Raw genomic sequence first — 81,248 nt, 5'->3', positions numbered from 1 at the left:
AACTTGATTTCTTAAGAACGAAAGTCGCCGTCGCCAGCAGCGCCGCCGCCCTCGTTCAGTGAGCGGACTTATAAATCCACCCAACCAAACAAGTCAACACACCCTTCGTCAAAAAACTGACATTTTTATCAAACAATTGATTTTATTAGGTAGTTTCGTGAATTGAAGCGAAAACAGGCGAAAGAGACGGAATCTTCCGACGTTTCGCCACACGCCCAATGCCTGCCCTCCGGTCCTGACTGCAAATAGCGCGCAAGGAACCGCAACTTTGACGATGGAGCATTTGCCTGCTCCTTACATACGGCTGTCAAAGTGCGGGACCGTGCATTAGAAACGGCATATGAGACGCTTAAACATCACCCCAGATGCCGCAGGCCTGTTTGCATGACCAGAATGCCCGTACCTATAAAGACCGAGTTGCCCGAACTTCCCGTTAGTGCCGTTCTCGGCGATATCGCCGAGGCTCTGGCCGGGGCGAAGCGCGCAGTTCTTTCTGCTCCACCGGGCGCGGGTAAAACGACGCTCGTGCCGCTTCATCTTTTGCAGCAGGACTGGCGGGGTGACGGCAAGATCATTCTTCTCGAGCCCCGCCGGCTTGCCGCCCGTGCCGCAGCCGGGCGCATGGCCGAGCTGCTTCACGAGGATGTCGGGCAAACCGTCGGCTATCGTATGCGGCTCGACAATCGCGTCTCCTCGAAAACCCGCATAGAGGTGGTGACCGAAGGCGTGTTTGCCCGGATGGTCCTGGACGACCCTGAACTTGCCGGCGTTTCGACGGTGATTTTCGACGAGTTTCACGAGCGTTCGCTCGACGGCGATTTCGGACTGGCGCTTGCGCTCGACGTGCAGGGTGGGTTGCGGGACGATCTGCGTATCCTCGTCATGTCCGCCACTCTCGATGTCGAACGCATCAGCACGCTCATGGCAGGCGCCCCGGTCATTCAGAGCCTTGGGCGGACGTTTCCAATCGACGTCCGTTATGAGGATCGTTGGCAGGGCGCGCCGATTGAAGAGAAAGTCACCAAGGCGATCACTGAGGCGCATGGATCGGAAACCGGCTCCATCCTCGCCTTTCTACCGGGACAGGCGGAAATTACCCGAACGGCCACGCGGCTGGAGGGACGTTTTCCCGCAGATACGGATATCATCCCGCTTTACGGCAACCTTTCGCAGAAAGAGCAGGATGCGGCGATAAAGCCGGCGCCGGCCGGACGGCGCAAGATCGTGCTGGCCACCTCAATCGCGGAGACCTCGATTACCATCGATGGCGTGCGTGTGGTGATCGACAGCGGATTGCAGCGACTACCTGTCTTCGAGCCGGCAACTGGAATCACGAGACTGGAGACAGTGCGGGTGTCGCGCGCTTCCGCCGACCAGCGGGCGGGTCGCGCCGGGCGAACAGAACCCGGTGTTGCGATCCGCCTGTGGCATTCGGGGCAGACGGCGGCGCTCAACGCCTTTACACCACCGCAAATTCTGGCGAGCGATCTAGCCGGCCTTGCGCTCGATCTCGCCCATTGGGGTGTTCAGGATCCCTCTTCTCTTGCCTTTCTGGATATGCCCCCCGAAGCCGCACTGAAAGAATCGGTGATGCTTCTCAAAAATCTGGGCGCGCTCGACAAAGGCGGAGCGCTGACGCAGCGCGGTCATCTGATGCGCGGCCTTTCATTGCCGCCACGGCTGGCGGCCATGGTGATTGCGGCGGCAAGCGAAGGCGCGGGGAAAAAGGCGGCGATGCTCGCCGTCATGCTGACGGAACAGGGGCTCGGCGGAAACGATATCGATCTCGATGAACGGCTGCGACGCTTTCTCTCCGACAGGAGCGAAAGGGCACAGGCGGCGCGCAAGCTGGCATCGAGGCTGTTCGACGCGATCAGCGATAAGACGGCGGCAACCGAGTTGCCGAGTGAGGCCGGGCCGCTGCTGCTGCATGCCTATCCGGACAGGATCGCGCTTCAGCGTGGCGCGCGGGGACGTTATGTGATGGCCAACGGGCGTGGCGCAGAGCTTGCCGAGACAGAACGGCTGGCGGCGAGCAAAATGCTGGTGGTTGCCGATATTACGGGGCGAGCGGCGCAGCCGCGCATCCTTGCGGCGGCAGGCATAGAGAGGAGCGATGTAGAAGAGCGGATGCCGCACCTCGTCGTTCAGCAGGACCAGCTGCTTTTCGACAAGGCGAGCGGCCAGGCGCGCGCGCGAAAGGTGACGCGGCTTGGCGCCATCATCCTCGATGAGACACCCCTGCCCCGTCCCGAGGGCGAACAGGCGGCACAGGCGCTCGCCAATGGCGTTCGGGAATTCGGCATCGGCATACTTCCTTTTTCGAAAGAGACGCTGCAGTTGCGCGACAGGATCGGCTTTCTGAACGCCAATATCGGGGAGCCCTGGCCGGATGTCAGCGACGAGGCGTTGCTTTCCAGGCTGGACGAATGGTTCGTCCCTTTTCAGAACGGTGCGCGCAGCCTGCAGGACATCCGGCCCGGCAGCCTCTCCGAAGGGATACTGTCTCTGGTGCCGCATGAAGTAGCGCGCGATCTCGCCAAGTTGGCGCCGACGCATTTCGAAGCACCGACGGGCCAGCGGCATCCCATTCGTTACGACGCCAGCGAACCGACGCTTTCCATTCGCGTGCAGGAACTTTTCGGGCTGAGAGCCCACCCGTCCATTGCGCAGGGGCGGTTGCCGCTGCTGCTGGAATTGACCTCGCCAGCGCACAGGCCGATACAGACGACGCGCGATCTTCCTGGTTTTTGGTCGGGGTCCTGGAAGGATGTGCGGGCGGATATGCGGGGACGTTATCCACGCCATCCATGGCCGGAAGACCCGGCATCGGCCCTGCCGACAAGCCGTGCAAAACCGCGCGGGACGTGACGATGATGAACAGGGTAAAGGAGATGACGGTGGCTGGCCATTCTATCGAAACCACGAGGCTCGGCCGTGCCAGCCGCAGGATAAGGCTGCAGACCATCGTCTGGCTGCGCTGGCTGGCGGTTGTGGGACAGACGGCAACGATCCTGCTTGTCGCCTTCGGGCTCAATTTCCCCCTGCCGCTTCTGGCCTGCGGCCTTCTGATCGCGGCACTCGCTCTTGCAAATCTGTTTCTTACCGCCCGTTTTCCCTCCACCTATCGGCTGGAACCCTGGGAAGCGACATTGCTGCTGGCCTTCGACCTGCTGCAATTGACGGCGCTCATTTACATCACCGGCGGACTTTCCAATCCCTTCGCGCCGCTGATCTGCGTGCAGGTCATCATTGCCTTTGCCTCCCAGCCGTTGCGACATTCGCTCATTCTCCTCGGCTTTGCCGTCATCTGCTCGACCGCGATCGCCTTTTCGCCCTTTCCGGTTCCGTGGTATCCCGGCGAGGTTTTGCCGATCCAGCTTCTGCTGCATGTCGGCACCTGGGTCGCCATCATCGCCACAACCTCGTTTGCGGCCTTTTACGCCTATCGCGTTTCGCATGAGGCAAACCAGCTGGCGGATGCGCTGGCTGCAACCGAGCTCGTGCTGGAGCGGGAAAAACATCTCTCGCAGCTGGATGGGCTCGCGGCGGCGGCCGCGCATGAGCTGGGCACGCCGCTCGCGACCATCAGTGTCGTCGCGAAGGAGATGGAGCGGGAACTCGGAAACGACGAAAAATTTGGCGAGGATATAGCCCTGCTGCGCAGCCAGAGTGAAAGATGCCGTGACATTCTGCGCCGCCTCACCTCGCTTTCCGCCGACAATGAGGAGCACATGCGCCGCCTGCCGCTCTCCTCGCTGATCGAGGAGGTGATGGCGCCACACCGGGAATTCGGCATCCGCTTCGAACTCGTTGAAAAGAACAATCGCGCCGATGAGCCGGTCGGTATCCGCAATGCCGGCATCATCTACGGTCTTGGCAACCTCATTGAAAACGGCGTGGATTATGCGCGGGAAAAGGTGACCGTGACGGTGGATTACGATCAACAGAACGTCGCCGTCATCATTGAAGACGATGGGCCGGGTTATGCCCATGACGTGCTTGCCCGTATCGGCGAGCCCTATGTGACCGAACGTCACAATGACACCCGGGCGGGCGGGCTCGGACTCGGGCTTTTCATCGCCAAGACCCTGCTGGAGCGCTCCGGCGCCACCGTCACCTTTGAAAATCGCGGCACGAGCGGAACCGGAGCGCGGGTCACAATCGTCTGGCCTCGGGCGCTTATGGACGATAAAAGAAGCCGTTGACTTTACCATCCACGTTGAAGCGGCGATAAGAAGAAGAAAACCAAGCCGACGAAGTTGCCGGAAGGCCGGAAACATGAAGACAGAAGACCAGAACAACTCCACCAGCGCGCCAACGGACGACATCGACCCGATCGGACCCGACAGATCGCTGCTGATCGTCGATGATGACGGCCCGTTTCTGCGCCGGCTTGCCCGGGCAATGGAAACACGCGGCTTTACCGTCGACACCGCCGAGACCGTCAGCGACGGCATTGCCCGCTCCAGGGCTGCACCGCCGAAATATGCGGTTGTCGATCTGAGGCTTGCGGATGGCAACGGTCTGGAAGTCATCGAGGCCATCAGGCAGAACCGGGACGATACGCAGATCGTCGTTCTGACCGGCTACGGTAATATCGCAACCGCCGTTACCGCCGTGAAACTCGGGGCGCTGGACTATCTGGCCAAGCCCGCCGATGCGGACGATGTGTTCAATGCGCTGACGCAGCGCAAGGGCGAAAAGACCGAAGTTCCGGAAAACCCGATGTCGGCAGACCGAGTTCGGTGGGAGCATATTCAGCGTGTCTATGAAATGTGCGAGCGCAACGTTTCGGAAACCGCCCGCCGGCTGAACATGCACCGGCGAACGCTGCAGCGCATTCTCGCCAAGCGCGCCCCCAAATAACCGAAGTCATTCTCCGAAGCTGCGCCCAGTTGTCCATTCAGCCAGCATCAGCCGGGTCGCAGCGGTTCGCGAGAAATCCAGCATCACCGACTTGCGGGTTGCGGGCGGCAATTTATGCTCCGGCGCATCGCGCAGCATATGGGCGCCATATCCATCCGACAGGATCAGCCCGCATTCCTCCGGGAATATGTCGGTCGGCACTTCAGGATGGGTGGCGAAGAACAGCCGGTCGCAATGCAGGCGGTATTCCGGCCATTTGCGATCGACACGGAAATCCTCGATGGAGGATTTGATCTCTATGATCCAGATTTCACCCTTGACCGACAGGCTGATGAGATCTGCCCGTCTCCCGCTTGCAAGCGGCAGTTCGGGCAGCACCGAATGGCGCATTTCGTGCAGAAGCACCTGAACGCCGCGGCGCACCAGCATCGCTTTGTCCGACTGGCGGCCGTCTATTAACGGATTATTGTTGGTAACGGAAAGAATAGTCATGGATAAAGACTGCTGAAGCGTTTGGCCTATTGTTGCAAAAAGGCAATCAACCGGCAATTTTAGATGCCCGACCGTTTCGCGGCGGCGCAACGGCTTGCCAAGAGCGGCTGAATGGAAAATAACCGATTTATCCAATTAAGCCTACTCTTTCGCACAATTTGGCGAATTTTCCGCGAGAACGACATGCGCATCCGTACCCCATTGACCGCACTCGGTCTGACGGCAGCACTGGCTCTGGCCGGCTGCGCCGAAACTACCTCCCAATCCTCCGCTCCGACCTCCGGCAAGATCGCAGCGTCTGTACCAGTTGCTGACCCCGTTCCGGCGAAGGTCGAAACGGTCCAGATCTTCAACGATGTTTACGGTCCCGTGACCGATGCGGGCTATGCGCTGCCGGCTATTCCGATCAATCGTGTGAATGAGAAGTACCGCCGTCAGATCGTCGAATTCCAGACATCCGAACGCGCCGGCACCATCATCGTCAATACGCGTGAGCGTTACCTCTATTACATCCTCTCCGGCAACCGCGCGGTTCGCTACGGCATCGGCGTCGGCAAGGCAGGTTTCGCCTGGGCCGGGGAGGCCTATGTCGCCTGGAAGCAGGAATGGCCGATGTGGCATCCGCCGAAAGAAATGGCGGACCGTAAGCCGGAAGTCGCCAAATATGTCGAGGCTGGCATGGGTCCGGGTCTTACCAACCCGCTCGGCGCGCGCGCCATGTATCTCTTCAATGAAAAGGGACAGGACACGCTGTTCCGCATCCATGGTTCGCCCGAATGGGCCTCGATCGGCACCGCCGCCTCGTCCGGCTGCATCCGCATGATCAACCAGGACGTCATCGACCTTTACAGCCGCGTTCGTCCCGGCCGCAGCACCAAGGTCGTCGTGATCCAGTAAAGATCACATACCAGACAAGAAAAAGCCGCCGTGGATTTCCCCGGCGGCTTTTTTGTTTCTCAGGACTGCTGACGGCTTCAGGCCGCCTGCTTGGCCTTCAGTTCCAGACGACGGCGGTGCAGAACCGGCTCGGTGTAGCCGTTCGGTTGTTCACGGCCCTTCAGCACCAGTTCGACAGCCGCCTGAAATGCGACCGATCCGTCGAAGTCGGGTGCCATCGGCAGATAGGCCGGATCGTCGGCATTCTGCGCGTCGACCACGGCGGCCATGCGCTTCATGGTCTCGACGATCTGTTCCTCTGTCACCACGCCATGGCGCAGCCAGTTCGCCATATGCTGCGCGGAGATGCGCAGCGTGGCGCGGTCTTCCATCAGCCCGACATTGTTGATATCGGGCACCTTGGAGCAACCAACGCCCTGATCCACCCAGCGCACGACATATCCGAGAATGCCCTGCGCATTATTGTCGAGTTCGCGCTGGATTTCTTCCGGCGTCCAGTTGGGACGCGGCGCGACCGGCACCGACAGAATATCGGCAAGCTTCGCACGGCCGCGGCTTTTCAAACCTTCCTGAACGGCAGCGACATCGACCTTGTGATAATGCGTGGCATGCAGCGTCGCCGCCGTCGGCGACGGCACCCAGGCCGTATTGGCGCCGGCCTTCGGATGCGCGATCTTCTGCTCCAGCATAGCCGCCATCAAATCCGGCATCGCCCACATGCCCTTGCCGATCTGCGCATGGCCGGAAAGGCCGCATTCGAGGCCGATATCGACGTTCCAGTTCTCGTAAGCCGCGATCCATGCCGCCTGCTTCATGTCGCCCTTGCGGATCATCGGACCCGCCTCCATCGAGGTGTGGATTTCGTCACCGGTACGGTCGAGGAAGCCCGTATTGATGAAGACGACGCGATCCTTCGCGGCGCGAATACTTTCCTTGAGGTTGACCGTGGTGCGGCGCTCCTCATCCATGATGCCCATTTTCATAGTGTTCGGCGCCATGCCGACAAGCTTTTCGACCCGGCTGAAAATTTCGTTGGCGAAGGCCACTTCCTCCGGCCCGTGCATCTTCGGCTTGACCACATACATGGAGCCGGCGCGGGAATTCTGACGTCGCCCCGATGGACCGACATCATAGAGGGCGATCAACGCCGTGACGACGGCATCCATGATGCCTTCGGGAACCTCCCGACCGTCCCTGTCAAGGATCGCCGGATTGGTCATCAGATGACCGACATTGCGCACCAGCATCAGGGAACGGCCCGGTAGTGTGAGCGCGGAACCGCTGGGAGCGGTATAATAACGATCCGGGTTGAGGCTGCGGGTAAAGGTCTTGCCGCCCTTGGAGACTTCTTCGGTCAGGTCGCCGCGCATCAGGCCAAGCCAGTTGCCATAAACCAGCACCTTGTCTTCAGCGTCGACGGCGGCAACCGAATCTTCGCAATCCATGATGGTCGTGAGCGCGGATTCGAGAATGACATCCGAGATTCCCGCCTTGTCGCCCTTGCCGATTTCGGTCGTGGGATCGATGACGATTTCAGTGTGCAAACCATTCTTGCCGAGCAGGATCGTTGCAGGCTTTGCCGCTTCGCCGCTGAAACCCTTGAACTGGGCTGCATCCTCGAGGCCAGTCCTGGCGTCGCCGATGGCAAGCTGCAACAGGCCATCCTCGATCTTGAAACCGGTCACCTCGGACCAGCTTCTCGTTGCCAGCGGCGCGGATTCATCGAGGAAGTTTCGCGCCCAGGCAATGACCTTTTCACCGCGCTTCGGATTGTACCCCCTGCCCTTCTCCGCACCATCGGCGTCAGAAATAGCATCCGTGCCGTAAAGCGCGTCGTAGAGCGAACCCCAGCGGGCATTGGCCGCATTCAGCGCATAACGCGCATTCATGACCGGGACGACGAGCTGCGGGCCGGCGACGGCGGCGATTTCAGGGTCGACATTGCTGGTTTCCACCTGGAAGCCGGGACCTTCCGGCAGCAGATAGCCGATTTCCTTCAGAAAGCCCTCATAGGCGTCAAAATCCGCCGGCGCGCCATTCTGCCGATACCAGCCATCCAGCTTTTCCTGCAGGGCGTCACGCTTTGCCAGCAATTCGCGGTTCTTCGGAGAAAGCTCGTGAACAATGGTGGAAAAACCTTCGAAGAACGCCTCGCTGTCCAGACCCGTGCCGGGCAGGACGTCGTCAGTCAAAAAGGCATAAAGCCTGTCATCGATGGAAAGACCGAATTTATTCGTGCGGCTCACATGCGCCTCCTCTATTCTGGAGGCACAGATTGGACGCGGAGACGGCCGCTCGTCAATTGCGGCGGACAGCCAAATATTATTTCCGTTTTGGAAACAATGCGGGTGATAGTCGCCTTTTTCTACAAAAGCGCCTGCAAATCCTTGATGCGGTCATTCACCAGCCAGCCGTAATAATTTTCCTCCGGCAATAAGGGCTGTTCCCCGCCTGCGGCGCGCTGGCGGTTCTTCTGCGCAAGCGCAGCGGCACGCTGCTGCGACCCGCCGACATTATAAAGCGTGGAGGTCACACCCGGATTTTTCGAAATATCCATGTCGGCAATAGATTTATAGTCGTCGATGGACTTGCGGATGGAAGCCGCCATGAAAGCAAGCGACCGGTCAGGGTCCATGATGGCGGTGTAGACAGCAGTGGCGTCGTTCTCATCCAGCTTCTCATAGCCCGAAGTTCTCGACACCATATCGGACAACATCAGCGCGGTCAGCGGGTTGATCTGGCCGAGGCCGAAGGTCTGGCCGGCATAGAAGGGCTGGAAAAACACAGCACTGAAACGGTTGTTCGGATAGGCGACACCATCCACCGTCTTGCCGCGGAAACTGTCTTCCCAGACATCTTCCCGACAGTTCCAGAGGCTGTAGGAATCCCTCTTCGGCTGGCATTTGGCGAATTGCGAATGGGCGAGAAACTGCGCGATGGTTTCGTCCTTGTAGCCAAAACGGAAGCTGTTGCCCGCGTAAGAAGCCGCCTTGACGTAATAGGACTGCAGCCGGTCATAGGCGTCGACATTATAGGTATGTTCGCCAACGATCGCGCCGATCATATGGATCGGATCGATGCCGTAGCGCCCGGCCGTCGACTTGATCTTGGCGATCAGCGCCTTGTCGGAGGACAAAAGATCGATGACCTTCTGGTATTTGCGCTCGAAAGAGGTGTTGGACGCTTTTGTTCTTTTTGCAGAAGCGCCGGGAACGCCGGGCTGTTCGGCATTGCGATTGCCTGGCGGAACGACCGTCGCGGCTTCGACGTAAGAAGACGCGGTGACGGTGAACGTCAAAGCAGCGGCAAATGCCAGAAGAGTTTTGCGCACGAGCGAATGCCTTTTCTCAAGCCTGCGGCTTCCGCCAGCGAAAGGTGCTGGGAAAACCGGATCATTCCACTAAAGCGGTTCCAACCGGAATGCAGCCCTTCCCATAAACAAAATGCGGGCTGAATGCGAGACAAGGCGGATAAAATAAAAGAGTGCGGCAAATATGGCCGCACTCTTCTTTCTTGGATCCCTGAAATCTTCAGAGAATATACCGGGACAAATCCGTATCGGCGGCGAGATCGCCGACATGTTTGCGGACATATTCCTGATCAATCTTGACGGCGGAACCGCCGCGATCCGGCGCATTGAAGGAAATCTCGTCCAGAACCCGCTCCATCACCGTCTGCAGACGGCGCGCACCGATATTCTCGACCGACGAATTGAGATGAACAGCCACATCGGCCAGGGCATCGATTGCATCATCGGTGAAATCGAGGTCGAGTTCTTCCGTCGCCATCAGCGCCTTGTACTGGCGGATGAGGCTTGCTTCCGTCTCCGTCAGGATGCGGCGGAAATCTTCCTTTGTCAGCGGCTTCAGCTCGACGCGGATCGGCAGACGGCCCTGAAGTTCGGGCAGGAGGTCCGAAGGCTTCGCCACATGGAAGGCGCCCGATGCGATGAAGAGAACGTGGTCGGTCTTCACCGGCCCGTATTTCGTCGAAACCGTCGTGCCTTCAACCAGCGGCAGCAAATCGCGCTGCACGCCTTCGCGCGAGACGCCGGCGCCCATGCCGCCGTCACGGGCGGCGATCTTGTCGATTTCGTCGAGGAAGACGATGCCGTCATTTTCCACCGACTTCACCGCCTCGCGCTGGATCATTTCATTGTCGAGCAGCTTGTCGGATTCATCGCGGATCAGATCGGCATAGGATTTCGATACAGTGGTGCGCACTTTCTTGGTGCGTCCGCCCATGGCCTTGCCGAACATTTCCGACAGGTTGAGAACGCCGATATTGGCGCCCGGCATGCCGGGAATTTCGAAACCGGGCATGCCCGATCCGCTATCCGCCACTTCGATATCGATTTCCTTGTCGTCCAGTTCGCCGTCGCGCAGCTTCTTGCGGAAGCTTTCACGCGTGCCGGGCGAGGCGGTTGCGCCAACCAGCGCATCGAGCACCCGCTCCTCGGCGCTCTGGTGCGCCTTGGCCTGTACTTCGGCGCGCTTCTTTTCACGCACGAGGCCGATGCCGATCTCGACCAGATCGCGGATGATCTGTTCGACATCGCGGCCGACATAACCGACTTCGGTGAATTTTGTCGCCTCGACCTTGATGAAGGGCGCACCCGCCAGTTTCGCGAGGCGGCGCGAAATCTCCGTCTTGCCGACACCGGTCGGCCCGATCATGAGAATATTTTTCGGCATGACTTCGTCGCGCAGGCTCTCATCGAGCTGCTGGCGGCGCCAGCGGTTACGCAGCGCAATCGCCACCGCACGTTTGGCCTCATGCTGGCCGATGATGAAGCGGTCGAGTTCCGAGACGATTTCCCGGGGAGAAAAAGTGGTCATTCTATCCTCTCGGCTTTCCTGTTCCGGCCGGCCATTCCGGCCCGGCCCACAGGACCCTTGGGTGAGAAACTAGCTTATTCGGCGTCGAGCGTTTCGACGACGAGATTGTGGTTGGTATAAACGCAGATATCGGCGGCGATATCGAGCGACTGGCGCGCCACCTCTTCCGCCGATTTGTCCGTATCCATCATGGCGCGGGCAGCCGCAAAGGCGTAGTTGCCGCCGGAACCGATGGCGATCGCGCCGTGCTCGGGCTCCAGCACATCGCCATTGCCAGTGATCGCGAGCGTGGTGGATTTATCAGCCACCAGCATCATGGCTTCGAGATTGCGCAGATATTTATCCGTGCGCCAGTCCTTCGCAAGCTCTACGGCTGCGCGCATGAGCTGGCCCGGATATTGCTCGAGTTTCTTTTCAAGACGGTCAAGCAGCGTAAAAGCATCCGCCGTCGCACCGGCAAAACCGGCAATCACTTCGCCCTTGCCGATGCGGCGAACCTTGCGGGCATTGCCCTTCATGACCGTCTGGCCAAGGCTTACCTGACCGTCGCCAGCCATGACGACCTTGCCGCCCTTCCTGACTGTAATAATTGTTGTCATCAAACACCTGTCTGCCCTGCCGGGCCTGCGGTTAACGGGCCGGGATGCGGCCCTTCTCGGGTTCTATGTAAGTTTGCTTTTCGCGATTGCAATCTTCGAGGCGATGCACCGTTTTCGTCATGTCAGGCAAGACGATGGAACAACTGGATATTTGTGTCCCGTGCTGATAAGGAACGGCAACATTTTCACGGAGCGGCCAAAATGGCAGAACGTAAAGGCGAGATTATCCGCAAGACCAACGAAACCTCGGTTTCGGTGCGCGTGGATATCGACGGCACCGGCAAATCGAAAATTTCCACCGGCGTGGGATTTTTCGACCATATGCTGGACCAGCTCAGCCGCCATTCGCTGATCGACATGGAAATCGAAGTTCAGGGCGACCTGCATATCGATGACCACCACACCGTGGAAGATACCGGCATCGCCATCGGCCAGGCCATTGCCAGGGCGTTGGGCGACCGGCGCGGCATTACCCGTTATGCCTCGCTCGATCTTGCCATGGACGAGACGATGACCAAGGCCGCCGTCGATATTTCCGGCCGTCCCTTCCTCGTCTGGAACGTCAATTTTTCCGCGCCGAAGATCGGCACCTTCGACACGGAACTGGTGCGCGAATTCTTCCAGGCGCTGGCGCAGAATGCCGGCATCACATTGCATATCCTGAACCATTACGGCGCGAACAACCATCATATCGCCGAAACATGCTTCAAGGCCGTTGCCCGCGTTCTTCGCACGGCAACCGAGATCGACCCCCGGCAGGCAGGCCGCGTTCCCTCCACGAAGGGCATGCTGGCCTGACGCCAAAGCTGTCAGGAAGCCCATGACAAGCTATCTCGTTCTGGAAGCCCCCAACGGGCCGGACAGGGACCACAAAACGACCCGCTTCATTGCAGACCGTTTCGTCTGGCTGGCTCTTATTGCGCCCTGGCTATGGCTTGCGATCAACCGGCTGTGGCTGGCAACGGCGGTGGTTGTGATCGCCCTCCTTCTGGCCGGGCAGGTGTCGATATTAGCCGGATTCGAACCGGTTGGCATTCTCTGCGGTTTTGCCATCGGGCTCATCACGGCGCTGGAGGGACGCGATTTTCTCGTCCGACACCTGATCCGCAAAGGCTGGACGCTGACATCCGTCGTTTCCGCCCCTGATCTTTCGAGCGCCGAAGACATATATTTCTCCGGTCTCTCCGAAAACACCGAGAGGGCAGAACAGCTGTCCCAGCCGGTCTGGACCCCCTCGCCGCAAAAGGGCGGCGACAAAAACTTCGTCAACGATCCCGCCGGATCGTTTCTTTTCGACTTGAATGGAAGGCGCTGACATGCGTGTCGCGATCATCGACTACGGTTCGGGCAACCTGCGTTCGGCCACAAAAGCTTTCGAGCGTGCCGCCCGCGAAGCCGGCATCAATGCAACCATCGACCTGACCGACAAGCCGGATCATGTCGCCTCGGCGGACCGCATCGTTCTGCCGGGCGTCGGAGCCTATGCGGATTGCCGTGCCGGCCTCGATGCCGTTCCCGGCATGCATGACGCACTCATCGAAGCCGTGGAGAAAAAGGCCCATCCGTTCCTTGGTATCTGCGTCGGCATGCAGCTGATGTCCTCGCGCGGGCTGGAAAAGACTGTCAGCACCGGGCTTGGCTGGATCGAAGGCGATGTCGTGGAAATGACGCCGTCCGATCCGAGCCTCAAGATTCCGCAGATCGGCTGGAACACGCTGGAAATTCGCCACGCCCATCCGCTGTTCGACGGCATCAAGACCGGCGCGGACGGGTTGCACGCCTATTTCGTGCATTCCTATCATCTGGCCGCCAAGCACTCGACGGATGTCATCGCCACCACCAATTACGGTGGCGCGATGACGGCTTTCGTCGGCCGCGACAATATGGCGGGGGCGCAATTCCACCCGGAAAAAAGCCAGACGCTCGGCCTTGCCCTGATTTCCAATTTCCTGCGCTGGAAGCCCTGACATGATTCTTTTTCCCGCAATCGACCTTAAAGACGGCCAGTGCGTTCGCCTGAAACTCGGCGATATGGACCAGGCCACCGTTTATAACGAAGACCCCGGCGCGCAGGCGAAGGCCTTCGAGGACCAAGGCTTCGAATGGCTGCATGTCGTTGATCTCAACGGCGCCTTTGCCGGCCAGACGGTCAATGGTGAGGCGGTCGACGCCATTCTGAAAGCCACGAAAAACCCGGTGCAGCTTGGCGGCGGCATCCGTACGCTCGATCATATCGAAGCGTGGCTGAGCCGTGGGCTTGCCCGTGTCATTCTCGGCACCGTTGCGGTGCGCGATCCGGTTCTGGTTATCGAAGCCTGCAAGCGTTTTCCCGGTCAGGTCGCCGTCGGCATCGATGCCAAGGGCGGCAAGGTTGCTGTGGAAGGCTGGGCGGAAGCGTCCGAACTCGGCGTCATCGAACTGGCCAAGCGCTTCGAAGGTGCCGGCGTCGCGGCCATCATCTACACCGATATCGATCGCGACGGCATTCTGGCCGGCATCAACTGGGCCTCTACGCTGGAACTGGCGGATGCCGTTTCCATCCCGGTCATCGCCTCCGGCGGTCTCGCCTCCATCAACGACATCAAGCGCATGTTGCAGCCCGACGCCGCAAAGCTCGAGGGCGCGATTTCCGGCCGCGCGCTTTACGATGGCCGTATCGACCCTGCCGAGGCGCTTGCCCTCATCAAGGCCGCGAAGGAGGTACGCGCATGACCCTCAAAGCCCGCGTTATTCCCTGCCTCGATGTGAAAGACGGCCGTGTCGTCAAGGGCGTGAACTTCGTCGATCTGATCGACGCAGGCGACCCGGTCGAGGCGGCGAAAGCCTATGATGCGGCAGGGGCGGACGAACTCTGCTTCCTCGACATTACCGCCTCTTCGGATAATCGCGACACGATATTCGATGTCGTTTCACGCACCGCCGATCATTGCTTCATGCCGCTGACCGTCGGCGGCGGAGTTCGCGCCGTCGCCGACATCCGCAAGCTGCTTCTTTGCGGCGCCGACAAGGTCTCTATCAACTCTGCGGCCGTAAAGGATCCGGATTTCGTGGCGCAGGCGGCCGACAAGTTCGGTAACCAGTGCATCGTTGTTTCCATCGACGCCAAGCGGGTTTCGAAGGATGGGGAAGAAGGCCGCTGGGAAATATTCACCCATGGCGGACGCCAGCCCACCGGTATCGACGCCGTGGAATTCGCCATGAAGATGGTCGAACGTGGCGCCGGCGAATTGCTTGTTACCTCGATGGATCGCGACGGCACCAAGAGCGGATACGATATCGGCCTGACACGCAGCATTGCCGATCAGGTTCGCGTGCCCGTCATCGCCTCTGGCGGCGTCGGCACGCTGGACGATCTAGTGGCGGGCGTACGCGATGGCCACGCAACTGCGGTGCTTGCCGCCTCCATCTTCCACTTCGGCACCTATTCGATCGGGCAAGCCAAGACCTACATGGCGGAGCACGGCATCGCCATGCGTCTCGACTGATTGCAGGAACTTCCCATGAGCGCATTTTCCCTTTCCGATCTGGAACGCATCGTCGCGACCCGTGCCGCTGCCTCTCCTGACGAATCCTGGACGGCCAAGCTGGTTGCTGCCGGCCAGGAGCGTGCGGCGAAAAAACTCGGCGAAGAGGCGGTCGAAGCCGTGATCGCTGCTATCGCGAAAGATCGCGACGGGCTGAAGAACGAGGCGGCCGATCTGCTCTACCATCTGCTAGTGGTGCTGAAGATCGCCGACATTCCCCTAAAAGACGTCTTAGCCGAGCTGGAGCGCCGTACTGGGCAAACCGGCCTTGCGGAAAAGGCAGCGAGGCCGACATCATGAATGTCGAGGCAGGCAGCGGGGAGAGAGGCATGCCGAGCACACTCGATCATTTCCGACCAGATGAATATTCGCCCTACCACTTCTTCAGTTCGGAAGAATGGTCGAAGTTTCGTGCCGATACGCCACTGACGCTTTCCGCCGACGAGGTCAAACGTCTGCGCTCGCTGGACGACCCGATCGATCTGGACGAAGTGCGGCGCATTTACCTGTCATTGTCGCGCCTCCTGTCATCGCATGTGGAGGCGTCGCAGCTGCTGTTCGAACAGCGCAACCGCTTTCTCAACATGGCGGATGTCAACAAGACGCCTTTCGTTATCGGCATTGCCGGTTCCGTGGCGGTTGGAAAATCGACGACGGCGCGTATCCTGAAGGAGCTTCTGGCGCGCTGGCCCTCCAGCCCCAAGGTCGATCTCATCACGACAGACGGATTTCTTTATCCGAATGAGGTTCTGCGGCGCGAAAACCTGATGGAGCGCAAGGGCTTTCCCGAAAGCTACGATATCGGCGCGCTCCTGCGTTTCCTGTCGGCGATCAAGGCAGGCCAGCCGAATGTGAAAGCGCCGCGTTATTCGCACCTGACCTACGACGTGCTGCCGAACGAATTCACTGTCATCGACCAGCCGGATATTCTCATCTTCGAAGGCATCAACGTGCTGCAATCGCGCGACCTGCCGGCGGGCGGGCGGATCGTGCCGATCGTTTCCGACTTCTTCGATTTCTCGATCTACATCGACGCCGACGAGGGCCTCATTCACAACTGGTATGTGAACCGGTTCATGAATCTGAGAAAAACCGCCTTCCGCGATCCCAATTCGTTCTTCAACCGTTATGCCTCGATCAGTGAAGAAGCGGCGTTGAGCATTGCCGAAGGGCTCTGGCAGAACATCAACCTGAAGAACCTGCGCCAGAACATCGTGCCGACGCGCCCGCGCGCCGATCTTATCCTTCGCAAGGGCAAGAACCACTTGATCGACACGGTAGCGCTTCGCAAGCTGTGAAGATGCCGCGCATGGCGGCACCTTCGGCGGTTAAAACCCGTTATTATGCGAGGTCAGGAATACGCAGAACCTGGCCGGGATAAATCTTGTCGGGATGCGTCAGCATCGGCTTGTTGGCTTCGAAGATGATGTTGTTCTTCGCGCCATTGGCCTTGCCGTACTGGGCTTCCGCAATCTTCCAGAGATTGTCGCCCTTCTTGACCGTGTAGAAGACAGGTTCTTTCGCCGGCGCCTCAGTCACTTTCAGCTCGCCGGCTTCGACCTTGGAAATGCCGAGCGTATTGCCGACCGCGATGACCGCCTTTTCGAAAACCGACTGATCGGCCACTTCGCCCTTCAGAACGACCTTGTCGTCCACCACCTCGACCTGAACCTTGTCCGTGCCGAGATCGTGGGAAGCGAGTTCCTTCTTGACCGCTTCGACATCGGGAGCATCATCGCCGCCGATACCGAGCTTCTTTCCCGCTTCCTTGATGAAATTGAACAGACCCATAGCACCCTCCTTGGTTGTAGGGAGGCTTACCAGACGATATTTGAAGCTCTATGACAAGGGTGAAACATTCGCCGTCTCACCGTCGCTTATTCGCCCGAGGGCTTGCCGCGCATTTTCTTGATATCGGAGCGACCGGACTTCGCCTTGAGGCGGCGCTCGACCGAGCCCTTGGTTGGTTTGGTGGCCTTGCGCACCGGCGGCGGCGGGGCGGCGGCTTCGAGGATCAGCTCCTTCAGCCGCTCGCGCGCGTCTTCGCGATTGCGCTCCTGGCTGCGAAACCGGCTCGCCTCGATCATCAGCACGCCGTCTTTCGAAACGCGCCTGCCACCGAGGCGCAGTGCGTTGGTCTTTACCCGGTCCGGAAGGGAGGGCGAATTGGCAATATCGAAAAACAGCTGAACCGCCGTCGAGACCTTGTTGACGTTCTGGCCGCCCGGCCCGCCGGCCAGCACGAATTGCTCCGTCAGCTCCCAGCCGGCGATGGTGATACGGTTGCTGATGTAAAGCGGGTCGCTGGCCATGATCTTTCTCCGCGCCGGTGATGCCACAGATCGGCAGGAATGGAAACAGCAGGCCAAACGAAAGAACCCGGCACAAGGCCGGGTCCCCTCCTCCTCATAAATGAGGCTTCATTCATTCAGCTGCGAGCAAAAGGCCCGGTGCAGCGTCGCGAACCTTGCTGTCGACGTGGTCTTCGAACTTGGTGAAATTCGTGACGAACATCGACACCAGCTTCTTTGCCTGCGCGTCATAGGCTGCGCCATCGGCCCAGGTCGAACGCGGATCGAGGATCGCGCTGTCGACGCCATCCAGCGACAGGGGCACGGCGAAACCGAAATTCGCGTCGGTGCGGAATTCCGCATTCTTCAGGTCACCGGTCAGTGCGGCGGTCAAAAGGGCGCGGGTCGCCTTGATGGGCATGCGCTTGCCGATACCGTAAGCACCGCCGGTCCAGCCGGTATTGACCAGCCAGCAATCGACGCCATGCTTGCCGATCAGTTCGCGCAGCAGGTTGCCGTATTCCGCCGGGTGGCGCGGCATGAAGGGTGCGCCGAAGCAGGTGGAGAAGGTCGCTTCCGGCTCGGTCACGCCCTTTTCCGTGCCGGCAACCTTTGCGGTATAACCGGAGAGGAAGTGGTACATGGCCTGTTCCGGCGTCAGCCGGGCAATCGGCGGCAGCACGCCAAAGGCATCCGCCGTGAGCATGATGATCGTCTTCGGATGGCCGGCAATGCCCGTTTCCGATGCATTCGGAATGAAGTGCAGCGGATAGGCGCTGCGGGTGTTTTCCGTCAGCGAGTTGTCGTTGAAATCGGGAACGCGGTTTTCGTCCAGCACGACGTTCTCAAGAACCGTGCCGAAACGGCGGGTCGCGGCATAGATTTCCGGCTCGGCTTCAGCCGAAAGCTTGATCGCCTTGGCATAGCAGCCACCTTCGAAGTTGAAGATGCCGTGTTCGCCCCAGCCATGTTCGTCATCGCCGATCAGCGTGCGCGAAGGATCGGCAGACAGCGTGGTCTTGCCGGTGCCGGAGAGGCCGAAGAACACGGCGGAATCACCCTGCGGACCGACATTGGCGGAGCAATGCATGGGCATGACGCCCTTGGCCGGCAGCAGGTAGTTCAGCACCGTGAAGACCGATTTCTTGTTTTCGCCGGCATAGGACGTGCCGCCGATGAGGACGAGGCCGTTGGTCAGATCGCAGGCGATGACGGTTTCCGAACGCACACCGTGACGGGCCGGATCGGCCTTGAAGCTCGGCAGATTGATGATGGTGAGCTTCTGTTTGAAACCCGCCAGTTTTTCCCGGTTCGGACGGATCAGCAGATTGCGGATGAACAGCGAATGCCAGGCAAGTTCGGTGACGACGCGTGTCGGCAGAGCATTTTCCTCATCGGCGCCGCCGATCAGGTCCTGAACATAGAGGGTCTTGCCGGCAGCATGGGCCAGCATGTCCTTGCGCAGCAGCTCGAAATTTTCCGGCGAAAGCGGCTTGTTGTTGTCCCACCAGATGGTGTTCTCGGTGGACGCGTCGCGGACGACGAATTTGTCCTTCGGAGAACGGCCCGTGTGCTGGCCGGTGACGGCGCGCAACGCGCCATCGATGGTCAGTTCGGCCTCGCCATTGCGGATCGCCTCTTCGTATAATTCGCTCTCGTTGAGGTTATAAAAGACGCGGGAGGCCTCGCCCAGTCCGAGTTCCGCAACTCCATTGGCAGGATTATGAACCCCAAGCTCGTTCATGACGCGTTCCTTGTTAATGACGATAAGGACGTTGAAATTTCCTCGGAAAATACGTGGCAGCTTTTAGAAACGCAAGAGCCGCACTTTAAAAAACTTAGCAATTTCAATATATTAATCGATTTAAAAGATTTTATTTCTTTTTAAATCGGTTGAAGACGCATTAAAATCCAGCTGCGGCCTTTTCGCAAAATCCGCTCCCGCCTGAGCGGCGATTTCGGAGCGAGTTTTCCTTTGCCACAATTTGTTCCACCTTTATACTCAAGAGAGTGGCTCGCGGCGCACAACCTTGGCTGGGTGAATGTCGGGAGTTACGAGAAAATGACGATGGAGACCAACTACATGCAGACGATCGCGCTTGTCGACGACGACCGGAATATTCTGACTTCGGTATCGATCGCGCTCGAAGCCGAAGGCTACCGGGTCGAAACGTATACGGACGGCGCTTCCGCGCTTGACGGGTTGATCGCCCGTCCGCCGCAGCTCGCCATTTTCGATATTAAGATGCCACGCATGGACGGCATGGAGCTTTTGCGGCGTCTTCGCCAGAAGTCGGACCTGCCGGTGATCTTCCTCACCTCCAAGGATGAAGAGATCGACGAATTGTTCGGTCTCAAGATGGGTGCGGACGACTTCATCACGAAACCCTTCTCGCAGCGCCTTCTGGTGGAGCGCGTCAAGGCCATCCTGCGCCGTGCCAGCAGCCGTGAGGCGTCCGCCGCAACCGGCAGCGTGCTGAAGCCGACCGCCGATCAGCAGGCGCGCACGCTTGAACGCGGGCAGCTCGCCATGGACCAGGAACGCCACACCTGCACCTGGAAGGGTGAGCCGGTGACGTTGACGGTCACCGAATTCCTCATCCTGCATTCGCTGGCGCAGCGGCCGGGCGTGGTGAAAAGCCGCGACGCGCTGATGGATGCCGCCTATGACGAACAGGTCTATGTGGATGACCGCACCATCGACAGCCACATCAAGCGCCTTCGCAAGAAGTTCAAACTGGTCGATGGCGACTTCGATATGATTGAAACGCTTTATGGCGTAGGATATCGCTTCCGCGAAGCGGCTTGAAGAAGCCGACTCGCGCAGAAGGGACCACCCGATATGGGGGTGGTGAGGACTTGAATACGTGTTGAAGAAAACGCCGGAAACCGTCTCGGACAGCGACGATGCCGAAGAACGCGGCAGCGAACGCCGCCATCGTATCCATCCGCTGACGATCATCCGGCGCATTTTCGGCAATGCGGTGTTTTCCAGCCTCACGCGCCGCATCCTTTTTTTCAACGTCGCGGCGACGGTGGTTCTGGTCGGCGGCATTCTCTATCTCAACCAGTTCCGCGAAGGGCTGATCGACGCGCGCGTTGAAAGCCTGCTGACGCAGGGCGAGATCATCGCCGGTGCGGTCTCCGCTTCCGCTTCGGTCGATACCAACTCCATCACCATCAATCCGGAAAAACTGCTCGAATTGCAGGCGGGACAGAGCATCACCCCTGCCCCCAATGATGAGGATTTGAGTTTCCCGATCAATCCGGAGCGGGTGGCGCCGGTGCTGCGGCGGCTGATTTCGCCGACGCGTACCCGCGCGCGACTGTTCGATGCCGACGCCAACCTGCTGCTGGATTCCCGTCATCTTTATTCGCGCGGCCAGGTGCTGCGCTTCGATCTGCCGCCGGTAACGCCGGAGACGCAGACCTGGGGCGACTGGTTCACCAGCATGTTCAACCGCATGCTGCAGCCGAGCAGCCTGCCGCAATATAAGGAAGCGCCGGGCGGCGACGGCTCGATCTATCCGGAAGTGATGAATGCATTGACGGGCGTGCGCGGCGCGGTGGTGCGCGTCACCGAAAAGGGCGAGCTGATCGTTTCAGTTGCCGTGCCGGTGCAACGCTTCCGGGCGGTGCTCGGCGTTCTGCTGCTCTCCACGCAGGCGGGCGATATCGACAAGATCGTACATGCGGAGCGCCTTGCCATCATGCGTGTCTTCGGCATCGCCACGCTGGTCAATATCGTGCTGTCGCTGCTCCTGTCCTCGACCATCGCCACGCCGCTGCGGCGGCTTTCCGCTGCCGCAATCCGCGTGCGCCGCGGGGCGAGAACCCGCGAGGAAATACCGGATTTCTCGGCGCGTCAGGATGAGATCGGCAATCTTTCGATTGCGCTGCGTGAAATGACGACGGCGCTTTACGACCGTATCGACGCCATCGAAAGCTTCGCCGCCGATGTCAGCCATGAGCTCAAGAACCCGCTGACCTCGCTGCGCAGCGCCGTGGAAACCCTGCCGCGCGCCAAGACCGAAGAGTCGAAACAGCGCCTGACCGAAATCATCTTCCACGATGTGCGCCGTCTCGACCGCCTCATCAGCGACATTTCGGATGCCTCGCGGCTCGATGCCGAACTGGCGCGCGCCGACGCCTCGCCGCTCGATCTCGATGTGTTGATGAAGGGTCTGGTGGATATATCCCGCCAGATAAGCACCAAGAAGAAAAGCGTGACGATAGACTATGTCGTCGACCGGAAAGCGGGCGCGAAAACCTCATTCGTGGTGAATGGCCACGACCTGCGTATCGGCCAGATCGTTACCAACCTCATCGAGAATGCGCGCTCCTTCGTTGCCGAGGAAAGCGGTCGCATCACCGTGCGCCTTTCCCGGCACAAGGATCGCTGCATCGTGCAGGTGGAAGACAACGGGCCCGGCATTCAGGCCGAAGACATCGACCGGATTTTCGAGCGCTTCTACACCGACCGGCCGGCGAGCGAAGGGTTCGGACAGAATTCCGGCCTTGGCCTTTCGATCAGCCGTCAGATCGCCGAAGCCCATGGCGGCAGTCTGCGGGCGGAAAACGTGGTCGACAAATATGGCGTGATTTCCGGCGCGCGCTTCACCCTGTCGCTGCCGGCGGCCGAAACCCATGAACGCTGAACGCTTCAACCTGCACGCCACCGCCATCACCGTTCAAGACACCGGCATCCTTTTCGTCGGACCGTCGGGTAGCGGCAAAAGCGAGCTTGCCTTCAGCTTCCTGACGGAGGCGGAACGCTGCGGATTGCCGGCGGCGCTGATCGCGGACGATCAGATTTTCGTGTATCGCGATGGCGACAACATCATTGCCGAGCGGCCGGAAGCAATCGCCGGCCTGCTGGAATTGCGCGGCAGCGGCATTGTTTCCGTCAAAAGCGTTGCGCGCGCTCCACTACATTTTGCGGTCACGACAGTTCTTTCAGTGACGAATCCAAGACTTCCCGAAGATGACGAGGTGTTTTCCCTGCCCTGCGGCGGGCATATCAGGCTTCTGCGCATTCCGCTTTCCAGTCTTACGCCCTATGGAAAATTTGCTGCACTTGCTCAGAATCTTTTTGAAACGAATGTGAAGTGACGATGATTCGGGCGATTTTAGGCTTGCGATTCGCATTTTCCTCATCAAGATGAAATCCCACCGATGGACAGGATTGCCGCGTTGCGATAGTCGGCAATGAGAGTGCGTGTGCAAGGGAGCATTTCATGATCGGACTAGTGCTTGTCACCCATGGCAAGCTGGCTGAGGAGTTTCGCCATGCGTTGGAGCATGTCGTCGGTCCCCAGAAATTGATCGAGACGGTCTGTATCGGTCCCGAAGACGACATGGATCAGCGCCGGCAGGATATCATCGACGCCGTTGCACGCGCCAATGACGGCAATGGCGTGATCATCCTGACGGACATGTTCGGCGGCACGCCTTCCAATCTCGCGATTTCCGTCATGAATAACGGCAATGTCGAAGTCATCGCAGGGGTCAATCTTCCCATGCTGATCAAGCTTGCCGGTGTTCGCAGCGAAGATAATATGGACAAGGCCCTTCAGGACGCATCCGATGCCGGCCGCAAATATATCAACGTCGCCAGCCGCGTTTTGAGCGGCAAGTGAGAAGTCAGCCCATGTCGCCATTCTCCCGGGAACTACCGATCATCAACAAACGCGGTCTTCACGCCCGGGCTTCTGCTAAATTCGTGCAGATGGTCGAAGGTTTTGACGCGACGATCACGGTTTCCAAGGATGGTATGACCGTTGGCGGCACCTCCATCATGGGCCTGATGATGCTGGCGGCAAGCCCCGGCTGCAGCGTTTATGTCGAGGCAAGCGGCAATCAGGCGAAAGAAGCGCTGGAAGCACTGGAGGCGCTGGTCGCCGACCGCTTTGGCGAAGAAGCCTGAGCCGGCACCATATAAAGACATAAAGACTTCTTTATATCATCATTGCCAGATCGTTCGTGGCCTGCTAAACCCCTGCTACGTTTAAGAGCCGGGCCGCAAGGCGCGGCGTTTCTGATCTGGAGAACTTCATGAGCCTTGAGAAGGACTACATCGTCGCCGATATCAACCTTGCCGCATTCGGCCGCAAGGAACTGGACATCGCCGAAACCGAAATGCCGGGCCTGATGTCCTGCCGCAAGGAATTCGGCGAAAGCAAGCCGCTGAAGGGCGCACGTATCACCGGTTCGCTTCACATGACGATCCAGACCGGCGTTCTCATCGAGACGCTGAAGGAACTCGGTGCGGACATCCGCTGGGCGTCCTGCAACATTTTCTCGACGCAGGATCATGCGGCGGCGGCCATTGCGGCAGCCGGCATCCCGGTATTCGCCGTCAAGGGCGAAACCCTGACGGAATATTGGGAATATACCGACAGGATCTTCCAGTGGGCCGATGGCGGCCTCTCCAACATGATCCTCGACGATGGCGGCGACGCCACCATGTACATTCTGCTCGGTGCACGCGCCGAAGCCGGTGAGGACGTTCTTTCCAACCCCGGTTCGGAAGAAGAGGAAATCCTCTTCGCGCAGATCAACAAGCGCCTCAAGGCTTCGCCCGGCTGGTTCACCAAGCAGCGCGACGCACTGAAGGGCGTCACGGAAGAAACGACGACCGGCGTTCACCGTCTTTACGATCTCAGCAAGAAGGGCCTGCTGCCCTTCCCAGCAATCAACGTCAATGACAGCGTCACCAAGTCGAAGTTCGACAACAAATACGGCTGCAAGGAATCGCTGGTGGACGGCATTCGCCGCGCGACCGACGTGATGATGGCCGGCAAGGTTGCCGTGGTCTGCGGTTACGGCGATGTGGGCAAGGGTTCTGCCGCCTCGCTGCAGGGCGCCGGCGCGCGCGTGAAGGTCACCGAAATCGACCCGATCTGCGCGCTTCAGGCCGCCATGGACGGTTTCGAGGTCGTTCGCCTGGAGGACGTGGTTTCCTCCGCCGATATCTTCATCACCACCACCGGCAACAAGGACGTGATCCGCATCGAGCATATGCGCGAGATGAAGGACATGGCCATCGTTGGCAATATCGGCCACTTCGACAACGAGATTCAGGTCGCCTCGCTGCGTAACCTGAAATGGACGAACATCAAGCCGCAGGTCGACATGATCGAGTTCCCGAAGGGCAACCGCATCATTCTTCTGTCCGAAGGCCGCCTGCTGAACCTCGGCAACGCCACCGGTCACCCGTCCTTCGTTATGTCGGCCTCCTTCACCAACCAGGTGCTGGGCCAGATCGAGCTCTTCACCAAGCAGGGCGAATACAAGAACGAAGTTTACGTGCTTCCCAAGCACCTCGACGAGAAGGTCGCGCGCCTTCATCTCGAGAAGCTCGGTGTGCGCCTGACCGAACTTTCCGACCTGCAGGCAGATTATATCGGCATCTCGAAGGAAGGTCCGTTCAAGGCCGAACACTACAGATATTAATTTCATAGTTAATATCCACTGAAATTACACAATATCTAGATGCCGTGCGCTTGACAAAGCGCACGGCATCTTTTTTGCGCGCTCCCTTTTCGCAGATTTATGAAGGCGGTATTGTCATCAGACTTGATTCGGACACGCCAAAGGGCGGCGGGGACGAAATGGGATGTCTTGTCGAAGATGCGGCACATAGGACGGAGACAGACCGGGGATGTCGGTTCAAAATTCGGATCTGCGCAAGCAGACAGTTCAACGCGTTGAAAACACGCAAGCGGGCGTGGCATTGAGCGCGGCTCTTGCGCGTTGCCGGCAGGTCGTCAGTGCGGTTCAGACAGGCTTTGCGAGGCTTCCTGTCCTGATGTCGGGCACGGTTCTGGCCGGCTCGACAACCGTTGTGATGGCCCAGGACGGCCTTGTGGCAAAGACCGGCGCGCGGTTGTTCTCATCTGGAGAAACCATCACCTATTCGCTTTTCGTCGGCATGCTTTCGGCAACGCTGTTTTCCGTCGTCTGGCTGGTGCGCCAGCGCGGTAATATCGAGGCGGAAAGTAGCGAATACCGACAGGCGCTTGCCCAGTCCCACCACAAGATCGCGAAATACGAGGCGCTGATTTCCGACAAAAGCCGCCGCATCGTCATCTGGGACGGTGCGGACAAGCGGCCCGAATTTCTGGGACAGCTGCCGGCCGAGACGGGTGTGCCGCAGGCGGATCAGGATTTTCTGGCCTTTGGCCGCTGGCTGAAACCGGCATCCGCAAGCCAGCTTGAAAAATCCATCGAAAAACTCCGCAGCCATGCCCAGAGTTTCGACCTGACCATCGAGACGCAGCGCGGCGAAGTCATTGAGGTTCAGGGCCGGGTTTCCGGCGGAAACGCCTTTGCGCGGTTTATTGCCCTCAACAATCTGCGCGCCGAACTCGCTGAATTGCAGGTGGAGCGCGAGCGCCTGATCGCTTCCGTCTCGACCTTTCAGGAACTTCTCGATTCCATCGAGCAGCCCGTCTGGCGGCGCAATGGCGAAGGTGACCTCACCTGGGTCAACCACGCCTATGCGCAGGCGGTGGATGCCCGTGACACCGAACAGGCCGTTCACGAGAAACGCGAACTGCTGAACACGGTTACCCGGCAGAAGATACGCGCGGCCGCGACACCGGAATCGCCCTATCACGACCGTATTTCGACGGTGGTTTCCGGAAACCGCACCTTCTTTGACGTCGTCGACATCAAGACGGCGGGTGGGTCTGCCGGCATCGCCATCGATGCCACCGAGGCCGAGACCATCGGCGAGGAACTCAAGCGGGTTCTGAAAAGCCACGCCGAAACGCTCGATCATCTGGCAACGCCTGTCGCCATTTTCGACGGCCGGCAGCGGCTGCAATTCTATAATCAGGCTTTTGCGGCTCTCTGGGGTCTCGATCTCGTTTTCCTCGAATCCAGCCCTGACAATTCCGAGCTTCTGGACAGGCTGCGCACCGCCGGCAAATTGCCGGAGCAGCTGAACTGGAAGAACTGGAAGGAGACGGCGCTCTCCGTCTACCGTTCGCTGGATACCAAGACCGATCTCTGGCACCTGCCGAACGGCCAGACCCTGCGGGTCATCGCGACTGCCCATCCGCAGGGCGGCGCAACCTGGGTTTTCGAGAACCTGACCGAGCAGGTCGATCTGCAGATGCGCTACAACACGCTGGTAAAGGTGCAGGGCGAAACCATCGACCATCTGGCCGAAGGTGTGGCCGTATTCGGCGCCGATGGGCGCATTCGCCTGTCCAACCCGGCATTCCGGGCGCTCTGGGGCGTGACTGCGGAACAGGCCGAGACCGGCACCCATATCCGCGCCATAGAAACCGCCTGCACGCAATCCTATGACAGGCCGGATGGCTGGCGCGCCTTCAGCCAGTTCATCACCAGCTTCGACGATGAGCGGCCGTCGCGGCAGGGCACGCTGGAACTGCTTTCCGGCCTCGTGCTCGACTACGCCATCATTCCGCTGCCGGATGCGCAGACCATGCTGACCTTCGTCAACATGACCGACAGCGTGCGGGCCGAGCGGGCGCTGAAAGAAAAGAACGATGCGCTTCTAAAGGCCGACGAGCTTAAGAACGATTTCGTGCAGCATGTTTCCTACGAGCTGCGTTCGCCGCTGACGAATATCATCGGTTTCACCGATCTCCTCAAGACACCCGGCATCGGCCAATTGACGGAACGGCAGGCGGAATATCTCGACCATATTTCCACCTCATCCTCGGTGCTCCTGACCATCGTCAACGATATTCTCGATCTCGCGACCGTCGATGCCGGCATCATGCAGCTCAATTATTCGGAAAACGATCTGAACGAATTGCTTGAAGACGTTTCGGTGCAGATCGCCGACCGGCTGCAGGAGAGCGGTATTTCGCTCGAGATCGTTGCACCCGCCCATCTCGGCAGTCTGGTGGCCGATCACCAGCGGCTGAAGCAGATTCTCATCAAGCTCCTGACCAATGCGATCAATTTCGCACCCGAAGGTTCCTCCGTGCAGCTCTCCTGCCAGCGCAGCGAAGGCGACTTCGTGTTCTCGGTGGCGGATAAGGGTCCAGGCATTCCTGAGGACATGCTGAAGAGCGTGTTCGACCGCTTCGCGACGCGCGGCAATGGCGGGCGGCGAACCGGTGCGGGGCTTGGTCTTTCCATCGTGGAAAGCTTCGTCAGCCTGCATCAAGGCACGGTCAGCATCGATAGCCGGCCCGGCAACGGCACCATCGTCACCTGCCGTATTCCTTCCGGCACACGGCCGCATTCCATCGCCGCAGAATGAGCGAAGACATCTTGCCGATCACCATTCCCCTTGCGGGAGAAAAGGACACCGTCAGGCTCGGTGAAGACCTTGCGCTGGCTTTGAAACCCGGCGATTGTCTGGCCCTGATCGGCGATCTTGGCGCCGGCAAATCGACCCTTGCCCGCGCCTTCATCCGGGCAATGGCGGACGAGCCGGATCTTGAAGTTCCAAGCCCTACCTTCACGATCGTCCAGACCTATGCCGCCCGCATTCCAGTCGCTCATCTCGATCTTTACCGGCTTTCGGATGTTTCGGAACTGGACGAACTCGGCATCGATGAGATGCTGGAGGATGGCATCTGCTTGATCGAGTGGCCGGATATGGCCGCCGAGATTCTGCCGCCGGAGCAGACCGTCACGCTCCGGTTGACGCATTCCGGCGAAGGGCGGCTCGCCTCCATCGAGGCTCCGGCAAAGCTGAAAGCACGGCTTGAACGGGTTTTCGCCATCCGCGCGTTTCTCGCAAAAAATGGTAAGGGCGACGCGGCCCGGCGTTTCCTGAGCGGTGACGCCTCAACACGCGCCTATGAGACCGTTTCCACTGACGGCCCGAACCTTATCCTTATGGATTGGCGACGCCCCCTCAAGGGTGCAATCATTGCGGATGGCAAGACCTACGCGGAAATCGCCCATCTTGCCCAGGACGCCCGCTCCTTCGTTGCGATCGGCAATTATCTTCGAAACAACGGCCTTTGTGCCCCCGAGATTCTGGCGGCGGATATCGATCAGGGTATTCTGTTGCTGGAGGATCTCGGGCGGGATGGGGTACTCGCGCCTGACGGAACGCCGATAGAGGACCGCTATCTGCAAAGCGTCGCCTGCCTTGCCGCACTCCATCAGGCCCCGCGACCTGGCCTGCTGCCGGTGGGTGACGGCAGCGCCTATGAGGTTCCCCCGTTCGACCGCCAGGCGATGAAGATCGAGGTTTCGCTGCTGGCGGAATGGTATCTGCCGCATAAACGCGGCACACCGCTCTCCGATAGCGAGAAGAACGACTATTACGCCCTGTGGGACAGGCTGATCGACGCGCTCGCCGGCTGCGAAACCGGCCTTCTGCTGCGCGATTTCCATTCACCCAACCTTATATGGCAGGCGCAGAATAGCGGCATCCGGCAGGTCGGCCTGATCGATTATCAGGACGCGATGATCGGTCCGAGCGCTTACGATCTTGCCTCCATCGTGCAGGACGCCCGTGTCACCATCTCACCCGAACTACAGGCGCGCCTGCTTTCGCACTATCTCGACAGCAGAAGAAGCGCGCCCTCTTTCGATGAGGCTGTTTTCCTCAAGGCTTTCGCCATCATGTCGGCGCAACGCAACTGCAAGCTCGCCGGTATCTGGGTGAGGCTGTTGGAACGGGACGGAAAACCCGGTTATATGAAACATATGCCGAGGACGTTCCGCTATCTCAGTGCAGCGCTTTCGCATCCGGAACTCGCACCGCTCAAAGACTGGTGCCTGCGCATGGGCATGGAATTCGACGACTGAAAGACGGTTGACCACGATGACGATTAAAAATGCGATGGTGCTGGCCGCCGGGCTTGGCACGCGGATGCGCCCGATCACGGATACGATCCCGAAGCCGCTCGTCCAGATCGCGGGCAAGCCGATGATCGACTATGCGCTCGACGCCCTTGTCGAAGCCGGTGCGGAAACCATTGTCGTCAATGTACACCACCACGCGGAACAGATGGTCGCTCATCTTGAGCAGCGCACCGACGCCGAAATCCTGATTTCCGACGAGCGGACGCAACTGATGAATTCCGGCGGCGGTCTCGCCAAGGGCCTGAAGCTTCTGGAACCCGGCCCGGTCTTCGTCATGAATGCCGATCTCTTCTGGATTGGCGAGCAGCTGAATGCGGTCAGCAACCTGCGCAAGCTTGCGCAATTCTTCGACCCGACCCGAATGGACATGGCGCTGCTCTGCGTCGACATGGACCGCACCACCGGGCACAATGGCAAGCGGGATTTCAACCTCTCCGCCGATGGGAAACTGACGCGGTATCGCGATGGCGATCCGAACCCCGTGGTTTATGCCGGAGCCATCGCCATGGATTCGCGACTGCTGGACGATGCGCCGGCGGATGCCTTCAACCTCAATATCTATTTCGACCGCGCCATTGAAAGAGACCGGCTTTTCGGGCTTTCTCTGGATGGCCACTGGATCACCGTCGGCACGCCGGATGCGATAGAAGATGCTGAAAGCATCATCCGCCAATTCAGGGAAAAACGCTCTGCATGACGCTCACCCACCACGCAAAGCGCGTTCTGACGATCGCTGCAGGAACACCGTTCCTCAAGACGCTCGCGGAAACGCTGTGTGACGGGACACTGACAGCCGGCTATAAATACGATCCGGCCGATCCGCTGTCGCTTGCCAAGGTGACGATCTATGTGCCGACGCGGCGCTCCGCCCGTGTGCTGCGCTCCGAATTCGTCGATCTTCTGGGCGGCCGGTCCGCCATTCTGCCGGTGATCCGGCCGCTCGGCGAAACGGATGACGACAGCGGCTTTTTCGAGATCGAAAATCCTGAGATCATGGATCTGGCGCCGCCGATTTCCGGCACCGGCCGGCTGATCGAACTGGCGCGTCTCATTCTCGCCTGGCGCAACAGCCTGCCGGACGCCATCCGGGCAATTCACTCGGATTCGCCGCTTGTCGCCCCCGCCAGCCCCGCAGACGCCATATGGCTGGCGCGTGCGCTTGGCGAGGTGATCGATGCAATGGATACGGAAGAAAAGGACTGGGAAGCGCTTCAGCATCTCGATACTGGCGATCATGCCCAATGGTGGCAGCTGACGGCGGACTTCCTGCGCATCGCCAGCGTCTTCTGGCCGGCGCGACTTGCCGAACTCAACCGTTCCTCGGCCGGCCGGCATCGCAACGCCATCCTGCGGGCGGAAGCGAACCGGCTTGCCAATTTGCCGGATACGGGACCGATCATTGTCGCCGGATCGACGGGTTCCATTCCTGCCGCAGCCGATCTCATCGCCGCCGTTGCGGCCCTGCCCCAGGGCACCGTCGTACTTCCGGGGCTAGACCTTGCCATGTCGGAGGAGCAATGGGAGGCAATCGCTGACGACCCTACCGATCCTTCGAGCCGCACCCACTCGCAATATGGGCTTTATATGTTGCTGCAGAAGCTCGGCATCCTGCGCGACGATGTGGTTCAGATCGGCGCCATCGATAGCGATCTGGAAAAGCGAGCAGCCGTGTTTTCGGCCGCACTCGCGCCGGCCAAATCCACCAGCGACTGGAATCGCTGGCGCGGGGACAGGGAACCCGGCTTTTTCGACGGCGCCTTCGCAACGGCCACGCTGATAGAAGCCGCGAATGAGCGCGAGGAGGCAACAGCCATCGCGGTGGCTTTGCGGCTGGCGCTTGAAGCGCCCGGCGCTGGGCGTCCATCTCAGGCGGCGCTGATAACACCGGACCGCGGGCTGGCGCGGCGCGTGGCGACGGAGTTGCAGCGCTTCGGCATCGAAGCCGACGACTCCGCCGGTACGCCGCTCTCCGCCACCCCACAAGCGGGGCTGACGCAACTGGCGCTGGAAGCGATCCTGAGGCCCGGTGACCCGGTGCCGATCATTTCCCTTCTGAAACATCCGCTCAGCCGTTTCGGGCTTTCCGATGAAGCTTTCGCGAAAGCCTCCAAAGCGCTCGAGCTGATAGCGCTGCGCGGAGGCCGTGTGGAGACCGAAATCGGCAATCTGGAAGCGGTTCTGGAGGCGCAGCTTCTGGCGCAGCGCGATGACCGGCACCCACCTGCCTGGCGGCTGGCGCTGCCGGAGGCAAGCGCGGAGGCCGCGCGCGACCTGGCACGGCGGATTGCCATTGCGACCGAGCCGCTTGGCTCAGCCTTTGTCCGCAAAGATCGGTCCGGCCGCGCCTTCACCGATAAATTGCCGCTGTCCGTTTGGGCGGAGCGGACGGGCCGCGTGATTGAAGCCATCTGCGCGGATGAAAACAGCGATCTTGCCGCGCTCTGGTCCGGTGAAGCGGGAGACAAGCTTTCCGAGCTGTTCGGCGAGCTGATGGAAAGCGGCGAAATCCTCGATGCGGATGGACCGCAATGGATCGATATTTTTGCGGCACTGGTGGCCGGTGAATCGATCAAGCCAAGATCGATGCGTCATCCGCGCATTTTCATCTTCGGCGCGCTTGAGGCACGGCTGCAAAGCGTCGATACCGTCGTCATCGGCGGTCTCAATGAGGGGCTCTGGCCAGGCCAGACGGCGAATAATCCATTCCTGTCCCGCACCATGAAGACCGCCATCGGACTGGAGCCGCCGGAACGGCGCATCGGTCAGCTGGCGCATGATTTCGAGATGGCAAATGGCACCCGGCAGATTTTTTACACCCGCGCGCTGAGGCAGGGTTCGACGCCCGCTGTCGCCTCACGCTGGCTGCAGCGTCTTCTGGCGCTGGGCGGCGAGGATTTTGCCGATAAACTCAGGAAGCGCGGCGAGACCTATCGCCATTGGGCGGGATTGATGGATGAAAGCATCGATCAGGAAGCGGCAAAGCGCCCTGCCCCGAAACCGCCAGCCGCGTTGCAGCCGACGCGCTATTCCTTCAGCGAAGTGGGGCGGTTGCGTCGCGATCCTTATTCGATCTATGCGCGACGCATCCTGAAGCTGGACCCGCTCGACCCCTTCAATCGCGATCCGAACGCCGCCGATCGCGGCACGCTCTATCACGCGATTATCGAGCGCTATTCCCGTGAGGGACATATTCCCGGCACACCGGCCTCGCTCGCGGCCATGCAGCGCATTCTGGACGAATGTTTCGATGCGGAAAACCTGCCTCCCCATGTGGATGTCATCTGGCGGCCGCGTTTTGCAGCGGTAGCACGCGCCTTCATCGACTGGGAAAAAGAACGTCATCCATCCATTCGCCACAGCTTCTACGAGGCGCGCGCCGGGCAGGAAATTGTCGAGGCGAGCATAAGGCTGACGGGGATCGCCGACCGCATCGACATCAAGACAAACGGTCAGGCGGATATTATCGACTACAAGACGGGGCTTGCGCCTTCCGTCAATCAGGCGCGCGCGCTGCTCGATCCGCAGCTTGCGCTGGAGGCGGCCGCACTGATGCGCGGCGCCTTCCGCGAAGCCGGTTCGCCCACGCCGGAAAACCTGATCTATGTTCGCCTGCGGCCCGGCGAGCGTTTTTTTGCCGATCAGGTCAATAACGAACATTCCAGCCGAAGCGGCAAAAGACCGCCGAAATCGGCGATTGAACTCGCGACGGAATCGATCGAACAGCTCACCAAATTCGTTCATTCCCTGCGTGACGGCGAAAACGGCTTCGCCTCCCGCCTCGTGCCGGAAGAGCAACAATCCTATGGCGGGGAATATGACCACCTCGCCCGCGTTTCGGAATGGTCGACGGCAGAACCGGGAGACGGCGATGACGATTGATCCCTTCGATGCCGGCCCCGCCGCCGACACGCCTGAAAGCTGGATCGACTGGACCAGCGCCCGGCAGCGGCTTGCCTCCGATCCCGCCAGTTCCGCATGGGTGTCGGCCAATGCCGGCTCCGGCAAGACCCACGTGCTGACCCAACGCGTCATCCGCCTTCTTCTAGCCGGCTGCCGACCCTCGGCGATTTTGTGCCTCACCTATACCAAGGCCGCGGCGTCGGAAATGTCCAGCCGCGTCTTCGACCGTCTGGCGGAATGGGCTACTTTGCCGGATTCCGATCTCAAGGACCGCATCTCCGCCATCGAAGGCAAGGTGCCGGATCGCATCAAGCTTGCCGAAGCCCGCAGGCTGTTTGCCAAGGCGCTGGAAACGCCGGGCGGGTTGAAAATCCAGACGATCCACGCCTTCTGCGAGGCGCTGCTGCATCAGTTCCCGCTGGAGGCCAATGTCGCCGGCCATTTCTCCGTTCTTGACGACCGCGCCGCAACCACTCTGCTCGCCGAAGCACGCCGTTCGCTTCTGACGGCGGTTTCGACGGAGCGGGACGCGGAGCTCGCGCAATCGCTCGCTTATGTGCTCGATCTGGCCGACGAAAGCGGACTGGAATCGCTGCTCTCCGCCATCATCGCCAATCGCAGCGCCCTTCGCGCCTTTCTTCTGGACGCAAAACAGTCGGGCGGCATCGATACCCGGTTGCGGCAGGCGATGCAGATCGCAGATGGGGAAACCGAAGAAACCGCGGCGGCCGCCTTCTGGCCTCTGCCCGGCCTTTCCGGCCTTGCGCTCGATACGTATCTCACCCTTGCCGACGAGGTGGGTGGATCACGCGTCATCGATGTCGCTTATGCGCTCAGGGAGGCAAAACGGCAGTCGGACCCCGTGCGGCGGATGGAATTCATCGAAGCGGCGCTGCTGACAGCCAAGGGCGAAAAGAAATCGGATGCCTATGTCATCAACAAGGGCATGCAGAAATCCGCCCCCGAACTTCTCGATGCGCTGACGCTGGCGCGGGACCATGTCGTTTCCTGCCGCAACCGATATCGTCTGGTGCGGATGCTGGCGGCGACAAAATGCGCCCTTGTTCTGGCCGAAAGGCTGATCGGCGATTTCGAAGACCTGAAGAAACAGCGAAGCCAGCTCGATTTCGAAGACCTGATCGAGCGCGCGGCCAACCTTCTCAACCGCGATACGGCGGGCGCGTGGGTGCACTACAAGCTGGATCAGGGCATCGACCATATTCTCGTTGACGAGGCGCAGGATACCAGCCCGGTGCAATGGTCGATCATCCAGTCGCTGGCGGCGGATTTCTTCACCGGCGAGAGCGCCCGCGTGGGGCGGCGCACGCTTTTTGCCGTGGGCGATGAAAAACAGTCGATCTATTCATTCCAGGGCGCCCGGCCGGAACGGTTTTCGCAGGAGCGCGAAGAAACTAAAAAGCGCGTCGATTCCGTCGAGCAGGCCTTTCACCGCATCCGCCTGCCGCTTTCTTTCCGGTCCACGGAGGATGTTCTGGCCGCCGTCGATCAGGTCTTTTCAGACCCGAATAACGCCAGCGGTCTCAGCGCCGATAACGAGCCGGTGGAACACCGATCCAACCGCGCCGGCCACCCCGGCACGGTGGAGGTGTGGGACATGGTGGCGCCGGAAACCGCCGAAGACGAAGAGGATTGGACAGCGCCCTTCGATGCGCTGCGGGAAAGCGCGCCGGCCACCATCGTCGCCCGCCGGATCGCCGCGCGCATCGCCGATATGATCGGAAGCGAGACCATTATCGAAAAGGGCGTCGAGCGCGCCGTGGAGCCCGGCGATATTCTGGTTCTCGTCAGAAAACGCCATGCCTTCGTCAATGCGCTGACGCGCGAGCTGAAACGACGCAAGAACATCCCCGTTGCCGGCGCCGACCGCCTTCGCCTGACCGACCACATTGCCGTGCAGGATCTTCTGGCGCTCGGCCATTTCGTTGTCCTGCCCGAAGACGATCTTTCGCTCGCCGCACTGTTGAAGAGCCCGCTCTTCAACCTGACCGAAGATGACGTTTTCAACATCGCCGCCATGCGATCGGAAACGGAAAGCGTCTGGAAAAGGCTGCAAATCCTTTCGCAGGAAGAGAATAGCCATCTTTCCACCGTTACCGCCAAGCTGGAAGGTTTCATCGCGCTCTCTAAAACGGCCACCGTGCATGATTTCTTTGCAGCGGTCCTGACCCTGCATGACGGGCGCAAAAAATTCCTCGGCCGGCTTGGCAATGAGGCGAGCGATGTTCTGGATGAGTTCCTGTCCTTTGCGCTGGACCACGAAAGAACCGGTCTGCCCGGCCTTCAGGCCTTTCTCTCCGTTCTGGAAACCGATTCACCGGAGGTGAAACGCGAGCAGGACAAGGACCGTGGCGAAGTACGCATCATGACCGTGCACGCTTCCAAGGGCCTGGAAGCGCCGGTGGTTTTTGTCGTCGATGGCGGTTCGAAGGCCTTCAATCACAGCCATGTGCCGAAACTGCGCTTTGTCGAAGCGGGTGACGACGCTTTCCCGGTCTGGCTGCCCAGCAGCGGCTTTTCCAACCATCTCATTCGCTCGGACGAGGAACGGCTGAAGACGGCCGCCGAAGACGAATATCGACGGCTGCTTTATGTGGCGATGACGCGGGCCGCCGATCACCTCATCGTCTGCGGCTATCGCGGCCAGAAGGAAAATCCCGAATGCTGGCATGCCATCGTCAAGGCGGCGCTTGCCAACAATGAAGACCATTGCAAGCCGCAGCTTTTCACGGCCGATGGCGAGGAATGGCAGGGGCTTGTCTGGCGTAAATCCGAGGCTCGCGCGACATCTCTTCCGCAAAGGCTGCCGGAAAAGCAGCAGGACGAAGAATATGCTCTTCCGCCCGGGCTGCTTGCCCCTCTGCCCGCCCTGCCCTCATTGCCAAGGCCGCTCAGCCCTTCCGGTGCAGGCACCATCATCGATGACGGTGCGGATGATCTTGCCGTGCGTTCGCCGCTTTTCGGCGAGAAAGCCGATGTCTCTTCGCTGGCGCTGCAGCGCGGCCGGCTGGTGCATCGTATGCTGCAGGCACTGCCGGATTTTGCCGAGACGGAGCGGGAAGAGGCTGCCCGCCGCTATGCGGAGCGAGCGGCCCGTTTCTGGCCTACGGCCGAACGCGAGCATTTGATCCGGGCGGTTCTGCGGGTCATCTCCGAACCGGCGGTGCAACCGGCCTTTTCCGCCAACAGCCGCGCGGAAATCTCCATCATGGGCACGATGACGATCGGCCGGCAGCACTATGCCGTCTCCGGCCGTGTCGACCGGCTGGCGGTGGATGGTGATCGCGTTATTCTGGTCGACTACAAGACGAACCGGGTTCCGCCGCGCACGGCACGCGAGATACCTTTCTCCCACACCGCGCAGCTTGCTATCTATCGCGAAATTCTTGCACCGCTCTATCCCGGCAAGGAATTTGTCTGCGCGCTGATCTATACGGAAAATGCCGCTTTTGTGCGGGTTGACGATGATGCAATGATGCAGGCTCTTGCCGCAATAAAGACAAAGTGAGATACCGGGGCATTGAAATTCCGACGCGCCCGCATCACATCGATAGCGGAAAAGTTTAGCTGAAAGGAGAGCCAGATATGGCTACCGTAAAAGTCGATGCCGCCAACTTCCAGTCCGAAGTCCTCGAATCCGCCGAACCCGTCGTGGTGGATTTCTGGGCCGAATGGTGCGGCCCGTGCAAGATGATCGCGCCGAGCCTTGAGGAAATTTCGTCCGAGCTTGCCGGCAAGGTCAAGGTCGCGAAGCTCAACATCGACGAAAACCCGGAACTGGCTGCCCAGTTCGGCGTGCGCTCCATCCCGACGCTCGCCATGTTCAAGGGCGGCGAAGTGGCCGACATCAAGGTTGGCGCTGCTCCCAAGACAGCGCTGTCCGCCTGGATTTCCGGCGCCGCATAAGCAATGTTCATGGAATGAAAAAAGCCCGGCATCACTGCCGGGCTTTTTTATTGGGGAACCGTGCCGTTGAAGGCGAGCGCGTTGCCGGCAAGATAAAGCGAGCCGCCGATCAGGATGCGCGGTGCCGGTCCTTCGGGGTCGAAGCGGCGCGACAGCTCTTCCAGAGCATGCGTGAGGGACGAGGTGGGGGCCGCCACGAGACCTGCATCGAAGGCCGCGTGAGCAAGTACGACGGGATCGATCGCCGCATCGGTGCCGCCAATCGGCACGGTGAAGACATATTCGGCAATATCGGCGAAGGCCTTGAAATAGCCCACCGGATCCTTGGTATTGATCATGCCTGCAATGATGAAGAGCGGGCGTGGCGTCTTTTCCTCAAAGCCGGCCATCGCTTCGGCAATGACTTCGCCCGCGCCGGGGTTATGACCGCCATCGATCCAGATTTCCGAATCCTTCGGGGCCATTTCAGCGATTTTGCCAGTCAGGATGCGCTGCAGACGGCCGGGCCATTCCACGGAGGTCATGGCTTTTTCGATCATCCGTTCCGTCACCTCGAAACCGGCGGCCTTGATGGCGCGGATCGCGGCGGCGGCATTGGCAAGCTGGTGGCGGCCGGGAAGACGCGGCAGCGGCGCATCGGCCAGGCCGAACTCATCCTGATAGACCATGCGGCCGAATTCTTCATGGGCGGAAAAATCCTGCCCATAGACCGATACCGGGCAACCGAGCCGCTCCGCCGTGGCGACGAGCGTTTCAAGCGCTGCATCATATTCCTGATGGCCTATGACGACGGGGGAACCCTTTTTCATGATTCCCGCCTTTTCGGCGGCGATCAGCTCCACTCGGTCGCCGAGATAGGCCTGATGATCCAACGAAATCGGCATGATGACGGAGACGGCCGGATTGTTGATCACATTGGTCGCATCGAAACGTCCACCCAGACCAACCTCAACGACGGCGGCATCGGCGGGCTGTTCCGCAAAAAGCACGAACATCGCGGCAGTCAGGATTTCGAAAACCGTAATCGTCTGGCCTGCATTGGCAGCTTCAATACGGCGCAGCGCATCCGCAAAGGCGGCATCCTCGACATAACGGCCTTTTTCCCCGTAGACGCCGATACGATAACGTTCGTGCCAGTTCACCAGATGTGGAGAGGTGTGGACGTGAACGGAAAGGCCCGCCGCCTCCAGAAGCGCTCGGCAAAAGGCCGTGACGGAACCCTTACCATTGGTGCCCGCAACATGGATAACAGGTGGCATCCTGTTCTGGGGATTGCCGAGTTTTTCGAGAAGACGGGAAATTCTATCGAGCGAAAGATCGAACCCCTTGGGGTGGAGCTGCATCAGCTCTTCAATGATCTTCTCGGCCTCACCGATCGCGGGCTTCGTCATGTCTTCCGTTCGCCTTTCAGGCGTTTTGCTTGCCATTTGTCCGCCGCACCAAAGATGAAATCATGCAACGTATAGCATCATCCCGAAGGCAGTTTATGCCTCCGGGCGACATATTTTTTTTCTCAGGCCGAAGCGGCCAGCGGGACGACCGCATTTGCATTCCCAGCAGGCGCTTTGGTCATGATCTTGAGCAGATTGGCCAGCGTGTCGGGGATTTCGCGGCGGTCGATCACCATGTCCACCATGCCGTGTTCCAGCAGATATTCCGAAGTCTGGAAGCCTTCGGGAAGCTTTTCGCGAATGGTCTGCTCGATCACGCGCTTGCCTGCGAAGCAAATCTCAGCGCCCGGCTCGGCGATATGCACATCGCCCAGCATGGCGTAGGAGGCCGTGACGCCGCCGGTCGTCGGGTTCGTCAGAACCACGATATATGGCATTCCCGCTTCTTTCAGCATGTTCACCGCAACCGTGGTACGTGGCAGCTGCATCAGCGAAAGAATGCCTTCCTGCATACGTGCGCCACCCGAGGCCGGGAACATCACGAGCGGGCAACGCTCGGAAATGGCGCGCTCGAAGGCCTTAACGATGGCCTCGCCAGCGGCAATGCCGAGCGAACCGCCCATGAACTGGAATTCATGCACGACGGCGACGATCTTCAGGCCTTTCAGGAGGCCAACGCCGGCAAGGATTGTGTCTTCCTGCTCGGTCTTCGTGCGGCTGTCGCGCAGGCGGTCGGTGTATTTTTTGGAATCGCGGAACTTCAAGGGGTCCTGCGCCACCTTCGGCTGCGGCAGTGCCTCATAGACACCACCATCGAAAAGATCGGCAAGACGTGCCTTGGCCGGCATCTTCATATGGTAGCCGGAAGCCGGGATGACCCACTTGTTATCTTCCAGATCCTTGTGGAAGACCATCTCGCCCGTTTCCGGGCACTTGATCCACAGGTTCTCCGGAACCTCCGGGCGGCGGCCAAGCATGGAATTGATCCGGGGCCGTACGTAATTGGTGATCCAGTTCAACTGACTACTCCTGACTGGGCCGCGCGCTTATTCCGCAGCGGCAAGGCGCGATGCACGCACGCCCGTTGAAAGTCCTTTTACCAGCGTCGTAACGGCCGGTACGGTATCGGCGGTCGCCTGCCCGTCTTTGGTCAGGCTGCCCGCAATCTGGTTGACGATGGCCGAACCGACCACAACGCCATCCGCCACAGCACCGATCGCTTTTGCATGATCGGCCGTTTTGACACCGAAACCGACACAGACTGGCAGTTCCGTATGCGCCTTGATACGACCGACAGCGCCCGAGATCAACGAGGGATCGGGAAGTGCTGAACCGGTGATACCGTTCATCGAGACGTAATAGACGAAACCTGAGGTATTTTTAAGGACGGCAGGCAGACGCTTGCCATCCGTCGTCGGCGTCGCCAGACGGATGAAGTTGATGCCGCGCGCGAGTGCCGGGATGCAGAGTTCATCGTCCATTTCCGGCGGCAGATCGACAACGATCAGGCCATCGATGCCAGCCGCGATTGCGTCGTCCAGAAACTTTTCGACGCCGTAGATATAGATCGGATTATAGTAGCCCATCATCACGATCGGCGTTGCATCGTCTTGCTTGCGAAACTCGCGGGCGAGATCGAGCGTCGTCTTCAGCGTCTGGCCGCCTTTCAGCGCGCGCTGGCCGGCCAGCTGAATGGCCGGACCATCCGCCATCGGGTCGGAAAAGGGCATGCCGAGTTCGATGACGTCGGCACCTGCTTCCGGCAGAGCCTTCATGATACCGAGCGAGGTTTCAAAATCCGGGTCGCCGCCCATGAAATAGGTAATCAGGGCCGGGCGATTTTCAGCGCGCAGATCGGCAAAGCGCTTGTCCATACGTGCAGTCATGATCTTATACATCCATTCCAAGGAACTTGCTGACGGTGTGGACATCCTTGTCGCCGCGACCGGAGAGGTTCATCAGGATGATTTCATCCTTGCCCATCTTCGGTGCGCGCTTGATGACTTCCGCCAAGGCGTGGCTCGGCTCCAGAGCCGGAATGATCCCTTCAAGGCGGGTCAGCATCTGGAAGGCGTCCAGCGCCTCATGGTCCATGATCGGCACATATTCCACGCGGCCGATATCGTTCAGCCAGGAATGTTCAGGGCCGATGCCGGGATAATCGAGGCCTGCGGAGATCGAATGGCCTTCCTTGATCTGGCCGTCCTCATCCTGCAGCAGATAAGTGCGGTTGCCATGCAGCACGCCCGGCGAACCGGCGGTGATGGAAGCGCAATGCTCATCACCCGAAAGACCCTTGCCACCGGCTTCGACACCGACGATGCGGACATTCTTGTCATCGAGGAAAGGATGGAAGATGCCGATGGCATTCGAACCACCGCCGACAGCCGCGACGACCAGATCTGGCAGGCGGCCTTCGGCCTCCAGCATCTGCGCCTTGGCTTCCTCGCCGATAACGGCCTGGAAATCGCGGACCATTTCCGGATAGGGATGCGGGCCGGCCGCGGTGCCGATCAGATAATAGGTATCCTCGACATTGGTGACCCAGTCGCGCAAGGCCTCGTTCATAGCGTCCTTCAGGGTGCCGTGGCCGGCCGTCACCGGCTTCACTTCAGCGCCAAGGAGCTTCATGCGGAACACATTCGGGGCCTGACGGGCAACATCCGTCGCGCCCATATAGACGACGCAAGGCAGGCCGAAGCGTGCAGCGACGGTAGCGGAGGCAACGCCGTGCTGGCCGGCACCGGTTTCGGCAATGATACGGGTCTTACCCATGCGCTTGGCAAGCAGGATCTGGCCGAGACAATTGTTGATCTTGTGCGAGCCAGTGTGGTTCAGCTCTTCGCGCTTGAAATAGATCTTCGCGCCGCCAAGTTCCGCCGTGAGGCGTTCCGCAAAATAAAGCGGGCTCGGACGACCCGTATAGTGCGCGCCGAGATGCTTGAGTTCCGCCTGAAACGCGGGATCGGTCTTGGCCTTGTCCCATTCCGCCTGCAAATCCAGAATGAGCGGCATCAGCGTTTCGGCAACGAAGCGACCTCCGTAAATGCCGAAACGGCCGTCCTCATCGGGACCAGCGCGAAAAGAATTGGGTGTTGGCGCGTCGTTCACTTCAAGCTCCCTTTGGGCCTTTCGACCAATCATTCACCACATCGAAAAATGCGTCGATCATGGACAGATCCTTGACGCCCGGTGCACTTTCCACACCGGACGATAAATCTAGTCCGCTTGCCCTGGTCTCCGCCAGCGCCTCGGCGACATTGTCCTTGTTCAATCCCCCGGAAAGCATGTAATCCACACTTGCGTCAAGTGATCGCAGGATGGTCCAGTCGAAGGAGACGCCGTTGCCGCCCGGCAGCTCGGAACCGGCGGGCGCCTTGGCATCCAGCAGAAAACGGTCGGCTATTCCAATATAAGGGTCGATTTTGGCAAGATCAGCGGCATCGCGAATGGAAATCGCCTTCATGACAGGCAGGCCATACAGCGCCTTGATGTTCAGCAGCCGCTCCGGGCTTTCATTGCCATGCAGCTGCAGGATGTCCGGTTTGACGAGATCGACGATTTCATCGAGATAATCATTGTCGGCATTGACGGTGACGGCAACCACCTTGGCGGCGCCACGGGCACCTTCCGCCAGCCTGCCGGCAATATCGGGCTCGATGTTGCGCGGGCTTTTTTCAAAGAAAATAAAACCGACATGGGACGCACCGCGCCTGACGGCGCGCTCCAGCGCTTCCGGTGTCTTCAATCCGCAAATCTTGATATCCGGTTTCATACCCGCGACCTGACATGAAATGCGACAAGAGTCGAGCCAAATCGCATCCATTCCCGATGGAATGTTTCACGTGAATCCAGATGGCGATCCGCGCCGCAGGTTTCAATCGAAATCGATGGCGTGGAGTTTGGAACCGTGGCGTTTCAGCCAGCTCTTGGCTTCTTCCGTGTGCGGGCAGAGCTTTTCGCATAATGCCCAAAATTTCGGGCCGTGGTTCATTTCGCTCAGATGTGCAACCTCGTGGGCGGCAAGATAGTCGATGACCTGTTCCGGAGCCATGACAATGCGCCAGGAAAAGCTCAAATTTCCATCATGGGAACAGGAACCCCAGCGGCTGCGCGTATCCTTCATGCTGATGGAGCGCACCGGCCGGCCGATGCTACGTGCATGAACAGCCACAAGCCGTTCCAGATCCGCCTTCGCTTCCTTTTTGAGGAATGTCGCTATCCGTCTTCTCAGATGTTCCGGCGCGCCGCTGACCTTCAGAATGGCCATCCCATCGGCGTCTTTCGTGACATGTGTCAGCCCTCGTAGGCTGCCAGTATGGTCAATACGGTGAGATATGCCACGAATATCGATGGTCGCACCCGGACGCAAACCGTCGTCGGGGCTGAATTTCACAAGCTTGCCTTCCAGCCAGCCCTGGTGCCTTTCGAGAAAGTCATCCACTTGGCGGTGATGCAGGCCCATAGGGATCGTCAGCTTCAGCGCCCTGCCGCCCGGTTCAATGCGCAGCGTAATGCGCGTGGCGCGCGGATTTTCCCTGACCGTAATCGGCACCTGCCTGCCCGCCACCGCAACAGTGCGCTGGCTGGGCAGCGCCTTCTTTGGGGCCGGCGATTTCAGGGATTTTCTGAGGAGCGAAAACATGTACTCTTCATAACCGATTCGCCCGTCGCTTGGCCATGCAAATGCGCGGCACGGCCAGCCATCTGCCCTTAAGCTGTCTGGTGTTTACGGATAAAATCCAGCATGCGCGGCACGATTTCCTTGCGGAAGCGCGAACCGTTGAAGACGCCGTAGTGCCCGACATCCGGCTGCATGTAATGGGCGCGTTTGTCTTCAGGGATGTTCCGGCAGAGATCATGGGCCGCCTTTGTCTGGCCAACACCGGAAATATCGTCGTTCTCGCCTTCCACCGTAAACAATGCGACTTTGCGAATGGCCGCGGGATCGACCGCCCTGCCCCGGTGCAGCATGTTCCCTTTCGGAAGCGCATGGTCGATAAAGACGGTTTCCACCGTCTGCAGATAGAACTCCGCCGTCAAATCCATGACGGCCAGATATTCATCGTAAAATTCGCGGTGCTTTTCAGCGGAATCGCCGTCATTCTTGACGAGGTTGAGATAAAAATCCTTGTGCGCCGTCATGTGCTTGTCGAGGTTCATCGACATGAAACCGGAGAGTTGCAGGAAGCCCGGATAGACATTGCGGCCAAAAGCGGGCTGCGGCCATGGCACCTGCATGACGACATTGTCGCGGAACCATTCAATGGGTTTCGCCTTGGCAAGACCGTTGACAGCCGTTGGATTGATGCGCGTGTCGATCGGACCACCCATCAGCGTCATAGACGCTGGTGCGAATTTATCCCCATCCGCCTCCATTAACGAGACGGCGGCCAACACCGGCACGGATGGCTGACAGACGGCGACCACATGCGCCCCTGGTCCGATCGCGCGCAGCATCTCGATGACATAGCTGATGTAATCGTCGAGATCGAAGGTGCCCTCACTCACCGGCACGGTGCGGGCGTCGGCCCAATCGGTGATGTAAATATCCGCCGAAGGCAGCAGGGCCTCGACCGTCCCCCGCAACAGGGTGGCGTAGTGGCCGGACATCGGCGCTACCAGCAGCACCTTCGGATCAGACTGGCGGGCTGGATCGAGTTCTTTCTTGAAATGAACGAGATTGCAGAACGGACGCGACCAGACGGTCTCTTCGACAACATTGACGGTCTGGCCATCGACAATCGTATTGCCGAGAGCGAATTCCGGTTTTGCGTAACGGCGCGTCATGCGCTCAAAGACCTCAAAACCGGCATCGAGGCTTCTTCCGAAAGCCGTGCTGGAAAGCGGGTTGAGCGGATTGTTGCAGGCCTGGCGCATCATGTCGGCACCGGCGCGCAGCGGCGCCATGGCCGCATGGTTCATTTCATAGAGGTGGTAGAACACTGATGACGCCTCCCTCGCGATCACGCTCTTTTTTCAACCATAGCAGCTTTTCGCAGGTGCACAAAATCGAAGGCGCCGGCGGTTTCCCGCCAGCGCCTCACTTTCCGTTGAACGCCGTGGCGATCAGATGTCGGCGACGAAAGTCTGCTTCTGGGAACCGAGGCCTTCGATACCGAGTTCCACGACATCGCCAGCCTTCAGGTAACGCGGCGGCTTCATGCCCATGCCGACACCGGGAGGAGTGCCGGTGGAAATGACATCGCCGGGATGCAGCGACATGAACTGGCTGAGATAGGAGACAACGTGCGCGACGCCATACACCATGGTCTTGCTGGAGCCGTCCTGCATGGTCTGGCCGTTGACCTTCAGCCACATGCCGAGGTTCTGCGGATCGGCGATTTCATCCTTCGTCACCAGCCAGGGGCCGATGGGGCCAAAGGTGTCGCAGGACTTGCCCTTGGTCCATTGCCCCGCACGCTCCGTCTGGAAGGCGCGTTCGGACACATCATGCGAAACGCAATAACCGGCGACGTAGTCGAGAGCATCGGCTTCCGAGACGTATTTGGCGGTTTTGCCGATGACGACGCCGAGCTCGACTTCCCAGTCGGTCTTTTCAGAACCGCGCGGAATGGTGACGTTGTCATTCGGACCGACGATGGCCGAGGTCGCCTTCATGAAAATGACCGGTTCCGGCGGTACGGTGGCACCCGTTTCGGCAGCATGGTCGGAGAAGTTGAGGCCGATGCAGATGAATTTTCCGGTTCCGGCAACGCAGGCGCCGATGCGCTCTTCGTTCAGCACCGGAAGTGTACTCAGGTCGATCGCGGCGATCTTCTTGAGGCCCTCGGGAGAAATGGCTTCGCCGCCAATGTCTTTGACATGGGCGGACAGATCGCGGACTTTTCCTTCCGCATCGAGGATTGCAGGTTTTTCCTGGCCGGGCTGGCCGACACGCATCAATTTCATGGAACTCTCTCCCGGTTGTCAGACAAGGTGATGCATATATGAACGATGCATTCATACTTGTCACCCCTTGACTGCGCCAAGTTTCGAAAAATACCTTTTCCTTCCCGTCAATCAAAAGGACATGGCCCGTGACGAACAGCAATTCCCGGCAATCCGAATATCCCGTCGATCCCCTCTTCCTCGATCGCTGGTCTCCGCGCGCCTTCGATGGCCACGCCATGCCGCAAGAGCATCTGATGACAATTCTGGATGCCGCGCATTGGGCGCCGTCTGCCTCCAACTATCAGCCATGGCGGTTTGTCTATGCGCACAAGGATAGTGAGGACTGGCCGCTCTTCGTGGAACTGCTGATGGAGGGAAACCAGCGCTGGGCAAAAAACGCCTCCGTGCTGCTGTTTGTCATTTCCCGCGACTATAACATCTCGCGCGACGGTGAGAAAAAACCATCAGCGACCCATTCCTTCGATGCCGGCGCTGCCTGGTTTTCGCTTGCTATGCAGGCTCACTTGCTCGGTTACCACGCCCATGGCATGGCTGGCATATTGAAAGACAAGATCGTTGAAAAACTGAACATCCCGGAAGGCTACAAGGTGGAGGCCGGGGTCGCCATCGGCACGCTGACCGACAAGTCCGTTCTCCCCGACGATCTGGCGGAACGGGAAGTGCCGAGCAAGCGTCTGCCCTTGGCGGATGTGGCCTTCGAAGGGCGCTTCACCGGCAAGGTTGATTGATGTTCTCTGAATGACAAAAGGCCCGGCGGAAATTGACCGCCGGGCCTTTTGTTAAATTTTCGTTTCACGTGAATCGTTACGCGAAATACCCCACAGGATTAAATGTCGAGGTTAGCGACGCTCAGCGCATTTTCCTGAATGAAGTCGCGGCGCGGTTCCACCTCGTCGCCCATCAGGCGAGCGAACAGGCCGTCGGCATCCGTCGCGTCGCTCACCCTTACCTGCAGCAGGGAGCGAACATTGGCGTCGAGCGTGGTTTCCCACAGCTGCTCGGCATTCATTTCGCCGAGGCCCTTATAGCGCTGCATGGAAAGACCCTTGCGGCCGGCGGCGAAAATCGCATCCAGAAGTGCGCGTGGACCGGCCAGTTCCATGGTGCCATCCTTGCGTTGCAGGACCGGCGGCGTGGCGTAGATATCGCGCGTGCGGGCTGCGAGCTGATCGATATGGCGGGCATCGGCCGAACCGAGCAGTCCCATATCCAGCGTCGAAACTTCCTTGACGCCGCGCACCATGCGCTCGAAGCGCAAGCCGCCATCCTGCAGTACGGTGCCGGACCAGCCACGTTCGGTTTCTTCCGCGATCATGTCGAGACGCCGTGCCACTTCGGCAACGGTTTCCTCGGCGCGGGCAGCATCGGCCGAAAGCTCGGGGTTCAGCGCGCCGGCTATTGCCGCCTGTTCCACGATCGAGCGGCTGTAACGCGAATGCAGCCCGTCGATCAGCGAGCGCATGCGCACCGCATCCAGAATGACTTCGCGAAGATCTGCGCCGATACGCACTTCGCCAGAACCGAGCGTCAGCGACGCTTCCTCGATACCCATGGAGATCAGGTATTCTTCCAGCGCCTTTTCATCCTTGAGGTACTGCACGGATTTGCCACGCGTGACCTTATAAAGCGGCGGCTGAGCGATATAGAGATGGCCGCGCTCGATCAGTTCCGGCATCTGGCGGAAGAAGAAGGTCAGGAGCAGGGTACGGATGTGGGCGCCATCGACGTCAGCATCCGTCATGATGATAATCTTATGGTAACGCAGCTTGTCGGCGTTGAACTCGTCCTTGCCGATGGAGGTACCGAGCGCCGTAATCAGCGTGCCGATTTCCTGGCTGGACAACATCTTGTCGAAACGGGCACGTTCGACATTGAGAATCTTGCCACGCAGCGGCAGGATCGCCTGGGTTTCGCGCGAGCGGCCCTGCTTGGCCGAACCGCCAGCGGAGTCACCCTCGACGAGGAAGAGTTCGGATTTAGCCGGATCACGCTCGGAGCAGTCGGCAAGCTTGCCGGGCAGAGAGGCGATATCGAGCGCACCTTTACGGCGTGTCAGTTCGCGCGCCTTGCGGGCGGCTTCGCGGGCGACCGCCGCTTCCACCACCTTGCCCACGAGGATTCTTGCGTCGGAAGGATGTTCTTCCAACCAGGTGGAGAGCGCTTCGTTGACAAGGCTTTCCACGACCGGACGCACTTCGGAGGAAACGAGCTTGTCTTTCGTCTGCGAGGAAAACTTGGGGTCGGGAACCTTGACGGAGAGAATGGCCGTCAGTCCTTCACGGCAGTCCTCACCCTGCAGGCTCACCTTTTCCTTTTTCAGGATGCCCGAGGTTTCGGCATAGGAGGTCACCTGACGGGTCAGCGCCGCGCGGAAACCGGCCATATGGGTGCCGCCGTCGCGCTGGGGAATGTTGTTGGTAAAGCAAAGCACGTTCTCATGGTAGCTATCGTTCCACCAGAGTGCGACCTCAACCGTAATGCCGTCCTTTTCGCCCTTGATGGCGACTGGCTTGTCCACCAGCGGCTTCTTGGCACGGTCGAGATAACGGACGAAGGCTTCGAGACCGCCATCATACAGTAGCTCTTCCTGCTTGATATCGGAATGGCGCTTGTCGGTGAGCAGGATGCGCACGCCGGAATTCAGGAATGCGAGTTCGCGCAGGCGATGCTCCAGCGTTCCATAATCATAGTCCGTCATGGTGAAGGTCTGCGGGCTCGCCAGGAAGGTCACTTCCGTGCCAGAGCGACCTTCATATTCGCCAATGACGGAAAGCGGCGCATCGGCGACACCATGGGTGAAGCCGATTTCATGCAGCTTGCCGTTACGGCGGATCCTGAGCTTCAGCCAGACCGAAAGCGCATTGACCACAGAGACACCCACACCATGCAGGCCGCCCGACACCTTATAGGAGTTCTGGTCGAATTTGCCGCCGGCATGCAGCTGGGTCATGATGACTTCGGCGGCGGAAACGCCTTCAGAAGAATGGATGTCGGTCGGAATGCCGCGTCCGTTGTCCGTTACCGTCACCGAGCCGTCGGCATTCAGCGTCACCGTCACCAGATCGGCATGACCGGCAAGCGCCTCGTCAATGGCATTGTCGACGACTTCATAGACCATGTGGTGCAGGCCGGAACCGTCATCGGTATCGCCGATATACATGCCGGGCCGTTTGCGCACGGCATCAAGGCCCTTGAGGACCTTGATCGAATCGGCTCCATATTCCGCGTTCGCGCCGACTTCGCTTGACGATGTTTCGGTCATAAATACTCTTTCCAAAGTTTTCTCGGGCCAGGTTTCCAGTGAGAGGGCCTGAAGCCAGCGAATCACTCAAATCCGACATGCGACTATAGAAATTCTACACCCAATCCCAAAGGCCGCATGCTTCAGGATGCTGCATAAAGCAGGGGATAGAGGGGTTTCAATCGCAAGAACGGCTTTTTTGCAGCACGGCTGACAGTTCCTCTACCACACTCGGCGGCAGCTTGCGAATATCCCGTGCCAGCCGGTTGGCGAAAGCCGTATATTGCGGCGGCAGACCGATGGTGTCGATCACCACTTTCGGGTCGGATGAGCCGGCCAGAAAGAACAATTCCTCCGCCTCATCCCAGATGATGTTGAAATATCCGGCGATGCGCTGGAGGAGATCGAAACTCGGCTTGCCGCGCTTGCCATGCTCCAGCGCCGAAAGATAGGCCGGCGACACGCCGATTGCGGCGGCCATTTCCTTCTGCGTCACGCCCTTGCGCTCGCGAAGCTGCCGCACGGCCTCCGCAAAGGGCGTCATGACTTTTCACCCCGCCGACGCGCCAGCCGCACATAGAGCGCACCGTCGCCGCCGTGATTGGCGGATGCGTCCTCATAGGATGAGATCAGATGGCGATATTCCGGCTTGGAAAACCACATGGGCACCGCCCTTTTCAGCGCGCCGTCGCTGCCGATGGAACGGCCCTTGCCCGTTATGACGAGCACATGCCTCAGACCGCGTTCATGCGCGCGCAACAGAAAATCAAGCAGCACCGCATGGGCTTCGCTCTGGAACATGCCGTGCAGATCGATCCGCCCTTCCAGCGGCAACCGGCCACGGGTGAGTTTGCGTTTGACCGGTTTTTCCATCGGCTGATGAATCTTCGGCTTCTTGTCCGGAGCGGGTGGCGACGGCTCGACCGGCTCCGCAAGCATTCGCGGAAAAGCGCCTTTGCCGGTCTGCGGAACATCGGGTTCCACCGGAGGTTCCTCTATGTCGTCAAAAGCCAGCAGGTCTTCCAGTCTGCCGGAGATCGGCCGCGTGGTTTTTGCGACCTTTCCCCACAGAATGCGCTCTTCCTTGCCGAGCTTGCGACTGCTCTTCATCGCCGATACCTCTGCGCAGCCACCTGCGGTATCAGTATATAAAAATCGGCCTCATTACGCACCGTACCGGCCAGCTCTCCCGCTTCGAAACCGGAGCCGGTGAAAATATCGCCACGCGCCGGGCCAACGATGGCCGAGCCGGTATCGAGCGCCAGCATCAGCCGCGCAAAAGGTTTTCCGTCATCGAGATGGGTAAGCGACGGCGCATGGATGAAGAAGGGAAGCCCGAAAGTGTGGATGAGCCTGTCCACTGCAAGCGCTCGCCCCGCGACCAACGGAACCTTCGCAGCCGCAATCGGCCCCATATCCTGATCGGCGACATCCGCCTCCCGGAAAAAAATATAGGACCTGTTATGCCATAGCACCCTATCCACCTTATCCGGATGGTCAGCGAGCCATTTGCGGATCGTCTGCATCGACACGGTTTTCGGATCGAGTTCGCCGCGATCGAGAAGCAGACGGCCAATCGGTGAAAAAGCATGCCCGGCCTTGGCCGCATAGGTGATGCGCTTTACCGCGCCGTCGGGAAACATCAGACGCGCCGCACCCTGCACATGAACGAAAAACAGGTCGACCTTCGATCTTGCCCAGGCAATCTCAAGACCCCTGCCCTCCAGGTACCCTTCATCGATCGCCTGGCGGTCTGGAAAATAAGAAATACCGTTTTCATCCTCCCTGCCGAAAGCATAGGACGTATCGAAGCCGGCGGGCCGATTGGTGTCGTCGATATCCACCAACTCCGGCGGCCGGCGGTAAATCGGATAACGCCAGATGTCGTCGGGCTCGGACGACACTTCCAGTTCGGGCTCGTAAAAAGCGGTCACGAAACCGCTTTTTCCCTGAGCCGTAGAAATCCTGAAAGGCACGCAATTGGTTTCAAAAAACCGGCGTGCCTGTTCCGGGCTGCTTGTCTGGTTTTTCTCTGCGCTTTCCAGAAGCGAGACCAGTTCCGCCGCCGTGACCCCGAGCGCGCCGGTCCTGTAGGGTTTTGCATTCCGAAGATGCGACAGGATGGTCGCCATCGCTGGAAAAAGCTTGCCCGGATCGTCTTGCCGCCATTCGGGCAGGTCGCTGAAAGAAACTTCTTCGATCGAAAAGGGCGCGGTCATTGCTCGGATTCGGTAGCGATCAGCTTCCAGTTCGGATCGCGCGAGCGGATATCGCGCGAGAAGGTCCAGATGTCGTCCACCTCCGCAACCGCATCCGGATCGCCATCCACCAGCTTGCCATCCTTGTCATAGGTCGCCGAAATCAGCTGGCTGACGATCCTCAGCGTGATCTGCACTTCGGAATCACGCACACTGGCCTGGGTGATATCTGCTTTCTCGATACCCACGAAGGTGGACTTCACAACCTCGCCACGACCTTCCCTCTCGGAAATGGCCGCCTCGAAACCGTCGAAAACCTCCTTCGACAGAAGGTTCTTGAGCGTCTTGCGATCACCATCGGCAAAGCCCATGACAATCATTTCATAGGCCATGCGGGCGCCGTTCAGGAATTCCTTCGGCCCGAAGGACGGGTCCCTGGTCATCACCTCCCGCAGCGACGCATTGAGCGGCGTATCGACGGGCGCAAGCGCATCCGCCTCGGCAAAACGGTTTTCATCGTCACCCTCGCTGCGCCGCGGCAGGGTCACGACCTTGTTATCGTCTGCAACGGGACCCTTTGCCACATCTCGCGGGCTATAGGGGTCGAATGGCGGCTTCTCATTGCCCGTGCGGCGACCGAGGACACTGCGGAGCTGAAAGAAGATCAGCACCGCTGCAACGAGAAAAAACAATGTGATAAAGTCGCTGAAGCCCATCTTTTACCAAAACCGCCATTTAAATTCGAAAACCACACCATCATATAGTCTGCATCTTATCATCATTCAAATGTGCAGATTCAATCATCGGTGTCCCGGGAACCGGCAATCTGCCAGAGATGCACACGCAAGGCTAGAAGATGCGTTTTTCCTTTCTCCCCATCGTCATCCTGATGATGCCCATCCTCGAAATTGCCGGTTTCATCATCGTCGGCAAGGCGATCGGTTTGTGGCTGACATTGGCGCTTGTCCTGTTCACCTCGTTTCTGGGGTTACTCATCCTGCGGCTGGGCGGCATCGGCATGGTGAGAAACCTTCAGGATGCGGGCCGCACCGGCGCGCAGCCGGCGGATGAGCTGGTGAATGGCGCCATGCGCGTCGTTGCCGGGATCCTGCTTTTCATTCCCGGTTTCATTACCGACATTCTCGGCCTTCTGCTTCTCTCGCCGGCCGTGCGGCGCTTTTTCTGGAAAGCCTTCGGGCCGCGCGTCGTCGTTGCGGGTTCCTTTCGCCAATCCGGCCAGCAATCCGGTCCTCAGCCCGGTGATTTTTCCGGCTTTCGGAATGATCCGGGACATGCGGGTAATTCGAAGGTAGTGGATCTCGACGAGGAGGAGTTTCATCGCGAAGAGCCAAAGGGTTCCCCATGGTCGCGCAAACCGGACGATCGCGATCTGCCCAAACCCTGATCCCGGGCGGAATGGATCGCGATGACCCGATCACGAAGGGTTGTAAGCCCCCGGTCGAAATGATAGACCGCCTTCCACGAATTCACGCCGTGAGGAAATGTAATGACCGCTGAAAATGGTGCACAGGGCGCAGTAAGTCCTTCCCTCAACATTCTTGCCCAGTACATCAAGGATCTTTCCTTCGAAAATCCGGGTGCTCCTCGCTCGCTTCAGGCCCGTGACAATGCACCGTCGATCAACATCAATGTCAACGTCAATGCAAACCCGATCTCTGGTTCGGATTTCGATGTTGTCCTGACGCTGAACGCGGAAGCCAAGGATGGCGACAAGGTGCTGTTCGCGGCCGAACTGGTTTATGGCGGCGTGTTCCGCATCGCCGGCTTCCCGCAGGAACATATGCTGCCGGTACTGTTCATCGAATGCCCGCGCCTGCTGTTCCCCTTCGCGCGCCAGATCATTGCGGACGTTACCCGCAATGGCGGTTTCCCGCCGCTGATGATCGATCCGATCGATTTCGCGCAGATGTTCGCCCAGCGCGTTGCCGAAGAACAGGCAAAGGCCAAGGTTCAGGCCGTACCGAACTAAGTGACGCGGCTCTGCGCTGCAGAATTCAGACAAAACAAAACCCGGGTTCATGCCCGGGTTTTTCTTTAACGGCATTCACCGTTTCCGGTGCCTGGACAGGCATCAATTCTGGTAACGGTTCCAGATCGCCTTATCGCCCATGCCGAGAACGAGTTTGCCATGGGCCGCAACCGTTTCCGCATCCAGCCTCGAGGGCAAAGCCCGCGGCCTTTGCAGCGGCTCAAGCGGCACGTCTTCCTCGACGATGATGGTTTCCTGCTTGGCGGCGGAACCGAAACCGAGCGCCGTCTGGCGCCCGCCGATCATTTCAATATAAACTTCGGCGAGCAGTTCGGAGTCGAGAAGAGCGCCGTGCTTGGTGCGGTGGGAATTGTCGATGCCGTAACGCCGGCAAAGCGCGTCCAGCGAGTTCGGTCCCATGGGGTGCTTGCGGCGGGCGAGCGAAAGCGTATCCGTCACCAGATCGGCGGCGACCGGTTCAATGCCGAGACGGGCGAATTCCGCGTTGATGAAGCCCATGTCGAATGTGGCGTTATGCGCCACCCAGCGCGCGCCCTCGAAGAAGTCGCGAATCTGGTCGACGACCTCGGCGAATTTGGGTTTATCCTTCAGAAACTCGTCGGTAATCCCGTGAACGGCGAGTGCGTCGGGATGAACCTTGCGATCTTCCGGGCTGATGTAGAGATGCAGGGTGCGGCCGGTGGGAAAGTGGTTGATCAGCTCGATGCCGCCGATTTCAATCACGCGGTCCAGCTTCGATTCAAGGCCCGTGGTTTCCGTATCGAAAATGATCTCACGCATTCATCTCTCCGCGGCGCGACTCAGCGGCCAGTTTCTGCAGAATCTCTCTTACCTGATCCCGTGCCGCTTCGACACCATTTCCGGAATCGACGATAAAATCGGCACGCCGGCGCTTTTCCGCATCGGGCATCTGCCGGGCGAGGATCATTTCGAATTTCTCTTCCGTCATTCCAGGTCGGGATAAAACCCGCTCTCGCTGAATCTCCGGCGCGCAGCTGACGACAACGACTTTATCGACCCGGCTTTCCGCCCCGGTTTCGAACAGCAGCGGAATATCGAGGAGGGCGAATTGCCGATCCTCTTTCCTTGCCTGCTCCAGAAAAGCCTCCTGCCTTCCGCGCACCAGCGGATGCACGATCTCTTCCAGTCTGCTGAAATTAGCCGGATTCTGCCGCAAGACCTCACCGAGTTTCTGCCTGTCCACCGCACCGGAAACGGTAGTGCCCGGAAAGGCCGCTTCGATCAGCGGGACGGCTTCCGCCCGGTAAAGCCCATGCACGACCTCATCCGAATCGAGAACCGGAACCCCCTCCCCGGCAAACAACTTCGCCGTCGTCGTTTTTCCCATTCCAATCGAGCCGGTGAGACCGATGACGATCATCAATGTTTCTCCATGTCCTCGATGATGAGAGAACGCAGGGCCTCATCGACCTCCGGCGTTTTACCGAACCATCGCTTGAAACCGGGTTTTGCCTGATGGAGCAGCATGCCGAGCCCGTCGACGGTTGCGATGCCCTGCTCTTCCGCCATTTTCAGGATCGGGGTTTTCAACGGTACATAGACGATATCGGTTACGACGGCCTGATCTGCCAGCGGCGAAAAATCAAGATGCGGCGCTTCCGTTCCATCCATGCCGAGCGACGTCGTATTCACGAAAAGCCCGGCACCCTGCATGACCTCATGAAGTGCTACCTGGGGATGGGAAAAAACCCGCGGCCCAAAACGGTCGGCCAGTTCGCGCGCCCGTTCGACGGTACGGTTGAGGACGTGGATTTCGGCAATGCCGCGATCACGCAGCGACTGAATGACCGCCCGACTTGCGCCGCCGGCACCCAGAACCACTGCCCGCTCGGTCCTGTCCCAGCCCGGATGCCGCTCATCGAGATTGGAGACGAAACCATAACCGTCCGTATTGGTGGCGTGAAGCTCGCCCTCCTCCATCCAGACAGTGTTGGCGGCGCCGAGTTCTTCCGCCAGAGCATCGGGTCTGTCTGCCAGCCGGTAAGCCGCTTCCTTATGGGGAATGGTGACATTGCCGCCGACGGCCGTGCCTGGCTTGCCCTGCTTCAGCATTGCAATGAAATTCGCGAAATCGTCCGGAGAGACTTCCACCGCCTTATAGGAACCGGCAATGCCGAATTTCTTCAACCAGTAGGAATGGATAATAGGCGATCGCGAATGCTTGATCGGATAGCCGACAACGAAGGCGTTTATGGTTAATGTTTCACGTGAATCAGCCATCGATGACATCCATGTCGCGCAGTTTTGATAAAAGCGGCAGAAGCGGCAGGCCGAGAATCGTGAAATAATCGCCTTCGATCGAGGTGAATAGCTGGATTCCCTCTCCTTCGAGCTGATATGCGCCGACGCTGCTCAAGGCCTTTTCTCCCACCCGTTGCAGGTGGCGGGAGACAAATTCGGCGCTCAAAGTCCGAACGGCCAACTCGGCGCTGGAAACGATCTGCCACACCACCTCGCCATGTCGGACGAGAACAGCAGCGCTGTTCAGGCGATGAACCTTGCCGGACAATGACAGCAGATGCGCTTCGGCCTCCGCCATGGTTTTCGGCTTGTGATAGACGCGGGCGCCGAGCGCCATGGTCTGGTCGCAGCCGAGAACCAGTGCTTCCGGATAAAGCGCGCCGACCGCAAGAGCCTTGGCCCTGGCGAGTTCCAGCGCAACCTCTTCCGGACTGGCGCCGTCTCGTTCCAGCTGTTCATCGAGCGCACGCTCGTCAATATCCGCCGGGATGGCCGAAAATGTCAGGCCCGCATTGCGCATCAGCATTTGGCGGGATGCGCTGGACGAGGCGAGGATCAATTCTTGTTGCATCGACTGTCTGCTCCGAATGGTGCGATTCGGATTATCGTGTCCTCGAACGAAGGGCAAGGATGGCCGCCGCCGTTTCCTCGATGGAACGGCGCGTGACATCGATCAGCGGCCAATTGTTGCGGGCGCAGAGCGCTCGTGCATATTTCAGCTCTTCCATAATGGTGGCGCGGTCCGTGTATCGACCACTGTCAAATCCGCCCGTCGCGCCGAGTTCCCGGTTTTCGCGCACCTGCGATATCCGGTCCGATGTCGCGACCAGCCCGACGATCAACGGCCGCGTGGCCGCATAGAGGCTGTCGGGCAAAGGCACATTGGGAACGACCGGTATATTGGCGGTCTTTATCCCCCTGTTGGCGAGATAGATGCTGGTCGGTGTTTTTGAGGTGCGACTGATGCCGATGATGACGATATCAGCCTCGTCATAGGTCTCGGGCATTTGCCCATCGTCATGATCCATGGCGAAATTGAGCGCCTCGATCCTGGCGAAATAATCCGCATTCAAGGCATGTTGCGCGCCCACCCGCCGTCTGGACGGCGCACCTAAATAGGTCTGGAAGATGCCGATGATGGGTTCGAGGACATTTACGCAGGGCACCCCGATCGCATGGCACCGCAGATCCAGAAACTCGGCCAGCTGCTGGTCGACGATCGTATAGAGAACAATGCCCGGTTCCTTGTCGATGAGATCGACGACCTGCGCGAGCTGCTTCTGGTTTCGAATCATCGGATAGACGTGTTCCACCGGCATGGAGGCGTGGAACTGGGCCGAAACGGCTCGACCGGCCGACATCAGAGTCTCTCCCGTTGAGTCCGAAATCAGGTGCAGATGGAAGAAGCTTTTTTTGTTCTCCACGCTGTTTTTCTCCCGCTGTTGATAAACCGGGACAAATCTCCGAATTGTCCTGCGGGTCGAACCGCGACGTGAATAAGGTGGTGTTTTTCCACAATCCGCAAGTGGCTTCAATCGTCTCCGACGTGCTTGTGAATTGTTGGAAGAATGTGAAACCGTTCAAAATTTTCCCCAGATTATCCACAGTCGTCCTGTTTTTATGGGTCGTCATAAATAACTGAAATTATTTATAAAATTTCTATTTTCCAGATTATTCCAAATCAAGCGGGTCGATAACATCGACAGGCGCGCTTGAAATTTTGCGGCTGCGGCATTTCGACTGGAATGATTTTAATCCTTGCTACCCACAGACTCTAAGAAATAGAAAATCTTTTAAATCTCTTTGATTTTATTTTTTAGAAGCTGGGTGCCATGAACGAACGCAAGGTTATGACGGTGTTGAACGGGCAGACGGTCACACCGCCGCCCATATGGCTGATGCGACAGGCTGGGCGTTATCTTCCCGAGTACAGGGAAACGCGAAAGAGCGCCGGTAGTTTCCTCGATCTCTGTTATAATCCCGAACTGGCGACGGAGGTTACTCTCCAACCCATTCGCCGGTTCGGGCTGGATGCCGCCATTCTCTTTTCCGACATTCTGGTGATACCCGACGCGCTTCATCGCAACGTATCTTTCAGCGAAGGAAAAGGTCCGGCCATGGACCCGATCGATGTCAGCGGTATCGAGAAGCTGGATGCCGCAAATGTCATGGCGCATCTTTCTCCTGTTTTTGAAACCGTTTCCCGTCTGCGCGCCTCTTTGCCCCATGAAACGACGCTTCTCGGTTTCTGCGGCGCGCCGTGGACGGTTGCGACTTATATGATTGCAGGACACGGAACGCCGGATCAGGCCCCGGCGCGGCTGTTCGGTTATCAGGAACCGGTGGCCATGGAAAAGCTGCTGGCTTTCCTCGCCGACGTTTCCGCCGATTATCTGGTCGCACAGATCGATGCAGGTGCGGATGCGGTTCAAATCTTCGATTCCTGGGCCGGCGTGCTCGGTGAGAAGGAATTTGAGGATTATGCGATAAAACCCGTTGCCCGCATTATCGCATCGGTGCGCGCCCGTCGGCCTTCGGCAAAAATCATCGCCTTCGCCAAGGGGGCTGGTTATCTTCTCAAGGATTATCGTCGCAAGACGGGCGCCGACGCCATTGGGCTCGACTGGTCGGTGCCGCTGAGTTTTGCAAGGGATTTGCAGAAGGAAGGGCCCGTGCAGGGCAATCTCGACCCCATGCTGATGGTGGCAGGAGGCAAGGCGCTGCAGGATGGTATAGATGCCGTGCTGCAGGCTCTTGCACAGGGGCCGCTGATCTTCAATCTCGGCCATGGCATCACCCCGCAGGCCGACCCGGAAAACGTCACCCGGCTGGTGCAGCGGGTGCGTGCCGGCGGAGCCGGGGCATGAGCGGCGAAAAACAGACCTCCGCCCGTTCCGGAAACCGGGCGGCTTTGCGCGCTGGCATCGCGCTCGGCGTCTTTGTTGCTTTCGTCGCCCTGTTATTTTATGCCGATCCGGCCGATCTCTATCTCTGGATCAAGGCGCTGCATATCATAGCCGTCATTTCCTGGATGGCGGCGATTTTTTACCTGCCACGGCTCTTCATCTACCACACCGATGCACCGGCCGATTCGCAGCAGTCCGAAACCTTCAAGGTGATGGAGCAGCGGCTGATCAAGGTGATCATGAACCCGGCGATGATGATATCCTGGATATTGGGACTTTATCTTGCCTGGTCGGTTTATGGTTTTTCCGGCGGCTGGCTGCATGCCAAGATCGCGCTGGTGGTGCTTCTGACTGCGACCCATGTTTATTTCACGCGCAGTGCAAAACGTTTCGCGCGGGATGAAAATACGCGGCCTGCCCGTCATTGGCGGTTGATGAACGAGGTTCCGACGGTGCTGATGATCCTCATCGTCATACTTGTGGTTGTGAAACCCTTCGGTTAAGACGGTGCGACGATAAATTTCGCGGAATTCGTGCTTTCCTCTTGCAGCGGCCGTGTTCAATCGCTATTTTCGGGCCACTCATCTTCGTGGCATGTGAATTATTCAGTCATCTGCGGTATCTCCCACAGCATCTGATTCGCGAACACGCCCTCCCCCGACATTACATTATCAAACGGTCTTCTCTTCATGGCTGAAATGAAGCTTCAGGAACTTAAGAGCAAATCGCCTACCGACTTGCTGACTTTTGCCGAATCCCTGGAAGTTGAAAATGCGAGCACCATGCGCAAGCAGGAGCTCATGTTCGCAATCCTCAAGGTTCTCGCGAGCCAGGACATCGAAATCATCGGCGAGGGCGTCGTTGAAGTCCTGCAGGACGGTTTCGGGTTCCTGCGATCCGCAAATGCAAACTATCTGCCCGGTCCGGACGATATCTATATCTCGCCGTCGCAGATCCGCCGCTTCTCGCTGAAGACCGGCGATACAGTCGAAGGCCCGATCCGCGGCCCCAAGGAAGGCGAACGTTATTTCGCGCTTCTCAAGGTCAATACGATCAATTTCGATGATCCGGAAAAGATCCGCCACAAGGTTCACTTCGACAATCTGACGCCGCTTTACCCGAATGAGCGCTTCAAGATGGAGCTGGATGTTCCGACCTCGAAGGATTTGTCGTCGCGTGTGATCGATCTCGTCGCGCCGCTCGGCAAGGGTCAGCGCGGATTGATCGTCGCGCCGCCGCGCACCGGTAAGACCGTTCTGCTGCAGAACATCGCCCATTCCATCACGGCAAACCATCCGGAATGCTACCTGATCGTTCTCCTGATCGATGAGCGTCCGGAAGAAGTGACCGACATGCAGCGTTCGGTGAAGGGCGAGGTTGTGTCCTCTACCTTCGATGAACCGGCCGTCCGTCACGTGCAGGTCGCCGAGATGGTGATCGAAAAGGCGAAGCGCCTGGTCGAACATGGCCGCGACGTCGTCATCCTGCTCGATTCCATCACGCGCCTCGGCCGTGCCTACAACACCGTTGTTCCCTCCTCCGGCAAGGTTCTGACGGGTGGTGTGGATGCCAACGCCCTGCAGCGTCCGAAGCGTTTCTTCGGTGCTGCTCGTAATATCGAAGAAGGCGGTTCGCTCACCATTATCGCGACCGCGCTGATCGATACCGGCAGCCGTATGGATGAAGTCATCTTCGAAGAATTCAAGGGTACCGGTAACTCGGAAATCGTGCTCGACCGCAAGGTCGCCGACAAGCGCATCTTCCCGGCACTGGATATTCTGAAATCCGGTACGCGTAAGGAAGACCTGCTGGTGCCGCGTCAGGATCTGCAGAAGATTTTCGTTCTTCGCCGTATTCTCGCGCCGATGGGTACGATGGACGCCATCGAATTCCTGATCGACAAGCTGAAGCAGACCAAGAACAATTCGGATTTCTTCGAATCGATGAATACCTAATCCGAACTTTAGCCGGATTCATCATAAGAGCTTTAAAGCCGTATCCGTTTATTCGGATGCGGCTTGACTGTTTTAGACCGAGGTGAACGATGCCAGCTTCCGCCGATACGATCTATGCGCTTTCCAGCGGTGCCCTGCCGGCGGGTGTGGCTGTTCTCAGGATTAGTGGCTCGAGGGCTTTCGATGCCTTGGAGATGTTGACGGGCCGGGAACTTCCTTCACCACGAAAGGCTACGCTCTGCTCGATTCGGAATCGAAACGATGAGATCATCGACCAGGTGCTGGTAATCGCCTTTCCAGCTCCAAATTCTTTCACGGGTGAGCATTGCGTTGAAATTCATAGTCATGGCAGTCGCGCGGTCATGGCTTCGATTTTTGCCGAGCTTGAAAATCTCGAAGGACTTCGGCCTGCCGATGCCGGTGAATTCTCTCGTAGAGCCTTCGAGAATGGGAAGATGGATATTCTTGAGGTCGAAGGCCTCGCCGATCTGTTGCAGGCTGAAACGGAAATGCAGCGGCGGTTAGCGGTAGAACAGAGCACTGGCAAATTGTCGGCACTTTATGATGGCTGGGCCAGCCGCCTGACACGCGCTCGCGCTCTCATCGAAGCGGAACTGGATTTTGCCGACGAGGAGGATGTTCCGGATTCCGTGGCGGCTCAGGTTTGGGAAGCCATGGCGCTTCTCAAAAAGGAAATCGGCGATCATCTCCAGGGTGGCGAAAGCGGAGAAATCATTCGCGACGGGTTCAAGGTCGCGCTCGTCGGTGAACCGAATGCGGGTAAATCCACACTTTTGAACGCCCTTAGCGGCCGCGATGTTGCTATCGTTACCGATATTGCCGGCACCACGAGGGATGTCTTGAGCGTTGACATTAATCTGGAAGGATATCTGGTCCGGATATTCGATACGGCAGGAATACGGGAAACACAGGATGTCGTGGAGCTTGAAGGTGTGAGGCGCGCGGTTCTGACGGCGGAAACAGCAGATCTCATTCTCCTGCTGCAGGATAAAGATTCGTCTCCGAAACAATCTCTCGAATCGTTCAAGAACCAGAGCTATTTGCGGGTTAGAACGAAAACAGCACTTCATTCCCCCATCTTGGATGATGGATTTGATTTGTCTATCTCAGCCAAGGAAGGAATAGGTTTGAACGAACTGCGTTCGATACTGAAGCGGGAGATAGAAAAACGCGTCGGCGCCGGCCAGACTTTGGTTCCCGCGCGCGCCAGGCATAAAAAACGACTTGAAGAGACGCTGAACTATGTTAGTGATGCGCTCGATTCCGAGACCCTGGACCTTGCGATAAGGTCGGAATATTTAAGGCTCGCCGCGACATCGCTCGGACGGATCACCGGACGCGTTGATGTGGAAGATTTGCTCGGCGTGATCTTCTTGGAATTCTGCATAGGAAAATGATTCACGTGAAACATCGACGGCCGAGGCGGCGATGTCGATGTTGACAGAACAGGGCGCAAGGATATGCACCAGTCATTCGATGTCATTGTTATTGGCGGTGGCCACGCGGGCAGCGAAGCCGCGGCCGCCGCTGCAAGGCATGGCGCAAAAACCGCCCTTGTTACCCACAAGCGTGAGACGATTGGCGTCATGTCCTGCAACCCCGCCATCGGCGGTCTGGGAAAGGGACACCTCGTTCGTGAGATCGATGCGCTGGATGGCTTGATGGGTCGGGTTGCCGATGCAGCAGGCATCCAATTCCGCATGCTCAATCGCAAAAAGGGACCGGCCGTCCGTGGTCCGCGCACGCAAGCCGACCGGCGGCTTTATCGCGAAGCCATGCAGCGTGAGATCGATGCGATTGATAACCTGACCGTCATTGAAGGCGATGCTTTCGATATTGAGATGGCAGATGATCGCGTCGCAGCCGTTATCATGAAGAATGGTAGCCGGATTCCTTGTGGCGCGGTTGTGTTGACGAGCGGCACCTTCCTGCGCGGTCTCATTCATATCGGTTCCGAAAAGATTCCGGCGGGACGTGTGGGAGAAATGCCGTCTGTTGGCCTCTCGGATACGCTCTCGCGGCTGGGTCTCGTTATGGGTCGCCTGAAAACCGGCACCCCTGCCCGACTGGATGGACGCACGATTGACTGGAATGCGGTGGATCGACAGGCTGCCGATGAGGATCCTGTCCCTTTTTCCTTCATGACGGATCGTATTCTCAATCCTCAAATAGAATGTGGTGTAACTCGCACCACTCCGGCTGGGCATAAGATCATTCGGGAGAATATTCATCTGTCGGCGATGTATTCGGGACAGATCGAAGGGGTCGGTCCGCGTTATTGCCCGTCAATTGAGGATAAGATCACCCGTTTCGGTGAACGGGACGGGCATCAGATATTTCTCGAGCCGGAAGGTCTCGACGATCACACTATTTATCCAAACGGCATATCGACGTCCCTTCCCGCTTCCGTTCAGGAACAATTTATCCGAACGATACCGGGCCTTGAACAAGTGACGATCCTGCAGCCGGGTTATGCGATCGAATATGACTATGTCGATCCGCGCGAGCTGAAGCCGTCGCTGGAATGCCGCAAGATTCCGGGATTGTTTTTGGCCGGCCAGATCAATGGCACGACCGGTTATGAAGAAGCGGGCGCTCAGGGTCTCGTTGCCGGCTTGAATGCATCGCTTTATGCCGGCGATGCCGATCCGGTCTATTTTAGCCGAACCGAGTCTTATATCGGCGTCATGATTGATGACCTGACGTCGAAAGGTGTCAGCGAACCCTACCGCATGTTTACATCCAGAGCGGAGTATCGTCTTTCGCTGCGCGTGGACAATGCGGATTTGCGGCTTACACCAGTCGGTCAGATGGCTGGCATTGTCGGCCGCGCGCGGCAGGAACGCTTCGTAAATTTCATCTCCGATCTGGATCGCGGTCGAGAGCTGATGAAGGCGATTTCCATCAGCCCATCCCAGGCGGCGAAGCAAGGGTTGAAGCTTAATCAGGACGGTCAACGCCGGTCCGTTTATGAATTGCTGGCCTATCCGGATATGACTCTCGAGGTTCTTACCGAACATTGGCCTGAATTGGGCGCCCTTGACGGAAAAGTTGCCGAGGTCTTGCAGATCGAGGCGAGTTATGCGGTCTATATGCAAAGGCAGAGCGCTGATATCGTCGATATCAAGCGGGACGAAGACAGAAAAATCCCGGATGACTTTGATTTTAAGAGTCTGTCAGGCCTCTCCAACGAGCTTAAACAAAAGCTGGAAAAAGCTCGTCCTGAGAATATTGCCCAGGCCGCTCGTGTTGACGGCATGACACCGGCTGCGATATCGCTGCTGCTCGCACTTCTGCGGAAGGATTCCGCAACGCGAAGTGAAAAATTACGCATGCACCAATAGCGAGTCGGATTATGAAGATAAACGGCCAGAGTGTTTCACGTGAAACACAGGAAAGGCTCGAACATTTTGTCGAGCTTTTTAAGAAGTGGAACAGAACCACAAATCTGGTAGCGCCTTCCACTCTCGCCGAGCTCTGGAACCGGCATGTGGCCGACAGCGCGCAAATATTCCAGCTTTCTTCTCAGCCAAAAAAGTGGATTGATCTTGGAAGCGGTGGCGGATTCCCCGGTGTCGTCACTGCGATTTTTCTGGCGGAGCTTGGCGATGGTTGGGTCGATCTGGTCGAAAGCAACAATAAAAAGGCGGCATTCTTGCGAGTTGCACTGAAGGAAACCGGTGCAAGAGGTGCAGTTCATCCCGTCAGGATCGAGGCGGCGCCGGAAATCATCAAAAATTGCGATGCTGTTTCAGCGCGCGCACTCGCCGAACTGGATCTGCTTTTCGATTATATTCATCCTTGGGCGCAGAATAATCCGAATCTCAAGGCCTATTTTAATAAAGGCCGGGATTATGATTCTGAAGTGCAGAAAGCACATGGTCGCTGGGAGTTTGATCTGGTAAAACATCAGAGTGCCATTGAGGCAGATTCTGTTGTTCTTGAAATCAGCAACCTCGCTTTGAGGCGCTGATGAGCTGGCCAGGTGCGGCATGACTTTGGAAAAAAACCGGATTATCGCAGTTGCAAACCAGAAAGGCGGCGTTGGTAAAACAACAACCGCCATCAATCTGGCTACCGCGCTGGCGGCTATTGGTGAGCGCGTGCTGATCGTGGATCTGGACCCGCAGGGTAATGCGAGTACCGGACTTGGAATCGACCGCAAGGAGCGCAAGCTTTCGTCCTATGATCTTCTGGTAGGAGATCATGGGGTTGCGGAAGTTGCTGTTCCCACCGCCGTTCCTAATCTCGACATCGTACCCTCCACGATGGATTTGCTCGGTTTCGAAATGCAGGTCGCGAATGTTTCCAACCGCGTTTTCCTGCTGCGTGCGGCCATGGAGACACAGGAAGCCAGAGGCTACTCCTATATTCTTGTCGACTGCCCTCCTTCTTTCAATCTTTTGACGATGAATGCCATGACGGCCGCACATTCCGTGCTCGTGCCGCTGCAATGCGAGTTCTTTGCGCTGGAGGGCCTTAGCCAGTTGCTGGATACGGTCAGTCAGATTCGTGGATCGGTGAACCCGCAACTCGACATACAGGGTATTGTTCTCACGATGTTCGATGCGCGAAATAATCTTGCACAACAGGTGGTTTCGGATGTGCGCACGCATCTGGGCGAAAAGGTTTACCACACGCTCATTCCACGCAATGTGCGTGTTTCCGAAGCGCCATCCTATGGTAAACCGGCAATTCTCTATGATCTTAAATGTGCCGGCAGCCAGGCCTATCTGCAACTGGCGTCCGAAGTGATTCAGAGAGAGCGTCTGCGTAAAGCCGCCTGACGTTTGCCGGAATGTATGGAGTAATATCTTATGAGTGATGATCTTTCCAAGCGTCGGTTGGGGCGCGGTCTTGCCGCATTGATCGGAGAAATGGACCAGCCTGTGCCGGTGGGTGAGCCCCAGCGCGCTGTTAACGCCGATCGTACCATTCCCATCGAATTCATCGCTCGCAGCCAGAGGAACCCGCGGCGTCATTTCGATGAGAATGAGCTGCAGGATCTTGCCGCCTCCATTCGCCAGCATGGAATTGTTCAGCCTGTGGTCGTAAGAACGGTTGGAGTCAACCGCTACGAGATTATTGCGGGTGAAAGACGCTGGCGTGCGGCGCAGCTGGCGGGCTTTACCGATGTTCCCGTCATCGTTCGCGATGTGGATGACCGCACGGCGCTGGAACTGGCAATTGTCGAAAACGTACAGCGTTCCGACCTCAATCCGCTCGAAGAAGCGATGGGGTATGAGCAGTTGATCGCCGAACACGGCTATACTCAGAATGATCTCGGCGAAATCATCGGCAAAAGCCGAAGCCACGTTGCCAACAGCCTGCGGCTTTTGAAGCTTCCCAATCCGGTACGGGATATGCTGGCGGATGGTTCGCTCTCCGCAGGTCATGCCCGCGCGCTTGTTTCCACTTCCGATCCGGCGACGCTCGCGAAAACAATCGTATCCAAGGGACTTTCGGTCCGTGATGCCGAGCGCCTGGCGCAGAATGATATCAAATCGCAGGGCGATGTTGCGGAGAAGCGACCTGCGGCGGAAAAGGATTCCGATACGATCGCACTCGAACGCAGCCTGTCCGATGCTCTCGGGCTGGATGTGAAGATCAACCACAAGGGCGGATCGGGGCAAATCCGTATTGGTTACCGCACATTGGAACAGCTTGAAGCGGTATGCCGGCTTCTGGAGCAGAAGTAAGTAACTATTTGTTTTAAAATATAAAATACCCGCCTTTGGCGGGTATTTTTATTTACGGCGCTCAAAAATCGATGGCCCGGCCTTTTATTTCGTAATCGCCGAAACGCACGGGTTCTGCGCCGCCGCGGCCGCCGGTTTCCGGCGGCAACTGCAGATCGGCCTGTTGCTTGCGCCGTTCTTCCGCTTCCTTCAACGCTCGCTGCGCCGCCGGCGCAAGTCGCTTCACACTTTCCGCGCCACTGTCTGTGGCGTTGTCATTATCCGCATTCTGCATGAAATCCTCCCTATGACGGGATATTGAAATACGTTTGCCGCTTACCAGATTATATAATCCGAGGGGCTTTATAAACCCCGGAATATTCCCGGTGAGTGACAAGGAGAGTTTAACGGATGAACATGATGCGCACGGCAATGCTTCTGGCCTTCATGACCGCATTGTTCATGGGTGTCGGTTTTCTGATCGGCGGCAAGGGCGGCATGATGATAGCCCTGGTCATCGCGGCTGGTATGAATATTTTTTCCTACTGGAACTCTGACAAGATGGTTCTCTCCGCCTATCATGCGCGGGAGATCGATGAGGCGAATGCGCCCGAATTTTTTCACATGATCCGCGACCTGTCGCAGAATGCCGGTCTGCCAATGCCGAAGGTCTATATTTACGATAGCCCGCAACCCAATGCTTTCGCGACCGGGCGGAATCCGCAGAACGCCGCTGTTGCCGCTTCGACAGGCCTGCTGGAGCGTCTGACGCCCGAGGAAGTGGCCGGTGTCATGGCGCATGAGCTTGCGCATGTGCAGAACCGCGACACGCTGACCATGACGATCACCGCCACGCTGGCGGGCGCCATCTCCATGCTCGGCAATTTTGCCTTCTTCTTCGGCGGTAACCGGGAGAACAACAATAACCCGCTCGGCTTTATCGGCGTGCTGGCCGCGATGATCGTGGCGCCGCTGGCAGCGATGTTGGTGCAGATGGCGATCAGCCGCACACGGGAATATTCCGCCGACCGGCGCGGCGCGGAAATCTGCGGCAACCCGCTCTGGCTTGCTTCCGCGTTGCAGAAGATTTCGGGCATGGCGCAGCGCATTCACAATGACGATGCCGAGCGCAACCCGGCAACGGCGCATATGTTCATTATCAATCCGCTTTCCGGTGAGCGCATGGACAATCTCTTCTCCACCCATCCGAATACGGAAAACCGCGTGGCGGCGCTGCATGCGATGGCACAGGAGTTTTCCCCGCGAGGATCGACGCCGCCGCCATCGGGTGATAGACCTCTGCGCAAATCAGGCTCCGTTCCCAAAACAGGCTGGGGACGAGGCAATGAAAACGAGCGCAAGGGGCCGTGGTCTTGACATCCGATATTCAGAATAAGCCGGCGCGGTCCAGAAAACCGAGACCGGCAAATGGGAGGGGCCGTGAAGACGGCCCTTCGTCTTTCCAGGACAAGCCGGGTCTCGCCGCGCGCATCGCCGCCACCCGCATTCTCGCCGCCGTTCTGGAAAAGAAGACCTCGCTGGATGGGATGCTCGATAGCGAAAACGGCAATCCCGTCTATCGAGCCCTGTCGCTTGCGGACCGGGCGCTGGTGAGAGCCATCGTCAACAGCGCGCTTCGCCACCTCCCCCGGATTGAAACGGCATTGTCGATGCTGCTTGATGGGCCGCTGCCGCAGGGCGCGCGTTCGCTGCATCACGTTCTTGTCGTCGGTGCGGCGCAGATGCTTTACCTCGATGTACCGGATCATTCCGCTGTCGATCTCGCGGTGGAACAGGCTCACCGCGATCCGCGCAACCGGCGTTTCGTCAAGCTGGTGAACGCCGTTCTCCGACGGCTCGGTCGTGAAAAAGCGGATATCGAGAAGGCTGTCGCCGGCGTTCCGGTATTGCCGGACTGGTTCCATGCGCGGCTTGTTTCCGCTTACGGCGATGAGGTTGCGCAAAGGATTTCGGAGGCGCAGCTGACACCCTCCTCGATTGATCTGACGATCAAGGCTGATCCCGCTCTCTGGGCGGAAAAACTGGGCGGTACGCTCATGCCGAATGGCAGTGTGCGTCTGGGTGAATTCGAGGGGCAGATCCCATCGCTCGAAGGCTTCGCTGAAGGTGCGTGGTGGGTGCAGGATCTCGCCGCCAGCATGCCGGTTCGGCTTATGGGCGACATCGCGGGCAAACGTGTCGCAGATCTCTGTGCTGCTCCGGGCGGCAAGACCGCGCAGCTTGCACTGGCGGGCGCCAGGGTGACGGCGCTGGATCAGTCCGGTAACCGTCTTCGTCGCCTCAGGGAAAATCTCGACCGGCTTGGCCTCCGTGCCGAAACGGTGGAAGCCAATATGCTGAAGTACCAGCCGGAACAGCTCTTTGACGCGGTTCTCCTCGATGCGCCCTGTTCTTCCACCGGGACACTTCGCAAACATCCCGATGTCTGCTGGACCAAGGATGAGAACGATATTGCCAAACTCGCTGCCCTTCAGGGCCAGATGCTGCGGCATGCGCTGACCCTTGTTGGCCCCGGCGGCCTCGTGGTCTTTTCCAATTGCTCGCTCGATCCTTCCGAAGGAGAAGCGATGATTGCCGAGGTTCTGGCAGAAAATCCCGGCGTGGAACGTGTTGCCGTCCGCCGCGAGGATTGGCCTGGAATGGAAGCGGCTATCAGCCCCAATGGCGATCTTCGCACGACACCGGACATGTTCGGCGGCGTCGATGGGTTTTTTAGCAGTGTCTTGCGTAAGAAGTAGAAAAAAGCCAAGCTTTCGCGAATCATTAGATATTTATCGAAAACGTTCCGGTCGTCGCGGTTCACTGATAAAAACAAAACATGTGAAACGGGAAACACAGCTTGTTAGGGTCCTTTGCAGGCAGCATGAATGCCGCCGGTCTTCTGTCGCGGATGGCGTATCGTCATCTGTGTGTCGGCCTCACCCCTTTGCGCCTGCATATGTCGCGATTTGCCACCCGTGCGCCAGACGGTCTGGTGGCAGCGCCGACCGATCTCAGAGCCATCGATCCCTATTTCGCAGAGGAACTGTTGCGGGGCCGCATCGCGCTGGCCGGGCGTGTCATCGAAACCGGCGGAGCTTCGCCATTCCAGGTGGAATATCCCTCGGCGGTCTTTGAAGAGCGGTTGCATGCATTCAGTTGGCTACGGCATATTCGCTCCGATAAATCGAGCGAGGCCTGCAAACGGGCGCGCCGCATCGTTGCGGAATGGATGGTGCTTCATGGCAAACGGCTTGCAGGCACTGCCTGGTCGCCGGAAATCGCCGCACAAAGGCTGATTGCCTGGCTTTCGCACTCTCCCGTGGTTTTATACGAGGCCGATGCCGGCTTTTATCGCCGGTTCCTGAAAAGCCTCGCCTTTCATGTGCGTTATCTCGAAAGAATCGTCCGACACGCGCCCGATGGCGAAGCGCGGCTGAGGATCAGGATTGCCTTGGCTATAGCTTCCATCGCCATGCCAACGCGCCTTTCGCGGATAACGCGGAATGGAATGAAGCTGGCTCAGGAAATGGAACGCCAGATTCTGCCCGATGGCGGGCATGTTTCCCGCAATCCACGCGTCATGCTGGACCTGCTGCTCGATCTCCTGCCGCTTCGGCAAAGTTATATCAATCTCGGCCATGATCTGCCGTCGGGTCTGGTGCCGGCGATAGACCGCATGTTCCCGGCGATCCGGTTCTTCCGGCATCAGGGTGGCGATCTCGCGCTGTTCAACGGTGCCACGGCGACGCTTGCCAATGAGCTTGTTTCCGTGCTGCGCTATGATGAAACGGCCGGCCGGCCCTCCAAGGTCCTGCCGGACGTGAACTATCACCGGCTTGCGACGGACGATACGGTCATCATCGTGGATACGGGCTATCCCGGCTCGGCGGAGCTTTCACGCAATGCCCATTCAGGTTGCCTGTCTTTCGAAATGTCCTGCGGCAAGAACCGCTTCATCGTCAATTCCGGCTTTCCACGCAACGCCGCGCCGGAATATCAGCGGGCCAGCCGTTCCACGGCGGCGCATTCCACCGTCACGCTTGCGGATACATCATCCTGCAGACTGTCACGCTCGCGGCTGCTTGGTCCGATCATGGTGTCAGGCGTTAGCCACGTCGACAGCCGGCGTGGAACGGATGCAAACGGCAATGACATCCTGTGGGCGTCTCATGACGGTTATTTGCAGAATTTCGGCTGCTACCATGAGCGGGAAATAGAATTGAATGCGGCCGGCACCAAGATAAAGGGTCGAGATCTGCTTCGAGCCGATGCGAGTGCGGCGAAAACGCAATTGCAGTCGGTCACGGCGGTTTCACGTTTCCATATTCACCCCCACATTCAGATACACCAGCGGGATGAAGAGTCTGCCTATCTGGAGGCGGCAGATGGAACCGTCTGGCTGTTTTCCGCACCCGGGCTCGAGCTTTTCGTCACCGAGGATGTCTTCATGGCCGATGCATCCGGTATGCGCCCGTCGCAGCAGATCGAACTCCCCTTCAATCTCGCAAATACGCGGGAAATTCGCTGGCTCATCGAACGCCAGGCCTAGACAATTTCCGGCGGTGCCGGTCAAAAACCACCATAGTTTTCTCCGTTCGGCATCCCCGCTGTTTATTAATCCGGTAAGCTGTGTTAACGCGGCGGCAATTGCTGGATCAATCCCATTCCAGCCTGTCCTCCCCGTTAAACGGAGTATGCCTGATGGCCGTCGTGTCCAAGAAAATCCCCGCCCCCGATAAGGTTAAAATCCGCACGGCGCTTCTTTCCGTGTCCGACAAGACTGACATTATCGAACTGGCGACGGTTCTGTCGAAGCTTGGCGTCAAGCTTCTGTCGACCGGTGGAACGGCGAAGGCCATTGCCGAAGCAGGCCTGCCTGTGACGGATGTCTCCGACGTAACGAATTTTCCCGAGATCATGGATGGCCGCGTCAAGACACTGCATCCGAATGTCCATGGCGGGCTTCTGGCCATCCGAGACGATGCGGAACATGTCGAGGCGATGAAGGCGCATGGCATCGAGGCGATCGATCTTTCGGTCATTAATCTCTATCCCTTCGAGGAAGTTCGCGCCAAGGGCGGCGATTATCCGACGACGGTGGAAAACATCGATATTGGCGGCCCGGCGATGATCCGCGCTTCCGCCAAAAACCATGCCTATGTCACTGTTGTTACCGATCCGTCTGACTATCCCGATCTGGTTGAGGCCCTGCAGGCCGATGACGGCCAGACATCCTATGCGCTGCGCCAGCGTTTTGCCGCCAAGGCCTATGCCCGCACCGCCGCCTATGATGCGGTGATTTCCAACTGGTTTGCCGAGGCGCTTGCGATCGAAACGCCGGATTACCGCGCCATCGGCGGCGCGCTGAAAGAAAAGATGCGGTATGGCGAAAATCCGCACCAGAGCGCTGGTTTTTACTTCACCGGCGAAAAGCGTCCTGGCGTCGCAACCGCGACGCTGCTTCAGGGCAAGCAGCTTTCCTATAACAACATCAATGACACCGATGCAGCTTACGAGCTCGTGGCGGAATTCCTGCCGGAAAATGCGCCGGCAGTCGCTATCATCAAACACGCCAACCCCTGCGGTGTGGCGACGGGTCCGACACTTGCCGAAGCTTACCGGCGGGCGCTGGCATGCGATTCCGTTTCCGCTTTTGGCGGCGTGATTGCCCTGAACCGCACGCTCGATGCGGAGACGGCGGAAGAAATCGTCAAGCTCTTCACCGAAGTCATCATCGCGCCTGATGTCACCGAAGAAGCCAAGTCCATCATCGCCCGCAAGCCGAACCTGCGCCTTCTGGCCGCTGGCGGACTGCCTGATCCACGCGCGGCCGGTATTACCGCGAAGACCGTCTCGGGCGGCCTGCTGGTGCAGAGCCGCGACAATGGCATGGTCGAGGATCTGGACCTCAAGGTCGTCACCAAGCGTGCGCCGACGTCGCAGGAACTTGAAGACATGAAGTTTGCCTTCAAGATCGCCAAGCATGTGAAGTCCAATGCTGTCATTTACGCCAAGGACGGGCAGACCGCGGGTATCGGCGCCGGCCAGATGAGCCGTGTGGATTCGGCCCGTATCGCTGCCCAGAAGGCGGAAGATGCCGCCAAGGCTCTTGGCCTTGCCGAACCGTTGACGCGCGGCTCCGCCGTCGCTTCGGAAGCATTTTATCCCTTTGCTGACGGCTTGCTCGCCGCGATTGCCGCAGGTGCCACCGCTGTCATCCAGCCGGGCGGCTCCATGCGCGATCAGGAAGTGATCGACGCCGCGAATGAGCATAATGTGGCAATGGTCTTTACCGGCATGCGCCACTTCCGCCACTAAGCGCGGAAATAGGCAGAAATGACAAAGGCCCGGAAATCACTTTCCGGGCCTTTTGTTTCACGTGGGACAGTCTTGGTGCGGCAGGTTCAGGTCACTGCGCCGACCTGCCACGGCACAAATTCGTTGTCGCCGTAGTCGTAGATCTCGCTGACGGTCTTGTCGCCAGAGGCCACCGCCAGAATATGCTCGAAAATTCGTTTGCCGGATTCTTCGATGGTTTCAGCGCCGGTGACGATCTCGCCGCAATTGATATCCATGTCTTCCTTCATGTGTTCATACATTTCGGAATTGGTGGCGATCTTGATGCAGGGTGATGGCTTGAAGCCCGAAACCGAGCCGCGACCGGTGGTGAAACAGATGACGTTGCAACCGCCGGCGACCTGGCCGGTGACGGCAACGGGGTCATAGCCGGGCGTATCCATGAAGACGAAACCCTGTTCCGTCACGGTTTCGGCGAATTCATAAACCGCCTTCAGCGGCATGGAGCCGCCCTTGGCGACCGCGCCCAGCGATTTCTCCAGAATGGTGGTCAGGCCGCCAAGCTTGTTACCGTGGGAGGGGTTGTTGTTGAGTTCGTCGCCATTACGGGCGGTATAATCACGCCACCAATCGATACGCTGTAGGAGCTTCTCGGCGACGGCGGGGGTGACGGCGCGCTTCGTCAGGAGGTGTTCAGCGCCGTAAATCTCCGGCGTCTCCGAGAGGACTGTGGTACCGCCGTTACGGACGATGAGGTCGGAGGCATAACCCAGAGCCGGGTTGGCGGAAATGCCGGAATAACCATCCGAACCGCCGCATTCCAGCGCCACCTTCAGCTTGGAAAGCGGTTGCTCCGTGCGGCGGGCGGCATTGACCATCGGCAGCATGGCCTTGATCTCGGCAATCGCCGCATCGATCGTCTTGCGGGTGCCGCCATGCTGCTGGATCGTCATGGTGCGCAGCCGCTCACCCTCTTCCATCTTGTAATGTTCGAGAATGGGCGCGATCTGGTTGGTTTCACAACCGAGGCCGATCAGCAGAATGCCGCCGAAATTCGGATGGCGGGCATAGCCCTGAATGGTGCGGATCAGCAGGCGGTAACCTTCCGATTTCGTATTCAGCGCACAGCCGCCGCCATGGGTCAGCGCCACGACGCCATCGACATTGTCGAAACCATCAAGGCCGCCCTGCTTGTTGAAATAATCCGCGATGTAACGCGACACCGTGGCGGAACAGTTCACCGAGGCGATGACGCCGATATAGTTTCGTGTTCCGACACCACCGAGGCCGCGGTCATAACCCCTGAACGTCCGGCGTTCGGCTTCCGGCACCATGCCCTTTTCTTCGATATCGACGCTGAACTGATGCGCGTGTTCGGAAGGCACCATGGCGAGATTGTGCAGGTGCACGTGCCGGCCGGGCTCGATATCCTGGGTGGCAATACCGATGACCTGTCCGTATTTCAGCACCTCATCGCCCGATTTGATGAATTTGAGGGCCACCTTGTGCCCGCGCCCGATCAGCTCAAGCGCTGCCAGATCGCCCCTGCCCGTCGCGCCGCCGGCCGGAATGGACCGACGCGCCACCGCAACATTGTCGTTGGCGTTCAGCAAAATGGTTGCCTCGGAATTCTCACTCACGGGTTTTCCTCCTCCCGGTATATTGCCTGCTATGTTTCTAGATCAGTTTTCGACCCAGCGTCTCTTCGAACCTTCCAGGTGGGTATGCATGGCGGCCTGGGCCAGCAGCGGGTCTTTCAGTTCAAGCGCCGCCAGAATGGCCTCGTGTTCCTGAAGCGCATGGGTCCAGGTATCGCGGTCTTCGAATTTCACGCGAAGCTGGGCCGAAATGGGGCTGTGGCGCTCATCGAAGAGGTTCGCCACCATTCGCGCCAAAACGCTGTTACCGGATTGCTCGGCTATGGTGACGTGAAACAGCCGATCCTGATCCAGAGGCTTGCGGCCGGCCTCTATTTCCCGCTGCATGGTATTGAGTATCTGGCGGAGGGTCGCGATTGTCTCATCGGTCATCCGGCTTGTCGCCAGCACGATGGTGGCACCCTCCAGCGCGGCGCGCGCCTGCATCAGTTCGGAGGGGCTATCACCGAGCGATTTGGTATGGTGGGTCGTCTGCAGCGCTTCCGCCGACACATAGACCCCGGAACCCATGCGAATTTCGACGGTGTTGTCGATTTCAAGCGCAATCAGCGCCTCACGCAAGGAAGGCCTCGATACGCCGAGCTTCTGTGCCAGTTCCCGCTCGGCGGGAAGCCGCGTGCCGGGCAGGAATTCACCCATATCGATGAGTTCGCGTATCTGATCCGCAATCTGCTGATAAAGCCTGCGCGGTTCCGCTATTTTGGCCTGACCACTCATGTGTTTTTTGACGAGTCCTGTCTGCAATTCATATTTGGCCTTACCGTAACGCCAAGCGTTTCAATACGCAAGGAATTACTTAAATATATGAAATTACGTATTTATTATCGGTTGTCGTTTCATGCATTGCTTCTGTTTTGGATATGGCTTCGCAAATTTTGGCCTAATTGGCTTGACCATTCTGAAAAACCGGCCTAACCATTTGGCCTGTTCATGACCCCGGTGGAGCGGGGATACGGGTGGGAGGTTTCCAGATGTCGCACGGCGCATCGACAATTCGGGGCGATTTTTCGCCTGAACAGATGGCGCATGGACAACGTGCGGTGCTCCTGCGCCTCGATAATATCAGCAAGGAATTTCCCGGCGTCAAAGCACTGTCGAACGTGCATTTCGATCTGCGCGCCGGCGAGGTGCATGCCGTCTGCGGCGAAAATGGCGCGGGAAAATCGACGCTGATGAAGATCGTCAGCGGCGTCTATCAGCCGAGCGACGGCACCATCCTTCATAAAGGTGTGAAGGTGCAATATGCATCGCCGCTGGAATCCGAAGCCGCCGGCATCGCCATCATCCACCAGGAACTGAACCTCGTTCCGCACCTTTCCGTTGCCGAAAACATCTATCTTGCGCGCGAACCGCGTCGCGGTTTCCTCGTCGACCGCAAGAAGCTGCGCCTCGATGCCAAGCGTTGTCTCGACCGGCTGGGTGTCGATATCGACCCTGACCAGATCGTCCGCGGTCTTTCGGTCGCCCAATGTCAGATGGTGGAAATCGCCAAGGCGCTTTCTCTTGACGCTGAAGTGCTCATCATGGATGAGCCGACCTCTTCGCTGACCGAGAAGGAAACCCGGCTCCTGTTCAAGGTCATTCGCGATCTCAAGGCATCCGGTGTCGGGATCGTTTATATTTCCCACCGTCTCGATGAAATGGCCGAAATCGTCGACCGTGTGACGGTTCTGCGCGACGGACGTTACATTTCGACCGACGATTTCGCTTCGATCACCGTTGACGACATCGTCACGCGCATGGTCGGGCGTTCGCTGGAAGACAAATTCCCCGAGCGTACATCGCGCCCCACGGAAGATGTTATTTTTTCCGTCGAGGGCCTGACGCGCAGCGGCGTGTTTCACGACGTCGGTTTTTCGCTGCGACGTGGTGAAATCCTCGGTTTTGCCGGGCTGATGGGTGCCGGCCGCACCGAAGTCGCCCGGGCGATCTTCGGCGCCGATCCGCTCGATGCGGGCAGGATCGTTTTCAACGGGCGCGAACTTTCGATCAATTCGCCGCAGGACGCCATCGAGGAGGGCATCGCCTATCTCTCGGAAGACCGCAAAAGCGATGGTCTCGCCATCAAGATGTCGGTGGCGGCCAATACGACGCTTGCCAATCTCGGCGAGGTTTCCAACCGTTTCGGCCTGATCGATTTCAAGAAACATGACGATGTGGCAAAGCGCTACGTCGATCTCCTGAATATCCGTACTCCCTCCATCGGGCAGACGGTGAGGCTGCTCTCCGGCGGCAATCAGCAGAAAATCATCATCGGCAAATGGTTGTTCCGGCAATCTCGTGTGCTGTTTTTCGACGAGCCGACACGCGGCATCGATGTCGGCGCGAAATTCGCGATCTACAAGATCATGGACGAGCTCGCCGCGCAGGGTATCGGCGTCATTCTCATCAGCTCGGAACTGCCGGAAATTCTGGGGCTGACGGATCGTATCGCCGTTTTCCACCAGGGCCGGATTACGGGCGTGCTCGAAACCGCCAAGACCAATCAGGAAGAAATCATGCGGTATGCGTCCGGTTACGGCCGGACCGCGCAGTGAGGAACGACATGGCCAATATTGCAGAAACCAAGAAGAGCTTCGCAGTCAGCGACCGCCAGAAGGACATTATCCAGAAGTTTGCGGCGCTAGGCAGCCTCTTTGCGCTTGTCGCGGTCTTTTCCGCCACCAGCAGCGCCTTCTTCACCGTCAATAACGGCATGACGATTGCGTTGCAGGTCACGTCCATCGCGCTGCTCGGCATCGGGGCTACCTGTGTCATCATCACCGGCGGCATCGATCTTTCCGTCGGTTCGGTGCTTGCGCTCGCCGGTGTCGTCGCCGCCCTTGCGGTGAAGGAACTCGGCATGCCGGTGCCGGTCGGCATGTTGCTCGGCATTCTGACGGGGTCGCTCTGCGGTCTCATCAACGGTCTTCTGGTCACCCGTTTCAAGCTGCCGCCTTTCATCGCCACCCTCGGCATGATGCTGATCGCCCGTGGCGTGGCGTTGCAGATCACCGGTGCTCGCGCCGTCTCCGGCCTTGGCGAATCTTTCGGCGAACTCGGCAATGGCGCTCTCTTCCGAATCGTCACTATCGGTGACGACGGTTTTCCGAATGTGGTGTTTCCCGGCATCCCCTACCCCGTCATCCTGATGGTGGTGATTGCGCTTGCGGTTTCCTTCATGCTCAACCGCTCTATCCTCGGCCGTCACATTTACGCTGTCGGTTCCAACGCCGAAGCCGCGCGCCTTTCCGGCGTCAATGTCGCCCGCGTCACCAATTTCACCTACATCCTGTCCGGCACGCTCGCCGGGTTGACGGGCTGCGTGCTGATGTCGCGCCTCGTCACCGCTCAGCCGAATGAAGGTGTGATGTATGAGCTGGACGCCATTGCCAGCGCCGTTATCGGCGGCACATCGCTGATCGGTGGCGTCGGCACGATTTCCGGCACGGCCATTGGCGCCTTCGTCATCGGCATCCTGCGCAACGGTCTCAATATGAACGGCGTCTCCGCCTTCACGCAACAGATCATCATCGGCCTCGTCATTCTGGTCACCGTCTGGATCGACCAGTTGCGCAATCGCCGCTGATCAAGGGCCTGCGGACCCTTTCCGCAAAAAAGATCGGCAAGGGGAGGCCCGGTATGCCGACATCACGGAGGAAGAAATGAAGAAAATTGCGACTGCCCTTCTGACATCCGCAATTGCGCTGTGGAGCGTTTCCACCGTGCAGGCCGGCGAAATCGCTGTCATCGTCAAGACCGTCAACTCCACCTTCTGGCAGAACGTCCAGAAGGGTGCTGATGCGGCGATGAAGAACTCTTCCGGCAACACCATGACCTTCCAGGGTCCGGCTGCCGAGTCCGCCATTGCCGACCAGGTCAACATGGTTGAAAACGCCATCAACCGTAAGGTCGCGGGCATTGTTCTGGCACCTTCCGATCCGGACGCGCTGGTGCCTGCCGTCAAGAAGGCCTGGGAAGCCCGTATTCCGGTGGTTCTGATCGACTCGCAGCTCGCAAAGGGCTCGGAGCAATATTACCAGTCGTTTCTGGCGACCGATAACAAGAAAGCCGGCGAACTGGCAGCGCAGGCGTTGATCGACAAGGTGGGCAAGGAAGGCAAGATCGCCGTCATGTCCTATGTTGCCGGTGCCGGTTCTGAAATCGGCCGTGTCGGCGGTTTCACCGATTACATCCAGATGAATTCCAACCTGAAGATTGTCGGCCCGTTCTATTCGCAGTCGCAGATGGCGACCGCGCTGAACCAGACGACAGACGTTCTGGCCGCCAATTCCGATCTCAAGGGCATTTTCGGCGCCAATGAGCCGACGGCAATCGGCGTCGGCCGCGCGCTTGCCCAGAGCGGTAAGGCCGGCAAGGTCGTCGCCATCGGCTTCGACGGCAACCAGGACCTTCAGGGCTTCGTCAAGGATGGCACGCTGGCCGGCATCGTGGTTCAGGGTTCCTATCAGATGGGTGAAAAGGGCGTAGAGACCATTTCCAAGCTCATCGGCAAGGAAAAGGTCGAGAAGTTCGTCGACACCGGCGTCGTTGTTGTCACCAAGGACAATATCGAGAAGCCCGAAGCCAAGAACGTTCTTTATTGATTGCGTGATGACGCGCCGCTTTGCGGCGGCGCGTCTTTCCAAAGACAAGCTGGAAAGTCCCTGCGATGAAAGTCTCCGATACACGTAAATTGCCGCGCCGCGCCGTCGACGTTACCGTCATGGGCCTCGGTTGCGCCCAGATGGGCAATCTCTACCGCGTCACGCCCTATGAAGAGTCCAAGGGTGCGTTCGACAAGGCATGGGAAAGCGGCATGCGTTATTTCGATACCGCGCCGTTCTACGGCTATACGCGGTCGGAGCGCCGCCTCGGCACCATGGTGACGGAGCATGACCGGAACGAATACACGCTGAGCACCAAGGTTGGCCGTGTGATGGTGCCGGACGAGACCGTCGGTCCGGATGAGGATGCCTATATAGCGCCCCTGCCGTTCCGCCCGGTCTATGATTATTCCTATGACGGTATCCTGCGCTCCTTCGAGGCAAGCCAGCAACGGCTCGGTGTTCTGAAACCGGATATTCTTTATGTGCATGATATCGGCTCCTTCACCCATGGCGAAAAGCACCGGCATTACTGGGAGCAGCTGACCACGGGCGGTGGCTTCCGGGCGCTTGGCAAGCTGCGCGAGGAAGGATCGACGGGGGCCGTCGGCCTTGGCGTCAATGAGTGGGAAATCGTCAGCGACGCCATGGATGTGTTCGATATCGACGTCGCCATGCTTGCCGGTCGTTATACGCTGCTGGAGCAGCAGAGCCTTGCTTTCATGAACCGTTGCGCTGAAAGCGGTGTCGCCATCGTTGTCGCCGGTGCATTCAATTCCGGCATTCTGGCTGGCAACCGCAAATTCAATTATGCCGATGCGCCTGCCGATATTCTCACGCGTGTCGATGCGCTGCAGGGTGTTTGCGAGGAACTCGGCGTATCGCTGCAGGCGGCCGCGCTGCAGTTTCCGCTCGCCCATCCGGCATCTGTCACGGTCGTTTCGGGTGCGCGCAATGCGCAGCAGCTCGCCTCCAATATCGAGTGGTTCGAACAGTCTATCCCGGATGAATTCTGGTCCGAACTGCACAGGCGCGGCCTGATTGCCGAAGGTGCGCCTGTACCGGGCGGAAAGGCCTGAGGCAATGCTCATCGACGCCCACCAGCATCTCTGGCTGATGAAGGATCGCGCCGGGCAGTGGCCGCCGCCGTCGCTCGCCGCCATCTACCGGGATTTTCTCCCCGCCGACCTGTCGCCTTTGCTGGCCGCTGCTGGCGTTTCCGGCACCGTGCTGGTGCAGACGATGGAGACGGCGGCCGACACGGATTTCATGCTGGCGCTGGCGGAAAAGACCGATTTCATAAAGGGTGTTGTCGGCTGGGTGGATATGAAATCCGCCGATGCGGCGAGTGAAATCGCCCGTCGGGCAAAACATCCGGCGTTCAAGGGCATCCGCCCGATGTTGCAGGGCATGGAGGATGTCGCCTGGATCGATGATCCGGCACTCGATCCCGCCGTGGCGGGGCTGGTAAAACATGGTCTGGCGTTCGATGCGCTGGTCCTGCCGCCCAATCTGCCGCATCTCTTCGCCTTTGCCCGCCGCCATCCGCAATTGCCTGTCGTCATCGACCATGGCGCGAAGCCGTTGATTGCTACCGGTCACTACAGCGACTGGCGCAAGGATATGGCCGCTCTGGCGGCTCTCCCGAATGTCCATTGCAAGCTTTCCGGTCTGCTGACCGAGCGCGGTGAGCAGCGGCCGGAAGCGATACGGCCTTATGCCGAGACCATTCTGGAACTCTTTGGCGGCAACCGCGTGATTTTTGGCAGTGACTGGCCGGTGTTGCGGCTGGCGGGCGATTATCAGGCGTGGCTGGATTTCTGCCGCGATATCGTGCCTGCAGAGGACCATGCGGCAGTTTTCGGCGGTAACGCCGTTCGTTTTTATTCCCTTTCCCACAGGTGATGCATGCTGGCGATTTTCTGCGAAACCCCAGGTCAACTCGTCTCCAAGGAACTGCCAAAGCCAGCGCGTGGCGAAGGTGAAGTCCTGGTGCGTATTCGGCGCATCGGGGTTTGCGGCACGGACCTGCACATCTTCACCGGCAACCAGCCTTATCTTTCCTATCCGCGTATCATGGGCCATGAGCTTTCCGGCACGGTGGAAGAGGCGCCGCAAGGCAGCCATCTGTGCGCCGGCGACGTGGTCACCGTCATTCCCTATATTTCTTGCGGCAAATGCAGCGCCTGCCTGAAGGGCAAGAGCAATTGCTGCCGCAATATCGGTGTGCTGGGCGTTCATCGCGATGGCGGCATGGTCGAATATCTGAGCGTGCCGCAGCAATTCGTGCTGAAGGCGGAGGGGCTGAGTCTCGATCAGGCGGCGATGACCGAATTTCTGGCTATCGGTGCGCATGCGGTGCGCCGGGGGGCAGTCGAGAAGGGGCAGAAGGTTCTGATCGTCGGCGCCGGCCCGATTGGCATGGCGGTTGCGGTTTTCGCGGTTCTCGATGGCGGTGAAGTGACCATGATCGACGGACGTACCGACCGGCTGAATTTCTGCAGGGAGCATCTCGGGGTCGCACACACGGTGACACTCGGCGAGGGCGACCGGGATCGCCTCTCCGACATTACCGGCGGCGATTTTTTCGATGCGGTCTTCGATGCGACCGGCAATCCGAAAGCCATGGAGCGCGGCTTTTCCTTTGTCGGCCATGGCGGTTCCTATGTACTGGTCTCCATCGTCGCCAGCGATATCAGCTTCAACGATCCGGAGTTCCACAAGCGTGAGACGACGCTGCTCGGCAGCCGCAATGCCACGCCCCAGGATTTCGAGCGCGTCCTGCAGGCGCTTCGGGAAGGCAAGGTACCGGAAGCGCTGATCACCCATCGCATGACGCTTGCCGATGTGCCCTCCAGATTCGCCGGCCTGACCGATCCGAAGGCCGGAGTGATCAAGGGCATGGTGGAGGTCGCATGACGCCCGATACGCCCATCCTGCAATTCGGCACCAGCCGCTTTCTTCTGGCGCATGCGGATCTC

Annotated in this window: 74 protein-coding genes (1 of these 74 only partly in view); 45 read left to right on the top strand and 29 right to left on the bottom strand. The window is 58.8% G+C overall.

Features of this window, described 5'->3' with window-relative positions; all coding sequences use genetic code 11:
• The first annotated feature begins 384 nt into the window (after window positions 1–384).
• From hrpB to ACQZ5N_RS09070, 3 genes are all read left to right on the top strand, one after another.
• On the top strand, window positions 385–2,871 hold the full coding sequence (hrpB, locus tag ACQZ5N_RS09080; RefSeq protein ID WP_448732724.1) for an ATP-dependent helicase HrpB: 2,487 nt from the start codon (window positions 385–387) through the stop codon (window positions 2,869–2,871).
• Window positions 2,872–2,900: 29 nt separating this feature from the next.
• Window positions 2,901–4,208: a two-component system sensor histidine kinase ActS gene (gene actS / locus ACQZ5N_RS09075; RefSeq protein WP_448732732.1), complete on the top strand. Its 1,308-nt coding sequence runs from the start codon at window positions 2,901–2,903 to the stop codon at window positions 4,206–4,208.
• A gap of 73 nt (window positions 4,209–4,281) precedes the next feature.
• A complete protein-coding gene (locus ACQZ5N_RS09070) occupies window positions 4,282–4,869 on the top strand; it encodes an ActR/PrrA/RegA family redox response regulator transcription factor (RefSeq protein WP_149741945.1) in 588 nt (195 codons plus the stop codon).
• 6 nt (window positions 4,870–4,875) lie between these two features.
• Here ACQZ5N_RS09070 and ACQZ5N_RS09065 read toward each other — a convergent pair whose 3' ends face one another.
• Entirely contained in the window at window positions 4,876–5,361 is a 486-nt protein-coding gene (locus tag ACQZ5N_RS09065; RefSeq protein WP_004444350.1) for an MmcB family DNA repair protein, read from the bottom strand.
• Window positions 5,362–5,544: 183 nt separating this feature from the next.
• Here ACQZ5N_RS09065 and ACQZ5N_RS09060 point away from each other — a divergent pair, with 183 nt between their 5' ends.
• Window positions 5,545–6,258 (top strand): L,D-transpeptidase, encoded by a 714-nt coding sequence (locus tag ACQZ5N_RS09060; RefSeq protein WP_448732723.1) that lies wholly within the window; start codon window positions 5,545–5,547, stop codon window positions 6,256–6,258.
• Window positions 6,259–6,335: 77 nt separating this feature from the next.
• Here the strand turns inward: ACQZ5N_RS09060 and ACQZ5N_RS09055 are convergent, their stop codons facing one another.
• The 4 genes from ACQZ5N_RS09055 to hslV all read right to left on the bottom strand — a co-directional run bounded on the left by ACQZ5N_RS09055 (window position 6,336) and on the right by hslV (window position 11,695).
• Complete coding sequence (locus ACQZ5N_RS09055) at window positions 6,336–8,504, bottom strand: malate synthase G (RefSeq protein ID WP_448732722.1); 2,169 nt, start codon at window positions 8,502–8,504, stop codon at window positions 6,336–6,338.
• Between the two features lie 119 nt (window positions 8,505–8,623).
• The gene (locus tag ACQZ5N_RS09050) at window positions 8,624–9,589 is read right to left on the bottom strand and encodes a DUF1402 family protein (protein ID WP_448732721.1); all 966 of its coding nucleotides are present in this window, start codon (window positions 9,587–9,589) and stop codon (window positions 8,624–8,626) included.
• 199 nt (window positions 9,590–9,788) lie between these two features.
• Window positions 9,789–11,096 carry an ATP-dependent protease ATPase subunit HslU gene (hslU, locus tag ACQZ5N_RS09045; RefSeq protein WP_003521199.1) on the bottom strand — a complete coding sequence of 436 codons (1,308 nt, stop codon included), beginning with the start codon at window positions 11,094–11,096 and terminating at the stop codon, window positions 9,789–9,791.
• Between the two features lie 74 nt (window positions 11,097–11,170).
• A complete protein-coding gene (hslV, locus tag ACQZ5N_RS09040) occupies window positions 11,171–11,695 on the bottom strand; it encodes an ATP-dependent protease subunit HslV (RefSeq protein WP_003521197.1) in 525 nt (174 codons plus the stop codon).
• Window positions 11,696–11,896: 201 nt separating this feature from the next.
• Between hslV and hisB the strand changes: the two genes are divergently transcribed.
• Genes hisB through coaA form a run of 7 tightly spaced genes read left to right on the top strand, consistent with a single transcriptional unit; the run spans window position 11,897 to window position 16,517 of the window.
• A complete protein-coding gene (gene hisB / locus ACQZ5N_RS09035) occupies window positions 11,897–12,493 on the top strand; it encodes an imidazoleglycerol-phosphate dehydratase HisB (RefSeq protein WP_003521196.1) in 597 nt (198 codons plus the stop codon).
• Window positions 12,494–12,515: 22 nt separating this feature from the next.
• Window positions 12,516–13,010, top strand: a complete 495-nt coding sequence (locus ACQZ5N_RS09030; RefSeq protein WP_448732720.1) for a DUF2628 domain-containing protein — start codon at window positions 12,516–12,518, stop codon at window positions 13,008–13,010.
• Window position 13,011: 1 nt separating this feature from the next.
• The gene (gene hisH, locus ACQZ5N_RS09025; protein ID WP_003521194.1) at window positions 13,012–13,662 is read left to right on the top strand and encodes an imidazole glycerol phosphate synthase subunit HisH; all 651 of its coding nucleotides are present in this window, start codon (window positions 13,012–13,014) and stop codon (window positions 13,660–13,662) included.
• Between the two features lies 1 nt (window position 13,663).
• Complete coding sequence (hisA, locus tag ACQZ5N_RS09020; protein WP_448732719.1) at window positions 13,664–14,407, top strand: 1-(5-phosphoribosyl)-5-[(5-phosphoribosylamino)methylideneamino]imidazole-4-carboxamide isomerase; 744 nt, start codon at window positions 13,664–13,666, stop codon at window positions 14,405–14,407.
• Window positions 14,404–15,180, top strand: coding sequence for an imidazole glycerol phosphate synthase subunit HisF (gene hisF / locus ACQZ5N_RS09015; RefSeq protein WP_448732718.1), 777 nt, complete (start codon window positions 14,404–14,406; stop codon window positions 15,178–15,180). The genes hisA and hisF overlap by 4 nt, the downstream gene beginning before the upstream one ends.
• A gap of 15 nt (window positions 15,181–15,195) precedes the next feature.
• Window positions 15,196–15,519: a phosphoribosyl-ATP diphosphatase gene (locus ACQZ5N_RS09010; protein ID WP_448732717.1), complete on the top strand. Its 324-nt coding sequence runs from the start codon at window positions 15,196–15,198 to the stop codon at window positions 15,517–15,519.
• The gene (gene coaA, locus ACQZ5N_RS09005; RefSeq protein ID WP_020808714.1) at window positions 15,516–16,517 is read left to right on the top strand and encodes a type I pantothenate kinase; all 1,002 of its coding nucleotides are present in this window, start codon (window positions 15,516–15,518) and stop codon (window positions 16,515–16,517) included. The genes ACQZ5N_RS09010 and coaA overlap by 4 nt, the downstream gene beginning before the upstream one ends.
• 43 nt (window positions 16,518–16,560) lie before the next feature.
• Here coaA and lysM read toward each other — a convergent pair whose 3' ends face one another.
• The 3 genes from lysM to ACQZ5N_RS08990 form a co-directional block, all read right to left on the bottom strand.
• Window positions 16,561–17,010: a peptidoglycan-binding protein LysM gene (gene lysM, locus ACQZ5N_RS09000; protein WP_020808713.1), complete on the bottom strand. Its 450-nt coding sequence runs from the start codon at window positions 17,008–17,010 to the stop codon at window positions 16,561–16,563.
• An 86-nt stretch (window positions 17,011–17,096) separates the two neighbouring features.
• Window positions 17,097–17,531, bottom strand: a complete 435-nt coding sequence (gene arfB, locus ACQZ5N_RS08995; protein WP_020808712.1) for an alternative ribosome rescue aminoacyl-tRNA hydrolase ArfB — start codon at window positions 17,529–17,531, stop codon at window positions 17,097–17,099.
• Between the two features lie 112 nt (window positions 17,532–17,643).
• Window positions 17,644–19,254: a phosphoenolpyruvate carboxykinase gene (locus ACQZ5N_RS08990; protein WP_448732716.1), complete on the bottom strand. Its 1,611-nt coding sequence runs from the start codon at window positions 19,252–19,254 to the stop codon at window positions 17,644–17,646.
• Between the two features lie 339 nt (window positions 19,255–19,593).
• Between ACQZ5N_RS08990 and chvI the strand changes: the two genes are divergently transcribed.
• The 12 genes from chvI (at window position 19,594) to trxA (ending at window position 37,145) form a co-directional block, all read left to right on the top strand.
• Window positions 19,594–20,319, top strand: coding sequence for a two-component system response regulator ChvI (chvI, locus tag ACQZ5N_RS08985; RefSeq protein WP_003505377.1), 726 nt, complete (start codon window positions 19,594–19,596; stop codon window positions 20,317–20,319).
• Window positions 20,320–20,377: 58 nt separating this feature from the next.
• The gene (gene chvG, locus ACQZ5N_RS08980; RefSeq protein ID WP_035264114.1) at window positions 20,378–22,168 is read left to right on the top strand and encodes a two-component system sensor histidine kinase ChvG; all 1,791 of its coding nucleotides are present in this window, start codon (window positions 20,378–20,380) and stop codon (window positions 22,166–22,168) included.
• Window positions 22,158–22,622 (top strand): HPr kinase/phosphorylase, encoded by a 465-nt coding sequence (locus tag ACQZ5N_RS08975; RefSeq protein WP_448732715.1) that lies wholly within the window; start codon window positions 22,158–22,160, stop codon window positions 22,620–22,622. The genes chvG and ACQZ5N_RS08975 overlap by 11 nt, the downstream gene beginning before the upstream one ends.
• 125 nt (window positions 22,623–22,747) lie before the next feature.
• Window positions 22,748–23,149 carry a PTS sugar transporter subunit IIA gene (locus ACQZ5N_RS08970; RefSeq protein WP_003505374.1) on the top strand — a complete coding sequence of 134 codons (402 nt, stop codon included), beginning with the start codon at window positions 22,748–22,750 and terminating at the stop codon, window positions 23,147–23,149.
• A gap of 11 nt (window positions 23,150–23,160) precedes the next feature.
• Window positions 23,161–23,436 carry an HPr family phosphocarrier protein gene (locus tag ACQZ5N_RS08965; protein WP_003521181.1) on the top strand — a complete coding sequence of 92 codons (276 nt, stop codon included), beginning with the start codon at window positions 23,161–23,163 and terminating at the stop codon, window positions 23,434–23,436.
• A gap of 128 nt (window positions 23,437–23,564) precedes the next feature.
• Window positions 23,565–24,965 (top strand): adenosylhomocysteinase, encoded by a 1,401-nt coding sequence (ahcY, locus tag ACQZ5N_RS08960; protein ID WP_035264116.1) that lies wholly within the window; start codon window positions 23,565–23,567, stop codon window positions 24,963–24,965.
• Between the two features lie 208 nt (window positions 24,966–25,173).
• The gene (locus ACQZ5N_RS08955) at window positions 25,174–27,756 is read left to right on the top strand and encodes an ATP-binding protein (protein ID WP_448732714.1); all 2,583 of its coding nucleotides are present in this window, start codon (window positions 25,174–25,176) and stop codon (window positions 27,754–27,756) included.
• Window positions 27,753–29,264 (top strand): tRNA (adenosine(37)-N6)-threonylcarbamoyltransferase complex ATPase subunit type 1 TsaE, encoded by a 1,512-nt coding sequence (gene tsaE, locus ACQZ5N_RS08950; protein WP_448732713.1) that lies wholly within the window; start codon window positions 27,753–27,755, stop codon window positions 29,262–29,264. The genes ACQZ5N_RS08955 and tsaE overlap by 4 nt, the downstream gene beginning before the upstream one ends.
• 16 nt (window positions 29,265–29,280) lie before the next feature.
• Window positions 29,281–30,018: a nucleotidyltransferase family protein gene (locus tag ACQZ5N_RS08945; protein ID WP_174057573.1), complete on the top strand. Its 738-nt coding sequence runs from the start codon at window positions 29,281–29,283 to the stop codon at window positions 30,016–30,018.
• Window positions 30,015–33,200: a double-strand break repair protein AddB gene (gene addB / locus ACQZ5N_RS08940; RefSeq protein WP_448732712.1), complete on the top strand. Its 3,186-nt coding sequence runs from the start codon at window positions 30,015–30,017 to the stop codon at window positions 33,198–33,200. Before ACQZ5N_RS08945 ends, addB begins: the two co-directional genes overlap by 4 nt.
• Entirely contained in the window at window positions 33,190–36,747 is a 3,558-nt protein-coding gene (gene addA, locus ACQZ5N_RS08935) for a double-strand break repair helicase AddA (protein WP_448732711.1), read from the top strand. The genes addB and addA overlap by 11 nt, the downstream gene beginning before the upstream one ends.
• Before the next feature lie 77 nt (window positions 36,748–36,824).
• Window positions 36,825–37,145, top strand: a complete 321-nt coding sequence (trxA, locus tag ACQZ5N_RS08930; RefSeq protein ID WP_003505361.1) for a thioredoxin — start codon at window positions 36,825–36,827, stop codon at window positions 37,143–37,145.
• Window positions 37,146–37,192: 47 nt separating this feature from the next.
• Here trxA and ACQZ5N_RS08925 read toward each other — a convergent pair whose 3' ends face one another.
• The 8 genes from ACQZ5N_RS08925 to ACQZ5N_RS08890 all read right to left on the bottom strand — a co-directional run bounded on the left by ACQZ5N_RS08925 (window position 37,193) and on the right by ACQZ5N_RS08890 (window position 45,448).
• Entirely contained in the window at window positions 37,193–38,572 is a 1,380-nt protein-coding gene (locus ACQZ5N_RS08925) for a bifunctional folylpolyglutamate synthase/dihydrofolate synthase (RefSeq protein WP_448732710.1), read from the bottom strand.
• An 86-nt stretch (window positions 38,573–38,658) separates the two neighbouring features.
• The gene (gene accD / locus ACQZ5N_RS08920; protein WP_080852919.1) at window positions 38,659–39,555 is read right to left on the bottom strand and encodes an acetyl-CoA carboxylase, carboxyltransferase subunit beta; all 897 of its coding nucleotides are present in this window, start codon (window positions 39,553–39,555) and stop codon (window positions 38,659–38,661) included.
• Between the two features lie 27 nt (window positions 39,556–39,582).
• Window positions 39,583–40,422 (bottom strand): tryptophan synthase subunit alpha, encoded by an 840-nt coding sequence (gene trpA, locus ACQZ5N_RS08915; RefSeq protein ID WP_031233963.1) that lies wholly within the window; start codon window positions 40,420–40,422, stop codon window positions 39,583–39,585.
• A gap of 4 nt (window positions 40,423–40,426) precedes the next feature.
• Entirely contained in the window at window positions 40,427–41,647 is a 1,221-nt protein-coding gene (gene trpB, locus ACQZ5N_RS08910) for a tryptophan synthase subunit beta (protein WP_003521170.1), read from the bottom strand.
• Window position 41,648: 1 nt separating this feature from the next.
• On the bottom strand, window positions 41,649–42,311 hold the full coding sequence (locus ACQZ5N_RS08905; protein ID WP_425646617.1) for a phosphoribosylanthranilate isomerase: 663 nt from the start codon (window positions 42,309–42,311) through the stop codon (window positions 41,649–41,651).
• A gap of 102 nt (window positions 42,312–42,413) precedes the next feature.
• The gene (locus ACQZ5N_RS08900) at window positions 42,414–43,181 is read right to left on the bottom strand and encodes a M48 family metallopeptidase (RefSeq protein WP_448732709.1); all 768 of its coding nucleotides are present in this window, start codon (window positions 43,179–43,181) and stop codon (window positions 42,414–42,416) included.
• A 68-nt stretch (window positions 43,182–43,249) separates the two neighbouring features.
• The gene (locus ACQZ5N_RS08895) at window positions 43,250–44,482 is read right to left on the bottom strand and encodes a polyhydroxyalkanoate depolymerase (protein ID WP_448732708.1); all 1,233 of its coding nucleotides are present in this window, start codon (window positions 44,480–44,482) and stop codon (window positions 43,250–43,252) included.
• A gap of 123 nt (window positions 44,483–44,605) precedes the next feature.
• A complete protein-coding gene (locus ACQZ5N_RS08890) occupies window positions 44,606–45,448 on the bottom strand; it encodes a fumarylacetoacetate hydrolase family protein (RefSeq protein ID WP_174057565.1) in 843 nt (280 codons plus the stop codon).
• A 128-nt stretch (window positions 45,449–45,576) separates the two neighbouring features.
• On the opposite strand from ACQZ5N_RS08890, the gene ACQZ5N_RS08885 reads away from it, so the two are divergent.
• The gene (locus ACQZ5N_RS08885; RefSeq protein ID WP_448732707.1) at window positions 45,577–46,179 is read left to right on the top strand and encodes a nitroreductase family protein; all 603 of its coding nucleotides are present in this window, start codon (window positions 45,577–45,579) and stop codon (window positions 46,177–46,179) included.
• Window positions 46,180–46,277: 98 nt separating this feature from the next.
• On the opposite strand, the gene gyrB is transcribed toward ACQZ5N_RS08885, so the two are convergent.
• The 5 genes from gyrB to ACQZ5N_RS08860 all read right to left on the bottom strand — a co-directional run bounded on the left by gyrB (window position 46,278) and on the right by ACQZ5N_RS08860 (window position 51,606).
• Window positions 46,278–48,713 carry a DNA topoisomerase (ATP-hydrolyzing) subunit B gene (gene gyrB / locus ACQZ5N_RS08880; protein ID WP_080815419.1) on the bottom strand — a complete coding sequence of 812 codons (2,436 nt, stop codon included), beginning with the start codon at window positions 48,711–48,713 and terminating at the stop codon, window positions 46,278–46,280.
• Between the two features lie 157 nt (window positions 48,714–48,870).
• Window positions 48,871–49,236, bottom strand: coding sequence for a helix-turn-helix domain-containing protein (locus ACQZ5N_RS08875; protein WP_003521160.1), 366 nt, complete (start codon window positions 49,234–49,236; stop codon window positions 48,871–48,873).
• Window positions 49,233–49,802 (bottom strand): Smr/MutS family protein, encoded by a 570-nt coding sequence (locus ACQZ5N_RS08870; protein WP_448732706.1) that lies wholly within the window; start codon window positions 49,800–49,802, stop codon window positions 49,233–49,235. Before ACQZ5N_RS08870 ends, ACQZ5N_RS08875 begins: the two co-directional genes overlap by 4 nt.
• Window positions 49,799–50,911, bottom strand: a complete 1,113-nt coding sequence (gene mltA, locus ACQZ5N_RS08865; RefSeq protein ID WP_448732705.1) for a murein transglycosylase A — start codon at window positions 50,909–50,911, stop codon at window positions 49,799–49,801. The genes ACQZ5N_RS08870 and mltA overlap by 4 nt, the downstream gene beginning before the upstream one ends.
• Window positions 50,908–51,606: a Tim44/TimA family putative adaptor protein gene (locus tag ACQZ5N_RS08860; protein WP_003521156.1), complete on the bottom strand. Its 699-nt coding sequence runs from the start codon at window positions 51,604–51,606 to the stop codon at window positions 50,908–50,910. Before ACQZ5N_RS08860 ends, mltA begins: the two co-directional genes overlap by 4 nt.
• Before the next feature lie 140 nt (window positions 51,607–51,746).
• On the opposite strand from ACQZ5N_RS08860, the gene ACQZ5N_RS08855 reads away from it, so the two are divergent.
• Together ACQZ5N_RS08855 and secB are read left to right on the top strand one after the other, a co-directional pair.
• Window positions 51,747–52,295: an FxsA family protein gene (locus tag ACQZ5N_RS08855; RefSeq protein WP_448732704.1), complete on the top strand. Its 549-nt coding sequence runs from the start codon at window positions 51,747–51,749 to the stop codon at window positions 52,293–52,295.
• Window positions 52,296–52,397: 102 nt separating this feature from the next.
• Window positions 52,398–52,880 carry a protein-export chaperone SecB gene (secB, locus tag ACQZ5N_RS08850; protein WP_003521154.1) on the top strand — a complete coding sequence of 161 codons (483 nt, stop codon included), beginning with the start codon at window positions 52,398–52,400 and terminating at the stop codon, window positions 52,878–52,880.
• Window positions 52,881–52,982: 102 nt separating this feature from the next.
• Here the strand turns inward: secB and dnaQ are convergent, their stop codons facing one another.
• Genes dnaQ through ACQZ5N_RS08825 form a run of 5 tightly spaced genes read right to left on the bottom strand, consistent with a single transcriptional unit; the run spans window position 52,983 to window position 56,587 of the window.
• Window positions 52,983–53,681, bottom strand: coding sequence for a DNA polymerase III subunit epsilon (gene dnaQ, locus ACQZ5N_RS08845; RefSeq protein WP_003521153.1), 699 nt, complete (start codon window positions 53,679–53,681; stop codon window positions 52,983–52,985).
• A complete protein-coding gene (coaE, locus tag ACQZ5N_RS08840) occupies window positions 53,674–54,282 on the bottom strand; it encodes a dephospho-CoA kinase (protein WP_448732703.1) in 609 nt (202 codons plus the stop codon). Before coaE ends, dnaQ begins: the two co-directional genes overlap by 8 nt.
• Complete coding sequence (locus tag ACQZ5N_RS08835) at window positions 54,282–55,142, bottom strand: shikimate dehydrogenase (RefSeq protein ID WP_448732702.1); 861 nt, start codon at window positions 55,140–55,142, stop codon at window positions 54,282–54,284. Before ACQZ5N_RS08835 ends, coaE begins: the two co-directional genes overlap by 1 nt.
• The gene (locus ACQZ5N_RS08830; RefSeq protein ID WP_448732701.1) at window positions 55,135–55,734 is read right to left on the bottom strand and encodes a Maf-like protein; all 600 of its coding nucleotides are present in this window, start codon (window positions 55,732–55,734) and stop codon (window positions 55,135–55,137) included. Before ACQZ5N_RS08830 ends, ACQZ5N_RS08835 begins: the two co-directional genes overlap by 8 nt.
• Window positions 55,735–55,765: 31 nt before the next feature.
• On the bottom strand, window positions 55,766–56,587 hold the full coding sequence (locus tag ACQZ5N_RS08825) for a pyruvate, water dikinase regulatory protein (RefSeq protein WP_003521149.1): 822 nt from the start codon (window positions 56,585–56,587) through the stop codon (window positions 55,766–55,768).
• A 408-nt stretch (window positions 56,588–56,995) separates the two neighbouring features.
• Between ACQZ5N_RS08825 and hemE the strand changes: the two genes are divergently transcribed.
• From hemE to ACQZ5N_RS08785, 8 genes are all read left to right on the top strand, one after another.
• On the top strand, window positions 56,996–58,030 hold the full coding sequence (gene hemE / locus ACQZ5N_RS08820) for a uroporphyrinogen decarboxylase (RefSeq protein WP_448732700.1): 1,035 nt from the start codon (window positions 56,996–56,998) through the stop codon (window positions 58,028–58,030).
• Window positions 58,027–58,572 (top strand): protoporphyrinogen oxidase HemJ, encoded by a 546-nt coding sequence (gene hemJ / locus ACQZ5N_RS08815; RefSeq protein WP_448732699.1) that lies wholly within the window; start codon window positions 58,027–58,029, stop codon window positions 58,570–58,572. The genes hemE and hemJ overlap by 4 nt, the downstream gene beginning before the upstream one ends.
• A gap of 186 nt (window positions 58,573–58,758) precedes the next feature.
• On the top strand, window positions 58,759–60,024 hold the full coding sequence (rho, locus tag ACQZ5N_RS08810) for a transcription termination factor Rho (protein ID WP_004444236.1): 1,266 nt from the start codon (window positions 58,759–58,761) through the stop codon (window positions 60,022–60,024).
• A gap of 89 nt (window positions 60,025–60,113) precedes the next feature.
• Window positions 60,114–61,442: a tRNA uridine-5-carboxymethylaminomethyl(34) synthesis GTPase MnmE gene (gene mnmE, locus ACQZ5N_RS08805; protein ID WP_448732698.1), complete on the top strand. Its 1,329-nt coding sequence runs from the start codon at window positions 60,114–60,116 to the stop codon at window positions 61,440–61,442.
• 63 nt (window positions 61,443–61,505) lie between these two features.
• Window positions 61,506–63,389, top strand: coding sequence for a tRNA uridine-5-carboxymethylaminomethyl(34) synthesis enzyme MnmG (gene mnmG, locus ACQZ5N_RS08800; RefSeq protein ID WP_448732697.1), 1,884 nt, complete (start codon window positions 61,506–61,508; stop codon window positions 63,387–63,389).
• Between the two features lie 11 nt (window positions 63,390–63,400).
• Window positions 63,401–64,018 (top strand): 16S rRNA (guanine(527)-N(7))-methyltransferase RsmG, encoded by a 618-nt coding sequence (gene rsmG, locus ACQZ5N_RS08795; RefSeq protein WP_448732696.1) that lies wholly within the window; start codon window positions 63,401–63,403, stop codon window positions 64,016–64,018.
• 19 nt (window positions 64,019–64,037) lie between these two features.
• Window positions 64,038–64,832, top strand: coding sequence for a ParA family protein (locus tag ACQZ5N_RS08790; protein ID WP_003521142.1), 795 nt, complete (start codon window positions 64,038–64,040; stop codon window positions 64,830–64,832).
• A 30-nt stretch (window positions 64,833–64,862) separates the two neighbouring features.
• Complete coding sequence (locus tag ACQZ5N_RS08785; RefSeq protein ID WP_448732695.1) at window positions 64,863–65,744, top strand: ParB/RepB/Spo0J family partition protein; 882 nt, start codon at window positions 64,863–64,865, stop codon at window positions 65,742–65,744.
• Window positions 65,745–65,805: 61 nt separating this feature from the next.
• Here the strand turns inward: ACQZ5N_RS08785 and ACQZ5N_RS08780 are convergent, their stop codons facing one another.
• Window positions 65,806–66,018: a DUF1674 domain-containing protein gene (locus ACQZ5N_RS08780; RefSeq protein WP_448732694.1), complete on the bottom strand. Its 213-nt coding sequence runs from the start codon at window positions 66,016–66,018 to the stop codon at window positions 65,806–65,808.
• A gap of 116 nt (window positions 66,019–66,134) precedes the next feature.
• Between ACQZ5N_RS08780 and htpX the strand changes: the two genes are divergently transcribed.
• The 4 genes from htpX to purH all read left to right on the top strand — a co-directional run bounded on the left by htpX (window position 66,135) and on the right by purH (window position 72,044).
• Complete coding sequence (htpX, locus tag ACQZ5N_RS08775; protein ID WP_448732693.1) at window positions 66,135–67,100, top strand: zinc metalloprotease HtpX; 966 nt, start codon at window positions 66,135–66,137, stop codon at window positions 67,098–67,100.
• Entirely contained in the window at window positions 67,097–68,482 is a 1,386-nt protein-coding gene (locus tag ACQZ5N_RS08770; RefSeq protein WP_448732692.1) for an RsmB/NOP family class I SAM-dependent RNA methyltransferase, read from the top strand. The genes htpX and ACQZ5N_RS08770 overlap by 4 nt, the downstream gene beginning before the upstream one ends.
• Window positions 68,483–68,607: 125 nt before the next feature.
• A complete protein-coding gene (locus tag ACQZ5N_RS08765; RefSeq protein WP_448732731.1) occupies window positions 68,608–70,275 on the top strand; it encodes a heparinase II/III family protein in 1,668 nt (555 codons plus the stop codon).
• A 152-nt stretch (window positions 70,276–70,427) separates the two neighbouring features.
• Window positions 70,428–72,044: a bifunctional phosphoribosylaminoimidazolecarboxamide formyltransferase/IMP cyclohydrolase gene (purH, locus tag ACQZ5N_RS08760; protein WP_448732691.1), complete on the top strand. Its 1,617-nt coding sequence runs from the start codon at window positions 70,428–70,430 to the stop codon at window positions 72,042–72,044.
• An 86-nt stretch (window positions 72,045–72,130) separates the two neighbouring features.
• On the opposite strand, the gene ACQZ5N_RS08755 is transcribed toward purH, so the two are convergent.
• Together ACQZ5N_RS08755 and ACQZ5N_RS08750 are read right to left on the bottom strand one after the other, a co-directional pair.
• Window positions 72,131–73,663 carry a UxaA family hydrolase gene (locus ACQZ5N_RS08755; protein ID WP_020809849.1) on the bottom strand — a complete coding sequence of 511 codons (1,533 nt, stop codon included), beginning with the start codon at window positions 73,661–73,663 and terminating at the stop codon, window positions 72,131–72,133.
• Between the two features lie 42 nt (window positions 73,664–73,705).
• Window positions 73,706–74,398 carry a FadR/GntR family transcriptional regulator gene (locus ACQZ5N_RS08750; protein WP_003520219.1) on the bottom strand — a complete coding sequence of 231 codons (693 nt, stop codon included), beginning with the start codon at window positions 74,396–74,398 and terminating at the stop codon, window positions 73,706–73,708.
• A gap of 254 nt (window positions 74,399–74,652) precedes the next feature.
• Between ACQZ5N_RS08750 and ACQZ5N_RS08745 the strand changes: the two genes are divergently transcribed.
• The 7 genes from ACQZ5N_RS08745 to ACQZ5N_RS08715 form a co-directional block, all read left to right on the top strand.
• Window positions 74,653–76,218 (top strand): sugar ABC transporter ATP-binding protein, encoded by a 1,566-nt coding sequence (locus ACQZ5N_RS08745; RefSeq protein WP_448732690.1) that lies wholly within the window; start codon window positions 74,653–74,655, stop codon window positions 76,216–76,218.
• Window positions 76,219–76,226: 8 nt separating this feature from the next.
• Window positions 76,227–77,249, top strand: coding sequence for an ABC transporter permease (locus tag ACQZ5N_RS08740; RefSeq protein WP_003520221.1), 1,023 nt, complete (start codon window positions 76,227–76,229; stop codon window positions 77,247–77,249).
• 76 nt (window positions 77,250–77,325) lie between these two features.
• Window positions 77,326–78,267 carry an ABC transporter substrate-binding protein gene (locus ACQZ5N_RS08735; RefSeq protein ID WP_003520222.1) on the top strand — a complete coding sequence of 314 codons (942 nt, stop codon included), beginning with the start codon at window positions 77,326–77,328 and terminating at the stop codon, window positions 78,265–78,267.
• A gap of 65 nt (window positions 78,268–78,332) precedes the next feature.
• The gene (locus ACQZ5N_RS08730; RefSeq protein WP_448732689.1) at window positions 78,333–79,346 is read left to right on the top strand and encodes an aldo/keto reductase; all 1,014 of its coding nucleotides are present in this window, start codon (window positions 78,333–78,335) and stop codon (window positions 79,344–79,346) included.
• A gap of 4 nt (window positions 79,347–79,350) precedes the next feature.
• Complete coding sequence (locus ACQZ5N_RS08725; protein WP_448732688.1) at window positions 79,351–80,172, top strand: amidohydrolase family protein; 822 nt, start codon at window positions 79,351–79,353, stop codon at window positions 80,170–80,172.
• A 3-nt stretch (window positions 80,173–80,175) separates the two neighbouring features.
• Window positions 80,176–81,186: a zinc-binding alcohol dehydrogenase family protein gene (locus ACQZ5N_RS08720; RefSeq protein ID WP_448732687.1), complete on the top strand. Its 1,011-nt coding sequence runs from the start codon at window positions 80,176–80,178 to the stop codon at window positions 81,184–81,186.
• Window positions 81,183–81,248 carry the start of a mannitol dehydrogenase family protein gene (locus ACQZ5N_RS08715; RefSeq protein WP_448732686.1) on the top strand. Its footprint extends 1,068 nt past the window's final position, so 66 of the gene's 1,134 nt are visible here — the first part of the coding sequence; it begins with the start codon at window positions 81,183–81,185; its stop codon lies off the right edge, out of view. Before ACQZ5N_RS08720 ends, ACQZ5N_RS08715 begins: the two co-directional genes overlap by 4 nt.

The sequence above is a fragment of the Agrobacterium sp. 22-221-1 genome (genome assembly GCF_053522445.1).
The sequence above is the reverse complement of the archived record's forward strand: the minus strand, read 5'-3'. Positions and strand labels throughout refer to the sequence as shown.

Bases quoted from the DNA above. Each gene is read 5' to 3' on its own strand.
- hrpB (WP_448732724.1), top strand. From the start codon at position 385: ATGACCAGAATGCCCGTACCTATAAAGACCGAGTTGCCCGAACTTCCC.
- secB (WP_003521154.1), top strand. From the start codon at position 52,398: ATGACCGCTGAAAATGGTGCACAGGGCGCAGTAAGTCCTTCCCTCAAC.
- ACQZ5N_RS08780 (WP_448732694.1), bottom strand. From the start codon at position 66,018: ATGCAGAATGCGGATAATGACAACGCCACAGACAGTGGCGCGGAAAGT.
- ACQZ5N_RS08735 (WP_003520222.1), top strand. From the start codon at position 77,326: ATGAAGAAAATTGCGACTGCCCTTCTGACATCCGCAATTGCGCTGTGG.
- ACQZ5N_RS08860 (WP_003521156.1), bottom strand. From the start codon at position 51,606: ATGGGCTTCAGCGACTTTATCACATTGTTTTTTCTCGTTGCAGCGGTG.
- ACQZ5N_RS08750 (WP_003520219.1), bottom strand. From the start codon at position 74,398: ATGAGTGGTCAGGCCAAAATAGCGGAACCGCGCAGGCTTTATCAGCAG.
- ahcY (WP_035264116.1), top strand. From the start codon at position 23,565: ATGAGCCTTGAGAAGGACTACATCGTCGCCGATATCAACCTTGCCGCA.
- ACQZ5N_RS09030 (WP_448732720.1), top strand. From the start codon at position 12,516: ATGACAAGCTATCTCGTTCTGGAAGCCCCCAACGGGCCGGACAGGGAC.
- ACQZ5N_RS09065 (WP_004444350.1), bottom strand. From the start codon at position 5,361: ATGACTATTCTTTCCGTTACCAACAATAATCCGTTAATAGACGGCCGC.
- ACQZ5N_RS08905 (WP_425646617.1), bottom strand. From the start codon at position 42,311: ATGAAACCGGATATCAAGATTTGCGGATTGAAGACACCGGAAGCGCTG.
- ACQZ5N_RS08965 (WP_003521181.1), top strand. From the start codon at position 23,161: ATGTCGCCATTCTCCCGGGAACTACCGATCATCAACAAACGCGGTCTT.
- ACQZ5N_RS08835 (WP_448732702.1), bottom strand. From the start codon at position 55,142: ATGGCTGATTCACGTGAAACATTAACCATAAACGCCTTCGTTGTCGGC.
- ACQZ5N_RS08975 (WP_448732715.1), top strand. From the start codon at position 22,158: ATGAACGCTGAACGCTTCAACCTGCACGCCACCGCCATCACCGTTCAA.
- mnmE (WP_448732698.1), top strand. From the start codon at position 60,114: ATGCCAGCTTCCGCCGATACGATCTATGCGCTTTCCAGCGGTGCCCTG.
- chvI (WP_003505377.1), top strand. From the start codon at position 19,594: ATGCAGACGATCGCGCTTGTCGACGACGACCGGAATATTCTGACTTCG.
- lysM (WP_020808713.1), bottom strand. From the start codon at position 17,010: ATGGGTCTGTTCAATTTCATCAAGGAAGCGGGAAAGAAGCTCGGTATC.
- ACQZ5N_RS08725 (WP_448732688.1), top strand. From the start codon at position 79,351: ATGCTCATCGACGCCCACCAGCATCTCTGGCTGATGAAGGATCGCGCC.
- ACQZ5N_RS08955 (WP_448732714.1), top strand. From the start codon at position 25,174: ATGTCGGTTCAAAATTCGGATCTGCGCAAGCAGACAGTTCAACGCGTT.
- mnmG (WP_448732697.1), top strand. From the start codon at position 61,506: ATGCACCAGTCATTCGATGTCATTGTTATTGGCGGTGGCCACGCGGGC.
- addA (WP_448732711.1), top strand. From the start codon at position 33,190: ATGACGATTGATCCCTTCGATGCCGGCCCCGCCGCCGACACGCCTGAA.
- mltA (WP_448732705.1), bottom strand. From the start codon at position 50,911: ATGACCGCGCCCTTTTCGATCGAAGAAGTTTCTTTCAGCGACCTGCCC.
- ACQZ5N_RS09060 (WP_448732723.1), top strand. From the start codon at position 5,545: ATGCGCATCCGTACCCCATTGACCGCACTCGGTCTGACGGCAGCACTG.
- tsaE (WP_448732713.1), top strand. From the start codon at position 27,753: ATGAGCGAAGACATCTTGCCGATCACCATTCCCCTTGCGGGAGAAAAG.
- rho (WP_004444236.1), top strand. From the start codon at position 58,759: ATGGCTGAAATGAAGCTTCAGGAACTTAAGAGCAAATCGCCTACCGAC.
- hemE (WP_448732700.1), top strand. From the start codon at position 56,996: ATGAACGAACGCAAGGTTATGACGGTGTTGAACGGGCAGACGGTCACA.
- hisH (WP_003521194.1), top strand. From the start codon at position 13,012: ATGCGTGTCGCGATCATCGACTACGGTTCGGGCAACCTGCGTTCGGCC.
- ACQZ5N_RS08875 (WP_003521160.1), bottom strand. From the start codon at position 49,236: ATGACGCCCTTTGCGGAGGCCGTGCGGCAGCTTCGCGAGCGCAAGGGC.
- arfB (WP_020808712.1), bottom strand. From the start codon at position 17,531: ATGGCCAGCGACCCGCTTTACATCAGCAACCGTATCACCATCGCCGGC.
- hslU (WP_003521199.1), bottom strand. From the start codon at position 11,096: ATGACCACTTTTTCTCCCCGGGAAATCGTCTCGGAACTCGACCGCTTC.
- hisF (WP_448732718.1), top strand. From the start codon at position 14,404: ATGACCCTCAAAGCCCGCGTTATTCCCTGCCTCGATGTGAAAGACGGC.
- ACQZ5N_RS08890 (WP_174057565.1), bottom strand. From the start codon at position 45,448: ATGAAATTGATGCGTGTCGGCCAGCCCGGCCAGGAAAAACCTGCAATC.
- dnaQ (WP_003521153.1), bottom strand. From the start codon at position 53,681: ATGCGTGAGATCATTTTCGATACGGAAACCACGGGCCTTGAATCGAAG.
- ACQZ5N_RS08925 (WP_448732710.1), bottom strand. From the start codon at position 38,572: ATGGCAAGCAAAACGCCTGAAAGGCGAACGGAAGACATGACGAAGCCC.
- ACQZ5N_RS08855 (WP_448732704.1), top strand. From the start codon at position 51,747: ATGCGTTTTTCCTTTCTCCCCATCGTCATCCTGATGATGCCCATCCTC.
- ACQZ5N_RS08720 (WP_448732687.1), top strand. From the start codon at position 80,176: ATGCTGGCGATTTTCTGCGAAACCCCAGGTCAACTCGTCTCCAAGGAA.
- trxA (WP_003505361.1), top strand. From the start codon at position 36,825: ATGGCTACCGTAAAAGTCGATGCCGCCAACTTCCAGTCCGAAGTCCTC.
- ACQZ5N_RS08990 (WP_448732716.1), bottom strand. From the start codon at position 19,254: ATGAACGAGCTTGGGGTTCATAATCCTGCCAATGGAGTTGCGGAACTC.
- trpA (WP_031233963.1), bottom strand. From the start codon at position 40,422: ATGACTGCACGTATGGACAAGCGCTTTGCCGATCTGCGCGCTGAAAAT.
- ACQZ5N_RS08900 (WP_448732709.1), bottom strand. From the start codon at position 43,181: ATGTTTTCGCTCCTCAGAAAATCCCTGAAATCGCCGGCCCCAAAGAAG.
- hslV (WP_003521197.1), bottom strand. From the start codon at position 11,695: ATGACAACAATTATTACAGTCAGGAAGGGCGGCAAGGTCGTCATGGCT.
- coaA (WP_020808714.1), top strand. From the start codon at position 15,516: ATGAATGTCGAGGCAGGCAGCGGGGAGAGAGGCATGCCGAGCACACTC.
- purH (WP_448732691.1), top strand. From the start codon at position 70,428: ATGGCCGTCGTGTCCAAGAAAATCCCCGCCCCCGATAAGGTTAAAATC.
- ACQZ5N_RS08745 (WP_448732690.1), top strand. From the start codon at position 74,653: ATGTCGCACGGCGCATCGACAATTCGGGGCGATTTTTCGCCTGAACAG.
- ACQZ5N_RS09070 (WP_149741945.1), top strand. From the start codon at position 4,282: ATGAAGACAGAAGACCAGAACAACTCCACCAGCGCGCCAACGGACGAC.
- ACQZ5N_RS08870 (WP_448732706.1), bottom strand. From the start codon at position 49,802: ATGAAGAGCAGTCGCAAGCTCGGCAAGGAAGAGCGCATTCTGTGGGGA.
- ACQZ5N_RS08790 (WP_003521142.1), top strand. From the start codon at position 64,038: ATGACTTTGGAAAAAAACCGGATTATCGCAGTTGCAAACCAGAAAGGC.
- coaE (WP_448732703.1), bottom strand. From the start codon at position 54,282: ATGATCGTCATCGGTCTCACCGGCTCGATTGGAATGGGAAAAACGACG.
- ACQZ5N_RS09010 (WP_448732717.1), top strand. From the start codon at position 15,196: ATGAGCGCATTTTCCCTTTCCGATCTGGAACGCATCGTCGCGACCCGT.
- rsmG (WP_448732696.1), top strand. From the start codon at position 63,401: ATGAAGATAAACGGCCAGAGTGTTTCACGTGAAACACAGGAAAGGCTC.
- ACQZ5N_RS08970 (WP_003505374.1), top strand. From the start codon at position 22,748: ATGATCGGACTAGTGCTTGTCACCCATGGCAAGCTGGCTGAGGAGTTT.
- htpX (WP_448732693.1), top strand. From the start codon at position 66,135: ATGAACATGATGCGCACGGCAATGCTTCTGGCCTTCATGACCGCATTG.
- addB (WP_448732712.1), top strand. From the start codon at position 30,015: ATGACGCTCACCCACCACGCAAAGCGCGTTCTGACGATCGCTGCAGGA.
- ACQZ5N_RS08740 (WP_003520221.1), top strand. From the start codon at position 76,227: ATGGCCAATATTGCAGAAACCAAGAAGAGCTTCGCAGTCAGCGACCGC.
- hisA (WP_448732719.1), top strand. From the start codon at position 13,664: ATGATTCTTTTTCCCGCAATCGACCTTAAAGACGGCCAGTGCGTTCGC.
- ACQZ5N_RS08730 (WP_448732689.1), top strand. From the start codon at position 78,333: ATGAAAGTCTCCGATACACGTAAATTGCCGCGCCGCGCCGTCGACGTT.
- gyrB (WP_080815419.1), bottom strand. From the start codon at position 48,713: ATGACCGAAACATCGTCAAGCGAAGTCGGCGCGAACGCGGAATATGGA.
- ACQZ5N_RS08765 (WP_448732731.1), top strand. From the start codon at position 68,608: ATGAATGCCGCCGGTCTTCTGTCGCGGATGGCGTATCGTCATCTGTGT.
- hisB (WP_003521196.1), top strand. From the start codon at position 11,897: ATGGCAGAACGTAAAGGCGAGATTATCCGCAAGACCAACGAAACCTCG.
- hemJ (WP_448732699.1), top strand. From the start codon at position 58,027: ATGAGCGGCGAAAAACAGACCTCCGCCCGTTCCGGAAACCGGGCGGCT.
- ACQZ5N_RS08785 (WP_448732695.1), top strand. From the start codon at position 64,863: ATGAGTGATGATCTTTCCAAGCGTCGGTTGGGGCGCGGTCTTGCCGCA.
- ACQZ5N_RS08945 (WP_174057573.1), top strand. From the start codon at position 29,281: ATGACGATTAAAAATGCGATGGTGCTGGCCGCCGGGCTTGGCACGCGG.
- ACQZ5N_RS08830 (WP_448732701.1), bottom strand. From the start codon at position 55,734: ATGCAACAAGAATTGATCCTCGCCTCGTCCAGCGCATCCCGCCAAATG.